This is a genomic window from Clostridium sp. CM027, from assembly GCF_024730565.1.
GTDB lineage: Bacteria > Bacillota > Clostridia > Clostridiales > Clostridiaceae > Clostridium_AD > Clostridium_AD estertheticum_B.
Genome location: NZ_CP077725.1, coordinates 3,336,201 through 3,451,543, shown reverse-complemented (window position 1 = coordinate 3,451,543; position 115,343 = coordinate 3,336,201). Strand labels below are relative to the sequence as shown.

Genomic DNA, 115,343 nt, shown 5'->3' with positions numbered 1-115,343 from the left:
AACCCCGAACTCTCCTGCTATACGTCCTTCATTAACCACACTAATACTACTAATATAGTCTTTAGCTACTTCTATTTCTTTAGGAGTTAAAACGCCTTGTATCCTGTCTAAATGATCATTTACTATAATTGAAGTTCCTTCCATACAAAGCAGTTTGGTAACGACAATTTCATCTCCGATTTTTGCACCTGAAGTTGCCACAGCACCTTGTGCTTTCCCTTTTCCTATAGCAGTGCATGAAACTATTATTTTATTTACAGCTTCTGTAACCTCAGTATGTCCACCTAATATCTCCACATTCAGTTTTTTTGTCTCTTCATCAATTTCACTCATAATATTTTTTATATCTTCTATCGTCGCTGTTGGCGGTACAAGAATTGTAACTAAAATGCCTACAGGCTCAACTCCACAAGAAGCTATATCATTGCAATTTATATGAACTGCTAATTTGCCCATATTTTTATCAGCTCCGGTTATTGGATCTGTAGATACTACGCACTCATATTCGCCAAAATTTACTACACTGCAGTCTTCGCCTATTCCACTTCTAATTCTTACATCGCCCCGGACAACACTTTTATTGTTGTCAATTATTTGTTTTAAGTCATCCCAATTTAATTTTCCAACTTTCATTTAAATTCTTCCTTTCTAATTTCATAAATCTAGCACATTTTAACAATTGTAATCATATTATCTATATAAGTACTAATTATATGGTGGTGTTATGTTGAATTTTCTAGGACCTTTTTTAAAAACCAATACATTAAACAAAACTAACATAAAAAATCAATTTTTCTACTTATCAAAAGAATCATTAAAGGATATAGTTTTCGATTCTAAATGTGGCATATATATTCCCTCACGCGATTTAAAATCTAAATCCTTTTCTAAGATTGATATTAACACAATTAATTTAAATTCTCCACTTTTATGTGTTTACAAAAAAGCAGATGCTAAATTAAAATCGAAAGAAGGCATGTTAAATTGGAATGAGAACAAAGTAAAGAAAGAAATAACTGTTAATAGTAATGCATTCATGACTTTATCACTACTGGAACTCGTAGACTATTATAATAACTTTAAGGACGTCGATGATACAAAATATGATCTAAGCTCTATTTACCTTAAACTTTGCAAAGAACAATTAGAATTTTATGCTTCTTATTTTCGAAATAAAGATGGGCTCTTTGTTGACAAAAAAGATTTAACTAATCCATTAAACCAAGAATTTAATTTTGAAGATAAAAACAATAAATTCAAATTTTCTGATCAAGCCTTTATGATGTCTGCTTACTACAAATATTCTACTTATAATAACGTAAAACAAGAGCATGAATATAAACAATTTGCTCTAGATATCCTAGATATGTTTTCTCAGTATAAGGAAGAAATTTACAATGTTTCTTTTGAGGAACTCAATAAGATATGCTTAGCATTAAATATTTTTTATAAGTACTCCGGCTTAGAACTATGCGAAACCCTATTGCTAGATTTTTTAGATTTGCTTATAGATCAATATAATGCTAAGCCATCCTTAATTGTTAATGCTAAATTAGATCATTCCTGTATGCTTTTTATAAACTGTACGCTTATGTATAATAATACATTAATTCTTAAATTTAAAGATACTAGTGACGATTTATATGAAAAGCTTACAGACTTATACGATGCCGATAAAGGTATCTTGCTAAAGGAAAGTGCTGATAAAGAGACAAATTATACTTGTGATGAGCTCTTATTATACATTTACAGCCAAATCATATATTCTGATTTTAACAATATTGAAGATAATTCTTTCATGCTTCAGGATATTTTCAAACATCAAATTTTGGATTCTGGTATAATTTTAAGCTGGCCTGAGTCCCCCTCTTTAGATAACGCTGAACATTACAGGGATTTTTCACTAAAATCAGAGGATTTGATACAAGAGGATGATTTTAGAATGCCTGAAATCCCCACACCTGAAACCAATGAATTAGCTTCTATATTCATTAAAAATGTGGTATACAATAAACGAAAGGAGAGCTTTAAGCAAAGTAAGTTATCTTTTGATAGCAGCAAAAATATGTTTATATTCTTCTTAACAATATTTTTCCACACTCACTAATATTAAGAGTTAATAATTTTCTCTTATATTATGCTATAACAAAAAAGTATATATGGCTAAAATGCATTCTACGCAATATATACTTTTATTAGCATAGTATAAGAAAAAAAGCTTAATTTTATTTGGAATCATTCTTAGCCTCTTTATAAGCATAATCAAACACTAAATTCCCACTTTTAGTTAAATAGATATCTTTAATATTTTCTCTTTTACAAATAACTGTATTGCCTATATATATAGGTATACATGGTAAGTCTTTTGCTAATATAGATTGTGCATGATTATAAATTGTTACTTTATTTTTATCGGTTTTCTCCATCAATGCTTTTTCTATAGTTTTATCATAATCCGAACTCTTATATCCATAAATATTATCTTTTGAATATGATGTCCATCTAGTAAAGAATTTATAAATGTCTCCATATTCCTCATCATTTTTTGAAAATACTATATCATAATTTCCCTCTTTAAGTACTTTTTCGAGTTCATCTTTTGTGTATCCAGTGCACACTACCTTTATACCTAAATATTCTTTAATATTTTTAGCTATTTCCTTGCTTATTTTAGTATCAAAATTTTTATTTTCATATACCATAACTAATTCTTGTTTTTCTTCATAATTACTACTTTTTTTTAAATATTCTAAGCCTTTAATTTTATTCTGGGATGCATTAAAAATCACTTTACCACTTTTGTCATTAGACCTAGTAAAAGGTGTATAATTTATTGTTGGAACTGCTACATCTTCTGATATAGTTTCTATAATTAATTCCCGATCTATAATTGAACCAATTGCATTTCTAAAATTTATATCCACTGAATCTCTTTTTTCTAGTATATTTTTAGTTTTTAGATTGAAATTCATATAATACATACTCTGCGATAGTTTAACTTCAGTTTTATTTTCCGTGCTAAGGGCACTTACTTCACTTATTGGTGGACTTACAAGTACATCAATTTTTGAGGTATCACTATACTGCGAAGTTTCAAAATTTGCTAAAGCTTTCTCTTCATCCTTTATAGAAGTAAATAGCATTTCATTACTAACAATTTCATTGGCTCTCCAATACTTTTCGTTCTTTACTAATTTTATTTCTCCATCTTTGTTTACCTCTTTTATAATAAATGGACCACTATATTGAATTTGACTGTAGCTATCTTTCCAGTTCCTTGTATCCATATTATTTCCCCTTAAAGTGAAAACTGGATTGCTAAGGATATTTATAAAGTTCTCATTAGGATTATTTAGCCTTATCTCTAATGTTAAATCGTCCTTTGCAACAATACCAACATTTTCAAAATCTACTTTTCCTGCACTAAAATCCTTAGCCCCAAATATGCAATATAATTGCTTAGCAAAAATATTTCCTTTTTCCAATAAAATGTTGTGAAAGAACCTTTTAAAATCATCAGCTTTTATAGACGTTCCATCGTTATAATGTAGATCTTTTCTTAATTTAAAGGTATACCCTATTTTGTCCTTACTAACCTCAATTTTTTCTGCCATGGCAGGTACAATTTTACCATCTTTATCTTCTCTTACTAATCCTTCAAATAAAACTAATAACAAGTCTTTTTCGCGAACACTATCATTATTTGTCATAAGCAAGTCTGCCGGCAATTCTCCCAAGTTATAAACTAAATATTTTCTAGATGTTGTTGTTTTTACTTTCTTTTGAATACATCCACTGGTTAGCATCGTCATAAAAATCAACATTATACATAATAACTTTTTCATAATTACCCCCAATATGTGTATTATTAAGAGTATTAACTTTTCATATATGAAATAATCAAATATCCAATAAAAAATAAAAAAGTATATATTACTATTAATGCATTCACTTCGCTAAGAACTACTAATTTTATTTTCAATTAATCTCGTGAAAAACATAAACTCGCTGTCGCTCAAACATATGTTTTTCTTAACGTATCTTAATTAAAAATAAAATAAGAAGTTCTAAAGCTTGTTTCAATGCATTATACGCAATATACACTTTTTTTTTGCGCTTAATTCTGTAATATATTTTAACTATATATTATATAAATGAATACATATAATCATTATACTGTGTAAAATTGACTTGTTATTTATCTTAATGTACATTATTATATTAATATGTACTTACAGATTTTATATATGTAAGTATTTAGGAGGCCTATTCCATGTTAATCCTGACTATAAGAATTTTTTCTATATTTTCCATGTTAATTTTTATGCTTACATCGATATGGGGCTTTATTTTATTAATTAAAATATTTAATCAGTTAAGATATAAAAATTATTTACTGGAAAAACTTCTACAAAACGCCTCTAGCTCATCTTCAAAACAGAGACACAAGGAATATCCTAAAGATGATTTTAAAGTCGAAGATATTTCTAGTCCAGGTGAAAAATAAATATTAGTAGCGCAACATAAAGAAGACGTCATTTGACGTCTTTCTTACATTTTCCACACTATTTTAACATATTTACTAGTTCTTCTTCAGATATGACTGTAATTCCAAGCTCTTGAGCTTTGGTAAGCTTACTTCCGGCATTCTCGCCTGCTAAAACGTAACTGGTTTTATTAGAAACAGAACCTGATACTTTTCCTCCATGATTTTCTATTATCAATGTGGCATCACTACGCCCCATTGACGTAAGGGTTCCAGTTACTACGAATGTTAACCCGTTAAATAGATTATCGACCTGATTTGAGTCTTCTACGGCCATATTTACGCCATACTCTTTTAACCTATCAATTATTTCTCTGTTTTTATTATCTTCAAAAAATCTTAGTACACACAAAGCACTTATTTCACCTATATCAGAAACCTCTATTAGTTCATCCAATGTTGTATTTTGCAAACATTCAATAGATTTATAATGCTTCATTATGGATTTCGCTGCTATCTTACCAATATTAGGAATTCCGAGGCCTGTCAGCAATCTTTGTGCTTCATTTCCCCTTGATTTGTCTATAGCATCTAGTAACTTATCTGTATTCTTTTCTTTTCCAATTATACCTTTCTCTATAAGCTCCGCGCGGTAATTAAACAGTGAATATACATCTGCTACATCTTTAATATATTCTAAACGGATAAGTTCCTTAATATAAGCCGTACCAAACCCTTTTATATCCATAGCATTCCGACCAACAAAATTAATTATGTGTCTTTCTAATTGAGCCATACAGTTAGGATTTGTACATTTGATATCAGCCGTATCTTTTTCACGGACAGTGGGGGTTCCACATACCGGGCATCGGTCTGGAATTTGGAATCTATTTAACTTCTCAGAACGTTTTTCTTTGACTACAGCCTTAATTTTCGGGATAATCTCCCCTGATTTGTATACAACAATTATATCTCCAATCCTTATATCTAAATCATTGATAAAATCTTGGTTATGAAGAATTGCTCTAGATACAGAAGTTCCGCATAAACGAATTGGCTCAAAAATTGCTGTAGGAGTAATTCTTCCAGTTCTTCCTACTGATAGTTCAATATCAATCAATTTTGTTTCTTTTTCTTCTGGAGGGAACTTATATGCTATAGCCCATTTGGGAACTTTTGAAGTATTACCAAGCTTTCTTCTATCTTCCAAGTTATCAATTTTTATAACAACTCCGTCAATATCGTATGCTAAATTACCTCTATCTTCTCCTATAGCCTGGATAGTATTCCACACTTCATCAGCTGTTTTACATTTCACATAATTCTCAATAACTTTTACACCCTGTTTTTTTAACCATTCATAGCCTTCGGTATGTGTTTTAAATTCAATTCCTTTGGCGTCTTGAATATTAAAAATAAACAGAGATAATTGTCTTTCCTTTGTTATTTTACTATCTAACTGCCTCAATGTACCAGCAGCACAGTTTCGAGGATTTGCAAATATCTTTTTCCCTAATAGCTCTTGCCCCTCATTAACCTTATCAAACGCAGCACTTGCCATATATACCTCACCACGAATCTCGAGGTATGGCACTTGCTCTTTCAGTTTCCGCACGACATCCCCAATTACTTTAGCATTTTCAGTGACATCCTCACCTTGAATGATTCCATCACCGCGAGTTACAGCTACTGTTAATTTACCTTCTACATAACGTAGTGACATTGACAAACCATCAATTTTAAGTTCAACAACAAATGTTGGATCACTAAGTTCTTCAATCATTTTATTTACATAGGCATAGACTTCTTCTTTTGTAAATACGTCTTGCAAACTGAGCATTGGTACATTATGTTTTACTAATACCCCAGCTTTTCTTTTAGCGTTTCCACCTATGTTTTGAGTCGGGGACTCTAATGTGATAAGTTCTGGATATTCTTTCTCTATTGCTTTAAGCGCAAGCATCAATTGATCATATTCATAATCTGATATTTCCGGATTATCTTGGTTGTAATATCTATCACTGTGATATTTAATTGTCTTTTTTAATTCTTCAATTTCATCTTTTACACTAATTTTCATAAACTACACCCTTTCCCACGAAATCAACGTTCATCTGCTAGGTATATGAAATAAAATAACTAGCACACTCACTAGCTATTTTATCCAAAATGCCTTAGCGCATTCAAATAAATAGCAAATCAGTATGCTAGCCCTATTTTCATGTGCCTTATAACATTTCTAAAGGCGCTTTATCTAATATCAGCTTTTTTATTCCCATGTTATCAAACGCTATTGAAATCATTGTATCATTATCAGAACTCGATTTTGACACTATGGTACCTATTCCAAATTTAGTATGTCTAACTTTCCTACCTACCGTAGCTTCTCTATTCATAGCATTCTCACTATTGACACTTTGCTGCCCTGGATCATTTCCTTTCGCTGTAGCTGATGCATAATCTTGAGGCGAAGTTTTACTTAGTAGTCCATGCGGATTATAATTTTGTGAATTTCCAGTGTTTTTTCTCTTTAATACCTGCACAGTCCTATTCTTAGCTCCCCCGATAACTTCTTTTAAATCCGGAGAAATTTCACTGATAAAATCAGAAGGCTGATACCCAACATTTCTTCCAAATACCATTCTACTCTCGGCAGATGTTATGTAGAGCTTCTCCTCCGCCCTTGTTATAGCAACATAGCACAGGCGCCTTGATTCTTCCATTTCAGTAAAGTTGTTAAGCGAAGACATGCCGGGGAATATCCCATTTTCCATACCAACCATAAATACTACTGGAAATTCTAACCCCTTTGCACTATGAACAGTCATCATTGCCGCAGTCTCTACTGTTTCATCAGGGTCATCAGTGCTCGAACCTAAACTTACTCCTTCTAAGAATGTTAAAAGCGACTTATCTTCTGAAGTTCTTTCAAATTCTACAGCATCTGATACTAATTCCTTTATATTCTCTACCCTGCTCTCATCCTCTGGTTCCTTAGAAAGTTCTAATTGCTTTAAATACCCTGTATCACTTATTATAGATTTAATTAACTCAGAGACTGTTCCTGTTTCATTTTTGGCCATAAAGCTATTCATAAGACTTACAAACTTATTTATAGATGCTTTATTTCTAGTTGTCAATGTAGGTATAAAATCTACATCTAGAATAGCACTATACAAGCATTGATCTATACCTGTTGCAAATTCTTGAATCTTTTGAATAGTTGCATCTCCTATACTTCTTTTAGGCACATTTATAATTCTTTTTAAAGCGATATCGTCAAGTGGGTTATTAATAAGCTTTAAATACGCCATTATATCCTTTATTTCTTTTCTATCATAGAATTTTAATCCTCCCACTATTCTATATGGAATCAAATTTTTTCTGAAACTCTCCTCAAAAATACGTGATTGAGAATTCATCCTATATAAAATCGCAAAGTCCTTATAGCTTCTATTTTCCTCAGTCATAATTCTCTTAATTTGACTTGCTACAAAATTTGACTCGTCTCTATCTGTAAACGCTCTATATAAATTAATTTTCTCTCCACAATCTTTTTCAGTCCTTAGAGCCTTATCTTTTCTTTGAGAATTATTCCTTATAACTTCATTAGCTGCCATAAGTATATTTCCGCAAGATCTATAATTTTGCTCGAGCTTAACAACCTTTGCCTTTGGATAATCTTTTTCAAAATCTAAGATGTTGGTGACATCCGCACCTCTCCAAGCATAAATACATTGGTCATCATCTCCAACTACGCATATATTTTCACGCTCATCTACTAAAAGCTTTATAAGCTCATACTGTGCTTTATTTGTGTCTTGATACTCATCAACCATAATGTACTTGAATTTTGAATGATAGAAATCCAAAACTTCCTTATTATTTTTTAAGAGTTCAACTGCTTTAAAAATTAAATCATCAAAATCTAGTGCATTGTTACCTTTTAGTCTTTTTTGATAAAGAACATACACATCAGCGATTTTGTTTTTTCTATAATCGCTTTCATTTTCTTTTTTAAATTTTTGTGGACTAATAAGTTCGTTTTTAGCACTCGATATTTTACCTAAAATTTCTGAATCTGTTAGATCTTTTTCATTTATTTGAAGTTCCTTCATACACTGTTTAATCAAACTTTTTTGATCATAGCTATCATAAATAGTGAAATTCTTATTATATCCCAGCCTATCTATCTCTCGCCTTAAAATCCTAACACAACTAGAGTGAAAGGTAGAAATCCACATATTATCCGCTATATTGCCTACTAAAGAACGCACTCTGTCCTTCATTTCACCAGCCGCTTTATTTGTAAAAGTTATGGATAAAATTTGAGACGGATATATAGCTAAATCCTGAATCATATGCGCAATTCTATAGGTCAAAACCCTAGTTTTCCCAGATCCCGCTCCAGCTAATATTAGCAATGGGCCATCAACTGTTATTGCAGCCTCGCACTGCTCTTTGTTTAACAAACTTTTCAAATCCATGAAACCACTCCTTATATATTATATTAACCGTCCCTCTCTATCCGCATCTAAAATGTCGTTAAAAATGAATACACTTATTTCGCTAATTCCAAACGCTCTAATATAAGTTTATACCCATCACTACCATAATTTAATGCTCTGCCGATTCTACTTATTGTAGCAGTACTTGCCCCTGTTACACCTGCTATATCCAAATAGGTCCTTTTATCTGCTAACATTCTTGCTACTTGAATCCTTTGCTCAAATGCTTTAATTTCATTTATAGTGCATAAATCTTCAAAAAATCTATAGCATTCTTCCTTTGTTTGAAGGCTTAAAATGCCATCAAAAAGGAAATCCATATCATTACTTTCTAATTTAGAACTGTATTCACTCATCATCCTTCACCTCTAATAATCATAGATTCATATATACTATTAAATCATCTACTGGGTCTCTACTCATCACCTGAACACTTAAAAATCATATAAAAAAATGCAGCTTATTAAATTTTTTTAAATAAACTGCTGTGAAGTATAAAATATTTATTTGATTGTACCTAAATTATTACTTAGATAAGTATATTATTTAACTAAATTTAACATCACTGTAGTTATAGCAAAGAAAATTGCTGAAACTACTGTAATTCTTACTAGTACTGATTCTGCTGTTTTTGTTTTATTTTTTGCAAAAAAAGTTTCAGAAGTTCCTCCTATAAGGCCACTTAATCCATCTGATTTACTAGGTTGCATCATAACGGATACAATTATAGCAATTGAAGTTATAACCTGTAAAACTACTAGAAAACTATGCATGTGTACACCTCCAATTCATCGAATACATAATTATTTTAGCATACTCTAAGACAGTTTACAATGAATTGTAAAATTTAAGAGTATAGCCTATAAAGACTATACTCTTAATTAATTATCTATTTATGTTATAGAATGCTTTTAATCCTCTGTACTCAGCCATTTCTTCTAATTCTTCTTCTATTCTTAATAATTGATTGTATTTAGAAACTCTTTCGCTTCTAGCTGGGGCACCAGTTTTAATTTGTCCTGCATTCATAGCTACAACTAAGTCAGCTATTGAAGTATCTTCTGTTTCTCCTGATCTATGAGAAACTACTGCAGTATATCCTGCCCTTTCAGCCATTTCTATAGCATTTAGTGTTTCAGTTAATGTACCTATTTGGTTTAATTTTATAAGAATTGAATTCGCAGTTTTTCTTTCAATTCCCATTTTTAATCTGTCAGTGTTGGTTACAAATAAATCATCTCCAACTAATTGAACTCTATCTCCTATTTTATCAGTTAAGTACTTCCAGCCTTCCCAATCTTCTTCAGCCATTCCATCTTCAATAGATATAATTGGATATTTGTTTACAAGTTCTACATAGTAGTCAGCCATTTGCTCTGGAGTTAATATTCTTCCTTCTGAAGCTAAGTTGTATTTTCCATCTTCAAAGAATTCAGAAGCTGCTGGATCAAGAGCAATATAAATATCTTTTCCAGGAACATATCCAGCTTTTTCTATAGCTTCTATTATAATTTTTATAGCTTCTTCGTTTGATGATAAATCTGGAGCAAATCCACCTTCATCACCAACACCAGTCGCTAGTCCTTTAGTTTTTAATAATGCTTTTAATGAGTGGTAAACTTCTGCACTCATTCTTAAAGCGTCCTTAAAAGAAGTTGCTCCAACTGGCATAACCATAAACTCTTGTAAGTCTACATTATTGTCAGCATGGCTTCCACCATTTATAATGTTCATCATTGGAACTGGTAAAACCTTAGCATTTACTCCACCAATATATTGATATAGTCCGAGTCCTAATGACTCAGCAGCCGCTCTAGCACATGCAAGAGATACTCCAAGAATTGCATTAGCACCTAGTTTAGCCTTATTAGGTGTGCCATCAAGATCTATCATTGCTTTGTCAATTGCTATTTGATCATATACATTCATTCCAACTATCTCTTCAGCTATTAGATTGTTTACATTATCAACGGCTTTTAAAACTCCTTTACCGTTATATGTATCCTTGTCTCCATCTCTTAACTCTACCGCTTCAAATATGCCAGTAGAAGCGCCTGATGGTACTGATGCTCTTGCTATCGTTCCATCTTCGAGTGTTACTTCAACTTCAACAGTTGGAAATGCTCTTGAGTCCAGAATCTGTCTTGCATAAATATCAATTATTTCAATAAAGTTTTTCATGTTATCTAACCTCCAAATTTTTTCTCTATGTTATTATATCCTAAGTTAACTTAAGTTAATCCTATACTTTACGGAAACTTAAGTTAATCTTAGATAATACATTATTCAATTTAGTTTTCTTTTAACCTATTTAATTAAAGATTTTCCTGTCATTTCACTTGGTATACTGAGTCCCATAGCTTGGAGCATAGTTGGTGCAATATCCGCCAATATTCCACTATCTTTTAGACCATTACTGTGATTTGAAACGTATGTGAATGGAACTAAATTTGTAGTATGTGCTGTCATTGGCTTTCCAGACGAATAATCAAGCATTTGTTCAGAGTTTCCATGATCTGCAGTTATAAATACGCTGCCGTCCTTGCCTAGAACGCACTCAACAATTTTTCCAAGGCATTCATCCACTGTTTCTATAGCTTTTTTAGCAGCTTCAAAAACGCCTGTATGACCTACCATATCTGGGTTAGCATAGTTAAGTATAATCATGTCGTATTCATCTGTTTCTAGTCTCTTTAATAATTCTTCTGTAACCTCTTGCGCACTCATTTCTGGCAATAAATCATATGTTGCTACTTTAGGTGATGGAATTAATGCTCTATCTTCATTTACATTCGGAGCCTCAACACCTCCATTAAAGAAGAATGTAACATGGGCGTATTTTTCAGTTTCAGCTATTCGGAGCTGTTTTTTACCCATTTTACTAACATATTCTCCAAGCGTATTAGTGTAACTTTCTGGCGTATACGCTACATCAACGTTTTCTATAGTTATATCATATTGCGTAGTACATACAAAGTTCAAATTTAAAGTTTCTCTTTTAAAACCATTAAATACTTTATCATTTAATGCCCTAGTAAGTTCGCGAGCTCTGTCCGGTCTAAAGTTAAAAAATATTACACTATCGTTATTACTTATAGCTGAAACAGGCTTATTATTTTCCATTATAACAGTCGGAAGAACAAATTCATCTGTCTTATTATCATGGATAGCTTTTTTAACTGCCTCTATTGCTGAGGTATTTTCCTCACCCTTAGATAAAACCATAGCATTATATGCAAGTTCAACTCTTTCCCATCTCTTATCTCTATCCATAGCGTAATATCTACCACATACAGTAGCAATTTTACCCACGCCTATTGTATTCATATATTCTTCGAGTTCTGCTATGTATTGTAGTGCTGAACCTGGTTGCACATCTCTACCGTCTAACAATGCATGAACATAAACATTTTTAGCACCTTTATCCTTAGCAAGCTTTATTAAAGCTTTTAAATGATCAATATGAGAGTGGACTCCTCCATCTGACAATAATCCTAAAAGATGCACCGAAGAATTTGCCTTAATAGCTTTATCTATAGCTTTATTAAAAGCAAGGTTTTCAAAAAAGTTTCCTTCTTCAATTTCTTTTGTTATTTTCGTAAGTGCTTGATATATAATTCTACCAGCACCTATGTTTAAGTGGCCAACTTCTGAATTTCCCATTTGACCCGCTGGTAGTCCTACCTCTAGGCCACTTGCATTTAATTTCGTACTTGGATATTTCTTTATTATTCTGTCATAGTTTGGCTTACTGGCCGCAACTACTGCATTTCCATCTACGTTACTTGATAATCCGAATCCATCTAAAATCATTAGCATTACTGGTTTTTTTGACATTTTTGTTCCCCCATCCGTTGTTTCTAAAATAAAATACATGTATATGTATCGACAGTTCAGAGTTATAATTAACTAACTAAAGTAGATTACTCTACTAAAGTAGCTAAATCCACTAAAGTGGCTGCATCTACTAAAGTAGTCTAGCCACATTAGTGGATTCATTTACTATAACATCTTAATAATTTACTATTCCTGCGAAGTCTTGTGCCTTAAGGCTAGCTCCTCCGATTAATCCACCATCTATATCTGATTTACCCATTTGTTCTTTTATAGTTGTTGGTTTAACAGATCCACCATATTGAATTCTAACTTTTTCTGCTACTTCTGCTCCGAACATAGCTCCAACAGTTGCTCTTATAAATGCAATTGTATCATTAGCCTGATCAGCAGTTGCAGTTTTACCTGTACCTATTGCCCAAATTGGTTCATAAGCAATAACCAATTTTTCCACTTGTTCTTTTGTAAGTCCTTCTAAATCTAATTTTACTTGACTAGCTAAGACTTTTTCTGTAATATTTCCTTCTCTATCACTAAGAGTTTCCCCTACGCAAAGTATAGGAATAATACTATGGCTATAAGCAGCTTTAATCTTTTTGTTTACAGTTTCATCAGTTTCATTGAAATATTGTCTTCTTTCACTATGACCAATTATAACATATTCAACGCCCATATCTTTTAGCATTCCTGGTGCAATTTCACCTGTAAAAGCACCATTTTCTTCAAAATGCATGTTTTGAGCTCCTACCTTTATATTTGTACCCTTACTTGCCTTTATTACTGCGTCTAAACATAAAAATGTAGGACAAACTACAACATCACATTTTGCATCTTTAACTAACGGTTTCATTTCCTCAATTAAAGTTACAGCCTCAGCTACAGTTTTATTCATCTTCCAATTTCCTGCAATTATACCTTTTCTCATCAAAAAACCCCCAAGTATTCTTTTATTGTAAGTAATAATTATTAGTATTGTTATCTGGACAACAATTAATGTATATTAAAATATTTAAAATGTCTTATTTAACTTTAACTATTTATTTGTAAGAGCTTCAATTCCTGGTAATAATTTACCTTCTAAGAATTCAAGAGATGCTCCACCACCTGTAGATATATGAGTCATTTTATCTCCAAATCCTAATTGATTAACAGCTGCTGCACTATCTCCACCACCTATTATAGTAGTTCCATCAACTTTTGACATAGCCTCAGCTACTGCTATTGTTCCCTTTGCAAAATTCGCAAATTCAAATACTCCCATTGGTCCGTTCCAAACAATAGTTTTAGCAATGCTAATAGCGCCTTTATACATCTCACAAGTCTTAGGTCCAATATCAAGTCCCATAAACCCATCAGCAATATTTTGACTTTCAGTAACTACTGGCTCTGCTTCAGCTGAAAATCTATCTGCAACAATATTATCTACAGGTATTAAAAATTTAACTCCTTTTGACTCAGCTTTTTGCATCATAACTTTAGCATATTGTACTTTATCTTCTTCAACTAGTGAACTTCCGATAGAATATCCACCAGCTTTTAAGAATGTATAAGCCATTCCTCCACCAATTATTAAAGTATCAACTTTTTCAAGCAAATTTTCGATAACATTTATTTTATCAGAAACCTTAGCTCCACCTAAAATTGCTACGAAAGGTCTAACAGGGTTCTCTATTGTATCCCCTAAAAATTTTAATTCCTTTTGAATTAAATACCCACATACTGAAGTCTCAATAAATTGTGTTACTCCAACTGTAGAGCAATGAGCCCTATGAGCAGTTCCAAAGGCATCATTTACAAATACATCTGCAATGGACGCTAATTCCTTTGAAAAGTTTTCTGTATTTTTAGTTTCTTCTTTTCTATATCTTGTGTTTTCTAATAATAGAACATCTCCGTCTTTCATTTTTGATACGGCAGATTTTACATTATCACTAACTACATTTGGGTCTGCTGCAAAGACTACTTCTTTTTTTAACATTTCGCTTAATTTCTTAGCAACTGGCGCTAAAGAAAGCTCAGGTTTTGGTTCTCCACTTGGTTTTCCAAGATGTGAACATAAAATAACTTTTGCACCTTTTTCTATCAAATAGTTTATTGTTGGCATTGCACCTACTAATCTATTTACATCTGTAATTACCCCATCTTTTAATGGTACATTAAAATCGCATCTTACTAAAACTTTTTTACCTTTAACCTCAATATCCTCGATTGTTTTTTTATTGAATTGCATACACATTCTCCTCCCATATGGTTTATAATACAAGTTTCTTATAATTTAATCACATTCATATAAATAGACTACCCTACTATCTTACTATTTACTACTATCTTACTATTTATTTGAATGTACCTTGTATTAATAAAATATAAAAAGGTCCGGTTCCATAGACTAACTATAAAACCAGACCTTAATACTATACTTACAGTTTCCTACAGTTTTATAATAAAATTAAATTTTATAGTCTGTCTGCAACATATTTAGTTAAATCTGCTAATCTGTTTGAATAACCTGCTTCATTATCGTACCATGAAACAACTTTAACCATATTTCCTTCGATAACCATAGTTGACATAGCATCAACTATAGAAGATCTTTCGTCTCCTTTAAAATCAATTGAAACTAAAGGTTCTTCACAACAACCAAGTATTCCTTTCATTTCAGTTTCAGCCGCTTTCTTAAATGCTGCATTTACTTCTTCTACAGTAACATTCTTTGAAACTTCGCAAACTAAATCTGTACATGAAACTGTTGGAGTTGGAACTCTTAATGAGAATCCGTTTAATTTTCCTTTTAATTGTGGTAAAACTAATGCTACTGCTTTTGCTGCTCCTGTTGTAGTTGGAATCATTGATAGGTTAGCTGCTCTTGCACGTCTCATGTCACTATGTGGAGCATCTAATAATCTTTGATCTCCAGTATATGAATGAATTGTAGTCATTAAGCCTTTAACTATTCCAAATTCTCTGTCTAAAACTTTAGCAAATGGTGCTAAACAGTTTGTTGTACATGATGCATTTGATATTACGTTATGTTTTGCTGAATCATATTTTTCTTCGTTAACTCCCATAACTATTGTAATATCTTCATTTTTTGCTGGTGCAGATATAAGAACTTTTTTAACACTTACACATAAATGATCGCTTGCTTTAGTAGCATCTGTAAAGAATCCTGTTGATTCTAATACTATTTCTACTCCAAGTGAACTCCAGTCAATATTCTTTGGTTCTCTTTCTGCAAATATTTTAATTTCTTTTCCGTTAACTACTATTGCACTTTCTTTAGCTTCTACAGTTCCGTCAAATTTTCCGTAAAGTGAATCATATTTTAAAAGATGTGCGAGTGTCGCAGCATCTGTTAAATCATTAATTCCTACTACTTCTAATTCTGTTGAATAATTTTTTACTAGTGCATTAAATACATTTCTTCCTATTCTTCCAAATCCATTAATTCCTACTTTTACCATCTTGGCAAAACCTCCTAAATTTTATTAACCTAATTATATGTAAATATATAATTTTTTCATTAATCAAATCATTATATAGTTTACTCTCTTTTCTCTATAATATTTACTATTTCTTCTGCAGCCGCTTGATCAATTATTAAAACAGTGCTTAAGCGGTTGATTTCAGTAGCGATGATGGCTCTAGCTTTATTTTTTCCAGCCGCTACTGCGATTAGTGTTTTGCTGTCTGTAACATCTTCATTTTTCACCCCAATAGTAGGTGTAGAATGAACTATTTCTCCTAATTCATTATAGTATTGACCAAATGCTTCTCCTACTGCACCTAATTCTTCAAGTTCCTTTATCTCTTTTTCAGGTACTTCTCTTTTCATAGCCATATCACTGGCGATACCTATTCCATAAATAAGAATATCAGCACTTCGAATCTTATCAATTATACTTTTTATACTTTTTTCATTTACTATAGTTTTTAAAGCATCATTGCTCAAATTATCAGGTACATGTAGTAATTCGTAATTTCCACCAATTTTATCTGCTAGCCTAGCCACTAAAGTATTAGCTTGAATTTCTACATTTCTGGCCATACCGCCCCTGGCCGGAAGCACTAAAACATTGGTATATTTGTTATTTTTAGATAAATTGTCTACAACTTCCTTAACTGTTGATCCACCTGTTATTGCAATTATACTGTTATCTTTAATAATATCCATAACATAAATTGCAGCTACCTTCCCAACTTCTTTAAGGACACTTTTATCAATTTCAACGTTCCCGGGAACAACTATAACTTGCTGTAGCTTCAAATGTTTCTCAATAAATTTCTCGATTTTAGACAACCCTTTTATCTCATGAATAAATCCTTTTAACTGATCTAAAATTTCTTCACCATCAGTTGTTATAAACATACCCAGTGCATTAACCTCAATCAAGTTTTGGGACTTTAGAAAGTTTATTTCATTTCTTACTATTCTCTCGCTTATGCACATCTGATCTGCTAAAATTCTTCGTCCTATAGGTTGATTATAACATATCATCCTTAATATATCATGTCGTTTTTCAAGAAGTTCTATTAATTCAGGCACTATTTTCTGTTGTAATTTTAATATACTCTCCACTTGAACACCTTTCTGGACTTTTTAAGTCCCAGCTTATATTTTTTGCTCCCACAAACATTATAGATGAAATACCAACTTTTTTAAATTAGTATTTGCAAAAAAGATGTTAACATTTTGTTAACGGCATGATTAAATCATCTCCTGGGTCGCTGAAATATTAAAATCTTTTCCGCTTACAAGAACTTTTAATTTCAAGTTCTTCCCTATATTTTGCTACAGTTCTTCTTGAAATATTCATCCCTTCTACATTTAATCGATTACAAATAATTTGGTCTGATAAGGGCTTCTTTTGGTCCTCATTATACACCATTTCTTTAATAGTTTTCTTAATATTAGTTGTGGATACATCCTCACCACCTACAATTGACGCAATGCCATTAGTAAACAAGTCTTTTATTTTAATGACTTTCCCGTTATTTATACTAACATATTTCTCCCTAATTGCACGGCTTATAGTAGATTCATGCATTTCTAAATTGTTAGCAATCTTTTTAAGCGTCATTGGTTTTAAATATTCAGCGCCTTTATCGAAATATTCCTTTTGAACTGCCAAAATATCTTCCAAAACTCTATATACAGTGTTTTTCCTTTGTTCAATACTTTTAATAAGAAACACTGCGCTATTAATTTTATCTTTTACATATTCTACAGCTTCTATATCATTTTCATTTTTAATAATTTCTTTATACAAACTATTTATATTCAATTTAGGAAGTACATCTTCATTCATAGAAATAAAATATTGGTCATCAATTTTATTAATATAAGCATCAGGCACAATATACTTAACCGTCTCACCAGTATAAAATCCTCTTGACGGCTTAGGCTCTAAAGTTTTTATTATATCTCCATATTTTTGAACCTCAGAAATTTTAACATTTAGTTCCTTAGCTATATCATTGTATTTATTTTCTCCCAATAATTCTAAATACTTATCAATGATTATATAAATATTTTCATCATCTATCCCCAGATTATGTAATTGAATCCTTAAACATTCCCTTAGGTTCCTAGCTCCAATTCCTTGTGGCTCTAAAGATTGGAAAATTTCAAGTGCAATTTCAGCATTCTCGTTTGTTATTCCGAGCTCCCTACATATATCAGATAAATCTTCCGATAAATAACCTTTGGTATCTAAGTTCTCCACCATATATTTGCATATTTCTAAAATTTCATACTGCTCCGTTAGTTCTCCTATTTGCTCTTTAAGATAATCTTTAAGAGATTTTTCCTCTGCAATATAATAAAATGGCGAAATTTCCTCATTTTCATTCTTTGCAGCATAGCTCTTTACTTTATAATCATCCTTGCCAAGATATTTAATTATTTCTTTATAATCAAATTCATTATTGTTATTACTTTTGTGGTTTTGCAAGTCTTTTTCCTCCAGCACTGGATTCTCTTGCATCTCTTTATTTACATATTGTCCTAGCTCATACGCTGACATTTGAAGAAGTTTAACAGACATTTGCATTTCTTGAGTCATTATTAATTTTTGTTCTTGAATCAAATTTAAACCAAAATTAATGTTCATTTTATTATCACCTCATCTTTGGTTGCTATTTATTTTCATGTACCTCTCATATTATAAATATTATAACATAGCTAATGATATAAACCTAGATTATGCATTAAGCTAGAAATAAAAATAAAAAATCTCAGCACAAATTTCTACAACAGCAGAAAACGTAAGCTAAGATTTTTTATTTTTAAAATATTATCTAGATCCTTTAACATATGGTTTACCACTCGCAAGGGGGCCTGTTGTTTTTCCAACAAATCCTGCAAGTGCAATCATGGTAAGTACATATGGAATAACATCATATACTTCTGTAGGTAAATTCCAGCTAAGTCCCTGTGCAAAAATATTAAATGCACTACCAAAGGCAAATAACAAACTAGCCCCAAGCGCTCCGAAAGGTTTCCAATTACCGAAAATAACAGCCGCTAAGGCAATAAATCCACGTCCTGCAACCATTCCTTCTCTGTAAAGTGGTGTTATTCCCAGGGATAATGCTGCTCCACCGAGCCCTGCTAGCATTCCTGATAAAATAACACATAAATATCTTATCTTATAAACATTTATTCCTAAAGTATCAGCCGCCTTTGGATGTTCTCCTACAGCTCTAATTCTAAGTCCTAAAGGTGTTTTATATAGTATATAATGCGAAACAAATACTAAAATAATCGCGAGTATTACAAACCAGTTTAGCTGCGATATTAAATTCCCTATTATTGGTATATTTTTAATCCAATCCGGTATGTTATATGAAAGTCCTGTTACTATATCTGTTTGGCCACCTTTACCACCAAATAACTTAAATATTAAGAAACTCGCAAGGGCAGTAGAAAAAAGATTTATAGCAGTACCTGAGATTACTTGATCTGCACGCAAATGTATGCTCAGCACAGCGTGTATTAATCCCAAAACACCCCCTGCTATCACCCCAAAAAGTATTCCCATTGCTGGACTTCCAGTGGTGTAACTTCCATATACCGCAAAGAAAGCGCCTATTACCATCATACCTTCGAGGCCTATATTAACCACACCTGATTTTTCTGAAAATATACCACCCAGTGCTGCAAAAATTAGAGGCGTAGCTATTCTTAAAGTTTGCGCAAACAAATTAATTAAAATAACACTACTCATTTGTAATCGCCCCCTTCTTTTTCTTCTCAGAGAAGTATTTAACAATATAATCTGTTGCTACAAATATAATAATTATAGCTTGGATTAAATAAACTATTTCTTTTGGTATTCCGTTTAATTGAAGGGTTCTAGAACTACTATTTAATGTTCCAAATAATAAAGCTGATGCTATACATCCAATAGGATTGCTCTTTGCAAGTAAAGCAACTGCAATTCCATCAAACCCATAAGAGGGAAGTGCCATGAAATCTTTTGCATTATGAAGCACGCCTGCAACATGCGTTGCCCCACCAACTCCGGCTATTGCACCAGAAATCACCATAGCCAAAACAGTATTTTTCGCTACATTAATCCCACCATATTCTGCAGCATGTGGATTTATACCAACTGCTCTTATTTCGTAACCAACAGTGGTTTTCCATAATAACCAGAATATAAAGATAGCTACTGCTATGGCAAGGAATATACTAATATTAGCTCCACTACCGCTAACAAACCTATGAATTTCTGCACTCTCTTGTATATTAGGAGTACTTGCTTTACCTTCCACTCCAAAACTAGTTCTTAAAATAATAAAATTGGCTAAAGCCATAGATATATAATTCATCATAATTGTGTTAATAACTTCATGAGTGCCTACTTTAGCCTTTAAATATCCCGGGATTGCTCCCCATACTCCTCCGGCTAAAAGTCCTGCTAAAATAACTAAAACTATATGAATTACTGGATTTAGTCCTGGCAATGTTCCAACAACAGCAGCTGCCATCATTCCAAGTATAAATTGACCAGCAACACCTATATTAAATAATCCACATTTAAATGCTACAGCATTTGCAACTCCTGTAAATATTAATGGAGTAACTTCTGAAAGGGTAACGAAGGTTACTCTAGTATTACCAAACCCACCTTTATATATAAGTCCAAATAAATCACCTAAAGCTGAAAAGTATTGTAATATAGAATATCCTTTTGCCCACATTACAAAGAATACAGCAACAAATATAGAAACGATTATAGAAAAGAAAGGGAAAGCAAGTGTTTTAATGATATTTTTTGCTATACTTACAAAATTACTATTTTCACTTTCTACTTTATTCATTATCTTTAGCTCCTTCCGGTGTTTTATTTAGATTACCACCAGCCATAAGTATACCAAGTTTTTTCTCTGTTGCATCACATCTATCGAGTATATCTACTATTCTGCCATCATACATTACGGCAATTCTATCTGATAATGCCATTATTTCATCAAGTTCTAATGATACTAATAAAATCGCCTTACCCTTATCACGTTCTACAACTAATCTTTTGTGAATATATTCAATTGCACCAACGTCAAGACCTCTCGTAGGTTGTGCTGCTATTAATAATTCCGGATCTTTTGAAATTTCTCTAGCTGCTATAAGTTTTTGTTGATTACCACCTGATAATGATTCCGCATTTACATCTGCATTTGGAGTTCTAATATCAAATTCGCTAATAAGTTCATCACAGTGTTTTCTAATTTCTTTGTAATTCATAACTATGCCTTTACTGAAGGGTGCATTTTTATGAATTCCAAGCACTGAGTTTTCAAATAGAGAATAATCTAATATAAGCCCTCTTTTATGCCTATCTTCTGGTATATGGCCAACACCTACTGACATAATATCTCTTGGTGACTTACCATATGTATTTTTACCGTTTATTATAATGCTTCCACTCTTAGGCCTTTGAAGTCCAGTTAAAACTTCTAACAATTGAGATTGACCATTTCCATCAACACCAGCTATCCCAAGAATTTCTCCACCATATACTGCTAAGTTTAAATTTTGTACTGCAGGTAATCCTCTGTGATCACTTGCACAAAGATTTTCAATTTTCAATATTTCGCCGCGAATTTGAGCAGGATTTTTCTCTACAGTTAGATTAACTTTTCTGCCTACCATAAGCTGCGCTAATTCGTCTATACTTGTTTCTTTAGTCTTTACTGTTCCAGTTACTGCACCTCGCCTAATTATAGTAACTCTATCACTCATACTCATAACCTCTTTTAATTTATGAGTTATCAGTATTACGGATTTTCCTTCTTTTTCAAGATTTTCAATTATGATTCCGAGTTCCTCAATTTCCTTTGGTGTTAAAACTGCTGTAGGCTCATCTAATATTAAAATTTGTGCACCTCTATATAGCGCCTTTAGTATCTCTACCTTTTGTTGTTGCCCTACAGAAATATCTTCTATAACCGCGCTTGGGTCTATTGCGAAACCGTACCTTTCTGAAATTTCTTTAACATCATGTATCGCTTTGCCCATATCAATTTTGAATCCTTTTTTAGGTTCAATACCCAACACAATATTTTCCGCAACAGTAAAATTATGTACAAGCATAAAATGTTGATGAACCATTCCTATACCTAACTTGATAGCATCATTTGGAGTAGATATATTCACTAGGTTACCGCTTACATAAATCTCGCCTTCTTCTTGTTTATATAGACCATAGAGAATATTCATAAGGGTTGTTTTTCCTGCGCCATTTTCACCAAGAAGAACGTGTGTTTCGCCTCTTAATAGTTCAAAATTTATGTTGTCATTGGCAATGGTTCCTGGAAAAATCTTTGTTATGCCCTTCATTTCAATTACCTTTTCCATTGGATTTCCTCCTTAAAAAGATTATTCATCACCTGTGGTGCTGACATCATCTTCACCCAAAATTTTCATTATTCTTAGAAAGAGCTAGATGTAACACATCTAGCTCTTATTGTATACTAAAAACCATAAATCAGTAAATGAAAATTTATATTTATTGATTTTTATTTAAAATCCATTGCTCCTTTTCTATTTACTGGAACAACTGTTTCTCCAGCTATAACTTTATCTTCATATTTTTTAACTTCATCCAAAACATCTTTTGGTACGTTTTTATTAGATGTATCAGCTATTCCTACGCCTTTTTCTTTTAACCCAAGATTAGTAACTGTACCGCCTTTAAATTCGTTTTTAATTTGAGCTTTAGCTTGATTGTAAGTTGCTGTATCAACTCTTTTTATCATACTTGAAAGTATAATATCAGAATACTGTGGAACTGTTAAAGATTGATCCATATCAACTCCTATAGCCCAAACTGTCTTCCCTCCATCTTTTAATTCTTTAGCCGCTTTAAATAAACCAAGTCCAACTCCCGCTGCTGCATGATAAATTACGTCGCAACCGCCTTGATATAATGATTTAGATAATTCATAACCTTTTGCTGAATCATTGTAACTATCTGCATATTTTACAGTTGTTCCTGCACTCTTACCATCTATGCTCAATAATCCTTTTGCAGCTTCTGGATTAACTGCTTTAACACCAGCTGCAAACCCAACTTCAAATCTATTTATTAATTCATTATCTTTTCCACCAATAAATCCAATTTTATTAGTTTTAGTCATTTTCCCAGCAATAATTCCCATTAAAAAAGATCCTTCTTGCTCTTTAAAAGTAATTGATGCTACGTTTGGAAGATCAACAACTGAGTCTATAATTGTAAAGTTTTTATCAGTATGAGTTTTAGCAACCTCTGTCATTGCATCTGCAATTTGATATCCAACAGCAAAAGTTAGATTTGAACCCTCTTCGACTAATGACTCTAAATTTGCTGAATAATCCTCTTTCTTTTGAGCTTCAAGAGCATGGTACGTGAAACCGTCTTCAGATTGCGCCTTTTTAACCCCTTCATCTGCTGATTGGTTAAATGCCTTGTCGTTTAATCCACCCTCATCAGTAGAAAGTCCTACAACTACAGTACTTTTTTGTGTATTTTTTACAGCTTCCTTCTTAGTTCCACAGCCAGCAAACAATGTTGTAACTATTGCCATTGATGTAAGTACTGCAACTATCTTTCTTTTATTCATAATAAATTCCTCCCTAAGTAATTAACTAATTAATTAAACAATATTATTGCTTCGCAGTATGTATTCTATAAACATTAAAAAAATCCTTTTTATTTTAGAATATTTTTATTTGTAATCTTTATCTGATGCTAAAGTATATTATATGCTATATATAGATTTTTTATTACTTGCCTATGTTTTTATTTAAACCTAATTATTACAATTTTAAAGTATTTTTTTAGAAAGGACACTCATAACTGAAATTATGGGTATTCCTTCCGAATTTACAAACTAATTAAATCATATTTTCAATGTAATATTCAGCATGGGTAGATGCTATTGCCCCATCTGCTGCTGCTGTAATTATTTGTCTTAGTAATTTTGCTCTTATATCTCCTGCAGCGTATACTCCAGGTATATTAGTTCTCATTTCTTCATCAGTGATAATTTCGCCTCGTTTATTCATGGTAATCTTCCCTTTAAACAATTCCGAAATTGGAAGGTATCCTACAAATACAAAACATCCATCTGCTTTTAAATCGTGAGTTTCACCAGTTTTAATATTTTTAAGTACTAATCCCTCCAAGCTTTCTTCGCCCTTAGCCTCCGTAACTACTGTATTCCAAACAAACTTTATTTTTGGATTATTAAAAGCTTTTTCTTGAAGTGACTTAGCAGCTCTGAGCTCTGCTCTTCTATGTATTACCGTAACACTTTTCCCAAATTTAGTTAAGTATATAGCTTCAGATATAGCTGAATCTCCGCCTCCTAGCACTGCAATGTCTAAATCTTCAAAGAAGTCAGCATCACAAGTTGCACAATAAGAAACTCCTTTCCCTCTTAATTCTATTTCATTTTTAAATCCACCAAGTCTTGGGCTCGCTCCTGAGGAAATTATAATTGTTTTAGCCTTGTAAGTTTCTCTCATACATTTGATTACCTTAATGTCGCCTTCGAGCTCAACTTGCATAACCTCTTCTTTAACAAATTGTGTTCCAAATTCCTTCGCTTGCTGTTTCATTCGCTTGCTTAATGATGCTCCTGTACAATCTTCAATAGAGCCTGGGTAATTATCTATTTCATTAGTTGTAGCAACCTGTCCACCAAACTCTCCTCTTTCAATAATTAAAGTGTCCATTTTTGATCTTGATGCATAAATGCCAGCAGATAATCCTGCAGGTCCGCCGCCAATAATTATAGTATCATAAATATGTACCATACGCTTAACCTCCTCACTTTTTATTCACTTAGTAAAAATTTTAATATTCTTCAACGTAAAAAATGCCACAGGCACCTTCACCTGCATGTGTCCCCACAACGCATCCAACCGAGCATTCTATAAAGTCCATTTCACGTTCACTCATATGAGACCTCAAACTCCCTAGAATATCTCGGTCACTAGCTTGCAATAGAATACTTGTCTCTCCACTTCTAGTCCCTGTTTGCTCTAAATTTTTCAAAATAGTTTTTATTGCTTTTTTGCTTCCACGAACTTTATCTATTACGGCCATTTCACCATCTTTTACAGTTAAAATTAATTTTATCCCGAGTAGCCCGCCTATCGCTCCAGCAGTTTTAGACAATCGACCACCTTTAACTAAATTATTTAATGAATCAAAAGCAAGCGCACTTTTCACATGAGGTATTGTTTGTTTAACTTTTTCTTCTATTTCAAATATATTACATCCCTCTTCTTTTAATTTACAGGCTTTTAAAACCAAAATTCCAAGACCTGATGTAACATTATAACTATCAATTGTGATAATATCTTCTGATGATAACATGCTTTTAGCCATACATGAAGATTGATAAGTCCCACTCATTTTTGAAGATAAATGAATAGAAACTATCTTATATCCCTCATCTAAATATTTTTTATAGCATTCATAGAATCTATGTGGGTTTACCTGAGTGGTCACAGGGAACTGCTCAGAATTATTCATTTTATATAAATATTCTTGTAAACTAATATCCTCGCCATCCCTGTAAGTTTTGTTTTCTATGTTCACGAGTAGTGGTAAAACTTCTATATTATACTTATCAATAATGTCTTTATTTAAATCGCACGTACTATCTGTTATGATTTTAATCTTTTCCATTCCTATCTCCTTGTTCGTCTCTTGGGGATATAACAGTTGTTAATTGCTATGCACCTTATTTCATATTCTTAAACCCTATTTGCCTAAGTGCTTCATATGTCACAATAGCTACTGTATTGGAAAGATTAAGGGACCTAGTTGTGCTATTTATCATAGGCACTTTTATACACCTTTCAGGATCGCTACCACGAACATTATCTGGAAGGCCTGATGACTCTCGACCAAAAATTATAAAATCCCCGTCTTTATATTTTACATCTGAATATAATTTTGAAGCTCTTGTTGTAGAATAGTAGAAAGTTGACTCTTTATATTTTTCTCTAAGAGCTTCATATGTATCATGTATCTCTAAACTCAAATAAGGCCAGTAATCGAGTCCCGCTCTTTTAAGTTGCTTCTCCTCTAAACTAAATCCTAAAGGTTTTATAAGATGAAGTTTGCAATCAGTTAGTACGCAAGTTCTTCCTATATTACCAGTGTTTTGTGGAATTTCCGGTTGAAATAAAACTATATTTAAATTCACAATAAATCCTCCTTACCCTTCTTTTTCAGTATAAAACATATAAATATCTAAAACCATATTACCCTAAGTATAGCTAATAGTAAAGATGCAGCTAGTCTACATTCTCTGGGTTATATCATCACCTGTGGTGCTACTATAATAATTTCTCTATGGTCTCAGCTCTTTTAAACGATCTAGATATTATTTTCTTTGGATAACCCATGTACTCTAAAAGTTTTATAGCATTTCTTGTTTGAGAAACTCCTTTTTTTATCTTATAATCAAAACTTAATCCTTTACTCGTATCAACCTTTTCACTAAAATAATAAAACTCATAATTTTCTTTTAGAATGTTCACTAATTCTCTATCATGAGTCGCTACAATAGAAACAGATTTTCCATTGTTTATGTATGTTAGTATTTCCGCCGACATTGAAATTCTCTCTATTGGGTTTGTACCCCTAAATATCTCATCTATTGGGCAAAATACAGCTGCATCCTTTTCTAGCGCTTTGATTATTCTAAGAATTGCTTCCGCCTCTGCCATATAGAAACTTTTTCCCTTTGTTAAATCATCATTAGGGCTAATTGATGTAACTATGTTAAAAAAAGGAGCTTCGTAACTCTTAGCCAAAACAAAATCAAAGCATTGAGCCAAAATTATATTTACCCCTAGCATTCTTAGAAAAGTCGACTTCCCTGCCATATTTGTGCCCGTAAGCACAATACCTCCATTTTCTATGTTAATTGAGTTTGCAACAGCCTTGTCTATAAGAGGATGTATTCCCTCTTTTATAGTTAACTTAACCTGCTTTATAAACTTAGGTTTTACATACTGCTCACCTAAATTATGCTTATAACCCGCGATAGAAATTAAGGCTTCTACTTCACCAACTGCACCGTAAAGGTCCATTAAAACTTCTTTTTCTTCTTTTATCCTATGAGATATAGAATAATAAGCAGTTTCTTCAAGGAGAAATATAACAGATATAAATTCAAACAATCCTTGCCACATATTTATAAATCCTATTAATCTTATGTTTCTATCTATATCCTTTACAGATTTAAGCATTATCGTTATCTTATCTTTATAATAAACAATATCTTTATTATTTATGCTTACAATTTTTTTAGCTGCCTTAATATTTTTTTGCAGATAAAAAATGCCATTAGATTTAATTTGCCTTACTTCCGAAGAGTTTATTAGCATATTAATAGACGCGATTCCAAACAAAACTATCATAAATTTAATATTCACAAATATCGCAAGCAAGATCGCTATTAATGGTAATATCTTTCCAATAAAAGTATAAATATAATATTTAGTTTTATTTATTATAAGGTCAGTTTCAATCATATCTAGAAAACTATTTTTTATATCACTACCTAATTCAAGGAAAATGCACTGAAGGCTTTCTCTTAATCTGTCATTTTCTTTAAATGACTGAATTAGTTTCCCCCTTTTTTTCAATTTTTCTTCCTTCATTAAAGGATTTCTAAGCATTGTGTATAAAGCGGCTTCTCCAGGGCTACTATATGCTCTATCCAATTTTTCGTACACCTTATTCATATCTAAATCGTCCCATGTTTGATTATCTAAGGTATATTCATCTTTTTTATGTATACTAAAAAACTTCTTAATCTTCTTAAAATCTCTTTTCTTATCCATATCTCCCTTATAATCACTTCTTATTGAATGTAAATACCTATTACTCATAGTAAAATACTCCTTTAGTTTTTTTTAAACTATTTCATCTAAACTACATTATAGCAAAATCCGATACATATTTCCAATGTTTATTATAATTAAATAAGTTCTGAACCCTTGATAATCAAGAGTTTCATAACTTTCATATACACTTAATCCTATATATGTAGAAGTCTTAAAATAATTTTGCTATAGCAGCAAATCTTTCAGCCTCTTTATAATTTTTCTCACACTGGTTACACTCCCCTATTAATCCATATATCTTGCCGTTGTATGGATTAATATAAAGTGCAGTTTTTAAACTTCCTAATGCTTGAGTACAATTACCTTTAGCCATTTGATTTTCAGCTTTATTAATATAATAGTTTTCATCCTTAACCCCTTCTATAAGTTCGGGCTTTATTTTAACTAAATCCTTTAGCAGTGAATCTATCCTTTTAACAGAAAAGGGTTTTTGAAGATAAGTTACAGCACCAAGTTTTGTACAATCTATAGCATTTTTCACTGTGGCAAAGGCTGTCATAATAATTACTGGACAAGATATATTCATAGATCGTATTTGTCTTAAAACCTCTGTACCAGTCATTTCTGGCATTCTAATATCTAAAAATATAAGATCTAAATCTTTCTTTTCTTCAATTATTATTTCAAGTGCATTTTTTCCATTACCTGTAGATATAACCTCACATCCTCGTGATTCTAAACATGTTGTTAACAGCACCCTTATATTTTTTGTGTCATCTGCAACTAAAATTTTACTTTTCATAACGCACGCCCCTTTTTATTTCTAGAAATAGGAAGGGTAAATGTAAAGATACTACCCACATCAAGTTCACTTTCACACCATATAGTTCCCTTATGGGCATCCACTATTTCCTTGGCAATAGAAAGTCCAAGACCTACGCTCCCAGACCAATAATCATTACTTTTAATTTGCACGAATTTCTCAAAAACTTTATCTTTATATTCGGTTGGCATTCCTTCACCAGTGTCTTTGACAAATAAATGAACCATATTGTTTTTCAAATAAGAACCTATGGATATCACATCTCCTAAATTAGAATGTTTAAAGGAGTTTGAGACTAGGTTATTTAACAGCCATTCTAATTTTTCCTTGTCACCAAGGACAAGAGGAAGTTTCTTTTGTTCATAGTTCATTTTAATACCCAGAGATTTTGCTTGTGCCTCATAGGATTTACAACAATTTTCTATAATATTTTTAATATTACAAGGTTTAATATTAAAAATAGTTCTATCAGATTGAATACGAGATAACCGAAGAAGATTAGTCACTAAATCTGAAAGTTTTTCACCATCTTCTTTTATGGTGTCTAACACTGTTACTTGTTTTTCATTGAGCTTGCCAATATGTTTATCATGAATAAGTTCAATACCAATCATAATTGAGGTAAGCGGAGTTTTAAATTCATGAGATACAGTATCAATAAAATCTATCTTTATTTTTTCTAATTGTTTTAATTCAGTAACATTTTTCATCAAAATAACTACACCATCTATTCCTAAACTACTATCTTTAATTGGATTTACTGTAGTATTAAAAAAATATGTTTTTCCCTTTGTAGACACTTTTATAGTTTTCTCTTCATTTTGCAAGTTATTAATTACTGAAAAAACATGATCATAAAGATCAAAATTTCGAATACTATCTAAAAAATGTGTGTTAACCACTTCATTTTCTTTAATATTAAAAAAATTTTCACAGGACTTATTAAGAAGCATGATTCTAAAATTCACATCCAGCACTATTATTGGATCAGGAATACTTTTAACTATAGTAAGAGACCTATTTTTCTCTGCCATTAAAGAACCTTTACTACTTTTTTCATATTCAAAAAGCTTTCTAGTCATTTCATTAAATTCAGTAGCAAGCGTTCCTATTTCATCGTTATAAAATACGGGAGCTTGAGTGCTTAAATCCCCATTTTTAACGGATTGAATAGTACGGATAAGAGCTCTTATAGGCTTCAGTGCCCGATTTATATAAAAAATAGATATAATAAAGCCTATTATTATTATGGGAATAGATAATAGATTAAAGCAAATACAAAAAAAGCTAACCTGCTTAACTTTAATTTTATCTTTAATTATAGTTTTTTTTCTAATTTCAACAATATCTCTTAGGTCTTTTTTCACATCATTAGCAGATAAAATTATTGATGAATTATAAGTTTTAATAGAATCAATGGTATTGGTTTTTGTATCAATTTGAGAATAGAGTTTTACAAATTTAAGATAGTTTGTATTGATTTTATTCATTAATATCTTCTCATTTAGATTTGTAACTCGGGCACTTTCCGTATTAAAATACATATAAAATTTTTGATTGTTGTCATAAAATAAATTAACGCTATTTTGGTAATCATTTTGAAATATTGCTTTAAGTTGATTATCAATGCATTCATCCATATTATTTGATGAATCTACAATTTTGTAACTATCCAGTTCAACATTATCTATGGATCTTCTTACTTCAAATATATTATAAATTGATACAGCACTAACTAAAGTAATAATTATAGTTAGAACTATGTAAAACACTGCAATTTTCCCTCTCAAAGTCTTAATAGAAAACCCCTCCCAATCAAGTAACTTTTTAGTGATTCAATGTATTTTATGGTTATATTTGTGAATTAGTCAACTAACACTCTACACATTAAATTGGATTAATTCTATGTAAAAGTAAGCATACCCTCTGTGAAGTTCCTATTTTGAACTATAGTAAGATAAATATTCTTAAAATATAAATTTAACAAACAACTAATTTTCAACTATACTTCAATGCATACGGAATAAATATCCATTAGTTTATGATTTTCAATAGTAAAATAGGAGGGTACTTAATGAGTAAATATAATTATTTTAAAGATTTTAGAAGTAATGTTATAAATCAATATGAGCAATGCAGTGCATATAAGTTGCTTTGTGACAATGAATCATACAATCCAAGCAGAGATCTAAATACAAAAGAGGATATTAATCATGTTCCTTTTATTGCGACCACCCTTTTTAAAAAGTCATCAGGGCTATATTCAAATCTTCTTAGAATAAATACAAAGAATCTTGAAAAGTGGACAGTTTCTAGTAGTACAAGCGGAGATCCTAGTGTAGTTGGAAGAAATCTTCCAGATCTTTTAAAAATCCAGGAATTGATGCGTTGCGATAAAAAGACACTTCGACCTCGATTTGATTATGAATGTGTTTTTTATCCAGAACCAGAAGTAATGAGAATGCATAATAGTGAGAATTTGTGTGATAAACCAACAGAGTCCTATATTGGAAACCTCCTTGATTTATTTGATTTTGGTAAAAGTACACTTTTCTTATTAAAGCCTTTTGAAGGTAATTTCCAAGTAGATATAGATGAATTTGAGAAGTTTATTACTAATCATAATAATAAAGAAGATTATCTTTTAGTTGGAGGGTCCACCCTAATATTTTATAATACTATTCAATATTTAATTGATAAAATGGAGCCTGTTAACCTTGGAAAGAATGTTTTAATTCATACTGGAGGAGGTGGTTGGGATGGTAGAAAGGGATCTGTAAATATTGGGAATAAAATTGAGAGATGGAGATTTGTAGAAACTGTATCACGTTTTCTCGGAGTACCAGAAGAAAATTTTATTGATTCATATTCTTTTACAGAAAATAGTTTCGTTATAACAGGTCATTATTCAAAGAAGCATAAGGATTACCTCTTCCATGTACCTAGCTGGGGAAGAGTAATCATAAGAGATGTAAAGACTCTTAATCCATTAAATAAAGTTGGAAACAAAGGATTTATTCAAGTATTAAATGCATATGGTACTGATACTTTTGCAGGTGCATCCGTGCTTGTAGATGATATTGGAGAAATAGTTTCTACAAATAGATGCCCAGATTGTGGCAAAGATGAAATGACCATAAAAATTCTTGGAAGAGTTAAAGGAGCAGAGGCTAAAGGCTGTGGTGCAACACTTAATGTATCAGGGGGTAAAAAATGAGAATTGAATATACAGTAGGAAAGACAATTTTAGAAAAAGATATAAATGGGTTAAAGCTAGAATTAAATTGTACAGATGAAGAACAGATAATTAGCGAGATAAAAAGACTTAATTCAAATAAGAAAGCCGCTCATGATATATCTACAGAAAGAACTATAGAAACTTTAGATAAATGTGCTAAACTATGGCTAAATAGAGAATATTCTCAGAAACATATTGATGCTTTGGCTACAATAACCAATCAAAGTCCTCAACTTGTAGCCTATGAACTTGAAGGAAGTATGTCAATGCTTTTAAGAGAGAACATTGAAAAAGAAATTTTAGAAGAACTAGGTGATAGTGATGTACTTGATAATTGGGCAGAAACAAGCTATGGGTATTGCCATAGACAACCTAGAGGATTAATTTTCCATAACGTATCTGGCAATGCATTCATCGTAATACCTGTAAGTATTTCTATGGGCTTATTATCAAAGAATTGTAATATAGTTAAAGTATCAGGAGATGAACCATATTTTGCATATGCTTTTTATCAAAGTCTATGCGAAATTGATAGCAGTATAAAGGATAGACTTTCAGTAACTTATTTTGATAGTTCCTCCTCAAATATATATGAAACTTTAGTAAAAGAAAGTGATTGTGTAGTACATTGGGGCGGAGCATATTCTGGCGGAATAATGGCTGGATTATGTGCTAAACATCAAACACATCTTATTATGCATGGTCCTAAAATTAGTTTCGAGGTAATAGATGAAGAAAAAGACTTGGAAGTTGTTGCCCAAAATATAGGAAGCGATATTGTATTTTGGGAACAAAAGGCTTGTTTATCTCCAAGAATTATTTTTATAAATAAAGATATAGACAGGATTTTTTTTGCTTCTGAGCTTGCTAAGTCCCTAGAGAATTTATCAAGTGTTTTACCTAAAGCATACTTGAATCCATGGAACTCAGTAAAAACAATACAAGATAGGCAATATTGCTTATTGAAATATGGCCTAAAAAATGAAACAAAAGTATATTCTTCAAAGAATGCTGACTATACAGTAGTTTTAAATGAAACATTACCAGATAAAGAAGATATAGATAGATGCTTTAATAGATTTATTTTTGTTAGCCCTTATGAAAGTAAGGAAGAACTTTATAATTATGTAGAAAAAAACATTAAAGATTACCTTCAAACTATGGGTTATAATGGATCTGATATTGAAATTATTGAAAACATGACTCAACTTGGAGTAAGCATTGTAACTAAGCCGGGGTTTATGTCTAGGCACTATCCAGGCACATCTCATGATGGAATGTTTAATTTACAAGAAATGACTTATGTAGTAAGCAGGCAGCTGTAATGACAATTCTCTATATGGAGGTAAACTAAATGAATTTTAAAGATAAGAATATTATACTCACAGGTGCCTCTTCGGGTATAGGCAATGAGGTATTAAAAAGGTTAGGTGTGTATAATGCAAATGTAATAGCAGTTGGTAGAAATGTAGAAAAAATAAATAACTTCGGATCCTATGTAATACCATATTCCTGTGATGTATCTAATAAGGAAGAGATGGATAAGCTGTTTGAATATGCAATAGCTACTTTAGGTCATGTGGATATATTTATAGCTAATGCAGGTTTTGCCTATTGTGAAGAAATACTTGAGCCAGATTGGGGTCACATTGAAGATATATTTAAAACTAATGTAATTTCCCCTATTTATGCTTTTGAAAAAATGAAAAAACTCAATAAAGGAAAAGAATATCATGTAGCCATTACCTGTTCGGCTGTTAGTAAAGTCCCTTTACCAGGATATTCCTTATACTGTTCTACCAAAAGTGCAATAGATGGCTTTGGACGCGTCCATAATTATGAAATTAGAGATAAAGGCAGACTTTCACTAATTTATCCTATTGCTACAAGTACTAACTTTTTTAAAAGAGCTGGAGATAAAGCACCAGTACCTTGGCCAGTTCAGACAGCAGTTAAAGTTGCTGAAAGCATAATAAAAGGTATTGAAAAAAACAAAAAATCTATATATCCATCAAAGGCATATGCAGTCACCCTTGGCCTTAATAGAATATTACCCTTTTTATATCCCATTTATGCTAGAATTCAAGCAAAAAAATTTATTAAATGGATAGAAAATAAAGCCTAATCATTGAAGTTGACTGGAATAACTTCCTACAACTCAAAATTAGCCTTTCATTCCACTCTTTCAAGGATGGAATGAAAGGCTTACCATTACACTTCTAGCACAAATTTCTCAATAACCTTCGCTACTCCATCGTTATTATTAGTATCAGTAATATATTTTGCAGCTTCTTTCACGAACCCATCTCCATTTCCCATAGCAACTCCAAGTCCTGCAATTTTAATCATAGATAAGTCATTTTCACTATCTCCTATACAAATAACCTGTTCACGATTTATTCCATAATAATCAGCTAAAATCTTAACCGCATTTCCCTTTGATACTCCCTTATTTGTTACTTCAAAATTATCGAAATGAGAGCTTACCACTTCAAAATTATCCATATCTCTTAATGATATTTTTGCTTTTCGGATTTTTTCTGTATCCTCATCTACCCCTATACCTTTAAAAATTTCAGTTTCATATTTCTTAAATATCTCATTCCACTCCTTCACGAGCACTACTTTGATCTGCTTATCCTTTGGTAGTGTTTTATTAACTCCCGCATAAAAAGATGTAGAATATGTTAAATTTTCCGTAAAAATCATGTCTTTCGTATAAAAATGCGGATAAATCTCATACTTTTTAAACACAGATAGCAGTTTTTCGCATTTTTCCACACCTAACGCTTCATTGTAAACTACTTCATCTCTATCTTTTTCCCTAATATAAGCACCATTCGCAGCTATTACCGGTGATTTAACTCCCAAGAGATCCGAGAAAAAATCAGCAGAGGCAAAAATTCTTCCCGTACATACCGCAATCTTTACGCCCTTTTTATTAGCTAGCCTTATAGCGCTAAGATTCCTTTCACTAATAGTTTTTTTATCATTTAGAAGTGTACCATCCATATCTATACATATCAATTTGTAATCCATATTTTTCATTCTCCTTCTTAAGTTTTTTTATTAAATCATCTTCTGAAATGTCATTAAGAAGAGAACATAACGTTAATTAAACGTTATGCTCTCTTCTTAGTACCAACTTTTATAGTTCCATTAATAACGTTGAATGTATCATTATTTATAACCTGTGTACCAATTAGCTTACCATTTTCGTAAGTTTTTCTATACACTTTGACTTTAAATCCTGCATAACCCGTCTTAACAATTTCTTTTTCATCCTCGTACTTAGTTGGATCTTGTATTGTTTCGGTCTTTGGCTGAGTAACTTCCAATACTTCACTTACAATTTCATAAGTTCTTTTAGTTAATGTGGAATTAGAATAAATGTTAAATGAGAGATTTCTGTTTGATATAACACCTTCAATGTATATTGGATACTCAAATGTGTTTTTAAACTTATAATCTAGATTGCCATAATCAACTGTAGCATCTTGTCCTTTTGGGATATAACCCGAAGAAATTGTATGATGAATTCTTTCTACAGAAAGAATTTCAGTTGTAAGCATTGCATTATACAGAGTAGATGAAACCTGGCATATTCCCCCACCTAACCCTTGCTCTAATTTATCTCCAACAATTACGCCAGCGGTTTTATATCCTCTTGCTGCAGTTCTCTCTCCTACAATTCCATTAAAGCTAAAGACATCTCCTGGCATAAGTAGTGTCCCATTTATACTTTTAGTAGACAACTCTATATTTGTAGCTCTGCCTTCTTGTGAACTTGCAAAGTTCGTACTATAGCTTGAAATTTTTGTATTTATCGCATTTAAGGAAGCTTCCGTAACTTTAGGACTTAATTTCTTTACTGGAGCCGTGATACTTATATCATCTCCCGAGAGAAGACCATTTATTTTACTTTTAATTTCTTTTTTCAATTTTACTGATTCTAACTGCTTTCCATAAGCGTCACTTGTAACACTAAAGTTTCCACTGCTAACCATAGTTATAGTTGCATTTACTGGATCTTTATTTATATCTTTTGTCATTTCCTCTAATATTTTATCAACAGCCTTATCATTATATTCAAAGGTCAGCTTTATTTGCTTATCATCAGGATTTTTAATAGCTTTATATCTTTGTAACATATTCATGTCACTTCCATAGCTCATTGCCTGCTTTATAGCTTCATCAATATTATATTTTGCGTCTAGCATTGAATAGTCCAAGGTATATTTTTTATCTTCATTTACTATTGTAATTTTTTTCTTAATCACCTTACTTGAGTACTTTTCCTTCATTATTATTTGGGCTTGCTCCTTAGTTTTACCTGTTAAGTCTTCATTTTCTATTTTGATTTTAGGTAAAATCAAAGAATCCCATTGTTTTACTTTAAAATAAGAGTAGCTAGTAAATATAATTGCACCTAACAACACTAAAATTCCTAATACTATAATTGCTTTTTTCTTCATATGTAATCTCCTTTTCTACTCAAGCATATTATACTACAAAGAATCTAATATTCCTATACTTTCCCCCTATTCACTCTTGCTTATTTGTTAACTTAGCTTAATATTTGAGTTCCAATTAAGTGCCTTTTATGGTAAAATTAAACTTATACTGATTCCATTTTAAGGAGTGATAATATGAACTATAATGAAGATAAAATTAAATACTATTTAAAGAACATTTTATCAATATCTAGTCCTTCAGGTTATACACAAAAAATTATGGACTATATAAATGATGAGCTTAATATTCTAAACGCAGCACATTTCATTACTAATAAAGGTGCAATTGTAATCACCTTAAAAGGCAAAAATAACGATTACCAAAGAACACTTTCTGCTCATGTGGATACACTTGGTGCAATGGTTAAAAATATTAATTCCAGTGGTTCTTTAGCAATAGATCCTATAGGTGGATACATGATGAATTCAATAGAAGGTGAAAATTGCGCCATAGAAACTATTGATGGTAAAACCTTCACCGGAACTATCCATTGCACAAAACCTTCAGTGCATATTAGTGGTAATGATGCTCGTGAACTTAAAAGAACCCCTGAAAACATGGAAGTAATTCTTGATGAAAAAATTTCTTCAAAAAAAGAAGTGGAGGAATTAGGCTTAAGCGTCGGTGATTTCATTTGCTTTGATACGAGAACACTCTTTACCGAAAAAGGTTTTATAAAATCTAGGCACCTAGATGATAAGGCTTCAGTTGCAATTCTCCTTTATGCTATAAAACACATAGTGGAAAATAACATTGAACTTCCATATACAACTAATATATTTATTAGTAATTATGAAGAAGTTGGACATGGAGCTTCTGCATCAATTCCAGAAAATACTAAAGAGTTTGTATCAGTAGATATGGGTTGCCCTGGTCTTGATCAAAATTCATCTGAGTATAGTGTTTGTATTTGCGCTAAAGACTCAACAGGCCCTTATGATTTAGATCTAAGGAAAAAATTAACAAATATATGCAAAAAAGAAAACATAGATTATAAAATAGATATTTATCCACACTATGGTTCTGATGCTTCTGCTGCTCTAATAGCTGGATGGGATATTAAGACAGCTTTAATTGGTGCCGGAATTTTCGCTTCACATGGATATGAAAGGACTCATATGGATTCCATATTATGTACTCTAGATCTAATAATTAAATATTGCACGCAAGAATAATGCATATAAAATAGTAGTAGAAATTTTCTACTACTATTTTATGATTATTCTAGCTACAAAATCTATGTTTACCAATTACTTTTATAAGTGTGCGTGACCATATCCACTTATTAGTAGCCGTTGCAGGATTAAAATAGAATACTGCTCCATCTGAGGGGTCCCATCCATTTATTGCATCCCTTGCAGCCCTTACGGAACTTTCTTCAAGTTTTGCATTTATTTGTCCATCGACTATAGCTGTGAATGCCCCTGGTTGATAAATTACTCCCGCTATTGTAGCCGGGAATCTTGCATCTCTTGTTCTGTTTAAAATTGTTGCTCCAACAGCCACCTGACCTTCATAAGGTTCTCCTCTAGCCTCCCCATTTATGAGCATTGCTATTAAATCCACATCCTTATTATTTGTTACGTTTTGGCCGGAAGCTGATCCGCCAGGAGTTGATGTACTAACCGAAATACCCATGGCCGCAAGTGTTTGTTTTCCTGCAATTCCATCTGCATCTAATCCATTACTACCTTGAAATGCCTTAACAGAAAGATATGTATTGTAACCATATATTCCATCAACACTATCCTTATGGTATCCCCATTGTTTTAGTTTAGTTTGAATTTGTTTAACTTGTTCACCGCGCGCGCCATATTTGTAAACCTGTGCCATAACTTTCATACTAGAAATATTAAGGTAAATTTCATTTGCAAAATATGTAATTAAAACTATCATAATCACAGCACTACATCTTTTAAATAATTGCTTTTTACTCTTCAAATTAATTCCTCCTTAGAAAACAATCTATAAATTTCATTAACATTAATAGTTTGTTCTAAATTCCAAAAAAAATACACTATGCTACTATAATCTAATTAAGTAACACAGTATATTTTTAGAATTAAATTTCTGCATTATAATATTTAAAATACTCTAGTGAGTTATCTTTTATTATTACCTTAAAATGCTTATTTTCTCTTAAAATTCGACATTTTATAATCACAATCTAACATTTATAAACTTTTACAGTTCATATTTTTCAATAGTTATGTTAATATTATTAAATACAGTTAATACAAGACAACTAGCTTTAATTTGAGAGTTGAAAATTGAGGGTTATGGTTGGTTTTTATGAAAACCTGAAAAATATTAAACTATATTTTAAACTCGCAACTTTCCACTATCAATTCTCAACTAGTCTATTAGGAGGATTAAATGATATCAAATAAACAATTTTTACCTATTAGCATGAATGATTTGAAAGAAAGAAATATATCTCAATTAGATTTTATAATAATTACAGGGGATGCATATATTGATCATCCCTCCTTTGGAACTGCTATAATCGGAAGAACCTTAGAAAGAGAAGGCTTTACCGTAGGTATTATCGCGCAGCCTAATTGGGAAAGCGTTAATGATTTTAGAAAACTTGGAAAACCTAAATATGCATTTATTATAAATTCAGGTAATATAGATTCTATGGTTAATCACTATACTGCAGCAAAGAAAAAAAGACACACTGATCTTTATTCACCAGGTGGCAAGTCAGGTCATAGACCAGATAGAGCCGTAATTGTGTATTGTAATCGCGCTCGCGAAGCTTTTAAAAATGTTCCAATTATAATTGGTGGAATAGAGGCCAGCCTTAGGCGGTTTGCCCATTACGATTATTGGGCTAATAAAGTAAGACGGAGCTTATTAATTGATGCTAAAGCAGATTTACTAATCTATGGTATGGGTGAAAAAACCATAGTTGAAATGGCTAATCTTTTCAAGTATGGCATGAGTATTGATAAAATGACTACCCTTCGTGGAACTGTCTACGCTTCAAAAGATATTAGTGAACTTAAAGACTTTATAGAGGTACCTTCTTTCGAAGCTGTTTCCACTGATAAAAATGCTTATGCAGAAAGCTATAAATTACAGTCTTTGGAACAAGATGACATAAGAGGAAAAGTAGTAATACAAAAACATAATGATCGATATGTAGTACAAAATGCTCCTCAAATTTCTTTAACGCAAAATGAAATGGATATAACTTATGGTTTGCCGTACACTAGAACATATCATCCTATATATGAAGATAAGGGCGGTATTCCTGCAATAATTGAAGTTGAATTTTCTATAACCAGCCATAGAGGTTGTTTTGGTAGCTGCTCATTTTGTGCTTTAACCTTTCATCAAGGTAGAGTTATTCAAAATAGAAGCCAACACTCTATTATAGATGAAGCAAAGCTTTTAACTACCTTAAAAAATTTCAAAGGATACATTCACGATATTGGTGGACCTACTGCAAATTTTAGACATAGAGCTTGCAAAATCCAAGAAAAAGTAGGTGTATGCCGAGATAAACAATGTATGTTCCCAACTCCATGTAAAAATCTTATTGTCGACCACACTGAATATTTGGATTTATTAAGAAAAGTTAGAGTAATTCCAAACATTAAAAAAGTTTTTATTCGTTCTGGAATAAGATATGACTATTTAATTTTTGATAAAAACCCTAAGTTTTTTGAAGAATTGTGTGAACATCATATTAGCGGACAATTAAAAGTAGCACCTGAACACATAAGCGACAAGGTACTAGACCAAATGGGAAAATCAAAGCAAGAAGTATTTGACCGTTTTGTTAAAAAATATTCGCAGACAAATAAACAATTGGATAAAAATCAATTTTTAGTTCCATACTTTATGTCAAGCCACCCTGGTTGTGACTTAAATGAATCAATTAAATTATCAGAATATATAAAAGAAATGGGATATACTCCCGAACAGGTCCAAGACTTTTACCCAACACCCGGGAGTTTATCTACCACAATATTTTACACCGGAATTAATCCTTTCACGAATGAGGTGGTTTATGTTCCAACTGAGCAAAAAGAAAAAAATATGCAAAGGGCTCTGATGCAATTTAAAAATCCAGATAACTATAATATTGTAAAAGAAGCACTAATAAAAGCTCATAGGGAAGATTTAATTGGTTTTGATAAAAAATCATTAATACCGCCAAGACCTATGAAGGCAAATACTAATGCCAAATTTAAAGGGAATAAAAATTCTAAAGTAAATCCTTTAAAGACCGGGTCAAAACCCGTTTCAAATACTATTTCAACAACCGTTTCAAAAACTGACTCAAAAATTAGTCCTAGCAAAAAAAGAACTAGAAAATAAAAAAGCATATATGGCTACATTTTTTTGTAGTCATATATGCTTTTAAAATTTTCACCTGTGGTGCTATAACATTAACGATTTTGCCTTTACTTTTTAAACTTTATTAAACCATAATCTATGGTTATAATCCAAGAAATATCGCCTAGCAATAACCATGGGAGATTTCCATTTATTGAAGTTAGAATTACTGAAATAATTGTAACAATAGAAGATATTATTATTATTGCTGATCCTAGTTTATTAGAATATGTTTTGTTAAAAAGTTCTATACCTTTAATAATAAAAACTGAATTTATTATAAGTAGTCCAATATAACAATAACCTTCTAGTTGTAATTCTATAATGTATCCACAAAGGATTGATACATTAATATCTGAAGCAGATTTATATATCATAATGCAGTATACTACAGACAACATTAAGCAGATAAATAAAATCTTTTTAAGTTTAATTTTATTGTTTCTTGCAAATATAAACACTGAAATAACGCCACATATTGGTATGCTAAGTAAATTTGTGAATACCAAAGGTTTTAATAAATATAAATAATTTTGATTTTTTATAACGGAAAGGATTATTAAAGCTATGTATCTAAACGTCATTAAAATTAAAGCAATAAGACTAATTATTTTAATTTTTTTAGGTGCATAAATCAAACTAGAAATTATACCTTCATACAATAAAAAAAACACTATCAACAGCAGTAAAAAATATATACTCATTCATATACTCTCCTAAAATTGCTACTATTAATATTTATTAATTTATGTTTGATATTATGCTTAATTTACTTTATTTTAGTACCTAATATAGATATTCCACCTTTTTCACATTCTATAAGGAGTGGGAAATCGGGTCCTCTTTCTCCATCTATATCTGTACCAATACCTTCAAAGCATTCTATTTCTAATCTATTAGTCTTAAAATAAACAATTCCTTCTATATTTTCTAAGTGCTCATTTCGAATCATTTTAATAAAAATATTTAAGATATTCTTCATGTTTCCAGCCTTTATAATAATTACATCTAAAAGTCCATCGTCCACCTTAGCTTTATATGCAAATTTTAAATTTCCTGCAGTTTGTCCATTGAACACTAACATTAAATACATATTTCCATCAAAAGAAACTTCATCTGAACTAACTTTTATTTTTAGTTTTCTAAAATTAGGTAACTGTTCAATTCCTTTTATATAATATGCAAGTTTTCCTATAGTGTTTTTTAGATCCATATCCATTTTTTGTGATATATCTGTAAATAAACCTGCACTCGCTACATTCAGAAAATATTTATCATTTATTTTCCCTATATCTATTTTTTTTGCATCGCTTGTTAATATTTGATTGCATGCCTTTTCAACATCTTGAGGCATTCCTATATAATTTGCAAAATCATTTGCAGTACCTGCGGGAAGAATTGCTATAGGTAAATCAATATTCTTTTTTTTCATCTCATTTACTACAGTATCTAAAGTTCCATCTCCACCTGCTATTAAAATGTATTTGTAATTTTTGTCTATATCAAAAAAAGCATCTGATATAGGATTTTCATTGCATATTCTATATGGCACTATCGTGTGCTTATATTTTTGATGAATCATTATTATCTTATCTAAATCTGATGCTATAGTATTTTCTCCAGAATATGGATTATAAATAAATTTTACCTTGTTCATTACATTCTCCCCTATTTCCGTTTAAATTTAATATGTTATTTATAAACATTATACCTCTTTAAAAATGAATCCACAAGATTTACCTTTCCTGTGGATTTTTAGTTAATAAAATAAAAGTCAATAGTAATTTAACATATAATTGCGCTAATAAATTACATTTTTTATTTATTTTTTAACATTCTCATTAAATATTCTGTGTGCATGGGATAGAAATATCACTGAGTACGTCCCTAGCCTCTTCATGAAGCTTTGGTTCTAATGCCACATCCCCTAGCGAAACCATCCCAACTAATTGATCCTTTGCCGTTATTGGTAGCCTTCTTATTTGCCTTTCACTCATAATCCTAATAGCATCATCCACATTCATATTTTGATCTCCTACTACTGGGTTAGAAGTCATAATATCTCGAACTTTTTGCGTTTTTACATCCTTGCCTTCTGCCACGCATCTAAGTATTATATCCCTATCCGTTACAATACCAATCACTTTCTCCTTTGTTTTTACAGGAATTGATCCTATATTATGTTCTTTCATAAGCTCGGCTGCATGCTTTGCAGTATCATCTACAGCTAAACTTAAAACGTCTTTAGTCATTATTTCAGAAACTTTCATTTTATATTCCTCCTTCTTAATTTTTTATGTTAGATAAAAATTACTAATATTTTTATTTTAACCATAAATAAATGTTAATATTAATATTTTTTTATTATATTTTTCCTTGACCACCCAATAATAAAATTTATGATTTCATACTTAAATGTTTCTATAATATGATGTATAATTTAAAGTATGATTTTATATTAATATATTAGTGAAATTTTATTATTTTAGGAGTGATATTTAGTGAAGAAATCCTCTATACCCAATATTCTTACTTTTGGAAATTTAATTTTTGGTTTATTATCCTTGCTAATGACTTTTCAAGCTAATTACAAATTATCTGTAATTTTTATATTATTAGCTGGTTTTATGGATAGATATGATGGCCAAGTAGCACGCTTTTTACAAGTATCTAGCGCTTTAGGAAAAGAATTGGATTCATTAGCTGATCTAGTATCTTTTGGCGTTGCACCTTCTTTGCTTATATATAATTTATATAATTTCATTTCCTTAGGCTATTTGGGTTATATTTGTTTTTTAGTTTTCCCTGTAGCTGGTGCATATAGACTAGCACGATATAATAACTCTAAATTTAATAATGTTTATACTGGTATCCCTATTACTATTTCTGGAATGCTTTTAGCACTCTATGCTTTCGTGACTTTAAATTCTCCACACAATTTCCCTCTTACTATTATTATAATATTTATACTCTCTTATCTTATGGTAAGTAAATTTCAAATAAAAAAAGTGTAAGAAATATAATATTTCTCACACTTTTTTAACGACATCTCATCTCAGAAGGAAAGTCCACAATTTTATAACAGGAGATGCTTAATAGCTCCGCAGGAGATGCTTAATAGCTCCGCAGGAGATAATTAATCTTTTAACCTTAGCTCCTCGTCAATCTCTGTTTCTATATACTCTGTTTGAATCTTGCAGTTCATAACCTCGGTCTTAATTTTGCAATAAGACATATAACTATAACCCGCATCGTCTAGCACCTTTATTGTTTCGTCTATAATATCCCCCAAATTATCAGCTCTTTTTAATGCATCCTTAACCTCACTTTTTTTAGATAGTGCAATTTTATTTAATTCATCTGCTCCACCTATTAATAGCCTATAAGAACTAACTAGTTTAGTTAAAATATCTGCTAAATTATTTACATCATCGTAATAATTCTGAATTACTCTTCTATGTGCCAAATAATCACCTTTTAGTTTAATTATATTATTATATATATCTATTTATGCTTAGGTGCATTAAAATAAATAACAAGTCAAAGCTGCAACTTGTTATTTATCTGAATTTACCTAGACAATATAATAATATGCTAAAGTAATTATGATATAGGTAGTAATTAAAATGCTTCCTTCTAGCCAATAGGTTTTTCCATCTTGAAAGACTAAAAAAGACATACCTACAGCTATACTACACATTATTATGTGAAAGGTTGGAAATAGAAGTGTCATATTTAAACCCATAAAGCAAGAAAATATTACAAGCACAGGGGTAACAAAAAGTGAAATTTGGATGCTTGATCCTATAGCTGTTTCTAAGCTCATATCTACCTTATTTTGCATTGCACACATTATTGTAGAAACATTTTCTCCTATATTGCCCAAAAGTGGAATTAAAATTATACCTATGAACTCTTGGGATATATTATAGTTTTTAGTAAACTCTCTAATATTATAAATTAGCTTATCACTTATAAAATAAAGTAATACAGATATACAAATTAAAATCATTACACTTTCAATAACTTTTTTATTCACGACAACTTTTTTTTCTTCTTTATCCACGCTTACAACAAACAAATTGTTATGAGTATACAATGAGAATATTAGTCCTAAGATATAAATACCTATCAGTAAAAAAGCAACTTTCACACTTATGGATATAAGTACCGAGTCCTTAACTACAGAGTATCTATTTAATGTTGCTATAACTACCATGGAGGACAAGGCCAATAGTAACATATTGAAATTTGTTCGTGCTATTATCCTATTGAAATTCTGCTGCCTGAACTTAAATCCTCCAAACACTACCGCAATTCCAAGACCCAAAAGCATATTGTTTACAATTGACCCAATTAAAGAAGCTTGAACCATAGGTATCATTCCATACTTTATTGACCATATTCCCATCATCAGCTCTGGAACATTGCCTACTGTAGCAGCTAAAAGCCCCCCTTTTTTTTGCCCTATATAATCTGAAATGCTAGTGGTTTGATCTCCTAGTAGAATAGCTAACGGAACTATAGCTATAGAATATATTATTGTATTTATTAAACTTGAAGAAGTGCTTATAAACATTAATGCAATTACACCGATTATAAAAATATAGGTTTTTTTCATTCACAACACCAAACTATCATTATTTTGTACTTTCATTTACGTATTCTTCATCAATCCCATCAAAAATATCTTCATTAATATTTCTGTATGTGTTATACACTTCATTTTCTTCTGTGCACCGCTGCATTTCTATCCCTCCCTTTAATTAGTTATCTCCTTTATTATTCTATTCATTATGATTTTAAAGGTTACTTTACTAAGTGATGTGATATACAAAAATAGGGACATCCCGTTTAGGATATCCCTCTCTTAACTTCCAACAATATATTTATTTAAGCGAACCTTGTTTTAATAATATTTTTTTTGCAAGTTCAAGTCCTGTAGGAGTAGTTGCAAGCCCGCCCATAGCTGTTTCTCTTAATTCACAAGGTAATTGTTTTCCCACCTTATACATGGCAATTACTGTATCATCAAAAGGTATTCGACTTGTAACCCCACTCATAGCCAAATCTGCAGTAGTCAAAGCACTTACTGCACCAGCTATATTTCGTTTAGCACACGGCACCTCAACCAACCCTGCGACAGGGTCGCATACTAGTCCTAATATGTTTTTTATAACAATAGCAGCTGCATTTAGTGCCATAGCGGGAGTACCACCCATCATTTCCACTACAGCTGCTGCGCCCATGGCAGCGGCAGAACCACATTCAGCCTGACATCCACCTTCAGCTCCTGACATTGTAGCATTTTTAGCTATTATAATTCCTACTCCAGAAGCTGTGAATAACGCATTAATTAGCTCATCTTCAGTTTTATTTAACTTCTCTCCTGCTGTAATAATTACTGCAGGAAGTATTCCACAAGACCCCGCTGTCGGCGCAGCGACTATTTTTCCCATGGCTGCATTCACTTCTGAGCAAGAAAGAGCTCTCGCCATTGCTTTTATCATAAATTCACCTGTCAGTGTATTTCCCCCCTGCGCATACCTATTCAGTCTAATTGCATCCCCACCTATTAATCCACTAATAGATCTAGTTTCATTTGTAAGCCCATATTCCGCAGCTTCTCTCATTATATTTAGATTTTTCCTCATCTTTTCAACAATTTCACTACGCGTAAATCCACTTTCTTCTTGTTCACACCTTATTGTATATTCCGAAATCGGTATATTTTTCTCTTCACATACACTTAAAAGTTCTATCCCTTTGTTTACAAACATATTATTTCCTCCTCGCTGTATTACGACCGTTGCACTGGTGATATTTCTCTTATACTGTAAATATCCTCCATAGACTTAATCTTACTTAATACGTTTTCAGTTACTATGGTATCTGTCTCAAACACCATGGCTGCTTTTAGCCCTCTACTATTTCTATACACATTCATAAATGCTATGTTAACATTTCCATCATATAACAAGGTACTTACTTTTGAAATCATCCCTGGAATATCTTTATGGCTAATTATAATTGTTGGATAGTTACCTGTAAATTTAACTGGTTGGCCATCAACTTCAAATATCGAAATATTTCCTCCTCCAACAGACGACCCAACAACTTCAACTATTTTCTCATTTTTTTTTGTTATAATAAACTTTACTGTATTAGGATGAACATCTCCCAAATCGTCCTCAGCAAACTCTATTTGGAGCCCTTGATTTTTAGCTATAGCTAATGAGTCTTTAAGTCTATCATCCCAAGGATCCATCCCTAAAATCCCTGCTACTAATGCTCTATCCGTTCCGTGGCCTTTATACGTTTTAGCAAAAGAACCATGTAAAACAAATTTTACTGATATTATATTTTTCCCTGAAATTATAGCGGCAATTTTACCAAGCCTTGCAGCCCCTGCTGTATGTGAACTTGATGGCCCTACCATAATTGGACCCAATATGTCAAAAACACTATAGTTTTTCATTTGTTTCCCTCCTTGTAAGCATCTGCACAGTATAACGTAATTATTTTATTTCCAGGTGCTTTAGTATTTATAAAAGCAACTTCCGCCAGTAAATTCTCTTATTATTGAATTATCTGGTACTAAATCTTTATCTACATCTTTAAAAAAATTAAGAAAGCTTCTTAATCTACTTGCCTCATAATATACTGGACTTTCTTCCCCAACTTTATTAAGCTCGGCTAATGCAAATTTCTTAAGCACACAAAGCTCATATACTACGCTAGAATTAAACATTGCATCTGCCTGCTCTTGAAATACAAAAATATTTTTTTCCTCTCCACGTTTTATAGAAGGCCACATTTTCAGTGTATCTTCAACGCCGTATCCTCTTGATAAATAATCTCTAACTATTCTCCTTGTCATTCTTACGTCTGTTGTAGAAATCCTGTTGTGATCATCTAAATTAAGCTGTGTTAAAGGACTTATATATATTTTAAATTTACTATCCTTAGATATAGATGAAGTTAAAATCTCATTTAATCCATGTATTCCTTCTACAATCATAACTCCATTTTCGGGCATTTTAATCTTATTACCATGCCATTCCCTTTTCCCTGTTTTAAAATTAAAACTTGGTACTTCAGTCTCTTTGCCTTCCAGTAATAATTTTAAATCCTTATTTATAAGCTCTAAATCTAAAGCATATATAGATTCAAAATCATATTCTCCACTTTCATCTCTTGGAGTGATTTCCCTATTAATAAAATAATCATCTAATGAAATAAATATTGGTATTAAGCCATTTACCCTCAATTGAATCCCTAATCTTTTTGAAAAAGTAGTTTTCCCTGATGAGGACGGTCCAGCAATAAGAACCAATTTCACCTTTTCCCGCTTATAAATCATATCCGCAATATATGCAATTTTCTTTTCATGAAGTGCTTCTGCTACTCTAATTAAATTAACAATATCGCCATTTACCACTTCATTGTTTAGTGCACCAACACTTCCAACACTTAGTATTTCTCCCCATTGCGCTGCTTCATAAAATACTTTAGCTAGTTTTTCGTGTTTATAAAATTTAGGGATTCTATCTGGTTCATCATTTGTTGGATATCTTAATATAAACCCCGGCTCATAGTACATTAAATCAAATATTTTTAATATTCCTGTTGAATAAGCCATAGGGCCATAGAAATAATCATATCTCCCATCTAGTTCATAAAGCTTTATCTCTTTTCCTGTTACATATTTTAAAAGCTTAACTTTATCTTGCATATCATACTGCGTAAAAATTTCCACTGCCCTCTCTTTTGAAAATGCTATCTTTCTTATAGGAATATCCGCTTTTATTATTTCGCTCATTCTGCTTTTTATATCATATATGTCATCAATATCTAGTGCAAGAGTCTTATGAATCTCACCAAATAATCCCTTACTTAAAGAATGTTCGATAGAAATTTTAGCTTCAGGGAATAATTCAGAAATTGCTTTTATTAGTACAAATTGAAGGGTCCTAACGTACGCCATCGTTCCGATTCTACTTGTAATATCTACGAGTTCAAAATCACCCCCATGCGTGATAGTACTTCCTAGCTCATAAAATTTATTGTTGATTTTACCTAAAACTACTGGAAAATCGCTTACTAAATTATTTTTTTTAATAATATCATTTAATATAGTTCCCTCTGGAACTAAAATGTTTCTACCATCCTTAAGTCCTATATTGAAACTACGCATACAATCATCCCCTATTTTTAGTAGTTATTACTATTATACTTTAGTTTTTAAAAAATGTATCCTTTCCCCCTTATAATTTTTGAGTTTAAAGGAAACATATACATCATATGTTAAAGAGGTGTTATTATGCTTATTTTAGTAATCAGAACTTTTGTCTTATACTTTACAGTAATATTTATTATGAGAATGATGGGTAAAAAACAAATAGGTGAGCTTGAACCTTTCGAACTTGTGATTGCATTGATGATTTCTAATCTTGCAACCTTCCCCATGGAAGATATAAGAATACCAATTATACATGCTGTTATACCAATATTCACTTTGTTATTTCTCCAAATAGCCACTTCCTATATTGAACTCAAAAGCGAAAAGGCTAGAAAAATTTTAACAGGCACTCCGAGCATATTAATAAAAAACGGCAAAATTGATATTGCAGAGCTCAGATGCCAAAGATTTAATATTAATGATTTATTCGAAGAACTTAGATTAAAAGGGTATTTTAATTTATCCGATATCCAATATGCTATTTTGGAGACTAGCGGTGAGCTATCCATATTGCCTAAAACTAGTATTTCTAATGCAACTAAGGATGATTTAAATATAGCCATAGCTCAAGAGTCTTTGCCTATACCTTTAATTATGGATGGCAATATAAATTATAAAAATTTAAATCTTTTAAAAAAAGACATAACTTGGTTAAACAATATATTAAGAAAAAATAATATTTTATGTGCTAAAGATGTTTTCATAGGAATGATTGACTCTAAAAATAAGTTCTATTATCAACTTAAAGAAGGGAAAGATAAGAAAATATGAAAAATGTTATTGTAGCCTTCGGCTTATTTTTTACAATGATTATAGGCATATTTGTATCTATTAATCTTATAAATTATAATTGCGCCCATTTACAAAATTTGAATTCTTCCTTAGAAAGCTATATACTTAAAGAGAACTACGAAGATGCATACAATTTATCACTAGATTATGTAGCTGATTGGAAAAAAGCTTCTAAATTTTTAACTATATATATACATCATGAAGATACAGATCATATGGACAACGAGCTTTTAAAATTAACTCAATATATAAAAATGAAAGATAAGTCTGAATGTTTAGCCACTGTACATAGTATGAAATATCTTATAGATCATATAATGTCTCATGAAAAAGTATCTATAAGCAATATTTTTTGATTTTTTAAATTTATGGGTACAATTTATAGTAAAGGGGTAGAAAATAGTCCAATTATAGCTTATAATTATAACATATCATAAAAGTCCCGCAGGGACAATATATGTCCCTATTACAAAATTTGAAAGGTGGAATTAACATGGCTTTAGTTACTACTACTAATATGTTTAAAAAAGCTTTAGAAGGCAATTACGCTATTGGAGCTTTCAACATCAATAATATGGAAATAATTCAAGGAGTTGTTGATGCTTGTGCTACTCACAAGTCAGCTGTTATACTTCAAGTATCAGGCGGCGCTATGAAATATGCTAGACCTACTTACCTTAGAAAAATGGTAGAGGCAGCTGTAGAAGACACTGGTCTTGACATTGCTCTTCATTTAGATCACGGTTCAGATTTAGCACAATGTAAACTTGCAATAGCTTCTGGATTTACTTCAGTAATGTATGATGGTTCTCATCTTGATTACGAAGAAAATGTAAGAACAACTAAAGAAGTAGTTGAATATGCTCATTCTAAAGGTGTTGTAGTTGAAGCAGAACTTGGAAAGCTTGCTGGAATTGAAGATGATGTTAATGTTTCCGCAGCAGACGCAACTTATACTGATCCAGAACAAGCTGTAGATTATGTAACAAGAACTGGTATTGATTCTTTAGCTGTAGCTATAGGAACAAGCCACGGTGCATATAAATTCAAAGGCGAAGCTAAACTTGATTTTGAAAGATTAGCAAAAATCACAGAAAAATTAGAAGAAGCTGGAAAGCACAATTTTCCAATAGTTCTTCACGGAGCATCTGCAGTTGACCAAGATTACGTTACTATGATCAATGAATTTGGTGGCGAAATGAAAGGCGCAAAAGGAATTCCACTAGATATGCTTAGAAAAGCAGCATCTATGGCTGTTTGTAAAATAAATATGGATACTGATTTAAGACTTGCTATGACTGGTTCAATAAGAAAAGTTCTTACAAAAAATCTTGGCGAAATAGATCCTAGAAAATATTTAGGCGAAGCAAGAACTAACATAACTAAATTAGTTGAAAGCAAAATCACTAACGTTTTAGGTTCTTCTAATTCTTTAAAATAAATTAGATTAAATTCATTTAAATCTAAATTGTTAAAACAAAAATACCCACAGTATATTCTACTGTGGGTATTTTTGTTTTATTTTTTATTATATAAGAAACTATAATGTTTTCATGCGCAGAAAAAAGTATATATTACGTATAATGCATTAATCGTATTGCAATACGCGTAATATATACTTTTTTCTTATCTATTTTTCAACATAATTGCTTACATGTTTAATAACCATATTAATTGTGCCATCACCATTTCTTTGTATTTCAAAGCGACTATTATCATGATACGTTTCTTCATTTACGTATAAATCTATATCTTTATCAATTTTTAGTCTTACTCTTTTTAGCTTTTTGTCTATCCACTCTTTATCAAGACTAATATTTTCTGAAACTCCTTGTTCTGTTATAAATTCAACAAATTTTTCTTTAGTATCATTATTTTCAGAAAACATTTCCTCAGACAATTCTTTAAGATCAATATTATCTTCTTCTCTAAGCTTTCTTTTTATAGTACTTCTAACAACTTCTGCTTCATCTGCATTTTCTGCAAAGTTGTTTTGCGTGAATTTTTCAGCTGCCTTCACGAAGTTTTTAGTAACATCTCTTTCATTATCAATAATTGTGCAACCTAAGAAATCACTTATAAAGTAGTTTGAGCCATATTCCTCATCTTCTTTATTCTTGCTTTTTTTATCGATAACCATTAAATCAAAATTATTTTCATCTCTAATTGGTTTTAAAAACGTACATTTCTGTATTCTTTGAGAACTACCAGGTAATCCTGTAACCTGCGATACTATATCAATGCCTAATTTATTATCCACAAATTCGATAGTGTGCACATAGTTTTTAATATAATCCATTTTAAATATCCCAAGCATTGGTCCAAACTCTGTGGTAAAAGATACTATTACCAAATCACAGGAAGGAACGTTCCCAATAGATCTCATTAAAATAAACATCTGCCTTGCTAGGTCCTTAGATACCGCCAGTAAATTATTCTCACCATTCAAGTATTCTTGTGATAAATCTTTTACTATATTTCGATCGGAATTAAAGACTCCATACTTTAATTCTTCATCCTTTAAGCACTTCTGGATATGTTTCAGTAAATAGTTATATTTTTCTTCATCTAAGTCTAATGCATATTCATTCAAGATAGGTTCATCTGCATTGTTATCTAAAACATGAATAATAGCCTCATTTATATTAACTTCTTTTATATACTCCAAAAAAACACCACCTTAATATTTATCTAAGGCGCATTTAAACAAATAACAAGTCAATAATGCTAGTCCATTTATTTAAACGTGCCCAATTATTATACTATGTATCGTCACTTATAACAAAGTCATATATTGCTATTATCCTTAGTTCTTAACAGACTATTATTGTGATTACCTATTTTCCTGTATTGGAATTTGTAATTTTAAAGCAATATTAATGTTACTTTACTTAAGTTATGATATAATCACAATTAATGGTATAATAAAGAATTAATGATTAGATGTATAAAAATAGAAGCATAACAATTAATAACTGTTATGTTCCTAAGAGCGACAAGGAGGAACTACTTTGAGAGAAATAGAACTTAGAATTATAGATATTGATGTACAAGAAATCCGCAAAAAACTATTAAACATAAATGCTATAAAATCAAAACAAGAAAATCAAATAAATAATATTTATGATTTCTCGGATAAAAGGTTACTAAACGGCAAAGGCTATGCAAGAATACGAACAGTGCATGATGAACTAACAAATTCCACAGTTCATTACATAACCACGAAAAAACTCATAAGCCAAGAAAAGTATAAAATTATGGATGAACACGAATCAGAAATTAAAGATGCAGCTGCTGCCAAGGGTATATTCGAATCCTTAGGTCTAGAGCTTATACAATCTATTAAAAAATATAGAGAAAGCTATAAATACAAAAATACTCTTATTGAAATAGATATAAATGAGAAGACATTCTGTCCTTTTCCTTACATAGAAATTGAAAGCGAGGATGAATTCGAAATTGAGGAAGTTGTGACTTTGCTCGGTTACCGATTAGAGGATACAACGGCTAAAAGCATTTATGAAATATTAAAATCAAAAAAATCATCAAAGGAACTATAATGTTTGGATATGTAACTCCATGTAAAATGGAAATGAAGATAAAAGACTACGAGAAATTCAAAGCTTATTATTGCGGCCTATGTAACTCTATTAAAAATAATTTTGGAAACCTACCAAGGCTTACTTTAAATTATGATATGACTTTCTTGGCAGTACTTTTGGATGCACTTTCAGAGAATAAATACAATTTTATTAAATTCAAATGTATTATGCATCCACTAAAAAAAAGGATTATGATTAATAATAACCAGGCAATAGATTATGCCGCCTTTTGTAACATTACTTTAGCCTATTATAAGATAATGGATGATGTTTACGATAATAAAACAATGAAAAGTAAAGTTTTTTCAATGTTTTTAAAAAACTATTTATCAAAATCAGATATAGCATATAATGATGTAATGAATTATACAAAAGAAAAGCTTTTATTACTAAATACCCTCGAAGCGGACCATAAGGATCTATGCATTGATGAGCAGCTATCTATAGATGAGCTTTCTCATGTTTTTGCTGACCTTACAGGCTTTATAATATCATTTTATTATAAGACTGCTTCCTTTAAGGATGATTTATATTGGCTTGGGTATAATTTAGGTAAATGGATATATATTATAGATGCTTATGATGATTTAGAAAAGGATATAAAAAGTGATTCTTTTAATGCTATAAATTCATTGTTTAATACTGATAAATTAGATTTTAAAAGTTTTAGTATATCGATAGCACCCCGAATTGATTTTTTATTATCTACCTGCGCGCAGCAATGTTTAAACTATCTAAATAGATTACCTTTAATAAAAAATGAAGCCATATTATGTAATATACTAGAACTCGGACTCATGGAAAAAATGGATAAGGTTTTTAACGACATTTCAGAAGGAAAGTCTCCCACTTCTATAAGTGGGAGTAACATACCCTAACAAGTAGAAAACTTCAGTGGGGGTATAAATATCCTTCTGAAGTCGTTAATATTACATCACCGCAGGTGATGATTTAATAAAGAATGTAACATTAATAATTTAAAAGGAGTGGAATATAAAGATGATAAATCCCTATGAAGTACTTGGTGTAAGACAAGGCTCATCTAAAGAAGATATTAAAAAAGCCTATAGAGAGCTAGCAAAAAAATATCACCCTGATCAGTATGGTGATAATCCTTTAAAAGATTTAGCAGAAGAAAAAATGCAGGAACTAAATGAAGCCTATGATTCACTTATGAAAAATACTAGTTCTTCAAGTAGCAATGGTTCTTCTAACAGTTACAATTCGTCTAATAATTATGGTTCTAATTCAAATAATGACTATACTAATAACAATATATATCAATCTATAAGAATGGATTTAAATAGCGGAAATATCGCTTCCGCTGAGCAGAAATTAAATTCCATGAATACTAAAACTGCCGAGTGGAATTATTTAACGGGAGTGCTTCACCTCAAAAAAGGCTGGCATGATAGTGCTTATAATTTTATAAGCCGCGCTTGCACGCAAGATCCTAATAATATTGAATATAGACGAAGTTTTAATGAACTAAATTCGCGTACTTCAAATTATAGAGATAACTATTATGGCAAGCGTAACAATGATTTTGGCATGGGTAATCTATGTCTTAACTTGTGGTGTGCAGATAGTATTTGTGAATGTTTAGGCGGAGATCTTATATCCTGTTGCTAATTCTATTAATTTAGGAGATGATTTTTATGAAATCTAATAATATTGCTAAGGGTGGAATATTCGCAGCACTTAGTTTAATATTACTATATCTTTCTTCTATTTTCCCTACAAATAAATTTTTTATGTTAGGCATTGCTTCCTGTATTATTCCACTTTCAATTTTAACTACCGGAATAAAGAATACCATTGTAGTATATAGTGCTGTCTCCTTGCTTAGTTTATTTATTATACCTTCAAAGCTTATAAGCATTGCATATATACTAATTTTTGGTTCCTATGGCTTTGTGAAATATTTTATAGAAAAATTAAGGAGTATGATTTTAGAAATTGTGCTTAAGTTATTGTATTTTAATATAGCCTCCGCTATACTTATATTTATTTATAAATTATTTATATTATCAAAACTTCCTAATATAAATATATATTTAACAATAATTGTTATGGAGTTTGCCTTCATAGTATATGACTATGCGCTTACTGTATTTATATCCTATGCAAATAAAAATCTTGTTATGAAATTTAAGTAAATCACATAGCCTTGACACAAAATTCTATTTAAATTATAATGAATAATAATACAATCTTAAACAAATGATACTATAATAAATTGCTTTTATTAGGAGTAGTAGTATTTATAGCATTTTAAAGAGAGCTGCTGTTGGGTCATTAAGATAAATAATGTCCCATAGGTGTGAAGCAGTAATGATATAATATGAACTTGCCTATGAGCTTATTTTTAAGTAAAATCTTACTTGTAAGTAAAAGCTTACTTGTGAAAACAAGTACGGTTAAAACCGTTATATTCTTAAGTGAGGCGTAATGCCTAATTAGAGTGGTACCGCGGAATATTACTTTCGTCTCTTTGTTGAGATGAGGGTTTTTTTTATTTTCTAATTTAAAACTAAGTGGAAAAGATTAATAATTGTTTTTAACCTATAGATCATAATAAGGAGGAATACTAATGGCAAAATATACTACAACTATCGATGAAAAATGGCAACAAATATGGGAAGAAACTAACCTTTATGAATTTGATGAAAATAAAATTGATAAGAAGTTATATGTACTTGAAATGTTCTCTTATCCATCTGGAAGCCAATTACATGCGGGGCATTGGTTTAACTATGGTCCTGTAGATTCTTGGGCTAGAATGAAGAAAATGCAAGGATACAATGTATTTCAGCCAATGGGCTTTGATGCTTTTGGTCTACCTGCTGAAAACTACGCAATAAAAACAGGAGTGCATCCAAAGGATTCTACGAAGCAAAACATTATTAATATGGAAAAGCAATTAAAAGCTATGGGAGCAATGTTTAATTGGGATCATGAAGTTGTTACATGTCGCCCTGATTATTATAAATGGACTCAATGGTTATTCTTAAAACTATTTGAAAAAGGCCTTGCTTACAGGAAAAAAGCACCAGTAAATTGGTGTCCTAGCTGTAGTACAGTACTTGCAAATGAGCAAGTAGTAGATGGCTTTTGCGAAAGATGTAACACTGAGGTTACTAAAAAGAATTTAACACAATGGTTCTTAAAAATAACTGACTATGCTGATGAACTACTAGAAAAGCTTGATACCTTGGATTGGCCTGAAAAAACCAAATCCATGCAAAAACATTGGATAGGCAAATCTACTGGTGCTGATGTTACTTTTAAAGTAGTTGATTCTGATGTAGACTTTAGTGTATTTACTACAAGAGTAGATACTTTATTCGGTGTTTCATATGTAGTCATAGCCCCTGAAAATGAACTTGTAGATGTCCTCACTAAAAGTGAATATAAAGATGCTGTTGAATCTTATAAATATGATGCTAGAAAACAAACTGATATAGAAAGACAATCTATTACAAGAGATAAAACAGGTGTATTTACTGGTTCTTATGCTATTAATCCTATTAATGGACGCGAGGTTCCAATTTGGGTAGCTGACTATGTTCTAAACACTTATGGAACTGGTGCAGTAATGGCTGTTCCTGCTCATGATGATAGAGACTTCGCATTTGCTACTAAATACAAATTGCCTATTGAAAGAGTAATTATTGGTTTTAAAAGTGTAAATGGAGAGGGCGAAAATCTCCCTTATACTGAACATGGAAAAATGGTAAACAGTCAAGAATTTGATGGTTTATCTACCATCGACGGAAAAAAAGCAATTGTAAAAAAATTAGAAAGTATAAGTCTCGGCTGTGAAAAAGTAAACTTTAGACTTCGTGATTGGTTAGTTTCAAGACAAAGATATTGGGGCGCTCCTATTCCAATAATTCACTGCGAAAAATGTGGGGCTGTTCCTGTACCTGAGGATCAACTTCCTGTAGAACTGCCGTACAACGTAGAATTTGCACCAGACGGAGAATCACCACTTGCTAAATGCGAGGATTTTATGAATGTCCCTTGCCCAGTTTGTGGCGGCGCAGCTCATAGAGAAGCTGATACTTTGGATACATTCGTTTGTTCTTCTTTCTACCAATTTAGGTATGTAGATAACAAAAACAATGAAAAAGCTTTTGATAAAGAGTTAGTAAACAAAATGCTTCCTGTAGACAAATATGTAGGCGGACCTGAACATGCATGTGGTCACTTACTATATTCAAGATTTATAACCAAGGCTCTTCGTGATATGGGATATTTAGACTTTGATGAACCATTCTTATCTCTTACTCACCAAGGTTTAATTTTAGGACCAGACGGAGTGAAAATGAGTAAATCAAAAGGAAATACTATTTCTCCAGACATGTACATAAAAGAGTTTGGCGCAGATGTATTTAGGATGTACCTAATGTTTGGTTTCGGTTATATTGATGGTGGAGCTTGGAGTGATGATGGTATAAAAGCCATTGGAAAATTTGTTGATAGAATTGAAAGAGCAATCGACACTGGAATCTGCATTATGTCAAAAGACCTTAATAACAAAGACTCTCTAGGAATAGAAGAAAAAGAATTAAACTACTGGAGACATTTCGCAATAAAAGGTGTTACCGAAGATACAGAAAAACTTCAATTTAATACCGCTATTGCAAGACTTATGGAGCTTACAAATGCTATATTAAAATATTTTAATGTAGACAATATAAATAGTAAATTTTTAAAAGAAGTGCTTGTGGATTACCTTAAGATTTTAGCTCCCTTTGCTCCTCACTTTGCAGAAGAGAAGTGGGAAAGCTTGGGTATGGGTTACTCTGTATTTAATCAAATTTGGCCTAAATTTGATGAGTTTGCTCTTATAAAAGATGAAGTAGAGCTAGCTATTCAAATCAATGGTAAAATTAAATCCAGAATAACTGTATCTCAAGATTTAGATGAAGAAAGTATAAAGGAAATTTCTCTTAAAGATGAAACAGTAATCGCTACCCTAGAAGGTAAAACTGTTCGTAAGGTTATTATAATTAAAGGACGACTAGTTAATATAGTAGCTTCTTAGTAAGAACTACATATAGTTTTTACAGTTTAAATTCGAATTATTATAAAAGGAGAGTAGAAATTTTTAATTTCTACTCTCCTTTTCAATTTAAACTCTATACATATCTAATGTTTTTTGAGTTGCGCGAAGTAAGCTACTAATTTCATAAACTTCTCCTTCTTCTATTAGCTTATTTAATTGTTCTCTATACCTAGCTGCATCCGTTGACTTTCCAAGCGACGAAAGCACAAGTATATTATTCATTATATCCGACACCAAATTAGATTTTACCTCAAACAATTTTTGTGCATCTTTAATTTCATCTTTAATTTCTAGCATCTGTTCATCTAATTGAAAAGCAGCATCTGCAGCATTTTTAAGTTTTGCCCTTATATTCTCTGGTATATCATGCTTATATTTATAATTTAGAGAATGCTCTACTGTAGCCCAAAAATTCATTGCTAAGGTTCTAATTTGAAATTCTGCTAGTATTTCGGTTTGACCATCAGCTAAGTTTACAGGATACTTTATAATCATATGATAGCTTCTATATCCACTACCTTTTACATTTGCAACATAGTCTTTTTCATAAACCATCTGCATATCACGTCTTTCACGAATTAGATTCACCACTTTATCAATATCATCTACAAACTGACACATTATCCTTATACCTGCAATATCTTCCATTTCATATTCAATTCTATCCAGAGGGATACCGAATTTATTAGCTTTCTCAAGAATACTAGATATTTCTTTAACCCTCCCGGTAACAAACTCTATAGGTGAATACTCATTTTTTCGTCTATATTCTCTTCTTATACTTTTAAATTTTACTTTTAACTCTTCTACACCCTGTTCATAAGGAATTAAAAATCTTTTCCACTCTCTTATTGCCATATACTCAGTCCTTTACATAAAATTTCATATCCACATTGTATTAACTTTTGATACTATTCTAATATTTTTAAAGGATCGAAGTTTAGATAATCACAAGAAGTAACTATATATTCTACGCCTTCTATATTTCCTTCATATAGCCTATTTAAAGATGGTCCATGTAAATGACCATATATTACCTTGCATACATTATATTCTTTTACTATTCTTATAAGTTCAGTCTCCTCAAACTTATCATTAGTAGGTGGATAATGAAGCATTACAATAAATTTATTATAACCCTTTTTCACTGCCTCATCGAGTGAAATTCGAAGCCTTATTAACTCTCTATTATAAATTTTTTCATCATGAGTTGTAAATCTTGTATTTCCTGGGCAATTCCATCCCCGTGTTCCGCATATAGCAAAATCTTTGTAGTTAAAAAAGTTGTTTTGGATAAAATCCATATCCGCGTAGAGAGCATTAAGCTTCGTGATACCACTCCACCAATAGTCATGATTTCCTTTTATAAGTATTTTTTTACCTGGAAGCTCATGAATCCATTCTAAATCTTCCACACCCTCAGAAATATTCATGGACCATGAAATATCCCCTGCAATTAGTACAGTATCATCCGCTGAAACTTTGCTAAGCCAATTTTCTTTAATTTTTTCATTATGATTACTCCATTTATCTCCAAATATATCCATGGGTTTATCTGAATTTATAGATAAATGAAGATCAGATATTGCCCACAACGCCATAATATACCTCCTTATTAATCGTTTAGTTTTTTTCCATTAATTATCTATATCCGTTACATAAGCAATAACCTTAGCTATTGCTACACTCATTAGTGCTCAAAGTTTAACCTTAGTCATTTTTTTAATGTCTCTATGCTATTATACCTTTATATTGATTGTATTAAAACTTCTATCACTAAAAAATTCTCCCCAACTTGCCTTTAACCCTTCTCCAGCTTCAAAAGATATTTTACTAAAAGCTTTTTACCACTAAAAGAAAAAAGCAAAGTTAAAATATTAATTTCAACTTCGCCCTTTTTAAATAATTGCTATTCTATAGTTAAAGAATAGTATTTTTTCTTTCCTTTTTTAATAAGTACACAACCATCTTTAAAATTTTCTTCTAAAAGTGTTGCATTCTTATCTTCAATCCTTTTATCATTAATAGTTAATCCGCCCTGCTCAATTAATCTTCTAGCTTCTGCTTTTGATGGCACCACTTTAGTGTACACCAATATATCCATCAATCCCGCATTCTTCATGTCGCACGGTATAGATACTTTAGGTACGCTACTCATATTAGTTCCACCACCAAATAATGCTTCTGCTGCGGTCTGAGCTTTTACAGCTTCTTCTTCTCCATGAATAAGTTTTGTAACCTCGAAAGCTAAAACTTTTTTAGCTTCATTGATTTTTTCATCTTTTAAAGCACTTAAACGCCTAACTTCATCCATTGGTACAAAAGTAAGTAACGATAAGCATTTTTCTACATCTAAATCTCCAATATTTCTAAAATATTGGTAAAAATCATAAGGAGATGTTTTATCTGCATCAAGCCACAGAGCTCCATTTACAGTTTTACCCATTTTAATTCCTTCGCTATTTGTAAGTAATGTGCAAGTCATTCCATAAGAAGCCTTACTCTCTTTTTTTCTTATTAGTTCTATACCAGCAATTATGTTAGACCATTGGTCATCTCCACCTAATTCCATAGTACATCCATATTTTTTATTTAACATTAAAAAGTCATATCCTTGCATAAGCATATAGTTAAATTCAAAAAAAGATAAACCTTTTTCTAATCTCTGTTTAAAACATTCAGCAGCTAACATCTTATTTACTGAAAAATGTACTCCTATATCTCTTATAAAATCTACGTAATTTAAATTTAAAAGCCAGTTTGCATTGTTTTCAAGGATTGCTTTACCATCACTAAAATCTATAAGTTTTGACAGCTGTGATTTTATGCAAGATATATTATGATCAATTTCTTCTTTTGAAAGCATTTTCCTCATATCTGTTTTACCAGATGGATCACCAATCATTGTAGTTCCACCACCAACTAAGGCTATGGGTCTATGCCCTGCTCTTTGCATATGTGCCATAAACATCATAGTAATGAAATGTCCAATATGTAGGCTATCCGCTGTTGGGTCATATCCTATATAAAATGTTACCTTTTCCTGTCCTAATATTTTCTTCATTTCATCCTCGTGAGTAAGTTGTTTTATATACCCTCTCTCTAAAAGCGTATCATATACATTTTCCATAATTTATTCCTCCTTATTTTAACGACATTTCAAAATGAAAGTCTTCCTCTTCTATACTATGGCATCCCAAAGTATAACAAAGAGAAAAGTTCAGTTGAAACCTAAGTCTCCTTTTGAAGTCGATATACTTATCTTCTGCGAAGCTGCGAGCACCGCAGGTAATGATTTAATACTGTGTTATTTTTTGAAATAAAAAAAACGCCTCCTAAGAAAGGGACGAAAAAATTCCGTGGTACCACCCAAATTGATTTAACAATCCGCTCATTCCTTATAACGTAAGGTTAACCCGTCTCAGCTTACTTTTTAAAAGCTTATTTCAGCTTAAAGCTCCAGAATGTATTTCACTATATTCCTTAACTAGTTCACACCTACCACTAGCTCTCTTAATAATTCCTACAGTTACTTTTTTCTTTCATAGCCTTTTAGATATAATTATTCATGTTATTAATTATATATGTGTATTTATAATATATCAAATGATATATTTGCTCGTTATAACTGATTAAAACCCTATATATACTATTTACGTTTATTTTCAACTATTTTCTCCATATACAATAAAAGCAGGGCTGAAAACCCTGCCTTACATTCACGTAAATAATATTCTATCTCTTTATGTGATATAATTCTTTAAAAATTGTGGTGGATTTAAGCATTCGCAACCTATATTCACATAAAATTCCAAGTTATACTTATTAGCTAAAATATCCATTTTAGAAAACAATTGTGCCGTATGCTCAAGTTTATCATCAATAATATTAAATACACCATCAACAAAGATGGTATCAATATCATAATCTCTAGAAAGCATACCGCACAAAAATCCATAAAAATCATCATGACTTTTTAAATTGAACTCATTTATTGCTACAAGTCTCATTTTTGTACCTAATTGCAACGTAGCTTTAGTATCATCATCAATATATACTATGTTTCCTTTAACTTTATCAACGGACTGGTTGGCTAATTTAATTAGAGCTTTAGTTTTACCTGAACCCTTTTTACCACAAAATACATGAATCATGTTAAACGCCTCCTATTTTATCTAATATAACCAGATAATTATTAAATAGGTCTACTCGTACACAATATTTTTATACATATTATATATTATTCGTAATATGTTCACAATATTATAGTTTTAAATAAAGTTCTTAATCCCTGGGAAAATCACCTTAAAAGTATTATCATCTTTTGAATCTACAAATATTACCTTACCATATTTTGAAAAATCTTTTTTCATTCGTGCAAATCCTCTTCCTGATTTTATAAATCTTTTTCTATCATCTAATGCTATTAACTTATCATATATCCACATATTCCTTTTTAAATAATTATGGGTATTAATTTCAGTTGAAAATAATAGGTTACCTGGACTAAATACGCTTACACTGTTATAGCTTACCACTATTTCAATTTCCTTATAAAATATAGTATAATCTCTATAAAGTATTGCGTTTTTTACAGCCTCATACACTGCAGCAATAGGATAATTTACTGGAAATATATTTTTAAAAAATTCTTCTGTCCTATCTAGCATATCTAATAAATTCCCTTGCACAATTATAACCTCATCAAAGTTATCGTTTACCTTATTTACTATCTTTATCATATTATGCGGTAAATAGATACTGTTAATTGAAGAAAATACCAATAATCCCCCTAGTGTTACTACCCTCTTATTATAATCTCTTTCAATAAAAGTTATTCCTGCATTGTCCATAAATCCTAATCTACTGTTATCATTTACTAAAATGCCCTTATTTAAAAAGTATTTATTAATTATATTAAAATCTAAACTACTAATACCACTATTTACAATAGGTATAGTTTCGATATTGAGACTTAGATTTTCTTGTAAACAAGAAATTAATTCTTCTTTTCTCATAGTATCTGTTGTGGAACCTCTCCTAATGTAAAATGCACCATTCTCCCTTAATTGATAGGGCCTTTGACCACCATCATATATAGTTATAATCGCCAAATTTTTGCTTTGAAATGTTACGAAATCTAGCGATACTGGAATAGGCGGTTCACATCTTGAACTTATAATTTGTTGTAACTGTTCTTCTTTAAAGTCACATACCTTAATACCTATGATTTTTTTCGTTTTATCCTCTACTCCAATAACAAGGTATCCTCTTCCTCCACGGGAGTTGGCTATAGCACATATATCTTTAGCTAATTCTCTTTTCCCACTTTCTATTAATATATCAATTCTTTGCTTGAAATCTAATTTTGTACCCTCATCCCTCTTTAACAATATGCTAATTTTTTTGCTATCCATATATTTCACTCCAACCGCGCTATAATGATATATTATGCTTATAGTAGTGCAATGTTTCCAAGTATTATACCTTACAACAAAAGACGATGGAATACCACCGCCTTTTTATTAGAAGTTTTTAACAACCCCTGTGTTCATTATTTTCACTTCAACTTCAACTTTTAGCTCAGTTTTTTTAATAATATCATCATTTTTTATCTTTGGATATTTTGCATGAAATTGCTCCGTTATATCAAAAATATCCATATTTAATGCCTTATATTTTGCAAACATATTATTGCAGGCTTTCAAAATATTTTCTTCTGACTGCTCCTCAATTTTACTGATATTTTCTTTTGTAAGTGTAATTTCTTTTTGAGCTTCTGCTAAATCCACCTTAACTTTAATTTTCTTTTTCAAATGAACAATATTATTATCATAACTGATTTCTGTCTTAGTTTTACTTTTTAATATTTCTAAAGTAATAAATTTATTAGTATCACAGGGATTAGTTGTTTCTAAAGTACCACCTAAAATAGTGTTCATTAAAAAGTTAAAGCCTAACCCTTCATCTCTTTGTAATACGCCAACCATTTTATCGTCTTTAATTACAGCTCCGCCATTTACTTCTAAAGTCCCCTCTAAACTATCTTTTGGGATATCTATTATGGGTACTACATTTACTTTATCTCCAATTTTTCTTTGATTGTAAAACTCATTTAAACTTAGTTTTACAGCCCTTGAAGATGCTCCAATATTTTCTATAAGTTGCACTACAAATGATCCAATATATTTATCTTCAGGCATATTTAGCTTCATAAGTTCCTGTGGATCTCCTTGATATACTGTAATATACGGTCTTATAAGAAATTCTTGATCACGATCCATAAAATCTATGAAATTATCAACACCGAATTCTGCAGCCTTTTGAGTAAATATTATGGCACTATTCTGTGTATAGTTTAATTTATAACTAGAAGTAGCATTCATATTTCTGACAGCTTCAAACATTGTTTTTCCTGTTGCTTTAAATAAGATTCTTTGATCCGCTCCTTGAGGTGATGTTCCTCTTACTCCCTTAAAAGCTTCAGCATATAATATAGGATTACCGGTATTATCTGCATCTATTACTAATGCAGAAATAAATAAAACCTTATTAATATCCTTATAACTAAAACATGATGTCATAGTAAAACAATTCATTATTATACATATTATTACTAATGTTTTTTTATACTTATTCATTATAATCATCCCTATCAAAAATACTATTTGATATCTTGCTAAGATCTTTTCTATATAATATATCCTTAAATTTAAAGCTTTCTAGTGTACCTAAAGGGAATAAATATGGATATCCACAACTCTCTAGTCCCGCCATATGTGAGATAAAAATAAAAAATCCAATGTAAAATCCTGGTAACCCAAGCACTGACGAAAACACAATAATAATTATATTCCATATAGATAGAGCGCCATAAAGCTTTGGCACTAAAAAAGAAGAAATAGATGAAAGTGCCACAATTACTACAGTGCTTTGTGATGCTAAACCTGCTCCCACTGCAGCATCGCCTAAAATTAAAGCTCCAACAATGCTCATTGCCTGGCCTATGAGTTGTGGCAATCTTATTCCTGCCTCTCTAAGTAATTCAAAGAAAAAAGTCATTAGTAGTAGTTCTATAACCGTAGGCAGAGGTACTCCTGCTCTAGCGACTGAGAGTTTTACAGCAATCACCTCTGGAATAAGCGAAAAGTGAAAAGTAGTAATCGCCAAATATACCCCTGACAATAAGGTAGCTGAGAAAAAACTAAACACCCTTATAAGTCTTGATATATTAGTAAAATACCTATTAGAATAATAATCATCTGGTGTTTGAAAATTATCCACAAAAAAATACGGTGCAGTAATTACAAAGGGTGTTCCATCTACGATTATTGCCACTTTCCCTTCTAAAAGCTTTGACGCTGCCACATCTGGTTTTTCGGTAGTGCCTATTGTGTCAAAAGCTGTGTTCTTATTTTTTAATTCTTCCTCAATGTAATTTGTGTCTAAGATAAACTCTAATTTTATATTGGTCACCTTTTTCCTTATATAATCAACAAGTTTCTTCGGGGCCACACCTTCTATGTAGCATATTACGGCTACCGTATTAGATTTACTCCCTAAAATTATCGGTTCAAATTTCAAATCCGAATTTTTTATTTTACGCCTAATCATTGATACATTATCTACAAAAGCCTCCGTGAATCCTTCCCTTGGTCCTTTAATTACATTTTCTGTAGAAGGCTCTCCCACACTCCGCCTCACATATCCCTTGGCCTCACAATAAATTGATTTATTTGCAAAAGAAAATATAAGCACCAAGTCTCCAGATAAAATGTGATCTATAGCCTCCTTATTACTATTAATATCTCCAATGCTATTAGCTGGTAATACTTCTTTTTTTATATACTCTAAATCTACAGTTGTAATTTTATGTTGTATTAGAGGGTTAAATATATATTCACTAATAAATTTAGAATCACATAAATCATCAATAAATACGCCGAATATTATTCCCATATCAGTCTCTATCTCTCTATATTTGATATCGTAGCTATTTTTTAATTTTTCTTTAATATAATCTATATTTATTTTTTCCATTTTAATCACCCAACTTATTATTTGTAATATTTAAGTTTAATATTCTCAAATTGGGAAATAATACAACTATATTGCAAATTTTATTACAATGCAATTTAGAATCAAAACAAGGAGGAGACAAGAAAAAAAATGGATAAGCTAAATACAAAACATTTAATGTTCATAATTTGGGGAACCTGCATTGTAGCAATGAAAACTTACCCCAATGTATTCATTATAAATGGAGGTAGAGATTCCTGGATTTCCGTCACTATTGCTTCTATTATTTTATTATTTTATTTTATTTATTTGATTTTTGTTTGTAAAAAATGCAATTGCTATGATATGGACAAAATATACCATAAAGCCTTAGGTAAAACCATGGGAGACATCTTTTTAATTTTATTTATCATAACTTTAATTGTCAGCTTAATAGAGAGTTGCTCTGTAGAATCAAATGCCTTGCATCTAAATCTGCTTTCAGATACTCCTCCTTGGTTTTTTCTCTTGTTTATAATAATACCCGCCGTTTATATTACAAAGAAGGGTACTAGAGCGATAACTATAGTTACTATTTTAGTTATTTGTCTTACTATGATAGCCGGGATAAACCTAGCAATTCTTACAGCTAAATATAAAAAGTTTAGTCACCTACTTCCTATAATGGCGGATGGCGTCACTCCCTCTTTTATTTTATCTATAATAAAGGCCCTTGGATGTTACGGTAGTATAGCTGTTTGTATCCCATTTTTGTCTAGGGTAACTAATAAGTCAAAAATCACAAAACATTGCGTTATTGCAATATTAATAGTAATACAAATGGAGATTTTCGCAAACATAGGCGTTTTAAGTACCTTTGGCGTAGTTAGAGCCTTGGAGATTAACTATCCTAAACTCATACAAACTCAGTTAGTTGATTATTTCGGGTTTATAGAAGGAGGGGAGTTTTATGTAATGCTTCAAATGGTAGGCGGCTGGTTTATAAAATATGTATTAGAGCTAACCGCTATCATGATTTTATTAAAAAAGCTTTCCTTCTCTAATAAATATTGGATATACATTATTACTTTATTTGTATTCATAATCTCCTATTTCATTTCCGCTAAAGTAGTATTATTATATAAATTTTTAAATCTTTACGTCTATTTTTCTGTAATAGGCTTTATGTTAATACCAACAATAATTTTCACTGTATTTTACTTTAAAAGTAAAAAAAGCGCTAGAAACTAAAAAAAGTATATATTACTATTAATGCATTCACTTCGCTAAGTACTACTAATTTTATTTTTAATTAATCTGCTGCAAAACATAAACTCGCTATCGCAAGATATAAATTCGCTAGCGCTCAAGCATATGTTTTTCTTAACGCATTTTAATTAAAACTAAAATAGGAAGTTCTAAAGCTTGCTTCAATACATTATACGTAATATATACTTTTTTTTGCGCATAAAATATCTTATATTATCTACTAATTTTGCTTTTTAAAGCTGTTATTAAAGGTAATGCTAAAGCAATACCTCCTACTACTTGAAAAACATTAGTAGGTATGTCCTTTAAAGAAATAATTAAGGCTTGTTTAAGTGCAAATTCCTTAGAAATAAATGTTAGTATAATAGCTCCCCCTAAATAATACATCGCAATCATCCAAATCCCTGCTACAACAAAAGCAAAGATATTATTTGAAAATTTATTTCCATTATAATTTTTTCTATAGGCAATTGTTCCAGCAATATACCCCATTGTACCTTTAATAATGAGTGTAAATGGTGCCCACATGGTATATCCATTTAATAAATCAAATAAACACATACCAACAGCAGAGGATATTGCTGCTTTTTTTCTTCCAAATAATATAGCTGATAAAAAAATCATACTATCTCCTAAATGAAGTACACCCATAAAAGTAGGTATATGTATAACCGAAGCAGCTATAAACGTAATCGCCGCCATTAGACTAATTTGTACTATGTCAATAGTTTTAATTGGTGATATTCTATTTTCCATGTTTATCCCCCCTAAAATTAAATCTTTAATATATCCTTAAGCGTCTTTCTAACATCATTATATACAACATTTATCATCTTTTCAAATGTATGCATACACTTTTCCACAAATATATTGCATATACTTTGCTAAAATAATAAATACTATATATAAGCCACTTTAGTAGATAACTCTACTTTAGTAGATAACTCTACTTTAGTAGATAACGCTACTTTAGTAGATAACGCCACTCTTATGGGTTTTTAATCTTATATTAAATTGTAATTTTAATAAGTGGAGGTGGAAATATGACCTTTTTACGTTGGTTAGGTGGATTTGTAGTGTTATTTTGGTTAATGGGAGTTCTTTTCAGCATAGGTGGAAGTTTAATTAATATCCTGCTAGTAGTTGCTGCGATTGTATTTGTAATTGATGTTCTATCTAGCAGAAAAAGAAACATGTAAAAACCTTCTAAACGTGAAAAAATCTCTTGAAATTAATTCAAGAGATTTTTCTTTTATTTTTTATTTAGTCCTTATCTTTACCAATGTCTGATAAAATCAAGCCTTTATTATGCTCTGTCGCCCAGCTAATACCCCACTCATTTTGGAATACTAATAGGTTTCTGTCCTTAAGGTCTTTAACTATCCTAGCATCACTAGTCAAGTTGAGTTTTTCTTTATCTATATCTATATTACACTTTTCAATCCATCTTATATGTTTAAATGCTAACCTTTCTATCTTAATATCTACATTATATTCATTTTTAAGTCTGAACTCTAATACTTCAAACTGAAGTACTCCTACAACCCCAACTATGATTTGTTCAATCCCTATATGAAGTTCCTTAAATACTTGGATTGCGCCTTCTTGAGCTATTTGTGTAACGCCCTTTATAAATTGCTTTCTCTTCATGGTATCAACAGTTCTCACCCTTGCAAAATGTTCTGGCGCAAAAGTTGGTATTCCTTCGAACTCAAATTTATTTGAAGAAGAACATATGGTGTCTCCTATGCTAAATATACCTGGATCAAAAACTCCAATAATATCTCCTGCATAAGCCGTGTCCACTATTTCTCTCTCTTGTGCTAAAAATTGTTGAGGTTGTGCTAATTTTATTTTATTACCGCCTTGTACATGATAAACATCCATGCCCTTTTGGAACTCTCCAGAACAAATTCTCATAAACGCCATCCTATCCCGGTGAGCTTTATTCATATTAGCCTGAATTTTAAATACAAAGGCAGAAAAGCCCTTACTAAAAACATCAATTTTCCCTATACTTGAATTTCTTGGTAACGGCGCTGAAGTTAATTGTAAAAAGTTATCTAAAAAAGGCTCAACTCCAAAATTAGTTGAAGCACTTCCAAAGAACACCGGAGTAAGTTCTCCTTTAGCAACTTTGTCCAAATCAAATTCATCCCCTGCTACATCTAAAAGCTCCATATCTTCCATAAGCTTTTCATATAATGTTTCACCAATAAGTTCGATTGCCTTTTCATCGTTAATACTTATTTTTGTCTCTTTAGCTTCTATTTGGCCATGCTTTCCATCATCAAAAACAATGATTTCCTTTGTACGTCGATCATAAACCCCTTTGAAATCTACCCCACAACCTATAGGCCAATTTATTGGATAAGATCTAATTCCAAATTCATTTTCTATTTCTTCCATAAGTTCAAATATATCTCTAGTTTCTCTATCCATCTTATTAATAAATGTAAAAATAGGTATTTCTCTAATGCTACAAACATGAAATAGCTTTCTTGTTTGTTCCTCGACCCCTTTTGCACCATCAATAATCATTACAGCACTATCCGCTGCCATGAGGGTTCTGTAAGTATCTTCACTAAAGTCTTGGTGACCTGGTGTATCAAGTATATTTATACAAAAATTATTATAATCAAATTGCATAACTGAAGATGTAACAGAAATACCTCTTTGTTTCTCTATTTCCATCCAGTCAGAAACTGCATGTTTAGACGCTTTTCTAGCTTTAACTGAACCTGCAAGCCTTATTGCGCCCCCATATAATAATAATTTTTCCGTCAGTGTAGTTTTACCAGCATCCGGATGGGAAATTATAGCAAATGTTCTTCTTTTTTCAATCTCTTTTATGTAATCCGCCAAGGTCATCACGCTCCTTTTATTTTTTTACATGCACATATATATATTCTTACAACCACTCTCTGAACTGCTAGTGGTTCTAAATTTCACTTTTCATTTCTCTACCTATCAATTCTAGCTTTAATCAAGAAATCTGTCAACTAAGGTTGTACTACCAGCTGTGAGCTATATATTATAGTATGAAGTTTCTTATTACAAGTCCCCCTGGAGAATTTTATACTTTATCTTGGTATAAATCCTATTTTCTTTTGCATTTTCCTTAGTGTCTTATTAGCCACATAGTTAGCTTTTTCCGAACCCTTTTTATAAATTTCTTCTAAATAAGCTTTTTTCCCTATGTATTCCTTAATCTTTATCTGTATAGGTTCAAGTTCTGCAACTATTGCTTCTGCTACATCTTTTTTAAATTGAGCATAACCTAATCCTTCATATTTTTCTTCTATTTCACCTATAGAAATACCAGTTATAGCCATTAATATAGTCATTAAGTTCTTAACGCCTAATTGTTCGTCGTTATACTTAACAACCCCTAAGCTATCTGTAACTGATCTGTTTACTTTCTTTCTTATAACTTCCGGTGGGTCCATTATTAAAATGAATCCATTAACATTCTCTCCTGATTTAGACATTTTTTTAGTTGGTTCTTGTAGATCCATTACCTTAGCCCCCGATTTACCTATATATGGTTCAGGTATTACAAAGGTATCACTATAGGTTTTATTGAATCTTTCAGCTATATCCCTGGCAATTTCAAGATGCTGAGTTTGATCTTTTCCTACAGGCACTAAATTAGTTTGATATAATAAAATATCTGATGCCATTAGCACCGGATATGTCAATAATCCTGCTCCTACACTCTCACTGTTTTTAGATTTTTCTTTGTATTGAGTCATTCTGCTTAATTCTCCCATGTAAGTAGAACAAGTTAAAAGCCAAGCAGCTTCACTATGTGCGGATACATGTGATTGAATAAACATAGTATTTTTCTCAGGATCAATACCTGAAGCTATGTAAATAGCCAACATTTCTAAGGTTCTTCTTCTCAAATCCTTTGGTTCTTGCTTTACTGTAATCGCGTGTAAATCCACCACACAAAAATAGCATTCATATTCTTCTTGTAATTTAACCCAATTTTTTATAGCTCCTAAATAATTTCCTAGTGTTAAGTCGCCCGAAGGTTGAATCCCACTAAATATCACCTTTTTATTTTCTTCCAAAATAATCATCTCCTATAATAATAATAATAATAATAATAATAATAATAATAATAATAATAAATGAAAATCATATATTGATCCGAATGCTAATTCTTGTTCATATGCTTTCTAATCAATATCTTATTTTTTCATTATTCTAAATGTGCTAAATACAAAAAAAGCCCTATGGATAAATCCATAGGGCGTATATACACGGTACCACCTAACACTTACAAGCTACATTAAAGCTTCTACTTAAACAGATACACTTGTATATCCTACCTTTATAACGTAAGGCTTACGTCAAGGACTACTGCATTTCATCCCGAGTCTTAGAGATCCATTCAATTTAAACATAGTTATCGTAATTCCACCATCAACGACTCTCTGTGAATCTGTTTTTAAATTTACTTACTTCTCATCAAAGACTATAACATTATAAGTTATTTAAATTATATTATGCCTATTCACTTAAATTGTCAATAATAATTTTAAATTTTATGCTTTCCAAAGTCCGTGTAAATTACAGTATTCTCTTACGAATACCACTTTTTCTTCTAACTTAAATTCTGCTTCTGGTTTATCACCTAGTTTTAAGTATTTTCTGTACACCTTATTTTCTGTGTGTACTTCAATAAATTCAATATGATGTTCTTCAAGCATTGGGTGCTCAACTGCTCCAACCTTAACCCTAATTCCACCTTCTATTTTTTCAATTACGGGAACATGTTTTTCAGCTGCTGCATCCTGAGTATTTTCTACTTTAAGTGTCATTGGTTTTCCACAACATACTAAAGTTCCGCCAGCGTTATGAACAACTTCAACTATATTTCCACATACATCGCATTTGTAAATTTGTCTTAATTCAGTCATTTTTATTCCTCCTTTAAATTTGAAAATCTATAAAATACTTATTATATTTTTTCAATTTATAACCGTTATCTATTGATAGTAATTAGATATATATTATTCTACATTTGTTTGAAAATTACCTCTTTTTTTTGAATTTTATTTACATATGTATTTTATGCTAATTTAATTCATTATATGCACCAATATAATTTAACGACATTTCAGAAGAAAAGTATCCCATTTCTATAAGTGGGAGTATAATTCGCCTTCTGAAGTCGTCAATTTATCTTCTTAGAAGCTATGCATCTTCTGTGAAGCTGTTGCAGCTCCGCAGGAGATGATTTAACTAATATTACCTTCATTTTTTTCTCTCTTTCGTGGAATACTATATAATACAATATAATATAAAAGGAGGTATGAACATGACTAAGGACCTTAAGAAGCAAACAAAAGTATATGCACCCTACGATAGAGATTTTTATGAATTAGAAGAGAAGGAGATAAGATCTTACTCTGAAAATGATTCTACTATGCTACCAAACCCAGTAACTGATCCTATAGTTTCTATGAATATATCCAATGTTGAATTTGACTATACCTATAATGGTGGCCAAGAAATTCCAGATACAGAAGACTAACTTGTTTTAAAGCTATAAAAACAGATGACTTCTTATTAGAAGTCACCTGTTTTTTTATATTATAACTTCAACTTTATGCACTCCATCAATAAATGGAACCAATCCATCTTCGCATAAATTACCATCAAGCCAAATTCCTTTGTTTCCCTGGCGCTTAACCTCAATCACATATTCGAATTTATCTTTTTTATATATAATCTCATACTGTGGCCATTCCTCTGGCACACAAGGTTCAATGGTAAACCCTTTTCCCTCCTTTAGTTTAAACCCTAAAATCGCCTCTATTCCCGTTCTATACATCCACCCTGAGGTTCCAGTATACCAACTCCACCCTCCGCGTCCTACATGAGGTTCTTTTCCATAAACATCAGCAGTCATTACGTAAGGCTCAGTTTTATATCTTTCACACTGAGGCAGTGTTTTTGTATGATTAATAGGGTTTATCATATTATAGAGCTTTGCCGCCATGTCACCTTTGTAAAGTTTAGCAAAGGCAAGAATTACCCAAGTTGCAGCGTGTGTATATTGTCCACCATTCTCTCTAACTCCCGGCACATAGCCTTTTATATAACCTGGCTCCAAAGTAGATTTATTAAAAGGAGGAGTTAAAAGCAAAATCATTCCATTATCTTCTTTTATTAAATAATGCTCTAATGACTTCATAGCCTCCTCTGCCCTTTCTTTATCTGCAGCTCCTGATATAACTGCCCATGATTGAGATAGGGAATCTATCTTACACTCCTCATTTTGAGATGATCCTAGTGGCGTGCCGTCATCAAAATATGCTCTCCTATACCAATTACCATCCCATGCGTTTTCCTCTAGATTTATCCTTATATATTCTTGCATCTCCTTGTATTTCTTTATTCTTTCATCATCGTTTTTATATGTGCAAGCTTCAAAGAAATCTCCTAGTATATCATATAAGAACCAACCAAGCCATACGCTTTCACCTTTGCCCTTATTCCCAACGGTACTCATTCCATCATTCCAATCTCCACTACCCATTAGTGGAATGTTATGAGGACCGAATTTAAGGCTTTTATCTATAGCTTTTATGCAATGTTCATATATACTACCTGTAAAATCTGCCCTTCCAGAAATATTATATCTTTCATCTTCACCGTCTGTTAGTGGCGTATCCATTAAATACTGAGCTTGCTGATCAAGAATAGAAAAATCCCCTGTGTTTTTTATATAATCCATAGTGACATAAGGTAGCCATAATAAGTCATCGGAGAACCTTGTTCTTATACCACTATCTACAACCGGATGCCACCAATGTTGCACATCACCTTCAACAAATTGCCTTGAAGCACTGTATAGAATCTGTTTTTTAGTCATACTTGGCTCAATCATGCCTAGTGACATAACATCCTGAAGCTGATCTCTAAAGCCATAAGCTCCACCAGATTGGTAAAAAGCAGTTCTCGACCATAACCTGCACACTATAGTTTGGTACATTAGCCATCCATTAAGCATTAAGTCCATACTCTTATCCGGAGTCTTAACTTGCAACGTATGAAGTAATTTGTTCCAATAGTTCTTTACATTTTCGAGTTCAGTATCCACTCTCTTAAAATCTTCAAATTCGCCAATAGTTTTAGAAACATTTTCCAAATTTTCATTTCCACCAAGCATCGCTACTAATTCAATCTCCATATTAGGTTCTATATGAATTTTTGAAGTGACTGCAAGACATGGATCGAGTCCTGCTCCTACATTGTTTGAAAGTCTTACTCTCTTTAGTACCTCAGGTTCCTCTACACTTCCTCCTCTGCCTAAAAATTCACTTCTATTGCCAGTAAAGCTTTGTTGCCCGCCTCCAAATAATCTTAAGAAAGCATTTATTTTCCCAAAATGCTGACTATAACAATTTGTAGCATATATATATTCCTTCTCTTCATTCAAATGAGTAACAATATGCTGAGCAGTATGCTCTCGTACAACCCCCATCACAAGTTCTGCGTAGTAGGTTATACTTATATCTCTTGCTATATCACTATTATTTCTAAGTTTTATTTTGCATAGCTTAACGTTATGCGACCTAGGCACAAACATGGTTACTTCACCCATAATTCCAAAAGCTTCATGCTTGAAATTTGAATATCCAAAGCCATGCTCAATTAAGTATTCTCCACCATCCCTTATTGGTTTAGGTGTAATGCTCCACACATTGCCATAAGCATCATCTCGCAAATATATAGCTTCTGAGCATTCATCGCTTACCCAATCATTAGACCAATTAGTAATTTTATTTTCGCGGCTATTAAGGTACCATGTATAAGCTGATCCACATTCTGATACATGGAATCCAAAATCACCATTTGAAATTACATTTATCCAAGGTGCTGGTGTATTATTAAAATCCTTAAGTAGAATAGTATAGTTTTCACTTTCTACATTAAAGCCTCCTAAGTCATTAAAGTACTCTAACGGTTTCATATTAAACTTGTGCTCTTTCCATTTAAATTGATTTTCTACAATCTGTAATAATGGTTGTTTTTCTATTTTCTTTAAATTGTTCTGAATTTGAGATACTAACATTCCCTTGCGGGAATCTATAACTATTCTAGCTATAGCTATTAAAAGCTCTATATCCTCCTCCATAATAGTAGCCTTATTAAGTATAAAGAGCCCTCCAGGTTTATTTTCTTTATCTCTTAAATGACTACTGCACACAAAATCCTTAATATCAGTTTGTAAAGGCTGATCATATGAGGCTTTTTGAAGATTTATTATTACCAAATCAACTCTTAACCCTTTAAGGCTTAAGTATTCATGGGCATTTAAAAGTTGACGAACGAGATCTTTATCTTTGCTCTCACGAACTATAAGTAGAATTATAGGTAAATCTCCTGAAATACCATATCCCCAAAGCGTAAATTGTCCCTTCTTTACATTTTTTATATTTTCTTCTCTTTGTTTAAAAGTGGAATTTAAAAATAATATTTTAGAAGCCATTACTTGGTATAAATTTGCTTGGCTAGATTTTATACCTAGATATTTCATGTCTACCTGAGTTTGGCTCCACGCCAGTTCAAACACCGCATTTACATTGTGAAGTTCACTATATTTCTTAGCTAAACTTATTACTTCCACTTTACTATCAGCTATCGAAGTAGTGAAAGCTATAATGCACGTTTCACCAGGTTTTATATTTACTCTTCTCCTCATACTTACTATAGGGTCAAGCACCGCCCCTACAGTATTGGATAAAATTGAGTCTTGCTTCATTGCTATAGGGTGTATTGTATTTTCACCACGCCCTATGAAACTCTCTCTGCTAGTCTCATATTGAACAGTTCCTACGGTAGTTCCCTCCGTTGCAACAGTTTGCATAATCCAAGGTTGATTTTTACCCTTAGCCCTAGGTCTTCTCGTTGCCAGGATGCAGCTAGGATTATCTATATACTCTGTTTTTACAAATAGATTCCCAAAAGCTGGATGGACTATGTCTGCATCATAATGAGCTAGAGTTACTTCTAAATAGCTTGTTATTTCTAAACTTTTACTTACGGTACCATGATTTGTAATGGATAATCTTCTTACCTCTGAGTCATCCTCTGTAGACACAGTGATTTCCGTGCGAGTAGTAATATCACCATCGTCCCTTGTAAATTCAGCTTTGTCTAAGGCGAATGTTACCTCATAACTATTCCCTACCTTTTTACAAGGTTCATAAGCTGCACTGAAGTATTCATGTTCATCCATATCTTTGATATACACGAACATGCCTGTATTGTCCTTAGTGACATCTTCCCTCCATCTATAAATCATAGTTCTATCTCGCATAGCATACCCTGACCCACTATTAGAAATCATTAGCGAATAACTTCCATTAGAAATTAAATGTGTTTCTGGAGTTTCCGTTTTAGCTGTAATATATTTTCTAACTATAATCTTTTGTTTTCCTATAGTAGTTCCTGATATATTAAATTTATATTTTCTATCATATACCACTCTCTTAGAAATTTTCTCTTGAAGCAATAGCTCTGTAGCTTTGACCTTTGGCAAAGTATGAAATCTTTTTTGAAGAATATTATTTAATAATACATTGTCTATTGCCATTAAGCTCATACCTTCATGATGAATCATGAAGCACTTAATAATAGCCTTAGGTTCCTCTTTTAACATTCTGTTTTTAGTGTAATCTACCGCTTCATAAAAACCATAAGTTCCTTCTAATCCTTCCAAAGCAAGGCTCTTAAGATTATCATAAGATCCTCTAAAATCAGTTTGCAGTGCCATAACAGTAGCGTATGGCGCAATAACCAATTCATCTTCGAGTCCTGACTTGAGTCCTACTCCTGCTACCCCAAATGCCTTGTATTGGTAATTTGAATTTATGTCGAAATTATAAAATGCAGATTCAGATATTCCAAAAGGCACCCCTCTTTCATTACAATATTTCTTTTGTGCCCCAATTACAGCTTTATAAGTTTCATCTAGCATTGTTTCCGGATAATTTTTCATTATAAGTAGGGGCATCATATATTCAAACATGGTCCCACTCCAAGAAACTAATCCCTTACTTTTACCCATAAGAGTCATAGACCTACCAAGCTTAAACCAGTGTTTTTTAGGAACATCTCCTTTTGCTATGGCAACAAAGCTAGCCTGCCTTGACTCAGACGCAAGTAAATCGTAATAGCTCTTACCTAGACTATCATTCTCAACGTCATATCCAATTCTAAACAGTTCTCTTTCTTCATCATACAACATTTTAAAATCAGTAGCTTCTGCCATTGAATTTAGTCTTTCTTTTAAGCTCTCAATGCTACTAATAACCACTTGAGCTTTTTCTTTTGTATTTTGCAGTAAATCTTTTAATTTCTCTAAAGATTCATCACTTTTTGACATGCCATTTAACATATTTAATATGTTGGTGGTTTTTTCTGGAATACAATTTATTGCTGTGTTTTCGATTAAGCTTTTTAAAGAATTACTAATGTCTATATCAAAGTTTTTTTCATGGATAAACTCAAACCAAGGGAAAAATTCATTTATTTCCTCTAAGAACTTATCCACATCACCTTTGAGTTTTTTATTCCAATATGGCTCCTTGCCTTTTTGTACTTCCGTAACCCTTGATGCTAAATCTACAAGCACAGTTCTCCAAGAATAAAAATCTGTTTTGTCATTGCCTAAGGTGACAATCACTTCATGATATAATTCTTTCATTTCTTTGGATTCTTCTATTTCTTCACTAGCAAGCCTTATTGTGTCTTGCAAACCCTCCACTTGCACAAGATTAAATATTGGATTACACAAATATTCTTCTAGTGATTGAGAAACCAACCAGAGATAACCAACTAAGTTCCCGCTATCCACAGTGGACACATATCTAGGATAAAGTGGAGTTTTAGTTTTAGTATCATACCAATTATAAAAATGACCCTTATACGTAACCATGTCCTCAATTGAAGTCATAATTTTCTCTATTCTTTGTGTTACTTCCATTATGCCTATATACCCTAGATCATAGGCAACTATATTTGACGTTAATTCCATACCCATATTAGTGGGTGAAGTTCTCTGGGCTAATCCATTAGGCGGATCTTCTTGATAATTATCTGGTCCAAGCCAATTATTTTCGTCATTGACAAAATCCTCAAAATACGCCCAAGTTTTCCTACTTAATTTCCTTAAAAAGATCTTTTCTTCAACCATCATTTTAAAAGTTTCTAAACTTCTATCGCGACTTATAACATATGCAATTACAGGGCTTAAAAACCAAAGCACACAGGACGGTATACTAAGAAACCCAATACTCAAACTTGAATTAAATGCTAAAAATAAAATCAAAAGTGAAATTGCACTTTCAATCCACATAAAAGCTATGAAATTTTTAAGTTTTTTCCCTAGTTTCACCTCTACGTCTGCCGCTGTCTGCCACTCTAATAAATTTTTCTTGCTTACCATTATTCTATATAATGTTCTAATTATGGCATCCAACATCATATACGCTTGAAAAGGTATAAAACAAATAATCAAAAATATTTGTTCTATAGCCATAGACCCATTTTGAATTTTACCCGATAAACTTATACCTGCAGCAGGAGAAACTACAGCTTCGGATACATCAAAAAGTATAGGCGCTAAAACCGCAACAAATGCTGCGATAACCCATTTATCCGTCCCATCAGGCAATATTCCACCTAATGCAAGTATGAGCAAAATCGTAATGGAGGGTGCGAGTAAGCTCCTCCTTAAATTATCAAATATTTTCCATTTAGATATTTTATTTATTGGCGAATGTTTTGTAAGCCAAGGTAATAATTGCCAATCACCTCTAGTCCACCTGTGTAATCTCATACAACTAGAATTGTAATAAGCTGGGTATCCATCTATGAATTCCACATCAGTAACTAATGCAGTCCTAACATAGCAGCCCTCTAACAAGTCATGGCTTAATACAGTATTTTCAGGTATTTCATCTTTTAACATATAATTAAATACATCTACATTATAAATCCCTTTTCCAGTAAAAATCCCTTCCCCAAATAAATCCTGGTATACATCAGATACAGCAGTAGTATAAATATCTATACCCGTTTCCCCAGAAAATATCTTTGAAAATAGAGTTTTGTTTGCGCTAAGAATAGACACTCCTACTCTCGGTTGCATTAAACCGTAACCTCTATCCACTTTCTTTTTACTATTATTTATGACAGCATTGTTTAGTGGATGAGCCATAGCCCCTATAAGTTTTTTTGCAGAGTCCCTTGGAAGCTTCGTGTCCGCATCTAATGTAATAACATATTTAACCTTTCTAAGGTTCAGAGAATTGCTGCTTATTACATCGTAACTAGTATTCTCGTTACCTCTTAAAAACTCATTAAACTCCATAAGCTTTCCGCGTTTTCGTTCAAATCCAATCCACTTGTTTTCTTTTTCATTGTACTGTCTATGTCTATTTAGAAAGAAAAATATCTTTTTATCAGGCTTGCAATACTTTTTATTTAAACTTTCTATGGCTAAAAGCCCAACATTAACTATTGACTTATCTTCTACTTCCTCCTCAGTATCACTATCTTTAAAGTCCCCCAGTAATGCAAAAAACAAATTTTCCTGAGCATTGGCTAAATAGTATACTTCTAAATCATTTATTAATTCGACTACCCTACTAGGATTATTTAATAGTGTTGGAATTACTACAACCGTACTATATTTTTCTGGTATTACTTCTTTAAAATCCATTTTAGGAATAAAAGAAGGAGTACTCAGAACACTCACACTCCAATTGAAAATCGATATTACTATTTCGCTACAGGGTACTAATATAACAATTATGGCAAGACAATATCTCCATAAATCTTTGTTACTATCATTTAATAGGCTACTCGCAATAATTAGACATATTATTATCGTTGTAAATATAATAATAGTGCCTATATAAAAATTTTCTACATTCTTCTTTATGCTGTTTTTGAGCCTCTCTATACCAGTATTCTCATATCCTATTTTTCGCTTTAATTTATTTAGTCCCTTATCTATCAAATAATATCCAACATGTTGTTCATAGGTATTATTTTCTGAAAATTCACTTTCTTCGCAACATTCAATAGCTTTTTTTGCTATATATGATTCTGGAAGCTTTATATTTTTAGATATCCTTTCTATTTCGTGTCTATACTTATCTCTAGATTGAAAATCCATTTCTCTATAAATATGTGAAGGATCTTCTCTCAAAATACCCTCTACAGCACTTAGCTTTTCAAAATAATTTTCCCAATTTAAACCTTCAATAACCCTTATACTATTAATGGAATTTGCCATAGATATTTCAAAATTAGCTTCCATTTGATGCTCTAATACTATAATTTCTTCTAGGCTTGTTTCCTGCGCTCCAAGCCTTTCATCTATAAAATCATAAACCTCTTTAGAATCAATACCATTATCCCTTAACAATTTCAATAATCTTTCTGTAAAATGAGAATTGAATGTAAATTTTTCATTTTCTAATAAATATATCTCTTTGACAATTTTATCTTCATTAAAAGCATTGATTAACCGCTCTGCAACTTTTTCTGCTTCTTTTTTATCTTGCTTCGCTTTAACAATTTTTTCAGTTATCCTACTAATATTTTGAATTAATGCTATTCTTAACATTATAGGAATAGCCCAAAGTTCACCAGACGTCAGTACAGCACTCCTTTGATAGGCCCTAATAAAATTCTCAATAACTGTTTCATCCATCCTACCATCGGTGTGAGATGCTATTTCTATAGCAATATGATAAACTCTTGGATAGCCCTTCATGAAACCTTTGTATATCACCGGTAAGTCTTTATAATAATTTTGTGGCATGTTATATTTTATACTCTTATACTCCTTCTCTACCAAGTAAAGATTATCCAAAAGCCATTCAGAAGCAGGCAATACATCTTTTTTATTTTTTTCTTCTTTATCCATGCTATCATAGCCATTTAAAATCTTTTCATAACTTCTATCTAAATTACTAATAAGCTTTTTCTTACAATTAGTATTTTTCACATCAGCATAATGACGTGCCATTTCGAAAGCATGTTTCTCTAAATCTTCTCTATTCACATTTATGGTTGGAACATCTTTTAGTAAATTTTCCTCTTCATAATAATTCAGATTTTTTCTTATCACTATGTAGATTAAAATACTTATTACGGCTATTGCCCCTAATGTAGCATATGGCATTATAAACACCCTTTCAACACTTTTTGTTAATAATATTTGTAAAGTTTTAGACCTAGTTGAAATTATTATCTCCAACTAATTGTTTAATTATTAGCAAAAACAACAAAAAAAACTCACAATGAAACATTGTGAGTTCTTTTTAAATGTGCTTAAGTTATCTTTTTATTAAATTTTATAAAATTTTTCAAATGATTTCGTAACATAAGTATGGTCTATTACTCCGCCTAGTTCTCTTATAGAATGCATAGCTAGAGTTGGGCTTCCTATATCTACCGAGCGTATATTTAAATGAGTTGAAGATATTGGTCCTATAGTTGACCCACCACGTGCATCAGAACGATTAACAAATTTTTGCACCGGCACCCCTGCTTTTTCACAAACTAATTCATAAACTGCATCAGAGTTACTATCAGTTGTGTAGTTTTGATTAGCATTAATTTTTATAACTGGGCCTTTGTTCATATAAGGCTTATTTGTTGGGTCATTCTTTTCTGGACTATTAGGATGAACAGCATGTGCATTATCCGCTGATATCATAAAAGATTTAGAAATTGATCTTAAAAAATCCTCACGATTTTTATCTAAAGATATTGTAATACGCTCTAATATATTAACTAGCATATTTGAGTCCGCACCTTGCTTTGTTGAGCTTCCTACTTCTTCATTATCAAAACAAACCATTACATTTGTTGCCTCTGCGGCTGGCGCTATAGCTAGTGCTCTTATTCCTGCATGTACCATTGCTAAATCATCTAATCTTGAGCTTGATATAAATTCATTGTTTAACCCGATAATTGAACCCTTTTCGTATTCATAAAGGAATAAATCAAAATCTATAATTTGTTTATGATCTACAGATAATTCCTTTGCAATGGCACTCATAAGATAATTATCTTTTTCTAATTCGTTGCTCACCATTGAAAGTAGTGGCAATGTATCCTTTTGCTTATTTAGTTCAATTCCAGTGTTTATTTCTCTATTCATATGAATAGCTAAATTAGGAATTATCATTATAGGCTTTTTAATATTTACTAACTTAGTTTCTGGATATAGAATATTTTTGTCTCGCAAAGTTACCCGTCCAGCTATTGCAAGAGGCCTATCCATCCAAGTATTTAATATAGGTCCGCCATAAACCTCTGTGTTTAATCTTACATACGTATTATCTACTACCATTTCTGGTGCTGGTTTAATTCTAAATGTAGGCGAATCTGTATGAGCGCCAATAATTTTAAAGCCATTTTCTTCGATTTCTCCCTTTCCAACTACAAACGCAATTAGTGCGGAGTCATTTTTAGTCACAAAATATTTCCCGCTTTTTTTAAGGTTCCACTTTTCTTCTTCTTTAATTTCCACAAAGCCTTCTTTACATAAATCTTCTTTAACCTTTGCTACAGCATGATAAGATGTTGGACTATCATAAATAAAATCAATAAGATTTTGGGCAAATTCTAATTCCTTATTCATATATATTCCTCCAATGAGTGTTAAAGCACATAATTACTTTGCTTATCCCCTTCTCTATTATAACAATTTTTTTAATAAAATTTCTATAAAATCCAAATAAATGCTATAATTAATTATCGAATATATGTTTAAAATTAACTTTTTAAATTATACTATATAATCAGAGGTGAAAAATATGTTATCAAAATTTTTAATTTCAAAATTCGTAAAAAATTCGGAGGATGTTAATAATAAAAAAGTAAGAGAAGCTTATGGTTACCTAGGCGGCTTAGTTGGAATTATAGTGAACTTAGTTCTTTTTACTACAAAACTAATTATAGGAATAATATCAAATAGTATAGCAATTACTGCAGATGCCTTTAATAATCTTTCAGACGTTGCTTCTTCTGTTATTACAATTCTAGGTTTTAAACTAGCTAGTAAGCCACCAGACAAGGAGCATCCATTTGGTCACGGAAGGCTTGAATATATTTCCGGACTTATAGTTTCCTTTTTAGTAATACTAGTAGGTTTTGAATTTATTAAAACCTCTTTTGATAGAGTAATTCATCCCTCAAAAGTAATATTCAAACTTATACCCTTTGTATTAATATTAGCCTCTATAGGATTTAAACTTTGGATTAGTGGATTTAATAAGACCATGGGCAAGGCTATAAAATCTTCAGCCCTTGAAGCTTCTTCAACTGATGCATTAAGTGATGTTGTTAGTTCAAGCTGCGTTGCACTATCACTACTTCTGTCTATTTGGATCGACCTTCCCATAGATGGATACATAGGAATCCTTGTATCCTTTATCATAATATATGCTGGCTACAAGCTTATTCGCGAAACTATGAACCCGCTTCTTGGTGAAGCTCCTGATAAGGATTTAGTAAACGGCCTTAAGGAAAAACTGCTTACCTATGATCATATTACCGGTGCCCATGATTTAGTTATCCATAACTATGGTCCAGGTAGATGTATGGGTTCTATTCACGCTGAAGTTCCTTGTGATATTTCTATAGTTAAAATTCACGAAATTATCGACACAGCTGAAAAAGAAATTTCTGAAGAATTTAACATTTATCTAGTTATTCACATGGACCCTATAAATACAGATGATGAAGATGTTAATGCCTCTCGTTTGGAACTTTTAGATGTATTAAAGTCTTTTTCTATAATAAAATCAATTCATGACTTTAGAATTGTAGGCGAGGGCGAACATAAAAATCTTATTTTTGATGCTGTAATTGATTTTAACCCAAGCTTTACAGATGTTGATGGACTTAACCTAGAAGATGAAATCAATAAAGAACTAAAAAAATGCTACCCAAATTATAATGCCATAATGACCTTAGATAGAGATTATTTAGGAGTCCAATAAACTTAAAAAAGTATATATTACTACAGATGCATTCTCTTCGCTAAGAACTACTTCAATGCATTTTACGTAATATATACTTTTTTTGCGCATAAACACAAATTTATCTATGGTAGATAGCAACCATTGAGTTTTATAGAATCTTAGTTTATGTAAAAAAAAATTTCGTCAAACAACTTAGGAACATTCTATTCTAGTTAATGAACCCATTTTATTGATTCGTTATAAATGAATAGAACTAATAAGAAAACTCCATCTTAACAAATTCACCATATCCTATTAGTGTGTCTTTACTATAAGTATCAACAGTCTTAAAACCCGCCTTGTTATAACATTTAATTGCCCTTTCGTTAAAAGAGCGAACTTCTAAAATAATTTTTTTATTGCCATATCTACTCTTACATTCATTTTTTAATAACTCCATAAAATTATCACCAAATCCTTGTCCACATAAAGATGGTTTTAAGCCAACCCCAATCAAAACATAGTCATTATTATTTATAAATCTAATGTAGCCATATAAACTACCAACTTCATTAATAACAGAACCAAACTCATTTTGCCTTTTTGACTCTATTGCAATACCCCAATTTTGCCTAAGAATAACATCCCATTCCGGAAAATTATATATAGAATATTTACCCTCATATTTCCAATTACATATTTGTTTTGCATAATCCTCAGTCAAATTCTCTAATTTAAAATTCATTGTACAATCCGTTACGTAAACTTTATAAAACTCTATAACAACATTATATAAGTTTATATTTACTTCCTCATTCATCGTGTCCGATTTCATAGTCCCAAAGGATACTACTTTCGTTTGCTATAACACTCCAAAGGCTTAAATTTCCCTAATATCTTAGGGTACACAGTAGTTATTTTGTGTCTATAATCAGTTCTAATATTATCAAGACTCTTATGTAACTTTATAATATTCTTTTCAAGTTTTATAATATTGCTTGTTTTAACGTAACTTCCTCCTTTTTTATTTAGTTGGTATTTATTAGACACCTTACGTTGCAATCTACGTAATTTTTTTTCTACTTTCTTATCTTTTTGACTTTTATTAATATTTTTATATGGTTCTTCTTTATTTGAGCATATAGCTAAATCTTTAATTCCTAAATCTATCCCTATACTCTCGCCAGTTAACCCTACTGGTACTTGAATTGATTCTATACCTACTGAAATATAGCCCACAATAACTGATGGTATAAAAAATAATAAAGAATAGAATGCTGTATAATGCGTTCCACTATTACCATTAGACCATGGGATTAATCCTATAAATTTTAATATATTGTCTCCATAGCATACCTTATCTTCAAAAGAAGAAGCAAATAATATTCCCATAACATATAACAATAAAGAAATTGAACCTATCCCTATTTTTTTATTAACTTGTCTCAACCTTAGCACCCCCATGCAAATTATATTATCGTAGCTGTTAATGCATTATTTATGAGACATACGAACTAATTTAACTACAAATTATTCTTTAATCTCTATTGTTTTTTACAACTTTTCAATCCTTTAGAACCACTTATCGCACAAATAGCTACTACATATATTCTCACATCTCTTTACTCTGTTGGAAATATTTTTTGTTTTTTTTTGCAAAGCATGCTTGACATTTAATGCAAAGTACACTATGCTTAAAATGCAAAGCTAACATTGCAAAGGAGAGATGAGATGAAAACATGTATTCAGGAACTACGAAAAAAACATAAATTATCTCAAGAAGAACTAGCATTAGCAGTTGGTGTTACAAGGCAGACAATCACATCCCTAGAGTGCGAAAAATATACAGCATCACTTGTCCTTGCATACAAAATATCAAAATATTTCAATTTGAAAATTGAAGAAGTTTTTAATTTTTCAGAAGTGGGGGAATTATAAAATGGAAGAATATCGAAAAGTAATAAAGAAAAAAATAGGATTTATGTTAGGATTTAATGTGTTGGCAGCTGCCTTTATCACATTAATTGGAATCTCGGAAAATATGACAGCAATAATTAATGAACCTATTACTGATTTTATACATGGGTTCCAATTAGGTATCTTCATATTTTTGCAATTTGTCATGGTAATGTACATTATGAAATATGGAAAATCATTGAAAAACGAAGATAAATTAAAGAAACTGTATATAGTTGAACATGATGAAAGAACGACACTTATTAGAAATAAAATTGGTGGCGTAGGTTTTAACTTTTCCTTAGGCGTAATTGCAACTACCGCAATTATGGCTGGATTCTTTAATCAAATGGTTTTTGTCACTTTACTTGGTGTTCTAATTTTTATGTCACTCGTAAAAGGATTCTTAAAAGTATATTACAGAAATAAATTTTAGGAGGTAGATTCAGTATGAAGAGAGGAAATTATAATAAGTATTTAATCATTGCTAGCTTTTTTGGTTTCATCATATGTTTCATAGGACATTTCATTCATTTGCCCTGTATTATTGTGGGTTTCTGCTTTGGTGCTTGCATAGCATTCTCTACCATTGGTTTATATGCTTTAAATCATGATATAAGTAAATTAAAAAACTTTAAAAGGAACCTTATCAGAAGAATTGCGAATAATTAACCGAATATTGTGTATTTTACTAATAGAGGAAGCATAAGGCTTAAACACAGCCTTATGCTTATCTTTTATATTCAAATAAGCAATTTCTTTTAATTTTATTTACATTCATTATTTTGATAAACAAACTAAACTATTGACTACTTATTTTTAAATTTTAGCAATATTACATATTTAACTAACTAATATAAAATACTAAGAAAGGTAATAAAAATTGTATAATATAATCAGATAATTCTAAATTAAATGCTTTAACTTCACACAAAACTCACACTCATACTTTATAATTAACGGAAGAGGTGTATATATGAATGAAAAAATACTTGTAATTGAAGACGATATAGATATACAAGAAATTATACGTGAATTTTTGTGTGCAAGTGGATATGTTGTTGAAGTAGCTGAAGATGGATTAAAAGGTATTGATATATTTAATTCAAGTAAGTTTGATTTAGTGCTTCTAGATATAATGCTTCCTAAGATTGATGGCTTTGTTGTATGTGAAATTATTAGAAAAACATCTAAAATTCCAATTATAATGCTAACTGCTTTAGAAGAGGAAGAAGATCAAATAAAAGGTTTCGAATTAGAGATAGATGATTATATAACCAAACCTTTTTCAGTTAATCTTTTAATTAAAAGAGTGGAAGCTGTAATTAGAAGAATAAATGCTCAAGACGAAGAGTTAAAACTTAGCTTCGAAGATATTCTAATTGATACTACCTGCTTTAAGGTTTGGGTTGGTGGAAAAGATATAGAACTTACATCTAAAGAATTTGAAATTCTAAAGATATTTATTGAAAATAAAGGTAGAATTTTAACAAGAGAGATAATATTGAACCAACTTTGGGGATATGACTTTTATGGTGATGCTAGGGTTATTGATACTCACATTAAAAACCTAAGGTGCAAGCTAAAGGTTGATTATATTAAGACGATTAGAGGTGTTGGCTATAAACTTGAAAAATAAAATGAAAAAAAGTATTACATTTAAGATCTTTACAATCACATCTATATTGCTAATAGCATCAGCCATATGCATATATTTAATAATATACTTTATGTTACCAATTTATTACTATAATTATAAACGAAACAATGTAGAAACTGGACTAACGAAATTAGCTAGCACTGTACAAAGCCTTTCAATGGAAGAATCAAAGAAATATTTTGATGAATTTAATTTAAAATATACTGTTAGTTTGAATGTACAAGATATGAAAGGAAATATAATATATCCACCTTTAAATATTATATCTTTTGGTATATCTCAAGATACTGATATACCAAAAGACTCCTTACCACTTCCAGACAAAACATTACTGCGGGGTAGTGTAACTTCAACCATGTCTAAAGAAGTTATCAGTCTTGTTCCAAAACAGATAAAATTTTCAGAAGATAATGAAAGCTACACTATAAATGTTATCATTCCCTTGCAGCCTATAGATGAAGCTTCAAAGGTTTTATTAAATTTAGTGCCCTTAATTGGAATTGTAGTCATTATTATATCAGTGGTAGGTTCCTTTATATATTCAAAGAAAATTACTAAGCCCTTAGTTGAAATAAATAAGAATGCTATACAATTGGCAGCTTTAGATTTTGAAAAAAGCTGTGAGGTAAATAGTGAGGATGAAATTGGAGAAATTGCATTAAGCTTAAATGAGTTAGCATCCAATTTGCAGCATACAATGGATGAACTTAAAAACACTAATTTAAAGCTTTTGGGTGATATTGAAAAAGAACGGGAAATCGAAAGGAAAAGAAGAGAGTTTACTGCTACAATTTCACATGAATTAAAAACTCCTATTACAATAATCAAAGGTCAACTTGAAGGTATGCTTGGAAATATAGGAGTTTATAAGGACAGAGATAAATATATGAATAGATCCTTAGTAGTTTTGGATGATATGGAATCAATGGTTAGAGAAATACTTGAAATTTCAAAATTAGAAACTCATGGGTTTAAACCACAATACACTGAAATAAATCTATCCTATCTGATTAGCAATTGTCTTGAAAAACTCAGCTATCTTATAAGTCAAAAGGATATAAGTTTAAATACAAAAATAGCTGAAGAACTATGTTTTCAGGGAGATGAAAAACTAATTAAAAAGGCCATAGCTAATATTATTAATAACTCCATCACACATACAGAAAGAAATGAGAAGGTTCTTATAAATTTATATGAGGATAATTATCTAATAGTATTAACTGTTGAAAATGAAGGTGTACATATAGACGAAGCGGAATTCGAAAAGATCTTTAACCCTTTTTATCGCATAGAAAAATCTCGAAGCAGGAGTACTGGTGGCAGCGGGTTAGGGTTATATATAGTAAAAAAAATACTAGAGGCCCATGCTTTAGAATATAAATTTAACAATACTCAGTCGGGAGTTTGTTTTAAAATTATCTTTAACAGAAGCAATTAAGCTTCTGTTTTTTTGCGCCCGGCATGTTAGCACCAATTTATGACTTTCACCTACTTCATTCACGGTAAAAACATTTTAACTTCACCTTAACTACATAATTAAAAACTATAATAACATAAGAAAGATAAGAAAAAGAAGGAGGGTAACAAATGAATTTTATTAAAAGAGCAATACTAAGTGTTACTAAAAGGAAAAGTAAAACTGTACTATTAATTGTGATGTTTTGTGTTATAGCTAATATGGTGCTAGCTGGATTAGCTATACAATCAGCTACTGCTAAAGTTGCTGTTCTTGCTAGACAAAAACTTGGAGGGTCTGTATCTATTGAACTTGATCAGGAAAAGATTCGTGCTAAAAATTCAAGTGATATTCCTAGGCTAAATATGAAGGATATGGATAAACTAAAATCCTTAGAACATGTTAAATCATATAATTATTTAACGAACTCAATTGCTATGGCAGAGAACTTTAAACCTGTTAAAGAGGAAAATAAAAATGAGGTTGAGCCTGGCCAACAGGGAGGTATGAGTATGAGTATGAAACAAGGTGAAGATGGTGAAGAACAAAAGATACCAGATTTATCAATAGATGGCGCTTTATTTTCAAATCTTTATCCCGCTTTTACTGAAGGAAAAAGTAAACTGATTGAAGGACGACATTTAAAAAGTAGCGATGAAGGAAAAAATGTAACAATGATAAATAAAAAACTAGCAGATGCAAACAATTTAAAACTTGGAGATAAAATAAAAATAAAAGATAGAGAAGGAAAAGAAACCTTAGACTTAGAAATTGTAGGTTTATTTACAGATGATGGAACCGAACATACTCCTATTATGGATGCATTTCCTTTTATGAATCCTTCTAATACAATATATACACCTAATTCTGTAGCATCTTTAATGGATTTTTCATCTAAAGATACTTTTAAAGTAGCTACTTATTTCTTGGATGATCCTATACACATGGAAAATTTTAAAAAGGCTATAAAAAATTCTGGCATAGCACTAGATGATTTCAAAATAGATGCACAAGATTCGTTGTATAAAAAGCTGATGACACCTATTGAAAATGTTGGATCATTTTCAAAAACCATAGTTATTATAGTCGCCATTGCTGGTACAGTAATTTTATCACTTTTAATAAACTTATCACTTAAGGGCAGAAGATATGAAATTGGTGTATTGATGTCTCTAGGAGAAAGTAGATTTAGAATTATTGGTCAATTATTATTAGAATTAATAATTGTTGCTACCATAGCTTTTAGCATAGCTACATTTACCGGTAATAAGGTATCACAGACAATGGGTAATACTTTATTACAAAATGAAATAACTGCAAATAAAGATAAAGATGCAAACTCACAATCTGTTTCCTCTCGCAACCCATTTGAGATGTCGGCTCATCCATCACAGAATGATGATATTGATACTATAGACAACATGGATGTTAGCGTGAGTTCAAAAGATTTACAAAAATTATATCTAATGGGATTCATTATAGTGATTTTAGCAACATCAGGTTCAGCAGTTTCAATACTTCGATTTAATCCAAAAACCATATTATCTAGAAATGATTAGGGAGGTTGTATAAAAATGAATACAATATTAGAATTTAAAAATGTGAGTTATCATTATCAGGATGGTTCAAAAAAAACAACGATTTTAAAACAAATAGGTTTTAAGTTCGAAAAAGGAAATTTTTATACAATACTTGGCTCCTCTGGTTCAGGAAAAACTACATTTCTTGCTTTAGCTAGTGGATTAGATACATCCAAAGCTGGAGAGATATTATATGAAAAAAAGAATATAACAAATATAGGGCTTACTAATTATAGAAATAAATATATTGGTATAGTATTTCAATCCTACAATTTAATACCTTATATGTCAGCTCTACAGAATGTTTTAACAGCAATGGAAATAACAAAGAACAAAATAGAAAATAAAAAACAAAAAGCTTATGATTTACTAGAAAAAATGGGCTTAACAAAAGATGAAGCCCATAGAAACGTATTAAAGCTAAGTGGTGGACAGCAGCAGAGAGTAGCAATAGCACGCGCTCTTTCCTCAGAAGGAGATTTAATAATTGCAGATGAGCCAACTGGAAATCTTGATGCTGATATCGCAAGTGATATAGTAACTATATTTAAATCACTTGCTCATAGAGAAAATAAGTGTGTTATAGTAGTTACGCACTCTAGTGAAGTAGCCTCTCAGTCAGACGTTATACTTAGACTTAAAGGTGGTGTGTTAGTTAAAGCTTAAATTTTATTAGAGAATCCTTTTATATGAAATCCCCCCAGCCTAAGAGGTTGGGGGGATCTCACTATCAGATACAGGCGATATTCATGTTAAAAACATTTTAACTTCACCTTAACTATATAATTAAAAACTATAATAACATAAGAAAGATAGGGAAAAGAAGGAGGGTAACAAATGAATTTTATTAAAAGAGCAATACTAAGTGTTACTAAAAGGATAAATAAAACTGTACTATTAATTCTGATGTTTTGTGTTATAGCTAATATGGTGCTAGCTGGATTAGCTGTACAATCAGCTACTTCTAAAGTTGGTGATCTTACTAGACAAAAACTTGGAGGGTCTGTAGATATTACTCCTAATTATGAAAAGGCAACTTCTCAAAAATCAGCAGATGATCTACGTAAGCTACATATTAAGGATATAGATAAACTAAAATCCTTAGAGCATGTTAAATCATATAATTATTTACAGGCAACAAATGTTATGGCAGAGAACTTTAAACCTGTTAAAGCGAAAAAAGATGACACTAAGGATGCATTGCCTGAAGGTACGTCTATTCCTGATTTATCATTGGAAGGTACTTTATATTCAGATCTTCATCCTGATTTTACTGAAAGAAAAAGTAAACTGGTTGAAGGACGAAATTTAACAAGTAGCGATGAAGGAAAAAATGTAACAATGCTAAATAAAAAACTAGCAGATGCAAATAATTTAAAGCTTGGAGATAAAATAAAAATAAAAGCTCAACACGGAGAAGAAACTTTAGACTTAGAAATTGTAGGGTTATATACAGCTGATGAAACTAAATCTGATCCTAGGATGGCTGATTTTATGGATAAATATAGCTCTATGAATCCTTCTAATAAAATATATACACCTATTTCTGTAGCATCATCCTTAGGTGATTCTTCATCTAAAGGTACTATTCAAAAAGCTACTTATTTCTTGGATGATCCTATAAACATTGAAAATTTTAAAACAGATGTAAAAAATTCGGGTATAGCACTAGATGATCTCAAAATAGATGCACAAGATTCGCTGTATAAAAAGATGATGGCACCTATTGAAAGTGTTGGCTCATTTTCAAAAACCATAGTTATTATAGTCGCCATTGCTGGTACAGTAATTTTATCACTTTTAATAACTTTATCACTTAAAGACAGAAGATATGAAATTGGTGTATTGATGTCTCTAGGAGAAAGTAGATTTAGAATTATTGGTCAATTATTATTAGAACTAATAATTGTTGCTACCATAGCTTTTAGTATAGCTACATTTACCGGTAATAAGGTATCGCAGAAAGTAGGTAATACTTTATTACAAAATGAAATAAAGGCAAATGAAAAGGAAAAAACAGAATCAAAATCACAATCCGGGTCAGTGACGATGGGAATGAGTGGTGGACTAAAGACTGATGCTGATACTGATGCTATAGACAAAATAGATGTTAGCGTGAGTTCAAAGGATTTACAAAAATTATATCTAATGGGATTCATCATAGTGATTTTAGCAACATCGGGTTCAGCAGTTTCAATACTTCGATTTAATCCAAAAACCATATTATCTAGAAATGATTAAGGAGGCTTTATAAAAATGAATACAATTTTAGAATTTAAAAATGTGAGTTATCATTATCAGGATGGGTCAAAAAAAACAACGATTTTAAAACAAATAGGCTTCAAGTTCGAAAAAGGAAATTTTTACACAATACTTGGCTCTTCTGGTTCAGGAAAAACTACATTTCTTGCTTTAGCTAGTGGTTTAGATACATCCAAAGCTGGAGAGATATTATATGAAAAAAAGAATATAACAAATATAGGGCTTACTAATTATAGAAATAAATATATTGGTATAGTATTTCAATCCTACAATTTGATACCTTATATGTCAGCTCTACAGAATGTTTTAACAGCAATGGAAATAACGAAGAACAAAATAGAAAATAAAAAACAAAAAGCTTATGATTTACTAGAAAAGATGGGTTTAACAAAAGATGAAGCCCATAGAAACGTATTAAAGCTAAGTGGTGGACAGCAGCAGAGAGTAGCAATAGCACGCGCTCTTTCCTCGGAAGGAGATTTGATAATTGCAGATGAGCCAACTGGAAATCTTGATGCTGATATCGCAAGTGATATAGTAACTATATTTAAATCACTTGCTCATAGAGAAAATAAGTGTGTTATAGTAGTTACGCACTCTAGTGAAGTAGCATCCCAGTCAGACGTTATACTTAGACTTAAAGGTGGTGTGTTAGTTAAAGCTTAAATTTTATTAGAGAATCCTTTTATATGAAATCCCCCCACCTATGAAGATTAAATCATTCCGGCGACTTGATGTGAAAAATCCATATTGAGTCGCTGATTTTAATTTGCAAATTAATTCTACTCATTAATGTTTTGTTGCTTTATCTTAATCTCTGGCACAAAATCAATGATTATTTTGTACTTCTAATTTTTCATAACCATGTCCTTTTTCTGGTTCTTTCCTATATTTATTTTTAGTTTTTCAACTGAAAACGGGTTCCCATGTGCTGGGAATATTCTCTGGCAATTTTCAGAAATTATTTTTCTCCAACTCTCATAATATTCATCAATATTGCAAATAAATAACTTTAACAATAAATCTTTTGCAAGATAAGACATTACTACTTGAACACTACTATTTTCTTTCAATATTCTATTTAACAATCCACAATGATCATCATGATGATGCGTTAGTATAATATGACTAATATCAGATAATCTAACACCAACTGATTTTAATCTTTTACAGAATAAATCCCAATCATATTCATATCCTGTATCAATTAAAATATATTTGTTTTCAGTTTTTATTAAAAAGCAATTAGTCACACTAAGCTTTAATTGGATAATTTCCATTTTGGTACCCCTCCATTATTAATATAATTTTGAAATCCCCTCTAAGTTAATAGATGCTATCAAGGTTCATAATCCTTATTTAATTAGTATTTTCAAATATAAATCTAACTTTACTCTCCTTAGAAAAAAACTAAACACTAATATTGAATAAATTATATAATTAATTACAGTTGCTATTGCGGAGATGCAATATTAATGACTTCGGAAGGAGATTTATACTCCCACTGAAGTTTTCTATTTGTTATGGCATGTAACCCCCACTTATAGAAGTGGGAGACTTTCCTTCTGAAATGTTATTAAACCAAGTGATTTTACCGATTGGCGACCTATAACTGTTAAAGGTTGGTCGTAACTGAATGACACTGTTTACACGGATTCGCCCCTAGAATATGATATGGTGGAATATCTTTTGTTACTACAGAATTAGCTGCAATAATGGCACCATCTCCTATATGTACACAAGGCATTACGGTAACATTTTGTCCAATCCATACATCATTACCAACTACAGTATCGCCTTTTAGAGGCATATCTTCAAGACTAGGTGTAGCTTTTTCCAAATATTTCCCATAATATTAAATGGATATGTTATAATATTTTTTGATTTGCATAATAAGAAGATTATTCACTTATGAAATGTTCAAACCCCTCAGCATATTTTGTAGGCGAAAACTCAATTATTTCGTATTCGGCAATTTTATTAATATAAAATGGATCTTCTTTAATTATTGTTTTAACTTCTTCCCTATTCTTTGCATTACAAAGAATTACTCCACCTACCCTCGGATTTCTTCTGCCTGAACAAATAAACTTTTGTAATGAATAATATTTCTCTAAATGTTTTATATGTGGTTTTAATTCTTTTTCAACTTCCTCAAGTGGCTTTATATACTTCAATACTAAAATAAACATTAATATTCCACTCCTAAAAACTATTTTTAATCAACCTTATTATACGATTATGACCTAACTATGAAAACTGTCGTTAAATCCAAGTAACATCTAATGGGTTACGATCTACCAGTCGCTTATAACCATATTGGGGATACCCAACCATAACTGCACCTGTTAATACTTTATTTGTTGGAATGTTAAACAATTCCATCAACGGATAATAATTATCAAACGCACACATTTCAAAGAGTCCGGCCCAACAACTGCCTAACCCAAGGGTAGTTGCAAACAGTTCCATGTAGGCAAAGGAAAAAATCGTATTTTCTCTACCGTTTCTAATTTCTTTTGGAGCCATTGCTAAAATTAGATTTGGAGCATCACGTAATACTTTATCTATCCCAGTTTCTCTGTAATCACGAACATGATAAGGAAAACTCCAGTGGTGCAAAGGATTTTCAATTTGTGCTTCCATCCATTCTATGACAACCTCAGTAGCTTTTTTCAGTATTTTTTTATCTTCTACAATTATATATGATATTCCTTGCTGGTTACTGGCGGTAGGTGCAAAACGTGCAATATTAACTAATTTAATTAATTGTTCTCGTTGCACGGCCATGTCTTTGTAACAGCGAATTGATCGACGAGACCTAAGAAACTGTTTAGCAGTTTCTTCATTTACAACCGGGAACTTTTTTAGATCGGTCTGGTTATTTAAAGGTGTTTTGATATTGTCAATTGCACTGTGAGGGCATATGGCAACACACTGCCCACAGGCTATACATGCTTGTGGCTCAATTGCTACAGGACCATTTTCTCCCATACCCAAAACTTTTGGTGGGCATACTTTCGTACAAATTCCACATTTAATACACTTTGCTTGGTTTACTTTAATTAATTCCATTGGTATTCACCCCTATTTTGTATATTCATAATTTCCAAAATGCACCTCCAATGGTATAATAATATATGATAATATCTTTATTTGCAAGTACACACCTATTAGTAGCATAGTACCCATTTACATACTGTTCATTTAAAATCAATCAAATTTAATTGATTAATCAGAACTAATGCGAATTATATCTATTTTACTGAAGATAATGCTCTTTTTTTTATCAACATGAGTCACAGTCATTTATAAAAAATCATTTTTTCTTAAATTGAAGCATCACTATCTTTTATTAATGTTTACTTCTAATTAATAAAGTGGTACTATATAAATATAGTACGAAACTAGAACTATACCAATATAGTACTATACTTTAAGGAGGAACTTATATGAAAAGCAATAAAAATGTTTTTAAGGAGAATTCAAAAATAAATTTTAATAAACAAGCTGAATCTTACGATAAAAGTGCTAATGGTAAATTCGTAGCTCCGATGTATAATGAAATTATTAACAGAATAATGCTTATTAAGCCTAAAAAATTACTAGATGTTGGATGTGGCACAGGAAATGTATTGATGAAATTAGTTGAAAATAGTAATATAGAATTATATGGCTTAGATATTTCAGAAAAAATGATTGATATGGCTAAAAAAAATCTTGGTAATAGCGCAGATTTAAAAGTTAGCGATTCAGAATGTATGCCTTGGAAAAATAATACTTTTGATGTGATTGTATGTAATGCATCATTTCACCATTATCCAAACCCAGATAAAACATTATTGGAGATGAAGAGAATATTAAAATCTAATGGAACATTAATTATTGGAGATCCAACCGCACCAGCAGTTATTAGACAAGTATTAAATTTATATTACAAAAGAAGTGATACTGGTGATTATAAAATATATTCTAAGAAAGAAATTGAGGACCTTTTAATAAAGACTGGATTTAAGCCATTTAATTTTAAAAAAATAAACTATAAGACTTTTGCTATTAATGCTAATATAAAAAAATAAGCAATAGATAGAAAATAAATTTTGGGGTGAAACTATGGATAAAGAATATAAACGACAAGTAGATGAATTAAATAAGTTATCGCATTCTATGCTAGCTGAATCTAATTATAAGGATATAGAATCAAAGTTTTTAAGGATACGGGGACTGAACACTAATGAGCTTTCAATACTTAGAATTATTTCTGAAAAAGAAGATGTTATTATAAAAGATATATTAGAAATATTAAATGTACCTAAAAGTACATTAACTAGCATAATTGATAGATTAGAAAAACGCGATCTTATTGTTAGAGCTATTAGTAATAAGGATAGAAGATCCTATAAGCTAGAACTTACTGAAGAAGGTCACATGGCACAAGATGAACATCTTAAATTTGAAGAAGAGTTTTACGGAAAGATAATGATTTCTTTAGATACTTATGAGGATAGAGAAAATTTATTAAAACTTATAAGAAAGATAGCATACAATATTTCTAACTAATAGCAGTAAATTATCGTGAAATTTTAAAATTTAATGCTAATTATTAATTGCCCAATTCTCTAAAAAATTAATTGTCTCATTCCATGCATCAATATTTGCTTTTGCCCAACTGTCTATATCGACTCTGGATCCTTTTAATGATGGCATAGACTGAAATGGTACTGTTAGCATATGACCTGACTTTTCATAGGTGATATGTTTATATTCATATTTAAAATTTGATTTTTCAAGCAACTTCATAGCCATTTCTGAATGCATTTTTGAAGGCCATATGGAGTCTGATTCAGAGGATATCATTAGGATAGGTCCATTTATTTTATTAACGGCAATTATGGCTTCGTCAGTATTTCCTTCATCAATCAGCTTTTTGTACATCCATGACAACGCACCCTCTTTATTTTGCAACATTTTTATTACTAATTGCAATATAATAGAACAACTGAATTTCAGACAAGAAATTTCTTCACCTTTATACATCCATGAAGAATGGTGTGCTGGCAGTCCACCCATTTTTATCCCTTCATATGCATAGCAGCTAGGCATATTGGCAATAACACAAGTAATATCCTTGAATAAAGAGGCTGCCAAAAGAACCATTTCTCCACCCTTAGACCTTCCATACATTGCTATTTTGTCTTTATTAACAGTATCTTGTTTTTTTAGCCATGTTATAGCATTTTCAATATATTCAAGTGGTACACAATTAAGATTTTTGGGTGTTCCTTCAAGTCCAAAATAACAAACTGCTAATGCAGAATATCCCTTCATAGCTAAGATTTCAGCAATTGCCTGTGCTTTTTCTATTCTTCCGTCGCTTCCACTTACAACAATTACTACTGGCCTCTTCATATTGTTTTTTGAAGTAAAATATCGTGCCAATAGATTATTTTCTACTACATCTACGCTTTTAATCGTTTCATCGCAGAATATTCTTATATGCTCTTTTGATGTAATGGCTTTCCCATTCCTCTCCACCGTGCATGTAATGGTATATTTTCTATTTTCACTAATATCGCTTAATTTTTGCATTAACTTGCCCCGATGATTTTCTTTTACCTTCATAGAATAGAACAACCCCATTTCATTGCATGTTTTATAGGTACCATCAATAGGTGTTGTGTTTACTAAATCTATATTTCCATATTCATCTGCTATAAAAGTCGCATAAGCATCCCATAATGTGTTATCTCCTACTTTGCGAATAGACGTATTAATACAATAGTAATCATTGCTTACAACGCGAATTGTCACCTTTTCATTTTTTAACAAACCGCTTATTTTTATACTCACAGGTTCATCTGCCCTTGACATTTTTGGTGTAATGTTTATTTCACAATTATTATTATTCATGTTTCCTCCTCTACTTTTCTTTGATAGTGACTTTTTGTTCATATCCTGTCCAATTACAGCCATCATAGGTAGCCATTTTTTTTAACAGCATCCATAATGTTTTTAATTCCTCTTTATCAAAATCTTCAAATACCATATTCATAAATCCATTTCCTTTTTTATAGTAATCATTCATAAATTCGATGCAATTTTTGGTTATTTTAATATTAACTGCACGTTTGTCTGTTTCGCTTTTTTCTAAAAAAACATAATTATTTTTCTCTAGATTTACAATAAGATGTTTTACATTCTGCTTAGAACAACCCATCTTATTTGCTATCTGATTATAAGAAGCCTGATTTTCTGGCAAGTGTAGAATTGTCATAAGTACCATCCATTGGCGCATTGTTATTCTAACATCCACCTTATCACCTTGTACTTGAATCTTATTTGATAGGTAAAAAATCGTTGAGAAAATTTGCTGTATATAATAGTGATCCATTTGTTACCTCCTTAGAATTAAACACAAACCCGGTCAAGTAGACAACATGTTGTCCATTTGCAGTGTATATTAACTTCCATAAAAAGTCAATGACAATTTTGTAAGTTACTATTATTTAATGTACAAACATACTATATATCCAAAATTGTATTACATTCGTTTTGCTATAAACATATTTAAAGATATTTTAGAAACTTTAGTAGTCATGATAATAATTCTTTTTTAAAAATAGACAGTATATTGACAAGTTTTACATGTTCTGCTATTATTATTTTAGACAGTATAATGTCTTAAAGGAAAGGGGCATATTTATGGATAATTACAGAGATCTATTTTTAATGCAGCAAACTTACGCTACACTTTTTTCTCTTAACAATAAGCTTCAGGTACAAGGCGATAAATACTTTGAGAGCTTAACGTCAAGACAGTTTATGGCAATGATTGCAATTATTCATTTGGCGGAAGATGAAACAACAATCAACAATATTGCGAGAAAGTTAGGTACCACCAAACAGAGTGTTAAACAAATGATAACTATTATCGAAAATAAAGGTTACATTATCACGATGCCGAGCCAGAAGGATAAGCGTGCAGTGAACGTTAAAATTACGGAATCCGGAAAACAGATCATGATGGAATGCGGTGAAAAAGGAATAAACTTTTTCGCAGATGTTTTTAAAGACTTTACCACGGAAGAAATGGAAATATTGTGGAGCCTATTAAAGAAACTGTATCGTTTTGACGGTGAAGAGCAGGATGGTTTTGAAGAAGATGCTAGTTTAAACGCGGAAGAAGAAGTAAATGACGCTCAAACGAGAGTATTAAAGGAAGCTCAAGCGAGGGCATTAAAGGAATTTGAAAGACGAAGAAATCATTCTCGAAATGAGAGGAGCGATGAAAATGAATAATATTGTTACAGTTAAAAATTTAGAAAAAAGTTATAATAAGAAAAAAGCTGTTGATGGAATAAATTTTGTAGTAAATAGAGGTGAAATTCTTGGACTCTTAGGTCCTAATGGGGCGGGCAAGAGTACAATTATCAATATCCTGGCCACCATATTATCGCCTGATAATGGCGAAATAACTATTTTGGGGCATGACTTAAAAAAAGATGTAAAAGCCATCAACCTGGGAATTGGAATAGTTCCTCAGGACCTGGCCATTTATGAAGAAATTACTGCCGAGAAAAATGTACGTTTTTTTGCAAGTCTATATAAACTCAAAGGAAATCTGCTGGAAAAACAGGTCAAGGAGGCCCTTGAACTCGTAGGTCTTTACGATAGAAAGGATGATAAGCCAAAAACCTTTTCAGGCGGCATGAAAAGAAGATTAAATATTGCTTGTGCCATTGCCCATAAGCCAAAACTTATTATCATGGATGAACCCACAGTTGGTATCGACCCCCAATCAAGAAATCATATATTGGAATCAATTAAAATCCTGAAAAATGAAGGTGCAACAGTTATCTATTCCACGCATTACATGGAAGAAGTGGAAGCGATTTCTGATAGAATCATTATTATGAACGAAGGAAAGATTATTTCTGAAGGTACAAAAGAAGAATTAAAACAGGAAGTGAATGATAAAATCACATATTCCTTTCATGTAAACAATTTAAATGAATTAAGCAATAATCATTTTTCTGGAATTGATGGCATAACAAAAATTAAAATAACTGAAAATGTGATTAAAATAACTGCCAAAAAGTCAAAGGATAATCTCAATGAAATCATATCTATAATCATAGCAAAGGGCTGTAAGATTGAAAGTATGAGCAGTAAAGAGGCATCTCTAGAAACTGTATTTCTAGAACTTACCGGAAAGAATCTAAGGGATTAGGAGGAAATACATGAACTTTATAAAAATAGTCAAATTTGATTTTATGAATATTATTAGAAACCCAACTCTGCTAATGTTTAACACTATATTTCCAATAATAATGATTGCGGTTATGGGTTTTGTAACAAAAGGTAACTATGGTTCAGGGCATGTAAGTTCCTATGATTATTATGGAGTCACAATGATGATTTTTACAGCGTTATTCATTGCCATGACAGCTTCCAATACATTTATGGAAGAAAGGGTAAAGGAAGGTAATACTCGCATAGTATATGCTCCCGTTTCAAAAACTGAGATATATCTATCTAAATTGATTGCTACTTATATTTTGGGTACGGTTTCATACAGTGTTTTATTGCTTGTAGGACAATATATTTTTCACATTAACTTTGGAGGAAAAAACATTCTGTATATTATGTTGTTAATCAATATATTTTCGTTATTTGGCTGCTCTGTCGGCACCATGTTCTGCTGTATTTTCAAAAGTGAAGAAGGAGCAAATTCTGTAATGCAAATATTTTTGTTTTTGTTTATATTTTTGGGTGGCTTGTTTTTTTCTGTAGCTAGTCTTGGAACTATCGTGGAGAAAATATCTTATTTATCGCCAGTCAAGTGGGTTACAGAATGTACATTTAAGGTCATTTATGATAATGACTTCAGCATATACCTCCCTACTCTTCTCATTGTGTTGTTTAGTAGTATCATCTGTATAATAATATGTCAAATCACTTTTAAACCGGAGGAATATGTATAATGAATGTGCTCAATCTATTTAAAAATAGTTTAAACAGGATTTTAGCAAAAAAAGAGATAGTTATAATTGCAGTGGTCATTGTACCACTTATGATTGGAGTTGCTGTATTTTTTTCTGGAAAAATGGAGATGAGGCAGCACATTGCTTTAGTAACAAATCATGCACAGAGCATTCCCAAAAATGATAGGATTAAAATTGATGTAATGAATGAAAAACCGGCTACTTCGAATCTACTTTTGGGTAAATATGCTGCCGTTGTGGAAGAAAAAAACGATGGAACCTATGAGGTAACAGGTATAAAAAGCAAAGCTGATAAGGAACTCATAGAAAACTTTTTTAACTTCGGTAAAATTCCCAAAATTGATCAAAGTAGACAAGCTAAAAGAGGTGTTGGAACAAACATTTTAGGGTTTATTCTAATGATTGTTTTAATGCAGGGGGTTGCTTTGACAATCCTTTATCCAGAAGATAGAACCCTTAAAACATTTAGGCGGATATTAACGACACCCGTAAGCGAAAAGCAATATATTTTTGCACAGGGAATTTTTACATTTTTATGTCTTTATATACCCACCTATCTAGTAATTGTTATCACAAAGGTGTGTTTTAATATAAAGATTGGATTTGGCCTTTTAATGCTAGCAATGTTAATTGGAATTCTTACTGCCCTCTCAACATCACTTGCTTTATTTATTTCATCAGTGCTAGAGAGAAACATCTCTTTAGTGGCCAGCGCTATATATGTAATAACTTGCATATTATCAGGCTGTTTTTATTCCTTTACGGGGAACAATAAAGTTCTTGATACCATTTGCAGTATCATCCCGCAAAAATCATATATGACACTGATTCAAGGGATAGAAAACGGGAATGGAATGTTAGAATTTAAAGGACAACTTATATATTTACTTATTTGGATTGTTGCACTCTGGCTCTTAGGAAGTATTATTACTAAGCGAAAAATGAGGCAAGGCATCTATTGAATCATATAGTAAGTAGTAGAAATATTAATTGGTAGAAAAATTTGTTTGTGAAAATTTGAAATGAAAGCATACAACATAACGAGAATGTCACATTCGTTAGTTTAGTCATATATATCTTACTTTAAAATATTCGAAGTAAGATATATATAATTGTGCTAAATATTTGAAATTTATGTTAGTATTTAATATAATTTAAAATAAATAATGTTAATTATTAATAATTATGAATGTGAGGCACTTCTATGAAAATAATGATATTGGGACTTGGTGTTATCGGTACAACCTATGGCTATGCTTTTCAAAAATCAGGTCATCAGGTTGAACACTTTATAAGGGAAATTAAAAGAGACAATGCACCAAAAATTCTTGACATAAAAATGCTCGATGGCAGATATAACAATAAGGGCGAAAATAAGAAAGACACATATAATGTTACTCTTTCACAGCCCAACAGTAATTACGATTTTATTTTAATTAGCGTATCTGTAGGTAAATTGGAGAGTGCAGTAAAAACACTTAATGAAAATAATATAAGCGGAACAATTATTCTTTTTAATGGTATATGGGAAGAACGAGTCAGCGTCGACAAAATTATGGGTACCCGAAAATATATTCTTGGTTATCCAATTGCAGGTGGCAGTATTAAAGATACCCTTTTAGATTGCGTACTATTTGACCATATTATGATAGAAAGTGAACAGAAGTCAAATATAGACAACTACTCAAACCTTATTCAATTGCTTGATAGCGCTGATATTAAAGTGGAAGTTCCATTTGATATGATAGAATGGATTTGGTTACATATGGCAATCAATTCTGGTGTTATCACCACTGCTTCAAAATACGGTAATGTGTCGGATATAGCCCAATCCGCAAGAAATATTATGAACAGCGCATCTGGTTTAAGTGAAGCTGTATTGACAATTCGTGAAGCAGTCAAAATTGTAAAGGCAAGAGGTGTTTCACTTAATCATTATAATAACGAATTAATTAAATACAAAATTCCGTCAAAGCTTGCTGGGATGATTATGCAGCGAATGTTCAAAACAAATGAACTGACAAGGCGTATTATGGAACTTCATTGTAATATGGAGGATTTAATTTATGTATGTAAAAGCGTTTATAACTCCGGAAAGGAGCTTGGAGTAATTACTCCATTACTTTGTGAAAAATATGAAAAATATATTATTAATTTGCACACAAAATAAACATTATAGCTTCTTAAAATTTATATTAATGGAATTATTTTGACCTTCCATTAATATAAATAAAAATCATTCAACATAATAAGATAAAATGTTTATCTCCCCTGAATTAGTGACTTGCAACAAGAAGCAAAAAAACATTAAAAGTTTACTTTGCAAGGCGCTCAGAAGGACTTTTTATATTTATAGATTAAATTCCTCTGCAACAACCTTTATAGCCTTTAATTTATCTCCAGTTTTAATAGCACAAGTAATTCTTATTTCTGATGTAGTAATCACTTTAATTCTGGGTTAAACAAATTTAAAATGGAAGCTGCTAAAGATGTAGGCGTTAATCTTTCAGAAGGATATAACGAGATTTAACTTCAAGAAAAAATGGCTCTGTAGGCGGACAAATGGTTAAAAGAATGGTTGAATCTTACGAAAAGAATTTATAATTAAAAGGGGGCCAATTAGCTCTTCATTATCCTTAAGTAAACTATAAAGTAAAGCCTCTATAAGGTTACTATACAATCATTTTCCGCTTCTAATATTAAAATAATTAATTTCTTAATTAAATAGGATCATAATTAATGCATTATAAATAAATGTGGTTGTTGTAGATGATCCTGTACAATTCTTAGAACTTCACCGAATCTTTGATAATGAACAACTTCTCTTTCTCTTAGAAATTTTAACGGCTCTATTACATCTGGATCATCAGCCATATTAATTAGATATTCATAAGTAGCCCTTGCCTTCTTTTTCGATTTCTTCAAGACTTGAGCATTTCATTAGCTGCCTAACCATACTAGCAACCATTTCCATGTGAGCTAATTCTTTAGTATTTATTGTTATAAATTTAATTAAAATATATTAAATTTATAACAATAGATATGTCAGAATAGAAGATAAAAAAGTTTGCAAATTTTACTATTTTAGCATGCTTTTTTTATTTTGATTTTCTTATGTAGACAAGTTATTGTAATACAAAGCTCCAATGTTTAAATTTACAAATTATTCCAAGGTTTAATTGTTTATTAAATGCACATAATAAATCGTAAAAATTATAAATTTGGAGGTATTGATATGAGAAAACTTTCAGAGGGTGAACTATTATCCTTAACAACCTTGCTAACTATGGAAAAAGATGGGTTAGCCGTGTCAAAAGTTATGAAAAATCTAATTAGTGATGAAGATTTAAAAAGACAAGCTGAGACTGGTGTTTTAGCAGCAGAAGGAAGAATAAAAGGAGTACAACAATTTATCAATGAAAATCAAGTAACTATAGGCGGTGTAAAATAATATGGGAATAATAACGGATAATATTGTAAAAAACAAGACAGATATTAATGACGAAGTAATAGTTGGAACTATGATTAGTTCAGCAAAAAGTGCAGCAGATGCGTATCTAAACGCAACTATGACCAGCGCTACCCCTGAATTAAAAGCTATATACTCCTCTAGTTTAAATCAAATAATAGGCGGGCATTCAGCATTAACAGAGCTTGCTGTAAACCGCAAGTGGGCTTCACCTTATGATGCTCCTGCGCAACAACTAGCTATGTCCTTTAGTAAATCTGAAACTACAGTTAAGGCTAGTAAATAAAACCGTTCCAAAACAAGAATTGAGCGTAAAATTGGAGTTATCTCAAAGTTTTAGGGTAAAAGATCAAACCATTAAAGATTTATTTCTTGATATAGGTTCGGAAGAGCTAAGTCATATGGAGATGGTGGCGGAAGCACCAAGTTTTGAAAACCCAAGAAAGTAAAAAATATATATAAAAAAGAGCATCGTAATGGTGCCCACTGAAAAACAAAATTTTAATAACAGCATTAAGACTTAAAATGGATATGGATTTTCCATTTTAAGTTTATTTTTTATATAAGAGCATCCATAAGATCCCCACATTAATATTTGGAATTTCATTTCCGATATAATTTGCTAGTTGTGAGTTAGTAGCTACCATAGCTTTTAGAATTAATACGGTAAAAGCAAGCAATTCGAGTAAAGCTACAATTCCAGACATTGCTATTTCCCATATATATCTGAGAATTTCATATAAAATCCCCATTCTTTTTCTGAAATTTTACTTAAGTCAACAGATTTTGCACGCTTAACCTTTTTATCTATTTTCTCCCACATAACTTTCTTTATTGCATTAATTTGCTCATTGCAATTATTAGCTAGTAATTCCTTTGAAAGAATTAATTCATTATTAAGGGGTGTAGTCAATAACTCTTCTGATGTTTCAATTATTGATTTTGCAGTAATATCCTCTTCTTTCAATATTACTGCACAGCCGTGATTTACAGCGTATTGTGCATTTAACTCCTGTTCACCTCGGCTACTTTTTCTAGAAAGTGGAACACAAATCATTCTTTTACCAATTGAAATACCCTCAGCAATTGCATTTGAACCACATCTAATAATCACTATATCAGATATAGCATAAATCAGAGACATATCATCAACATATTCATATTGACGATATCTTGCATCTGCAGGTAAATTGTTATTAAGTTTTCCTTTTCCACAAATATGAATAATATTATACTTTTCAAGAAGTTCGGATAAACACTCCCAAATCTTATTGTTAATTGCCGCCGAACCAAGGCTGCCTCCTAAGACCAGAAGAGTGGGGTTGCAGTTTTTGAAGGCTTTATCCTCAATGCATTCGTTTTGCACATTTAGTAATTCAGGACGTATTATCATGCCACAATAACCTCTTTTTTTACTAGTGACTTGAAATTTAGTACTAGGAAAGGTTACAAATACCTTTTTCGCAAATTTCATGCAAATCCTATTAGCAAGTCCAATAGTAACATCGGTTTCCCTAATGACAGATGGAATATGTTGTACCCAGCTTGCTATAATAACAGGTACCGAAACAAATCCTCCACCTGACATAACAACGGTCGGTTGTTCTTTCCTAATAATCTTATACGATTGATAGATTCCTTTTAAAACCCTGAATATATCTGTTACATTCTTCAGGGAAAAGTATCTACGAAGTTTACCTGTGCTAATAGCATGATAAGTAGCTAATCCTTGATTTTCAATCATTTCTTTTTCTATACCATGTCCAGAACCTATATACACAACTTCTAAACCTTCATTTTTCAGTAATGGTATTAGAATTTTATTAACCATAGCATGTCCAGCAGTTCCTCCACCAGTTAAAACAATTTTCATTTAAATCCTCCTTTAAATATTAGCTGCTTTTAAAAATTCAACAGTTTGCTCATAACTTATGACCGCATCTTGAGAATGATATAAGAAATTGTTATCTTTCTTAATAAAGTCGTTTATGATCCAAGAATGCCTGTCCTCAGCTTCAATAATGTACAGTTCATCATTCACACAGTAAATATGTTTTGTTTCTTCCTGCGTTGCTAAACATTCATTATTTTTTTCGCCTGGCCTTAGTCCAGTCACTACAATAATTGATTCATCTAATCCATATTTATATACTAAATACTTTGCAATATCATAAATCCATAACGATGGCATTCGTGCTATAAAAATTTCTCCTCCAGCACCACGAATTGCAGACTCAATTAATAATTCACAAGCCTTAGGAATATTAATAAAAAAGCGATTCATATCCTTATCTGTAAGCGTTACTGTCTGTTTTTCACTAATTTGTTTTTTAAATAATGGGATTACACTACCTTCACTTGCTAAAAGGTTGCCACATCTGAAAACAATAAATTTAGTTAATATAGAATTTTGGTTTGCAGCCAACATTAATTTTTCTCCTAACAATTTTGTACATCCATAAGTGCAATTTGCGTTTACCGCCTTATCTGTTGAAATATAAATTACCTTTGCTACCTTGTTAGCATTAGCACAATCAATTATATTGTTAGTACCTATAACATTAGTAAGAATAGCTTCATTAGGTGCTGTTTCACAAATTAGTACGTGCTTTAGAGCTGCTAAATGGAAAATAATATCACAATCACTACTCGCCTCTAATAAACGTTTTTTATCTCTAACATCTCCTAATACTATTTCTACACGTTTATCTGATAATGTCCTTTTTATTTCAATCATTTTCGCTTCATTTCTAGCAAAAATTCTAATTTGTCTAACTTCCATTTCTAGAAGCTTATGAGCTAACGCGTTACCAAAAGAGCCAGTGCCACCAACAATCAGTATTTTTTTATTTTTCATAATATTCCCTCCATGCGTTTCCTATATTTTCATTATAAGAAACATATGTTACAACTATGTTACAACATTTATTTTTATAAAAAAAGACTCCGCAACTAAAAATTGATTTGTATATTGTGAACTGCACCCTATTGTAGGCTATATCCCCTTAAAGTAGACGGATTAAGTAGTACTAAATATATTGTAACAACTTAAATCCTAATGAATAATATAGTACAAAATATATTATAATTTCAAATATCGAGTTATTAGTAATATAAAGATAAGCGTTTAGATGATGAAGATGTAGTTTAATTATGCAACTATTATTAGATTTTTAGATCAAGGAGTGATTTTCGCTTGAAATATTCAATACTTCGGAGATATTGAAGAAGTGATAAAAATGAGGAGCGGTAAATATGAAAGTAGTTATATTATGTGGAGGTAAAGGGACCAGATTAGGGTCATCTACAGAAACTATTCCGAAAACATTAGCTTTAGTTTCTGGGAAACCAATTATATGGCACATTATGAATATTTATTCAAGCTATGGCTTTAATGACTTTATTCTTCCATTAGGTTTTGGTGGTGATAAAATAAAAGAATATTTTTGGAATTATGAGTGGAAAAACTCTGATTTCACCAAAGAACTAGGCAGTAATAATATTTCTTTTTTTAATAAGCCTGCTAACTGGAAGGTGACTTTTGTTGATACAGGAACTGATACAATGACTGGTGGAAGAATTAAAAAAATTGAAAAATTCATTAATGAAGATACTTTTATGTTGACCTATGGCGATGGATTATCTGATATTAATATAAATAGTTTACTAAAGTTCCATAATGAAAAAGGACAAGCGGTAACAGTTACTGGAGTAGAAAGAAAGAGCCAATATGGAATTCTAACTGAAAAGGATGGTATTGCAACAACCTTTGACGAAAAATCAAAATTGGATGGCATAATAAACGGAGGTTTTTTTGTAATGAATAAAAAAGTTTTTAATTATATAGAAGATGACGATAAATGCATTTTTGAACAGGGTCCATTGAGAAACCTTGTAGAAAGTGGAGAATTGGCGGTTTATAGTTTCAAAGGTTATTGGACGGCAATTGATACTAATAAAGATCTAATTTATGCAAATGAGACATGGAAGTGAGTAAAATAAATAAGGAGGATATGGACGCAATTTATGCATTTTTTTCTAAGGGGAAATCTCGGTTTAATAAACATGAAAATGAAAATCATGATATAAAAAAAGATAATAAAAAGGATGAAAAAAGCAAAGACAAAGATAGTAGAAAATATAAAGAAGAATATGAAGAAGAAAATAAAGAAGAAGATATTGAAGACTATAGAGAATCAGATATAGAAGAATACAAACAAAGATGTTCCTTTTGTACAATAGTTAGCAAGGATTATTTAATAAAGACCTTAACTTTTTACTATTCACTTGAGAGGAATAGTGAAAATTTTCATCTATGGATTTGCTGTATTGATGATATTATCTATTCATCCCTTTCAAAGATGAATCTCAAAAATGCTTCTCTTATTCATTTGAATACAGTGGAAGACCAGCAACTGCTCGCTGTAAAAAACACGAGAAAAACAAATGAATATTGCTGGACATTGAAAGCAGCTGTTATTCGCTACGTGCTTATGAATTACAGCGTAAACTCAATAATATACTGTGACAGTGATATATTTTTCTTCTCAGATCCACAGATGGTATTTGATGAATGGGGTGAAGCTTCAGTGTTTTTATGTCCCCAAAGGGATCTTGAATGGGTTCACAAAATATATGGAAAATTTCAAGCAGGATTCATAGGTTTTAAAAAGGATATACAAGGATTGAATTGTCTTAATTGGTGGAATCAAAAATGCATTGAATGGTGTTCCGGGGAACCTGACTCTGAAATGGGACGATGGGGAGATCAGAAATATCTTGATAAAATCACAGGAATGTTTTCAAATGTAAAAATTTCAAGAAATCTTGGAATAGATGCTGCACCATGGAATACAATTTATAATAATAATTTCAATATTACCTCAAAGGATAATGAAGTCTTTATTGAAGGTGATAAGTTAATAGCATATCACTTTGCATGTCTTTCAATATTTAACGAAAATGACTATGACTTATGGACTTTTAATTATTTAGAAATAAGTTCTGCAATTAAGTCCAATATTTATATCCCATATATTGAAAGTCTAAGGAATACAATCAATGTTATAAGAAACAATCTTAATGAAAAAGTAGAGGGTTTATTTAATAAATCTGATTCTAAAGAAGCCCAGACATTATTTAAATACTCAGATCTGACGTTAGCCATGGCCCGCTATAACGATTTTTATAGCTTTTGTACTATAACTAGTAAGGCATATTTATTGCAAAGTATGTCACTTTATTCTTCGCTGAAGGATAAAATCGATAATTTTAATTTATTCATCTGCTGTATGGATGAAATTTCTTTTTCTGTATTAAGTAATCTGAAGCTTGAAAATACGATTATTATTAATGTTAGCGAAGTAGAGGATATGGAATTACTTCATGTTAAAGAAACCAGAAATATGCAGGAATATTGTTGGTCGCTTAAAGCACCGTTGGTCCTTTATATTTTAGATAAATATGCTATAGATTCAGTTATTTATTGTGATGCAGATATATTCTTTTTTTCTGATCCGATGGCGATCTTCAAGCAATGGAAGGATTATGATACACTAATTTGTCCTCAGAGGGATTGTCCCGAATTTGAAAAGGTACATGGACATTTTCAGGCAGGCTTTTTAGGTTTTAGAAACAGGAAAAGTAGTCTAGCTATTTTAAATTGGTGGAAGAAAAAATGTATAGAGTGGTGCTCAGATAAACCTGATATTATAATGGAGAGATGGGGAGATCAGAAATATCTAGATAAGGTTCCAAATTTATTTTATAGCATAAAAATATTAGATGACCTAGGTATAGATGCAGCTCCATGGAATCTAATTATTAACAATGATTACAAAGTTTACAACGATAATAATACTGTTTTAATTGATGATCGAGAACTTATGGTTTATCACTTTGGCAGTATGAAAATATTTGATGAATCTGTCTTTGACTTATGGAAGCTAGATCCTTTGATTTTTAGCAAAGAAATAATCGATAATATATATATTCCATATTTAGATGCTTTATGCAAATCAATGGAAATATTAAAGTCATCAGGCCTTGTGGATCTTAAAGAATTATTTAGTAAAGAAGAGGTCACTAACGCTAAGAACCTGTATAGATTTCAATCGTAAATGTAAACCTTTCAACCTGGAGGTATAGTATATGGAAGAGGTTAGTCTTGCTGGTAAGAGGATATTGGTAACTGGTGGATTTGGATTTATAGGCTCTCACCTAGTTAAGAGGTTATTGAATGAAGGCGCAGAGGTATCTATTATAGGAAGACAGAGCAGCCAAACCTGGAGACTGGAAGAGCAGTTAAAAAATATATCAATCTATGAGATTGATATAACTGACAGTAAAAAAATTGAAACTTGCATCAAGGATATATGCCCTGAAATAGTATTTCATTTAGCAGCTTATGGTGTAAACTCAGCACAAAAAGAATATATTAAAGCTGCAAATATTAATATTTTAGGAATGATTAATATTTTAAATTCATTGAAGGACACCGACTGCAAAAAATTCGTTAATATGGGTAGCTGTGCTGAATATGGAGATAGGAAAGATCTTATGAAGGAAGATATGTATCCAGAACCTGTGAGCATCTATGGAAGTTCTAAAGCTAGTGCAACTATAATCGCTCATCAGATTGCCAGAGAAAATAATATAGATATTATAACCTTAAGGCCCTTTGGTATTTTTGGGGAGGGAGAAGAGAGACATAAGATTTTTTGTCATATAATACTGTCAATACTGGAAGATAAGGAGGTAAGACTAACATCTGGTGAACAATTACGTGATTACTGCTACATTGAAAACATAATTGACGGATTGGTTATGTCTGCTAAAAGCAATTTAAAGAGCAATATTTTCAATATAGCAAATGGAAGTCTTTTTCCTTTAAAATACTATATAGATCTTATATTTAAAAATATTAAAACAGATAGGGTCCCCTTATATGGGACAATAAAATACAGAAAAAATGAAATGTGGTCACCTGGTGCGGATATAAGTAAGATCCATACTGAATTAGGCTGGAGTCCTAGAATAAGCCTTGAGGATGGAATTGTTAAAACAATAAGGTGGTATGAAGAAAATAAAGATATGTGGATTAAGCATTTACCATAGGATGTGAAAAAAATGTTAAAAGACCTTGAAAATAATTATAAAAATAAAAATGTTTTAATAACTGGTCATACAGGTTTTAAAGGATCATGGCTAGCTATTTGGTTAAAAAAATTAGGAGCAAATGTTATTGGTTATGCACTAGATCCCGTCAGTGTCAAAAGCAATTTCGTTTTATCTGAAATTAGCAATGATATTGTTGATATAAGAGGAGATATAAGAGATAGCAAACATCTTAATGAAGTTTTTATGACCTATGAACCAGAGATAGTTTTTCATCTTGCAGCACAACCACTCGTTAGGTACTCCTATGAAAACCCTAAAGAGACCTATGAGGTGAATTTTATGGGCACTGTAAATGTATTGGAAGCGGTGAGGGCCAGTAAAGAAACAAAAGCTTTAGTTATTATCACTAGTGATAAATGTTACGAAAATAATGAATGGATGTACAGCTACAGGGAAATAGATCCCATGGGTGGTTATGATCCGTACAGTTCTAGTAAGGGTTGCGTTGAACTTTTGGTTTCCTCATATAGAAATTCTTTTTTTAATACAGCTGAGTATAAAAATCATGAAAAAATAATTGTAACAGCACGGGCAGGTAATGTAATTGGAGGTGGAGATTGGGCCATCGATAGAATTATACCAGACTGCATCAGGGCACTAGAAAATGATGAAGAGATTTTGCTTAGGAATCCAGGTGCTGTAAGACCCTGGCAGCATGTCCTTGAACCATTATACGGATATTTACTTTTAGGAACAAAAATATTAAAAAAAGATGTGGAGTTTTCTGGAGCTTGGAACTTCGGACCTGAAGCTCAAAATGTCATTACGGTTCAGGAGGTTGTCAGAAGACTTGTCAAAGAGTGGGGCAATGGAAGCTGGAAACCTTTAATCCTTAAGGGAGATTCATTCCATGAAGCAAGCTTACTAAGTCTTGACATTAGCAAGGCTAGATTCTGTTTAAATTTTAAGCCTAGGTGGGGCATAGATGAGACAATAGAAAAGACTGTAGAGTGGTATAGGAAATATAAGGATGAAAAGGTGATTGATATATGCGAATCTCAAATTAATGATTATTGTAGATAGAGCTCTCATTCTAGGTGCATTAATATCAATATGGAGTGAAACTTAGGGTTCTAAAAAAAAGAATAAATAATCTTTCCAATCAGATAATATTTATAAAATATTACAATTTTTAAGAGAAGTCCAAAATGGCTTCTCTTAAAAATTATTATCAGGGTCGTACTTTAAAGAGCCTTTAGGTAAATTATGTTTAATACTTAACTATCGTCTAACATGTTATATTTATAGATTAAATTCCTCTGCAACAACCTTTATAGCCTTTAATTTATCTCCAGTTTTAATAGCACAAGTAATTCTTATTTCTGATGTAGTAATCATTTTAATTTCAATATTGTTTTTGTTAAAAACTCTAAACATTCTAGCCGCTACTCCAGAGGTTGTCTTCATGCCTAGCCCCACCACTGAAAATTTAGTTATCTCTTCATCAACTATAACTTTATTATCTGCTATTAAGTTATCTATAATTTCTAAACTATCCTTTAAGCCTTCTTTAGGTATAGTAAATGATACACTTACCTTTCCATCTATAGGTGATGTTTGACTTATCATATCTATATTGATTCTTTTACTTCCTATAGCTTCAAATATAGTAGACAATATATTCACATCTTTAGGTATACGCTGAAGTGTTACTGCAACATCCTCATCACTA

Annotated in this window: 102 protein-coding genes, 4 pseudogenes and 2 other annotated features (2 of these 108 cut by a window edge); of the genes and pseudogenes, 44 read left to right on the top strand and 62 right to left on the bottom strand. The window is 31.3% G+C overall.

What is annotated here, in order from left to right; translation table 11 throughout:
• Positions 1-633: the 5' portion of an AIR synthase family protein gene (locus tag KTC92_RS16350; protein ID WP_220286091.1), read on the bottom strand. It extends 342 nt beyond the left edge of the window; the window shows 633 of its 975 coding nt (coding positions 1-633); it begins with the start codon at positions 631-633; its stop codon lies beyond the left edge, outside the window.
• Positions 634-724: 91 nt separating this feature from the next.
• On the opposite strand from KTC92_RS16350, the gene KTC92_RS16345 reads away from it, so the two are divergent.
• A complete protein-coding gene (locus KTC92_RS16345) occupies positions 725-2,107 on the top strand; it encodes a hypothetical protein (protein ID WP_253198076.1) in 1,383 nt (460 codons plus the stop codon).
• Positions 2,108-2,225: 118 nt separating this feature from the next.
• Here the strand turns inward: KTC92_RS16345 and KTC92_RS16340 are convergent, their stop codons facing one another.
• On the bottom strand, positions 2,226-3,845 hold the full coding sequence (locus KTC92_RS16340; protein WP_220286092.1) for a peptide ABC transporter substrate-binding protein: 1,620 nt from the start codon (positions 3,843-3,845) through the stop codon (positions 2,226-2,228).
• Between the two features lie 428 nt (positions 3,846-4,273).
• Between KTC92_RS16340 and KTC92_RS16335 the strand changes: the two genes are divergently transcribed.
• Entirely contained in the window at positions 4,274-4,507 is a 234-nt protein-coding gene (locus KTC92_RS16335; RefSeq protein ID WP_220286093.1) for a hypothetical protein, read from the top strand.
• A gap of 58 nt (positions 4,508-4,565) precedes the next feature.
• Here the strand turns inward: KTC92_RS16335 and ligA are convergent, their stop codons facing one another.
• From ligA to KTC92_RS16230, 21 genes are all read right to left on the bottom strand, one after another.
• Positions 4,566-6,560, bottom strand: a complete 1,995-nt coding sequence (gene ligA / locus KTC92_RS16330) for an NAD-dependent DNA ligase LigA (RefSeq protein WP_220286202.1) — start codon at positions 6,558-6,560, stop codon at positions 4,566-4,568.
• A 154-nt stretch (positions 6,561-6,714) separates the two neighbouring features.
• Positions 6,715-8,973, bottom strand: coding sequence for a DNA helicase PcrA (pcrA, locus tag KTC92_RS16325; protein WP_216301903.1), 2,259 nt, complete (start codon positions 8,971-8,973; stop codon positions 6,715-6,717).
• 74 nt (positions 8,974-9,047) lie between these two features.
• Positions 9,048-9,350, bottom strand: coding sequence for a YerC/YecD family TrpR-related protein (locus tag KTC92_RS16320; RefSeq protein ID WP_216301902.1), 303 nt, complete (start codon positions 9,348-9,350; stop codon positions 9,048-9,050).
• A 186-nt stretch (positions 9,351-9,536) separates the two neighbouring features.
• Positions 9,537-9,767, bottom strand: coding sequence for a preprotein translocase subunit SecG (gene secG / locus KTC92_RS16315; RefSeq protein ID WP_216301901.1), 231 nt, complete (start codon positions 9,765-9,767; stop codon positions 9,537-9,539).
• 112 nt (positions 9,768-9,879) lie between these two features.
• The gene (gene eno / locus KTC92_RS16310) at positions 9,880-11,175 is read right to left on the bottom strand and encodes a phosphopyruvate hydratase (RefSeq protein ID WP_165412702.1); all 1,296 of its coding nucleotides are present in this window, start codon (positions 11,173-11,175) and stop codon (positions 9,880-9,882) included.
• 126 nt (positions 11,176-11,301) lie between these two features.
• Positions 11,302-12,831, bottom strand: coding sequence for a 2,3-bisphosphoglycerate-independent phosphoglycerate mutase (gene gpmI, locus KTC92_RS16305; protein ID WP_216301900.1), 1,530 nt, complete (start codon positions 12,829-12,831; stop codon positions 11,302-11,304).
• Positions 12,832-13,006: 175 nt separating this feature from the next.
• Complete coding sequence (gene tpiA / locus KTC92_RS16300; RefSeq protein WP_220286094.1) at positions 13,007-13,753, bottom strand: triose-phosphate isomerase; 747 nt, start codon at positions 13,751-13,753, stop codon at positions 13,007-13,009.
• A gap of 108 nt (positions 13,754-13,861) precedes the next feature.
• On the bottom strand, positions 13,862-15,058 hold the full coding sequence (locus KTC92_RS16295) for a phosphoglycerate kinase (RefSeq protein ID WP_220286095.1): 1,197 nt from the start codon (positions 15,056-15,058) through the stop codon (positions 13,862-13,864).
• Positions 15,059-15,284: 226 nt separating this feature from the next.
• Entirely contained in the window at positions 15,285-16,292 is a 1,008-nt protein-coding gene (gap, locus tag KTC92_RS16290; RefSeq protein ID WP_165412698.1) for a type I glyceraldehyde-3-phosphate dehydrogenase, read from the bottom strand.
• Between the two features lie 80 nt (positions 16,293-16,372).
• On the bottom strand, positions 16,373-17,407 hold the full coding sequence (locus KTC92_RS16285) for a sugar-binding transcriptional regulator (protein ID WP_216301897.1): 1,035 nt from the start codon (positions 17,405-17,407) through the stop codon (positions 16,373-16,375).
• A 157-nt stretch (positions 17,408-17,564) separates the two neighbouring features.
• Positions 17,565-18,935 (bottom strand): RNA polymerase factor sigma-54, encoded by a 1,371-nt coding sequence (gene rpoN / locus KTC92_RS16280; protein ID WP_187351418.1) that lies wholly within the window; start codon positions 18,933-18,935, stop codon positions 17,565-17,567.
• 189 nt (positions 18,936-19,124) lie between these two features.
• Positions 19,125-20,057, bottom strand: a complete 933-nt coding sequence (locus KTC92_RS16275) for an ABC transporter permease (protein ID WP_216301896.1) — start codon at positions 20,055-20,057, stop codon at positions 19,125-19,127.
• On the bottom strand, positions 20,050-21,156 hold the full coding sequence (locus KTC92_RS16270; protein WP_216301895.1) for an ABC transporter permease: 1,107 nt from the start codon (positions 21,154-21,156) through the stop codon (positions 20,050-20,052). The genes KTC92_RS16275 and KTC92_RS16270 overlap by 8 nt, the downstream gene beginning before the upstream one ends.
• Positions 21,149-22,690 carry an ABC transporter ATP-binding protein gene (locus KTC92_RS16265; protein WP_220286096.1) on the bottom strand — a complete coding sequence of 514 codons (1,542 nt, stop codon included), beginning with the start codon at positions 22,688-22,690 and terminating at the stop codon, positions 21,149-21,151. Before KTC92_RS16265 ends, KTC92_RS16270 begins: the two co-directional genes overlap by 8 nt.
• A gap of 161 nt (positions 22,691-22,851) precedes the next feature.
• On the bottom strand, positions 22,852-23,934 hold the full coding sequence (locus KTC92_RS16260; RefSeq protein WP_216301893.1) for a BMP family protein: 1,083 nt from the start codon (positions 23,932-23,934) through the stop codon (positions 22,852-22,854).
• 274 nt (positions 23,935-24,208) lie between these two features.
• The gene (trxB, locus tag KTC92_RS16255) at positions 24,209-25,132 is read right to left on the bottom strand and encodes a thioredoxin-disulfide reductase (RefSeq protein WP_216301892.1); all 924 of its coding nucleotides are present in this window, start codon (positions 25,130-25,132) and stop codon (positions 24,209-24,211) included.
• Between the two features lie 40 nt (positions 25,133-25,172).
• Complete coding sequence (locus KTC92_RS16250) at positions 25,173-26,012, bottom strand: DegV family protein (RefSeq protein ID WP_216301891.1); 840 nt, start codon at positions 26,010-26,012, stop codon at positions 25,173-25,175.
• A 55-nt stretch (positions 26,013-26,067) separates the two neighbouring features.
• A complete protein-coding gene (locus tag KTC92_RS16245) occupies positions 26,068-26,535 on the bottom strand; it encodes a tRNA (cytidine(34)-2'-O)-methyltransferase (protein ID WP_216301890.1) in 468 nt (155 codons plus the stop codon).
• A gap of 133 nt (positions 26,536-26,668) precedes the next feature.
• Entirely contained in the window at positions 26,669-28,231 is a 1,563-nt protein-coding gene (locus KTC92_RS16240) for a DNA mismatch repair protein MutS (RefSeq protein WP_216301889.1), read from the bottom strand.
• A 166-nt stretch (positions 28,232-28,397) separates the two neighbouring features.
• Complete coding sequence (locus KTC92_RS16235) at positions 28,398-28,988, bottom strand: response regulator (RefSeq protein ID WP_220286097.1); 591 nt, start codon at positions 28,986-28,988, stop codon at positions 28,398-28,400.
• Positions 28,985-30,781, bottom strand: a complete 1,797-nt coding sequence (locus KTC92_RS16230; protein ID WP_216301888.1) for an ATP-binding protein — start codon at positions 30,779-30,781, stop codon at positions 28,985-28,987. The genes KTC92_RS16235 and KTC92_RS16230 overlap by 4 nt, the downstream gene beginning before the upstream one ends.
• A 302-nt stretch (positions 30,782-31,083) precedes the next feature.
• Between KTC92_RS16230 and KTC92_RS16225 the strand changes: the two genes are divergently transcribed.
• Genes KTC92_RS16225 through KTC92_RS16215 form a run of 3 tightly spaced genes read left to right on the top strand, consistent with a single transcriptional unit; the run spans position 31,084 to position 34,372 of the window.
• Entirely contained in the window at positions 31,084-32,226 is a 1,143-nt protein-coding gene (locus KTC92_RS16225; RefSeq protein WP_220286098.1) for an acyl-protein synthetase, read from the top strand.
• Positions 32,223-33,572: an acyl-CoA reductase gene (locus KTC92_RS16220; protein ID WP_220286099.1), complete on the top strand. Its 1,350-nt coding sequence runs from the start codon at positions 32,223-32,225 to the stop codon at positions 33,570-33,572. The genes KTC92_RS16225 and KTC92_RS16220 overlap by 4 nt, the downstream gene beginning before the upstream one ends.
• Positions 33,573-33,601: 29 nt before the next feature.
• Complete coding sequence (locus tag KTC92_RS16215; protein ID WP_220286100.1) at positions 33,602-34,372, top strand: SDR family oxidoreductase; 771 nt, start codon at positions 33,602-33,604, stop codon at positions 34,370-34,372.
• Between the two features lie 86 nt (positions 34,373-34,458).
• Here the strand turns inward: KTC92_RS16215 and KTC92_RS16210 are convergent, their stop codons facing one another.
• Entirely contained in the window at positions 34,459-35,286 is an 828-nt protein-coding gene (locus tag KTC92_RS16210; RefSeq protein ID WP_216301884.1) for a Cof-type HAD-IIB family hydrolase, read from the bottom strand.
• An 83-nt stretch (positions 35,287-35,369) separates the two neighbouring features.
• Positions 35,370-36,722 carry a VanW family protein gene (locus tag KTC92_RS16205; protein WP_220286101.1) on the bottom strand — a complete coding sequence of 451 codons (1,353 nt, stop codon included), beginning with the start codon at positions 36,720-36,722 and terminating at the stop codon, positions 35,370-35,372.
• Positions 36,723-36,896: 174 nt separating this feature from the next.
• On the opposite strand from KTC92_RS16205, the gene KTC92_RS16200 reads away from it, so the two are divergent.
• Entirely contained in the window at positions 36,897-37,937 is a 1,041-nt protein-coding gene (locus tag KTC92_RS16200) for a M42 family metallopeptidase (protein WP_220286102.1), read from the top strand.
• A 49-nt stretch (positions 37,938-37,986) separates the two neighbouring features.
• On the opposite strand, the gene sleB is transcribed toward KTC92_RS16200, so the two are convergent.
• Positions 37,987-38,703 (bottom strand): spore cortex-lytic enzyme, encoded by a 717-nt coding sequence (gene sleB, locus KTC92_RS16195; RefSeq protein WP_375294741.1) that lies wholly within the window; start codon positions 38,701-38,703, stop codon positions 37,987-37,989.
• A 438-nt stretch (positions 38,704-39,141) separates the two neighbouring features.
• On the opposite strand from sleB, the gene KTC92_RS16190 reads away from it, so the two are divergent.
• Complete coding sequence (locus KTC92_RS16190; protein WP_216302030.1) at positions 39,142-41,094, top strand: YgiQ family radical SAM protein; 1,953 nt, start codon at positions 39,142-39,144, stop codon at positions 41,092-41,094.
• 86 nt (positions 41,095-41,180) lie between these two features.
• On the opposite strand, the gene KTC92_RS16185 is transcribed toward KTC92_RS16190, so the two are convergent.
• The 3 genes from KTC92_RS16185 to KTC92_RS16175 all read right to left on the bottom strand — a co-directional run bounded on the left by KTC92_RS16185 (position 41,181) and on the right by KTC92_RS16175 (position 43,382).
• Positions 41,181-41,816, bottom strand: coding sequence for a hypothetical protein (locus KTC92_RS16185; protein WP_216301881.1), 636 nt, complete (start codon positions 41,814-41,816; stop codon positions 41,181-41,183).
• Between the two features lie 65 nt (positions 41,817-41,881).
• A complete protein-coding gene (locus KTC92_RS16180; RefSeq protein ID WP_216301880.1) occupies positions 41,882-42,769 on the bottom strand; it encodes a YegS/Rv2252/BmrU family lipid kinase in 888 nt (295 codons plus the stop codon).
• A 184-nt stretch (positions 42,770-42,953) separates the two neighbouring features.
• Positions 42,954-43,382: a CBS domain-containing protein gene (locus KTC92_RS16175; protein ID WP_220286103.1), complete on the bottom strand. Its 429-nt coding sequence runs from the start codon at positions 43,380-43,382 to the stop codon at positions 42,954-42,956.
• 231 nt (positions 43,383-43,613) lie between these two features.
• On the opposite strand from KTC92_RS16175, the gene pssA reads away from it, so the two are divergent.
• Positions 43,614-44,126, top strand: coding sequence for a CDP-diacylglycerol--serine O-phosphatidyltransferase (gene pssA, locus KTC92_RS16170; protein WP_216301878.1), 513 nt, complete (start codon positions 43,614-43,616; stop codon positions 44,124-44,126).
• A gap of 122 nt (positions 44,127-44,248) precedes the next feature.
• On the opposite strand, the gene KTC92_RS16165 is transcribed toward pssA, so the two are convergent.
• The 5 genes from KTC92_RS16165 to KTC92_RS16145 all read right to left on the bottom strand — a co-directional run bounded on the left by KTC92_RS16165 (position 44,249) and on the right by KTC92_RS16145 (position 49,309).
• Positions 44,249-44,578: a hypothetical protein gene (locus KTC92_RS16165; RefSeq protein ID WP_216301877.1), complete on the bottom strand. Its 330-nt coding sequence runs from the start codon at positions 44,576-44,578 to the stop codon at positions 44,249-44,251.
• A gap of 108 nt (positions 44,579-44,686) precedes the next feature.
• On the bottom strand, positions 44,687-45,733 hold the full coding sequence (cax, locus tag KTC92_RS16160) for a calcium/proton exchanger (RefSeq protein WP_165412673.1): 1,047 nt from the start codon (positions 45,731-45,733) through the stop codon (positions 44,687-44,689).
• Positions 45,734-46,001: 268 nt separating this feature from the next.
• Positions 46,002-46,892, bottom strand: coding sequence for an L-serine ammonia-lyase, iron-sulfur-dependent, subunit alpha (sdaAA, locus tag KTC92_RS16155; protein WP_216301876.1), 891 nt, complete (start codon positions 46,890-46,892; stop codon positions 46,002-46,004).
• A gap of 20 nt (positions 46,893-46,912) precedes the next feature.
• Positions 46,913-47,590: an L-serine ammonia-lyase, iron-sulfur-dependent subunit beta gene (gene sdaAB, locus KTC92_RS16150; protein WP_165412671.1), complete on the bottom strand. Its 678-nt coding sequence runs from the start codon at positions 47,588-47,590 to the stop codon at positions 46,913-46,915.
• Between the two features lie 60 nt (positions 47,591-47,650).
• Entirely contained in the window at positions 47,651-49,309 is a 1,659-nt protein-coding gene (locus KTC92_RS16145) for a nucleoside kinase (protein WP_216301875.1), read from the bottom strand.
• A gap of 126 nt (positions 49,310-49,435) precedes the next feature.
• On the opposite strand from KTC92_RS16145, the gene KTC92_RS16140 reads away from it, so the two are divergent.
• The 3 genes from KTC92_RS16140 to KTC92_RS16130 all read left to right on the top strand — a co-directional run bounded on the left by KTC92_RS16140 (position 49,436) and on the right by KTC92_RS16130 (position 51,587).
• Positions 49,436-50,125 carry a DUF421 domain-containing protein gene (locus KTC92_RS16140; protein ID WP_220286104.1) on the top strand — a complete coding sequence of 230 codons (690 nt, stop codon included), beginning with the start codon at positions 49,436-49,438 and terminating at the stop codon, positions 50,123-50,125.
• Complete coding sequence (locus KTC92_RS16135; RefSeq protein WP_165413649.1) at positions 50,122-50,502, top strand: DUF4363 family protein; 381 nt, start codon at positions 50,122-50,124, stop codon at positions 50,500-50,502. Before KTC92_RS16140 ends, KTC92_RS16135 begins: the two co-directional genes overlap by 4 nt.
• A gap of 137 nt (positions 50,503-50,639) precedes the next feature.
• The gene (locus KTC92_RS16130; RefSeq protein ID WP_165413650.1) at positions 50,640-51,587 is read left to right on the top strand and encodes a ketose-bisphosphate aldolase; all 948 of its coding nucleotides are present in this window, start codon (positions 50,640-50,642) and stop codon (positions 51,585-51,587) included.
• Between the two features lie 189 nt (positions 51,588-51,776).
• Here KTC92_RS16130 and KTC92_RS16125 read toward each other — a convergent pair whose 3' ends face one another.
• Positions 51,777-52,814 carry a nucleoid-associated protein gene (locus KTC92_RS16125; RefSeq protein ID WP_216301873.1) on the bottom strand — a complete coding sequence of 346 codons (1,038 nt, stop codon included), beginning with the start codon at positions 52,812-52,814 and terminating at the stop codon, positions 51,777-51,779.
• A 343-nt stretch (positions 52,815-53,157) separates the two neighbouring features.
• Between KTC92_RS16125 and KTC92_RS16120 the strand changes: the two genes are divergently transcribed.
• The 5 genes from KTC92_RS16120 to leuS all read left to right on the top strand — a co-directional run bounded on the left by KTC92_RS16120 (position 53,158) and on the right by leuS (position 58,801).
• Positions 53,158-53,706, top strand: coding sequence for a class IV adenylate cyclase (locus KTC92_RS16120; RefSeq protein ID WP_220286105.1), 549 nt, complete (start codon positions 53,158-53,160; stop codon positions 53,704-53,706).
• Entirely contained in the window at positions 53,706-54,626 is a 921-nt protein-coding gene (locus KTC92_RS16115) for a DUF5685 family protein (protein ID WP_216301871.1), read from the top strand. The genes KTC92_RS16120 and KTC92_RS16115 overlap by 1 nt, the downstream gene beginning before the upstream one ends.
• Before the next feature lie 124 nt (positions 54,627-54,750).
• Complete coding sequence (locus KTC92_RS16110; RefSeq protein ID WP_220286203.1) at positions 54,751-55,380, top strand: J domain-containing protein; 630 nt, start codon at positions 54,751-54,753, stop codon at positions 55,378-55,380.
• Positions 55,381-55,406: 26 nt separating this feature from the next.
• Complete coding sequence (locus KTC92_RS16105) at positions 55,407-55,907, top strand: hypothetical protein (RefSeq protein ID WP_253198072.1); 501 nt, start codon at positions 55,407-55,409, stop codon at positions 55,905-55,907.
• 76 nt (positions 55,908-55,983) lie between these two features.
• Positions 55,984-56,245, top strand: a binding site (T-box leader).
• A gap of 96 nt (positions 56,246-56,341) precedes the next feature.
• Positions 56,342-58,801, top strand: a complete 2,460-nt coding sequence (leuS, locus tag KTC92_RS16100) for a leucine--tRNA ligase (protein WP_220286106.1) — start codon at positions 56,342-56,344, stop codon at positions 58,799-58,801.
• An 87-nt stretch (positions 58,802-58,888) separates the two neighbouring features.
• Here leuS and KTC92_RS16095 read toward each other — a convergent pair whose 3' ends face one another.
• From KTC92_RS16095 to KTC92_RS16065, 7 genes are all read right to left on the bottom strand, one after another.
• Complete coding sequence (locus KTC92_RS16095; protein ID WP_216301867.1) at positions 58,889-59,680, bottom strand: GTP pyrophosphokinase family protein; 792 nt, start codon at positions 59,678-59,680, stop codon at positions 58,889-58,891.
• A gap of 53 nt (positions 59,681-59,733) precedes the next feature.
• Positions 59,734-60,423, bottom strand: coding sequence for a metallophosphoesterase (locus KTC92_RS16090; protein WP_216301866.1), 690 nt, complete (start codon positions 60,421-60,423; stop codon positions 59,734-59,736).
• 308 nt (positions 60,424-60,731) lie between these two features.
• A complete protein-coding gene (tyrS, locus tag KTC92_RS16085) occupies positions 60,732-61,952 on the bottom strand; it encodes a tyrosine--tRNA ligase (protein WP_216301865.1) in 1,221 nt (406 codons plus the stop codon).
• 209 nt (positions 61,953-62,161) lie between these two features.
• Positions 62,162-62,377 (bottom strand) — a binding site (T-box leader).
• Positions 62,378-62,565: 188 nt separating this feature from the next.
• Entirely contained in the window at positions 62,566-62,976 is a 411-nt protein-coding gene (locus KTC92_RS16080) for an ATP-binding protein (protein ID WP_220286107.1), read from the bottom strand.
• A gap of 117 nt (positions 62,977-63,093) precedes the next feature.
• On the bottom strand, positions 63,094-64,239 hold the full coding sequence (locus KTC92_RS16075; RefSeq protein ID WP_216301863.1) for a helix-turn-helix domain-containing protein: 1,146 nt from the start codon (positions 64,237-64,239) through the stop codon (positions 63,094-63,096).
• Positions 64,240-64,347: 108 nt separating this feature from the next.
• Positions 64,348-65,463, bottom strand: coding sequence for a Ger(x)C family spore germination protein (locus KTC92_RS16070; protein ID WP_220286108.1), 1,116 nt, complete (start codon positions 65,461-65,463; stop codon positions 64,348-64,350).
• Positions 65,456-66,862: a spore germination protein gene (locus tag KTC92_RS16065; RefSeq protein WP_216301861.1), complete on the bottom strand. Its 1,407-nt coding sequence runs from the start codon at positions 66,860-66,862 to the stop codon at positions 65,456-65,458. Before KTC92_RS16065 ends, KTC92_RS16070 begins: the two co-directional genes overlap by 8 nt.
• 129 nt (positions 66,863-66,991) lie before the next feature.
• Here KTC92_RS16065 and KTC92_RS16060 point away from each other — a divergent pair, with 129 nt between their 5' ends.
• Positions 66,992-68,071, top strand: coding sequence for an endospore germination permease (locus tag KTC92_RS16060; protein WP_216301860.1), 1,080 nt, complete (start codon positions 66,992-66,994; stop codon positions 68,069-68,071).
• A gap of 231 nt (positions 68,072-68,302) precedes the next feature.
• On the opposite strand, the gene KTC92_RS16055 is transcribed toward KTC92_RS16060, so the two are convergent.
• Complete coding sequence (locus KTC92_RS16055) at positions 68,303-68,845, bottom strand: ECF transporter S component (protein ID WP_216301859.1); 543 nt, start codon at positions 68,843-68,845, stop codon at positions 68,303-68,305.
• A gap of 287 nt (positions 68,846-69,132) precedes the next feature.
• Here KTC92_RS16055 and KTC92_RS16050 point away from each other — a divergent pair, with 287 nt between their 5' ends.
• On the top strand, positions 69,133-69,288 hold the full coding sequence (locus tag KTC92_RS16050; protein WP_165413665.1) for a DUF5670 family protein: 156 nt from the start codon (positions 69,133-69,135) through the stop codon (positions 69,286-69,288).
• A gap of 64 nt (positions 69,289-69,352) precedes the next feature.
• On the opposite strand, the gene KTC92_RS16045 is transcribed toward KTC92_RS16050, so the two are convergent.
• The 3 genes from KTC92_RS16045 to KTC92_RS16035 form a co-directional block, all read right to left on the bottom strand.
• Positions 69,353-70,954, bottom strand: coding sequence for a peptide chain release factor 3 (locus KTC92_RS16045; protein ID WP_216301857.1), 1,602 nt, complete (start codon positions 70,952-70,954; stop codon positions 69,353-69,355).
• A 218-nt stretch (positions 70,955-71,172) separates the two neighbouring features.
• Complete coding sequence (gene trpS / locus KTC92_RS16040; protein WP_216301856.1) at positions 71,173-72,168, bottom strand: tryptophan--tRNA ligase; 996 nt, start codon at positions 72,166-72,168, stop codon at positions 71,173-71,175.
• Positions 72,169-72,645: 477 nt separating this feature from the next.
• Entirely contained in the window at positions 72,646-73,020 is a 375-nt protein-coding gene (locus tag KTC92_RS16035) for a desulfoferrodoxin (protein WP_216301855.1), read from the bottom strand.
• Between the two features lie 401 nt (positions 73,021-73,421).
• On the opposite strand from KTC92_RS16035, the gene KTC92_RS16030 reads away from it, so the two are divergent.
• Positions 73,422-73,637: a hypothetical protein gene (locus tag KTC92_RS16030; RefSeq protein WP_216301854.1), complete on the top strand. Its 216-nt coding sequence runs from the start codon at positions 73,422-73,424 to the stop codon at positions 73,635-73,637.
• Positions 73,638-73,691: 54 nt separating this feature from the next.
• Here KTC92_RS16030 and KTC92_RS16025 read toward each other — a convergent pair whose 3' ends face one another.
• Together KTC92_RS16025 and KTC92_RS16020 are read right to left on the bottom strand one after the other, a co-directional pair.
• Positions 73,692-82,313, bottom strand: coding sequence for a GH36-type glycosyl hydrolase domain-containing protein (locus KTC92_RS16025; RefSeq protein ID WP_220286109.1), 8,622 nt, complete (start codon positions 82,311-82,313; stop codon positions 73,692-73,694).
• A 165-nt stretch (positions 82,314-82,478) separates the two neighbouring features.
• A complete protein-coding gene (locus KTC92_RS16020) occupies positions 82,479-83,780 on the bottom strand; it encodes a M18 family aminopeptidase (protein WP_220286110.1) in 1,302 nt (433 codons plus the stop codon).
• 175 nt (positions 83,781-83,955) lie between these two features.
• Here KTC92_RS16020 and KTC92_RS16015 point away from each other — a divergent pair, with 175 nt between their 5' ends.
• Positions 83,956-85,143, top strand: a complete 1,188-nt coding sequence (locus KTC92_RS16015) for a cation diffusion facilitator family transporter (RefSeq protein ID WP_220286111.1) — start codon at positions 83,956-83,958, stop codon at positions 85,141-85,143.
• Positions 85,144-85,378: 235 nt separating this feature from the next.
• Here the strand turns inward: KTC92_RS16015 and KTC92_RS16010 are convergent, their stop codons facing one another.
• Both KTC92_RS16010 and KTC92_RS16005 read right to left on the bottom strand, forming a co-directional pair.
• Positions 85,379-85,939: a GNAT family N-acetyltransferase gene (locus KTC92_RS16010; RefSeq protein WP_258280627.1), complete on the bottom strand. Its 561-nt coding sequence runs from the start codon at positions 85,937-85,939 to the stop codon at positions 85,379-85,381.
• 14 nt (positions 85,940-85,953) lie between these two features.
• The gene (locus KTC92_RS16005; RefSeq protein WP_220286112.1) at positions 85,954-86,553 is read right to left on the bottom strand and encodes a transposase; all 600 of its coding nucleotides are present in this window, start codon (positions 86,551-86,553) and stop codon (positions 85,954-85,956) included.
• Between the two features lie 282 nt (positions 86,554-86,835).
• Between KTC92_RS16005 and KTC92_RS16000 the strand changes: the two genes are divergently transcribed.
• The 9 genes from KTC92_RS16000 (at position 86,836) to KTC92_RS15960 (ending at position 94,684) form a co-directional block, all read left to right on the top strand.
• The gene (locus KTC92_RS16000; RefSeq protein WP_216301849.1) at positions 86,836-87,042 is read left to right on the top strand and encodes a helix-turn-helix transcriptional regulator; all 207 of its coding nucleotides are present in this window, start codon (positions 86,836-86,838) and stop codon (positions 87,040-87,042) included.
• A gap of 1 nt (position 87,043) precedes the next feature.
• Entirely contained in the window at positions 87,044-87,496 is a 453-nt protein-coding gene (locus tag KTC92_RS15995) for a hypothetical protein (protein ID WP_216301848.1), read from the top strand.
• A gap of 14 nt (positions 87,497-87,510) precedes the next feature.
• Entirely contained in the window at positions 87,511-87,732 is a 222-nt protein-coding gene (locus KTC92_RS15990; RefSeq protein ID WP_216301847.1) for a hypothetical protein, read from the top strand.
• A gap of 304 nt (positions 87,733-88,036) precedes the next feature.
• On the top strand, positions 88,037-88,699 hold the full coding sequence (locus KTC92_RS15985; RefSeq protein WP_216301846.1) for a response regulator transcription factor: 663 nt from the start codon (positions 88,037-88,039) through the stop codon (positions 88,697-88,699).
• Between the two features lie 91 nt (positions 88,700-88,790).
• Positions 88,791-90,158, top strand: coding sequence for a HAMP domain-containing sensor histidine kinase (locus KTC92_RS15980; RefSeq protein WP_258280626.1), 1,368 nt, complete (start codon positions 88,791-88,793; stop codon positions 90,156-90,158).
• Between the two features lie 149 nt (positions 90,159-90,307).
• Complete coding sequence (locus KTC92_RS15975) at positions 90,308-91,735, top strand: ABC transporter permease (protein ID WP_216301844.1); 1,428 nt, start codon at positions 90,308-90,310, stop codon at positions 91,733-91,735.
• A 15-nt stretch (positions 91,736-91,750) separates the two neighbouring features.
• Entirely contained in the window at positions 91,751-92,422 is a 672-nt protein-coding gene (locus KTC92_RS15970; protein WP_220286114.1) for an ABC transporter ATP-binding protein, read from the top strand.
• 171 nt (positions 92,423-92,593) lie between these two features.
• Positions 92,594-93,997 (top strand): ABC transporter permease, encoded by a 1,404-nt coding sequence (locus tag KTC92_RS15965; RefSeq protein WP_216301842.1) that lies wholly within the window; start codon positions 92,594-92,596, stop codon positions 93,995-93,997.
• A 15-nt stretch (positions 93,998-94,012) separates the two neighbouring features.
• Positions 94,013-94,684, top strand: coding sequence for an ABC transporter ATP-binding protein (locus tag KTC92_RS15960; protein ID WP_220286114.1), 672 nt, complete (start codon positions 94,013-94,015; stop codon positions 94,682-94,684).
• Positions 94,685-94,866: 182 nt separating this feature from the next.
• Here the strand turns inward: KTC92_RS15960 and KTC92_RS15955 are convergent, their stop codons facing one another.
• From KTC92_RS15955 to KTC92_RS15940, 4 genes and pseudogenes are all read right to left on the bottom strand, one after another.
• Positions 94,867-95,298 (bottom strand): MBL fold metallo-hydrolase, encoded by a 432-nt coding sequence (locus KTC92_RS15955; protein ID WP_220286115.1) that lies wholly within the window; start codon positions 95,296-95,298, stop codon positions 94,867-94,869.
• A 365-nt stretch (positions 95,299-95,663) separates the two neighbouring features.
• Positions 95,664-95,893, bottom strand: a pseudogene (locus tag KTC92_RS15950) (DapH/DapD/GlmU-related protein); the annotation flags it as partial.
• Between the two features lie 26 nt (positions 95,894-95,919).
• Positions 95,920-96,210, bottom strand: a complete 291-nt coding sequence (locus KTC92_RS15945; RefSeq protein ID WP_216301839.1) for a YciI family protein — start codon at positions 96,208-96,210, stop codon at positions 95,920-95,922.
• A 73-nt stretch (positions 96,211-96,283) separates the two neighbouring features.
• Positions 96,284-97,093 (bottom strand): nitroreductase family protein, encoded by an 810-nt coding sequence (locus tag KTC92_RS15940; RefSeq protein WP_216301838.1) that lies wholly within the window; start codon positions 97,091-97,093, stop codon positions 96,284-96,286.
• 377 nt (positions 97,094-97,470) lie between these two features.
• Between KTC92_RS15940 and KTC92_RS15935 the strand changes: the two genes are divergently transcribed.
• Positions 97,471-98,097, top strand: a complete 627-nt coding sequence (locus KTC92_RS15935; RefSeq protein WP_220286116.1) for a class I SAM-dependent methyltransferase — start codon at positions 97,471-97,473, stop codon at positions 98,095-98,097.
• 34 nt (positions 98,098-98,131) lie between these two features.
• Positions 98,132-98,578: a MarR family winged helix-turn-helix transcriptional regulator gene (locus KTC92_RS15930; RefSeq protein WP_220286117.1), complete on the top strand. Its 447-nt coding sequence runs from the start codon at positions 98,132-98,134 to the stop codon at positions 98,576-98,578.
• 36 nt (positions 98,579-98,614) lie between these two features.
• Here the strand turns inward: KTC92_RS15930 and KTC92_RS15925 are convergent, their stop codons facing one another.
• Both KTC92_RS15925 and KTC92_RS15920 read right to left on the bottom strand, forming a co-directional pair.
• Positions 98,615-99,928: an acyl-CoA thioester hydrolase/BAAT C-terminal domain-containing protein gene (locus tag KTC92_RS15925; RefSeq protein WP_253198069.1), complete on the bottom strand. Its 1,314-nt coding sequence runs from the start codon at positions 99,926-99,928 to the stop codon at positions 98,615-98,617.
• 10 nt (positions 99,929-99,938) lie between these two features.
• Entirely contained in the window at positions 99,939-100,409 is a 471-nt protein-coding gene (locus KTC92_RS15920; RefSeq protein WP_216301835.1) for a MarR family winged helix-turn-helix transcriptional regulator, read from the bottom strand.
• 311 nt (positions 100,410-100,720) lie between these two features.
• Here KTC92_RS15920 and KTC92_RS15915 point away from each other — a divergent pair, with 311 nt between their 5' ends.
• The 5 genes from KTC92_RS15915 to KTC92_RS15895 all read left to right on the top strand — a co-directional run bounded on the left by KTC92_RS15915 (position 100,721) and on the right by KTC92_RS15895 (position 105,193).
• Positions 100,721-101,317 carry a MarR family winged helix-turn-helix transcriptional regulator gene (locus KTC92_RS15915; RefSeq protein ID WP_220286118.1) on the top strand — a complete coding sequence of 199 codons (597 nt, stop codon included), beginning with the start codon at positions 100,721-100,723 and terminating at the stop codon, positions 101,315-101,317.
• Positions 101,310-102,248 carry an ABC transporter ATP-binding protein gene (locus KTC92_RS15910; RefSeq protein ID WP_220286205.1) on the top strand — a complete coding sequence of 313 codons (939 nt, stop codon included), beginning with the start codon at positions 101,310-101,312 and terminating at the stop codon, positions 102,246-102,248. The genes KTC92_RS15915 and KTC92_RS15910 overlap by 8 nt, the downstream gene beginning before the upstream one ends.
• Before the next feature lie 10 nt (positions 102,249-102,258).
• Positions 102,259-103,002, top strand: a complete 744-nt coding sequence (locus KTC92_RS15905) for an ABC transporter permease (RefSeq protein ID WP_220286119.1) — start codon at positions 102,259-102,261, stop codon at positions 103,000-103,002.
• On the top strand, positions 103,002-103,985 hold the full coding sequence (locus KTC92_RS15900; protein ID WP_220286120.1) for an ABC transporter permease: 984 nt from the start codon (positions 103,002-103,004) through the stop codon (positions 103,983-103,985). The genes KTC92_RS15905 and KTC92_RS15900 overlap by 1 nt, the downstream gene beginning before the upstream one ends.
• A 242-nt stretch (positions 103,986-104,227) precedes the next feature.
• Positions 104,228-105,193 carry a ketopantoate reductase family protein gene (locus KTC92_RS15895; protein ID WP_220286121.1) on the top strand — a complete coding sequence of 322 codons (966 nt, stop codon included), beginning with the start codon at positions 104,228-104,230 and terminating at the stop codon, positions 105,191-105,193.
• Positions 105,194-105,373: 180 nt separating this feature from the next.
• On the opposite strand, the pseudogene KTC92_RS18730 reads toward KTC92_RS15895, so the two are convergent.
• Positions 105,374-105,475: pseudogene (locus KTC92_RS18730) on the bottom strand (hypothetical protein); the annotation flags it as partial.
• A gap of 3 nt (positions 105,476-105,478) precedes the next feature.
• Between KTC92_RS18730 and KTC92_RS15890 the strand changes: the two are divergent.
• Positions 105,479-105,627 (top strand): annotated as a pseudogene (locus KTC92_RS15890) (alpha/beta-type small acid-soluble spore protein); the annotation flags it as partial.
• A gap of 132 nt (positions 105,628-105,759) precedes the next feature.
• Here KTC92_RS15890 and KTC92_RS15885 read toward each other — a convergent pair.
• Positions 105,760-105,948, bottom strand: a complete 189-nt coding sequence (locus KTC92_RS15885) for a manganese catalase family protein (RefSeq protein ID WP_258280625.1) — start codon at positions 105,946-105,948, stop codon at positions 105,760-105,762.
• 310 nt (positions 105,949-106,258) lie between these two features.
• Between KTC92_RS15885 and KTC92_RS15875 the strand changes: the two genes are divergently transcribed.
• The 3 genes and pseudogenes from KTC92_RS15875 to KTC92_RS15865 form a co-directional block, all read left to right on the top strand.
• Positions 106,259-106,474, top strand: a complete 216-nt coding sequence (locus KTC92_RS15875; protein WP_216301829.1) for a hypothetical protein — start codon at positions 106,259-106,261, stop codon at positions 106,472-106,474.
• Position 106,475: 1 nt separating this feature from the next.
• The gene (locus KTC92_RS15870) at positions 106,476-106,778 is read left to right on the top strand and encodes a spore coat protein (RefSeq protein WP_220286122.1); all 303 of its coding nucleotides are present in this window, start codon (positions 106,476-106,478) and stop codon (positions 106,776-106,778) included.
• Between the two features lie 16 nt (positions 106,779-106,794).
• A pseudogene (locus tag KTC92_RS15865) lies at positions 106,795-106,929 on the top strand (manganese catalase family protein); the annotation flags it as partial.
• Positions 106,930-107,043: 114 nt separating this feature from the next.
• On the opposite strand, the gene KTC92_RS15860 reads toward KTC92_RS15865, so the two are convergent.
• From KTC92_RS15860 to KTC92_RS15850, 3 genes are read right to left on the bottom strand one after another with little or no spacing between them, the layout of a single operon-like run.
• Complete coding sequence (locus KTC92_RS15860) at positions 107,044-107,199, bottom strand: hypothetical protein (protein WP_216301827.1); 156 nt, start codon at positions 107,197-107,199, stop codon at positions 107,044-107,046.
• A 2-nt stretch (positions 107,200-107,201) separates the two neighbouring features.
• On the bottom strand, positions 107,202-108,365 hold the full coding sequence (locus tag KTC92_RS15855; protein WP_220286123.1) for an undecaprenyldiphospho-muramoylpentapeptide beta-N-acetylglucosaminyltransferase: 1,164 nt from the start codon (positions 108,363-108,365) through the stop codon (positions 107,202-107,204).
• 12 nt (positions 108,366-108,377) lie between these two features.
• Positions 108,378-109,349, bottom strand: coding sequence for a polysaccharide biosynthesis protein (locus tag KTC92_RS15850; protein WP_216301825.1), 972 nt, complete (start codon positions 109,347-109,349; stop codon positions 108,378-108,380).
• Positions 109,350-109,747: 398 nt separating this feature from the next.
• Between KTC92_RS15850 and KTC92_RS15845 the strand changes: the two genes are divergently transcribed.
• Genes KTC92_RS15845 through rfbG form a run of 4 tightly spaced genes read left to right on the top strand, consistent with a single transcriptional unit; the run spans position 109,748 to position 114,694 of the window.
• Positions 109,748-110,485, top strand: coding sequence for a sugar phosphate nucleotidyltransferase (locus KTC92_RS15845; protein WP_216301824.1), 738 nt, complete (start codon positions 109,748-109,750; stop codon positions 110,483-110,485).
• Positions 110,482-112,611, top strand: coding sequence for a glycosyl transferase (locus KTC92_RS15840; RefSeq protein WP_220286124.1), 2,130 nt, complete (start codon positions 110,482-110,484; stop codon positions 112,609-112,611). Before KTC92_RS15845 ends, KTC92_RS15840 begins: the two co-directional genes overlap by 4 nt.
• Positions 112,612-112,642: 31 nt before the next feature.
• Positions 112,643-113,608: an NAD(P)-dependent oxidoreductase gene (locus tag KTC92_RS15835; protein WP_220286125.1), complete on the top strand. Its 966-nt coding sequence runs from the start codon at positions 112,643-112,645 to the stop codon at positions 113,606-113,608.
• Between the two features lie 12 nt (positions 113,609-113,620).
• Entirely contained in the window at positions 113,621-114,694 is a 1,074-nt protein-coding gene (gene rfbG / locus KTC92_RS15830; RefSeq protein ID WP_216301821.1) for a CDP-glucose 4,6-dehydratase, read from the top strand.
• Between the two features lie 219 nt (positions 114,695-114,913).
• On the opposite strand, the gene KTC92_RS15825 is transcribed toward rfbG, so the two are convergent.
• A protein-coding gene (locus KTC92_RS15825) for an aspartate kinase (protein ID WP_220286126.1) crosses the window boundary here: on the bottom strand, positions 114,914-115,343 show its end. Its footprint extends 770 nt past the window's final position; only the last 430 of its 1,200 coding nucleotides appear in the window; its start codon lies beyond the right edge, outside the window; its stop codon occupies positions 114,914-114,916.

Coding starts and splice junctions, on each gene's coding strand:
- KTC92_RS16345 (WP_253198076.1), top strand. CDS start 725: ATGTTGAATTTTCTAGGACCTTTTTTAAAAACCAATACATTAAACAAA.
- KTC92_RS16340 (WP_220286092.1), bottom strand. CDS start 3,845: ATGAAAAAGTTATTATGTATAATGTTGATTTTTATGACGATGCTAACC.
- KTC92_RS16335 (WP_220286093.1), top strand. CDS start 4,274: ATGTTAATCCTGACTATAAGAATTTTTTCTATATTTTCCATGTTAATT.
- pcrA (WP_216301903.1), bottom strand. CDS start 8,973: ATGGATTTGAAAAGTTTGTTAAACAAAGAGCAGTGCGAGGCTGCAATA.
- KTC92_RS16320 (WP_216301902.1), bottom strand. CDS start 9,350: ATGAGTGAATACAGTTCTAAATTAGAAAGTAATGATATGGATTTCCTT.
- secG (WP_216301901.1), bottom strand. CDS start 9,767: ATGCATAGTTTTCTAGTAGTTTTACAGGTTATAACTTCAATTGCTATA.
- eno (WP_165412702.1), bottom strand. CDS start 11,175: ATGAAAAACTTTATTGAAATAATTGATATTTATGCAAGACAGATTCTG.
- gpmI (WP_216301900.1), bottom strand. CDS start 12,831: ATGTCAAAAAAACCAGTAATGCTAATGATTTTAGATGGATTCGGATTA.
- tpiA (WP_220286094.1), bottom strand. CDS start 13,753: ATGAGAAAAGGTATAATTGCAGGAAATTGGAAGATGAATAAAACTGTA.
- KTC92_RS16295 (WP_220286095.1), bottom strand. CDS start 15,058: ATGCAATTCAATAAAAAAACAATCGAGGATATTGAGGTTAAAGGTAAA.
- gap (WP_165412698.1), bottom strand. CDS start 16,292: ATGGTAAAAGTAGGAATTAATGGATTTGGAAGAATAGGAAGAAATGTA.
- KTC92_RS16275 (WP_216301896.1), bottom strand. CDS start 20,057: ATGAGTAGTGTTATTTTAATTAATTTGTTTGCGCAAACTTTAAGAATA.
- KTC92_RS16270 (WP_216301895.1), bottom strand. CDS start 21,156: ATGAATAAAGTAGAAAGTGAAAATAGTAATTTTGTAAGTATAGCAAAA.
- KTC92_RS16265 (WP_220286096.1), bottom strand. CDS start 22,690: ATGGAAAAGGTAATTGAAATGAAGGGCATAACAAAGATTTTTCCAGGA.
- KTC92_RS16260 (WP_216301893.1), bottom strand. CDS start 23,934: ATGAATAAAAGAAAGATAGTTGCAGTACTTACATCAATGGCAATAGTT.
- trxB (WP_216301892.1), bottom strand. CDS start 25,132: ATGGTACATATTTATGATACTATAATTATTGGCGGCGGACCTGCAGGA.
- KTC92_RS16250 (WP_216301891.1), bottom strand. CDS start 26,012: ATGGAAAAGATTAAAATCATAACAGATAGTACGTGCGATTTAAATAAA.
- KTC92_RS16240 (WP_216301889.1), bottom strand. CDS start 28,231: ATGAGTAATAGGTATTTACATTCAATAAGAAGTGATTATAAGGGAGAT.
- KTC92_RS16235 (WP_220286097.1), bottom strand. CDS start 28,988: ATGAAAAGTAAAATTTTAGTTGCAGATGACACAAAAAATATAAGGGTG.
- KTC92_RS16225 (WP_220286098.1), top strand. CDS start 31,084: ATGAGTAAATATAATTATTTTAAAGATTTTAGAAGTAATGTTATAAAT.
- KTC92_RS16220 (WP_220286099.1), top strand. CDS start 32,223: ATGAGAATTGAATATACAGTAGGAAAGACAATTTTAGAAAAAGATATA.
- KTC92_RS16215 (WP_220286100.1), top strand. CDS start 33,602: ATGAATTTTAAAGATAAGAATATTATACTCACAGGTGCCTCTTCGGGT.
- KTC92_RS16210 (WP_216301884.1), bottom strand. CDS start 35,286: ATGGATTACAAATTGATATGTATAGATATGGATGGTACACTTCTAAAT.
- KTC92_RS16205 (WP_220286101.1), bottom strand. CDS start 36,722: ATGAAGAAAAAAGCAATTATAGTATTAGGAATTTTAGTGTTGTTAGGT.
- KTC92_RS16200 (WP_220286102.1), top strand. CDS start 36,897: ATGAACTATAATGAAGATAAAATTAAATACTATTTAAAGAACATTTTA.
- KTC92_RS16185 (WP_216301881.1), bottom strand. CDS start 41,816: ATGAGTATATATTTTTTACTGCTGTTGATAGTGTTTTTTTTATTGTAT.
- KTC92_RS16180 (WP_216301880.1), bottom strand. CDS start 42,769: ATGAACAAGGTAAAATTTATTTATAATCCATATTCTGGAGAAAATACT.
- KTC92_RS16175 (WP_220286103.1), bottom strand. CDS start 43,382: ATGAAAGTTTCTGAAATAATGACTAAAGACGTTTTAAGTTTAGCTGTA.
- cax (WP_165412673.1), bottom strand. CDS start 45,733: ATGAAAAAAACCTATATTTTTATAATCGGTGTAATTGCATTAATGTTT.
- sdaAA (WP_216301876.1), bottom strand. CDS start 46,892: ATGTTTGTAAACAAAGGGATAGAACTTTTAAGTGTATGTGAAGAGAAA.
- sdaAB (WP_165412671.1), bottom strand. CDS start 47,590: ATGAAAAACTATAGTGTTTTTGACATATTGGGTCCAATTATGGTAGGG.
- KTC92_RS16145 (WP_216301875.1), bottom strand. CDS start 49,309: ATGCGTAGTTTCAATATAGGACTTAAGGATGGTAGAAACATTTTAGTT.
- KTC92_RS16140 (WP_220286104.1), top strand. CDS start 49,436: ATGCTTATTTTAGTAATCAGAACTTTTGTCTTATACTTTACAGTAATA.
- KTC92_RS16135 (WP_165413649.1), top strand. CDS start 50,122: ATGAAAAATGTTATTGTAGCCTTCGGCTTATTTTTTACAATGATTATA.
- KTC92_RS16130 (WP_165413650.1), top strand. CDS start 50,640: ATGGCTTTAGTTACTACTACTAATATGTTTAAAAAAGCTTTAGAAGGC.
- KTC92_RS16115 (WP_216301871.1), top strand. CDS start 53,706: ATGTTTGGATATGTAACTCCATGTAAAATGGAAATGAAGATAAAAGAC.
- KTC92_RS16105 (WP_253198072.1), top strand. CDS start 55,407: ATGAAATCTAATAATATTGCTAAGGGTGGAATATTCGCAGCACTTAGT.
- leuS (WP_220286106.1), top strand. CDS start 56,342: ATGGCAAAATATACTACAACTATCGATGAAAAATGGCAACAAATATGG.
- KTC92_RS16095 (WP_216301867.1), bottom strand. CDS start 59,680: ATGGCAATAAGAGAGTGGAAAAGATTTTTAATTCCTTATGAACAGGGT.
- KTC92_RS16090 (WP_216301866.1), bottom strand. CDS start 60,423: ATGGCGTTGTGGGCAATATCTGATCTTCATTTATCTATAAATTCAGAT.
- tyrS (WP_216301865.1), bottom strand. CDS start 61,952: ATGGAAAATGTATATGATACGCTTTTAGAGAGAGGGTATATAAAACAA.
- KTC92_RS16080 (WP_220286107.1), bottom strand. CDS start 62,976: ATGATTCATGTATTTTGTGGTAAAAAGGGTTCAGGTAAAACTAAAGCT.
- KTC92_RS16075 (WP_216301863.1), bottom strand. CDS start 64,239: ATGGATAGCAAAAAAATTAGCATATTGTTAAAGAGGGATGAGGGTACA.
- KTC92_RS16070 (WP_220286108.1), bottom strand. CDS start 65,463: ATGAATAAGTATAAAAAAACATTAGTAATAATATGTATAATAATGAAT.
- KTC92_RS16065 (WP_216301861.1), bottom strand. CDS start 66,862: ATGGAAAAAATAAATATAGATTATATTAAAGAAAAATTAAAAAATAGC.
- KTC92_RS16060 (WP_216301860.1), top strand. CDS start 66,992: ATGGATAAGCTAAATACAAAACATTTAATGTTCATAATTTGGGGAACC.
- KTC92_RS16055 (WP_216301859.1), bottom strand. CDS start 68,845: ATGGAAAATAGAATATCACCAATTAAAACTATTGACATAGTACAAATT.
- KTC92_RS16050 (WP_165413665.1), top strand. CDS start 69,133: ATGACCTTTTTACGTTGGTTAGGTGGATTTGTAGTGTTATTTTGGTTA.
- KTC92_RS16035 (WP_216301855.1), bottom strand. CDS start 73,020: ATGACTGAATTAAGACAAATTTACAAATGCGATGTATGTGGAAATATA.
- KTC92_RS16030 (WP_216301854.1), top strand. CDS start 73,422: ATGACTAAGGACCTTAAGAAGCAAACAAAAGTATATGCACCCTACGAT.
- KTC92_RS16025 (WP_220286109.1), bottom strand. CDS start 82,313: ATGCCATATGCTACATTAGGGGCAATAGCCGTAATAAGTATTTTAATC.
- KTC92_RS16020 (WP_220286110.1), bottom strand. CDS start 83,780: ATGAATAAGGAATTAGAATTTGCCCAAAATCTTATTGATTTTATTTAT.
- KTC92_RS16015 (WP_220286111.1), top strand. CDS start 83,956: ATGTTATCAAAATTTTTAATTTCAAAATTCGTAAAAAATTCGGAGGAT.
- KTC92_RS16010 (WP_258280627.1), bottom strand. CDS start 85,939: ATGAAATCGGACACGATGAATGAGGAAGTAAATATAAACTTATATAAT.
- KTC92_RS16000 (WP_216301849.1), top strand. CDS start 86,836: ATGAAAACATGTATTCAGGAACTACGAAAAAAACATAAATTATCTCAA.
- KTC92_RS15995 (WP_216301848.1), top strand. CDS start 87,044: ATGGAAGAATATCGAAAAGTAATAAAGAAAAAAATAGGATTTATGTTA.
- KTC92_RS15990 (WP_216301847.1), top strand. CDS start 87,511: ATGAAGAGAGGAAATTATAATAAGTATTTAATCATTGCTAGCTTTTTT.
- KTC92_RS15985 (WP_216301846.1), top strand. CDS start 88,037: ATGAATGAAAAAATACTTGTAATTGAAGACGATATAGATATACAAGAA.
- KTC92_RS15980 (WP_258280626.1), top strand. CDS start 88,791: ATGTTACCAATTTATTACTATAATTATAAACGAAACAATGTAGAAACT.
- KTC92_RS15975 (WP_216301844.1), top strand. CDS start 90,308: ATGAATTTTATTAAAAGAGCAATACTAAGTGTTACTAAAAGGAAAAGT.
- KTC92_RS15970 (WP_220286114.1), top strand. CDS start 91,751: ATGAATACAATATTAGAATTTAAAAATGTGAGTTATCATTATCAGGAT.
- KTC92_RS15965 (WP_216301842.1), top strand. CDS start 92,594: ATGAATTTTATTAAAAGAGCAATACTAAGTGTTACTAAAAGGATAAAT.
- KTC92_RS15960 (WP_220286114.1), top strand. CDS start 94,013: ATGAATACAATTTTAGAATTTAAAAATGTGAGTTATCATTATCAGGAT.
- KTC92_RS15955 (WP_220286115.1), bottom strand. CDS start 95,298: ATGGAAATTATCCAATTAAAGCTTAGTGTGACTAATTGCTTTTTAATA.
- KTC92_RS15945 (WP_216301839.1), bottom strand. CDS start 96,210: ATGTTTATTTTAGTATTGAAGTATATAAAGCCACTTGAGGAAGTTGAA.
- KTC92_RS15940 (WP_216301838.1), bottom strand. CDS start 97,093: ATGGAATTAATTAAAGTAAACCAAGCAAAGTGTATTAAATGTGGAATT.
- KTC92_RS15935 (WP_220286116.1), top strand. CDS start 97,471: ATGAAAAGCAATAAAAATGTTTTTAAGGAGAATTCAAAAATAAATTTT.
- KTC92_RS15930 (WP_220286117.1), top strand. CDS start 98,132: ATGGATAAAGAATATAAACGACAAGTAGATGAATTAAATAAGTTATCG.
- KTC92_RS15925 (WP_253198069.1), bottom strand. CDS start 99,928: ATGAATAATAATAATTGTGAAATAAACATTACACCAAAAATGTCAAGG.
- KTC92_RS15920 (WP_216301835.1), bottom strand. CDS start 100,409: ATGGATCACTATTATATACAGCAAATTTTCTCAACGATTTTTTACCTA.
- KTC92_RS15915 (WP_220286118.1), top strand. CDS start 100,721: ATGGATAATTACAGAGATCTATTTTTAATGCAGCAAACTTACGCTACA.
- KTC92_RS15910 (WP_220286205.1), top strand. CDS start 101,310: ATGAATAATATTGTTACAGTTAAAAATTTAGAAAAAAGTTATAATAAG.
- KTC92_RS15905 (WP_220286119.1), top strand. CDS start 102,259: ATGAACTTTATAAAAATAGTCAAATTTGATTTTATGAATATTATTAGA.
- KTC92_RS15900 (WP_220286120.1), top strand. CDS start 103,002: ATGAATGTGCTCAATCTATTTAAAAATAGTTTAAACAGGATTTTAGCA.
- KTC92_RS15895 (WP_220286121.1), top strand. CDS start 104,228: ATGAAAATAATGATATTGGGACTTGGTGTTATCGGTACAACCTATGGC.
- KTC92_RS15875 (WP_216301829.1), top strand. CDS start 106,259: ATGAGAAAACTTTCAGAGGGTGAACTATTATCCTTAACAACCTTGCTA.
- KTC92_RS15870 (WP_220286122.1), top strand. CDS start 106,476: ATGGGAATAATAACGGATAATATTGTAAAAAACAAGACAGATATTAAT.
- KTC92_RS15860 (WP_216301827.1), bottom strand. CDS start 107,199: ATGTCTGGAATTGTAGCTTTACTCGAATTGCTTGCTTTTACCGTATTA.
- KTC92_RS15855 (WP_220286123.1), bottom strand. CDS start 108,365: ATGAAAATTGTTTTAACTGGTGGAGGAACTGCTGGACATGCTATGGTT.
- KTC92_RS15850 (WP_216301825.1), bottom strand. CDS start 109,349: ATGAAAAATAAAAAAATACTGATTGTTGGTGGCACTGGCTCTTTTGGT.
- KTC92_RS15845 (WP_216301824.1), top strand. CDS start 109,748: ATGAAAGTAGTTATATTATGTGGAGGTAAAGGGACCAGATTAGGGTCA.
- KTC92_RS15835 (WP_220286125.1), top strand. CDS start 112,643: ATGGAAGAGGTTAGTCTTGCTGGTAAGAGGATATTGGTAACTGGTGGA.
- rfbG (WP_216301821.1), top strand. CDS start 113,621: ATGTTAAAAGACCTTGAAAATAATTATAAAAATAAAAATGTTTTAATA.